Annotated in this window: 109 protein-coding genes, 4 tRNA genes, 3 pseudogenes and 1 riboswitch (1 of these 117 cut by a window edge); of the genes and pseudogenes, 65 read left to right on the top strand and 51 right to left on the bottom strand. The window is 58.6% G+C overall.

All coding sequences use genetic code 11. The annotated features are described in order from the left end of the window. Positions 1–783, top strand: partial view of a carbohydrate porin gene (locus HB680_RS25215; RefSeq protein WP_213941125.1) — the 3' portion only. 564 nt of this gene lie to the left of the window's left edge; only the last 783 of its 1,347 coding nucleotides appear in the window; the start codon falls outside the window, past its left edge; its stop codon occupies positions 781–783. A gap of 115 nt (positions 784–898) precedes the next feature. Beyond that, a complete protein-coding gene (locus tag HB680_RS25210) occupies positions 899–1,753 on the top strand; it encodes a D-hexose-6-phosphate mutarotase (RefSeq protein ID WP_213941124.1) in 855 nt (284 codons plus the stop codon). 107 nt (positions 1,754–1,860) lie between these two features. On the opposite strand, the gene HB680_RS25205 is transcribed toward HB680_RS25210, so the two are convergent. Next, on the bottom strand, positions 1,861–2,721 hold the full coding sequence (locus HB680_RS25205; protein ID WP_178129043.1) for a MurR/RpiR family transcriptional regulator: 861 nt from the start codon (positions 2,719–2,721) through the stop codon (positions 1,861–1,863). A 226-nt stretch (positions 2,722–2,947) separates the two neighbouring features. On the opposite strand from HB680_RS25205, the gene zwf reads away from it, so the two are divergent. From zwf to HB680_RS25185, 4 genes are all read left to right on the top strand, one after another. After that, entirely contained in the window at positions 2,948–4,417 is a 1,470-nt protein-coding gene (zwf, locus tag HB680_RS25200) for a glucose-6-phosphate dehydrogenase (protein WP_213941123.1), read from the top strand. After that, entirely contained in the window at positions 4,404–5,117 is a 714-nt protein-coding gene (pgl, locus tag HB680_RS25195) for a 6-phosphogluconolactonase (protein WP_213941122.1), read from the top strand. Before zwf ends, pgl begins: the two co-directional genes overlap by 14 nt. 17 nt (positions 5,118–5,134) lie before the next feature. Beyond that, a complete protein-coding gene (locus HB680_RS25190) occupies positions 5,135–5,800 on the top strand; it encodes a bifunctional 4-hydroxy-2-oxoglutarate aldolase/2-dehydro-3-deoxy-phosphogluconate aldolase (protein WP_054044913.1) in 666 nt (221 codons plus the stop codon). Between the two features lie 266 nt (positions 5,801–6,066). Further along, complete coding sequence (locus HB680_RS25185; RefSeq protein ID WP_213941121.1) at positions 6,067–6,789, top strand: intradiol ring-cleavage dioxygenase; 723 nt, start codon at positions 6,067–6,069, stop codon at positions 6,787–6,789. A 9-nt stretch (positions 6,790–6,798) separates the two neighbouring features. Here the strand turns inward: HB680_RS25185 and HB680_RS25180 are convergent, their stop codons facing one another. Next, positions 6,799–7,980, bottom strand: a complete 1,182-nt coding sequence (locus HB680_RS25180) for an aminotransferase class V-fold PLP-dependent enzyme (protein WP_213941120.1) — start codon at positions 7,978–7,980, stop codon at positions 6,799–6,801. 16 nt (positions 7,981–7,996) lie between these two features. Continuing rightward, positions 7,997–8,233 carry a DUF3820 family protein gene (locus HB680_RS25175; protein WP_007949456.1) on the bottom strand — a complete coding sequence of 79 codons (237 nt, stop codon included), beginning with the start codon at positions 8,231–8,233 and terminating at the stop codon, positions 7,997–7,999. A gap of 203 nt (positions 8,234–8,436) precedes the next feature. Here HB680_RS25175 and HB680_RS25170 point away from each other — a divergent pair, with 203 nt between their 5' ends. Further along, on the top strand, positions 8,437–8,904 hold the full coding sequence (locus tag HB680_RS25170; RefSeq protein WP_213941119.1) for a PA2169 family four-helix-bundle protein: 468 nt from the start codon (positions 8,437–8,439) through the stop codon (positions 8,902–8,904). 624 nt (positions 8,905–9,528) lie between these two features. On the opposite strand, the gene HB680_RS25165 is transcribed toward HB680_RS25170, so the two are convergent. Together HB680_RS25165 and HB680_RS25160 are read right to left on the bottom strand one after the other, a co-directional pair. Further along, positions 9,529–9,999, bottom strand: a complete 471-nt coding sequence (locus tag HB680_RS25165; RefSeq protein ID WP_054044906.1) for a MaoC family dehydratase — start codon at positions 9,997–9,999, stop codon at positions 9,529–9,531. Positions 10,000–10,053: 54 nt separating this feature from the next. Continuing rightward, complete coding sequence (locus HB680_RS25160) at positions 10,054–10,998, bottom strand: alpha/beta hydrolase (protein WP_213941118.1); 945 nt, start codon at positions 10,996–10,998, stop codon at positions 10,054–10,056. Positions 10,999–11,224: 226 nt separating this feature from the next. Between HB680_RS25160 and fadD2 the strand changes: the two genes are divergently transcribed. Then, entirely contained in the window at positions 11,225–12,913 is a 1,689-nt protein-coding gene (gene fadD2 / locus HB680_RS25155; RefSeq protein ID WP_213941117.1) for a long-chain-fatty-acid--CoA ligase, read from the top strand. A gap of 376 nt (positions 12,914–13,289) precedes the next feature. Continuing rightward, a complete protein-coding gene (fadD1, locus tag HB680_RS25150; protein ID WP_213941116.1) occupies positions 13,290–14,981 on the top strand; it encodes a long-chain fatty acid--CoA ligase in 1,692 nt (563 codons plus the stop codon). Between the two features lie 164 nt (positions 14,982–15,145). Here fadD1 and HB680_RS25145 read toward each other — a convergent pair whose 3' ends face one another. After that, positions 15,146–15,523, bottom strand: a complete 378-nt coding sequence (locus tag HB680_RS25145; protein ID WP_213941115.1) for a hypothetical protein — start codon at positions 15,521–15,523, stop codon at positions 15,146–15,148. A gap of 200 nt (positions 15,524–15,723) precedes the next feature. Between HB680_RS25145 and HB680_RS25140 the strand changes: the two genes are divergently transcribed. The 3 genes from HB680_RS25140 (at position 15,724) to def (ending at position 17,583) form a co-directional block, all read left to right on the top strand. Then, on the top strand, positions 15,724–15,915 hold the full coding sequence (locus tag HB680_RS25140) for a CsbD family protein (protein WP_213941114.1): 192 nt from the start codon (positions 15,724–15,726) through the stop codon (positions 15,913–15,915). Positions 15,916–16,090: 175 nt separating this feature from the next. Next, positions 16,091–17,041, top strand: a complete 951-nt coding sequence (locus tag HB680_RS25135; RefSeq protein ID WP_213941113.1) for a YihY/virulence factor BrkB family protein — start codon at positions 16,091–16,093, stop codon at positions 17,039–17,041. 2 nt (positions 17,042–17,043) lie between these two features. Continuing rightward, the gene (gene def / locus HB680_RS25130; protein ID WP_213941112.1) at positions 17,044–17,583 is read left to right on the top strand and encodes a peptide deformylase; all 540 of its coding nucleotides are present in this window, start codon (positions 17,044–17,046) and stop codon (positions 17,581–17,583) included. A 137-nt stretch (positions 17,584–17,720) separates the two neighbouring features. On the opposite strand, the gene HB680_RS25125 is transcribed toward def, so the two are convergent. Both HB680_RS25125 and HB680_RS25120 read right to left on the bottom strand, forming a co-directional pair. Further along, positions 17,721–18,542 carry a methyltransferase gene (locus tag HB680_RS25125; protein ID WP_213941111.1) on the bottom strand — a complete coding sequence of 274 codons (822 nt, stop codon included), beginning with the start codon at positions 18,540–18,542 and terminating at the stop codon, positions 17,721–17,723. Between the two features lie 61 nt (positions 18,543–18,603). Continuing rightward, positions 18,604–19,041 (bottom strand): GNAT family N-acetyltransferase, encoded by a 438-nt coding sequence (locus tag HB680_RS25120; RefSeq protein WP_213941110.1) that lies wholly within the window; start codon positions 19,039–19,041, stop codon positions 18,604–18,606. A 408-nt stretch (positions 19,042–19,449) separates the two neighbouring features. On the opposite strand from HB680_RS25120, the gene HB680_RS25115 reads away from it, so the two are divergent. The 4 genes from HB680_RS25115 to HB680_RS25100 all read left to right on the top strand — a co-directional run bounded on the left by HB680_RS25115 (position 19,450) and on the right by HB680_RS25100 (position 23,115). After that, positions 19,450–20,391 carry a fatty acid desaturase gene (locus HB680_RS25115; protein ID WP_213941109.1) on the top strand — a complete coding sequence of 314 codons (942 nt, stop codon included), beginning with the start codon at positions 19,450–19,452 and terminating at the stop codon, positions 20,389–20,391. 135 nt (positions 20,392–20,526) lie between these two features. After that, positions 20,527–21,318 (top strand): PhnD/SsuA/transferrin family substrate-binding protein, encoded by a 792-nt coding sequence (locus HB680_RS25110; RefSeq protein ID WP_213941108.1) that lies wholly within the window; start codon positions 20,527–20,529, stop codon positions 21,316–21,318. A 244-nt stretch (positions 21,319–21,562) separates the two neighbouring features. Further along, a complete protein-coding gene (locus HB680_RS25105) occupies positions 21,563–22,105 on the top strand; it encodes a sigma-70 family RNA polymerase sigma factor (RefSeq protein WP_213941107.1) in 543 nt (180 codons plus the stop codon). Continuing rightward, entirely contained in the window at positions 22,102–23,115 is a 1,014-nt protein-coding gene (locus HB680_RS25100) for an ABC transporter substrate-binding protein (protein ID WP_213941106.1), read from the top strand. Before HB680_RS25105 ends, HB680_RS25100 begins: the two co-directional genes overlap by 4 nt. Before the next feature lie 143 nt (positions 23,116–23,258). Here the strand turns inward: HB680_RS25100 and gstA are convergent, their stop codons facing one another. After that, the gene (gene gstA / locus HB680_RS25095) at positions 23,259–23,861 is read right to left on the bottom strand and encodes a glutathione transferase GstA (protein WP_213941105.1); all 603 of its coding nucleotides are present in this window, start codon (positions 23,859–23,861) and stop codon (positions 23,259–23,261) included. 99 nt (positions 23,862–23,960) lie between these two features. Here gstA and HB680_RS25090 point away from each other — a divergent pair, with 99 nt between their 5' ends. Both HB680_RS25090 and HB680_RS25085 read left to right on the top strand, forming a co-directional pair. Continuing rightward, complete coding sequence (locus HB680_RS25090; protein WP_213941104.1) at positions 23,961–24,833, top strand: LysR family transcriptional regulator; 873 nt, start codon at positions 23,961–23,963, stop codon at positions 24,831–24,833. Positions 24,834–25,264: 431 nt separating this feature from the next. Beyond that, entirely contained in the window at positions 25,265–26,584 is a 1,320-nt protein-coding gene (locus HB680_RS25085; RefSeq protein ID WP_213941103.1) for a PAS domain-containing methyl-accepting chemotaxis protein, read from the top strand. 151 nt (positions 26,585–26,735) lie between these two features. Here the strand turns inward: HB680_RS25085 and HB680_RS25080 are convergent, their stop codons facing one another. The 5 genes and pseudogenes from HB680_RS25080 to HB680_RS25060 all read right to left on the bottom strand — a co-directional run. After that, positions 26,736–27,287: a hypothetical protein gene (locus HB680_RS25080; RefSeq protein ID WP_213941102.1), complete on the bottom strand. Its 552-nt coding sequence runs from the start codon at positions 27,285–27,287 to the stop codon at positions 26,736–26,738. 137 nt (positions 27,288–27,424) lie between these two features. Next, positions 27,425–28,849 (bottom strand): MFS transporter, encoded by a 1,425-nt coding sequence (locus HB680_RS25075; RefSeq protein WP_213941101.1) that lies wholly within the window; start codon positions 28,847–28,849, stop codon positions 27,425–27,427. A gap of 125 nt (positions 28,850–28,974) precedes the next feature. Further along, positions 28,975–29,715: an NAD(P)-dependent oxidoreductase gene (locus HB680_RS25070; RefSeq protein WP_213941100.1), complete on the bottom strand. Its 741-nt coding sequence runs from the start codon at positions 29,713–29,715 to the stop codon at positions 28,975–28,977. 217 nt (positions 29,716–29,932) lie between these two features. Then, entirely contained in the window at positions 29,933–30,565 is a 633-nt protein-coding gene (locus HB680_RS25065; protein WP_213941099.1) for a glutathione S-transferase, read from the bottom strand. A gap of 42 nt (positions 30,566–30,607) precedes the next feature. Beyond that, positions 30,608–30,811, bottom strand: a pseudogene (locus HB680_RS25060) (PACE efflux transporter); the annotation flags it as partial. A gap of 1 nt (position 30,812) precedes the next feature. Between HB680_RS25060 and HB680_RS33140 the strand changes: the two are divergent. Beyond that, positions 30,813–30,973 (top strand): annotated as a pseudogene (locus HB680_RS33140) (LysR family transcriptional regulator); the annotation flags it as partial. Positions 30,974–31,423: 450 nt separating this feature from the next. Next, positions 31,424–31,672, top strand: a complete 249-nt coding sequence (locus tag HB680_RS25055; RefSeq protein WP_213941098.1) for a DUF6124 family protein — start codon at positions 31,424–31,426, stop codon at positions 31,670–31,672. 137 nt (positions 31,673–31,809) lie between these two features. On the opposite strand, the gene HB680_RS25050 is transcribed toward HB680_RS25055, so the two are convergent. After that, positions 31,810–32,841 carry a LacI family DNA-binding transcriptional regulator gene (locus HB680_RS25050; RefSeq protein WP_213941097.1) on the bottom strand — a complete coding sequence of 344 codons (1,032 nt, stop codon included), beginning with the start codon at positions 32,839–32,841 and terminating at the stop codon, positions 31,810–31,812. A 216-nt stretch (positions 32,842–33,057) separates the two neighbouring features. Here HB680_RS25050 and HB680_RS25045 point away from each other — a divergent pair, with 216 nt between their 5' ends. Next, a complete protein-coding gene (locus tag HB680_RS25045; RefSeq protein ID WP_213941096.1) occupies positions 33,058–33,591 on the top strand; it encodes a gluconokinase in 534 nt (177 codons plus the stop codon). A gap of 82 nt (positions 33,592–33,673) precedes the next feature. Continuing rightward, positions 33,674–35,026: a GntP family permease gene (locus HB680_RS25040; protein ID WP_163912652.1), complete on the top strand. Its 1,353-nt coding sequence runs from the start codon at positions 33,674–33,676 to the stop codon at positions 35,024–35,026. Positions 35,027–35,282: 256 nt separating this feature from the next. Here the strand turns inward: HB680_RS25040 and alaC are convergent, their stop codons facing one another. After that, on the bottom strand, positions 35,283–36,500 hold the full coding sequence (gene alaC, locus HB680_RS25035) for an alanine transaminase (protein WP_169373478.1): 1,218 nt from the start codon (positions 36,498–36,500) through the stop codon (positions 35,283–35,285). 139 nt (positions 36,501–36,639) lie between these two features. On the opposite strand from alaC, the gene HB680_RS25030 reads away from it, so the two are divergent. From HB680_RS25030 to HB680_RS25020, 3 genes are all read left to right on the top strand, one after another. After that, on the top strand, positions 36,640–37,302 hold the full coding sequence (locus HB680_RS25030; protein WP_213941095.1) for a LysE family transporter: 663 nt from the start codon (positions 36,640–36,642) through the stop codon (positions 37,300–37,302). Positions 37,303–37,370: 68 nt separating this feature from the next. Beyond that, positions 37,371–37,856, top strand: a complete 486-nt coding sequence (locus tag HB680_RS25025; RefSeq protein ID WP_213941094.1) for a GyrI-like domain-containing protein — start codon at positions 37,371–37,373, stop codon at positions 37,854–37,856. A gap of 315 nt (positions 37,857–38,171) precedes the next feature. Beyond that, positions 38,172–38,660, top strand: a complete 489-nt coding sequence (locus HB680_RS25020; protein ID WP_213941093.1) for a GNAT family N-acetyltransferase — start codon at positions 38,172–38,174, stop codon at positions 38,658–38,660. Between the two features lie 147 nt (positions 38,661–38,807). Here HB680_RS25020 and HB680_RS25015 read toward each other — a convergent pair whose 3' ends face one another. Continuing rightward, complete coding sequence (locus HB680_RS25015) at positions 38,808–39,293, bottom strand: GNAT family N-acetyltransferase (protein ID WP_213941092.1); 486 nt, start codon at positions 39,291–39,293, stop codon at positions 38,808–38,810. 152 nt (positions 39,294–39,445) lie between these two features. On the opposite strand from HB680_RS25015, the gene HB680_RS25010 reads away from it, so the two are divergent. The 4 genes from HB680_RS25010 (at position 39,446) to HB680_RS24995 (ending at position 42,036) form a co-directional block, all read left to right on the top strand. Then, on the top strand, positions 39,446–39,871 hold the full coding sequence (locus tag HB680_RS25010) for a nuclear transport factor 2 family protein (RefSeq protein WP_213941091.1): 426 nt from the start codon (positions 39,446–39,448) through the stop codon (positions 39,869–39,871). A 66-nt stretch (positions 39,872–39,937) separates the two neighbouring features. Further along, positions 39,938–40,282, top strand: coding sequence for a YciI family protein (locus HB680_RS25005; RefSeq protein WP_213941090.1), 345 nt, complete (start codon positions 39,938–39,940; stop codon positions 40,280–40,282). Between the two features lie 27 nt (positions 40,283–40,309). Next, complete coding sequence (locus HB680_RS25000; RefSeq protein ID WP_213941089.1) at positions 40,310–40,801, top strand: SRPBCC family protein; 492 nt, start codon at positions 40,310–40,312, stop codon at positions 40,799–40,801. Then, on the top strand, positions 40,801–42,036 hold the full coding sequence (locus HB680_RS24995) for an RNA polymerase sigma factor (RefSeq protein ID WP_213941088.1): 1,236 nt from the start codon (positions 40,801–40,803) through the stop codon (positions 42,034–42,036). The genes HB680_RS25000 and HB680_RS24995 overlap by 1 nt, the downstream gene beginning before the upstream one ends. A 141-nt stretch (positions 42,037–42,177) precedes the next feature. Here the strand turns inward: HB680_RS24995 and HB680_RS24990 are convergent, their stop codons facing one another. Continuing rightward, positions 42,178–42,903 (bottom strand): SDR family oxidoreductase, encoded by a 726-nt coding sequence (locus tag HB680_RS24990; protein ID WP_213941087.1) that lies wholly within the window; start codon positions 42,901–42,903, stop codon positions 42,178–42,180. 111 nt (positions 42,904–43,014) lie between these two features. On the opposite strand from HB680_RS24990, the gene HB680_RS24985 reads away from it, so the two are divergent. Then, the gene (locus HB680_RS24985) at positions 43,015–43,857 is read left to right on the top strand and encodes a LysR family transcriptional regulator (RefSeq protein WP_213941086.1); all 843 of its coding nucleotides are present in this window, start codon (positions 43,015–43,017) and stop codon (positions 43,855–43,857) included. A gap of 164 nt (positions 43,858–44,021) precedes the next feature. Here the strand turns inward: HB680_RS24985 and HB680_RS24980 are convergent, their stop codons facing one another. Further along, a complete protein-coding gene (locus HB680_RS24980) occupies positions 44,022–44,876 on the bottom strand; it encodes a LysR family transcriptional regulator (protein WP_213941085.1) in 855 nt (284 codons plus the stop codon). An 89-nt stretch (positions 44,877–44,965) separates the two neighbouring features. On the opposite strand from HB680_RS24980, the gene HB680_RS24975 reads away from it, so the two are divergent. Continuing rightward, positions 44,966–45,403 (top strand): multidrug/biocide efflux PACE transporter, encoded by a 438-nt coding sequence (locus tag HB680_RS24975; protein ID WP_213941084.1) that lies wholly within the window; start codon positions 44,966–44,968, stop codon positions 45,401–45,403. A 148-nt stretch (positions 45,404–45,551) separates the two neighbouring features. On the opposite strand, the gene HB680_RS24970 is transcribed toward HB680_RS24975, so the two are convergent. After that, positions 45,552–46,484 (bottom strand): LysR family transcriptional regulator, encoded by a 933-nt coding sequence (locus HB680_RS24970; RefSeq protein WP_213941083.1) that lies wholly within the window; start codon positions 46,482–46,484, stop codon positions 45,552–45,554. Positions 46,485–46,597: 113 nt separating this feature from the next. Between HB680_RS24970 and HB680_RS24965 the strand changes: the two genes are divergently transcribed. Beyond that, positions 46,598–47,449, top strand: a complete 852-nt coding sequence (locus HB680_RS24965; protein ID WP_213941082.1) for an NAD(P)H-binding protein — start codon at positions 46,598–46,600, stop codon at positions 47,447–47,449. A 108-nt stretch (positions 47,450–47,557) separates the two neighbouring features. Here HB680_RS24965 and HB680_RS24960 read toward each other — a convergent pair whose 3' ends face one another. Next, complete coding sequence (locus tag HB680_RS24960; RefSeq protein ID WP_213941081.1) at positions 47,558–48,316, bottom strand: SDR family oxidoreductase; 759 nt, start codon at positions 48,314–48,316, stop codon at positions 47,558–47,560. 118 nt (positions 48,317–48,434) lie between these two features. Here HB680_RS24960 and HB680_RS24955 point away from each other — a divergent pair, with 118 nt between their 5' ends. Beyond that, entirely contained in the window at positions 48,435–49,331 is an 897-nt protein-coding gene (locus HB680_RS24955; RefSeq protein WP_213941080.1) for a LysR family transcriptional regulator, read from the top strand. Positions 49,332–49,335: 4 nt separating this feature from the next. Then, positions 49,336–49,425: pseudogene (locus HB680_RS32915) on the top strand (DUF4381 domain-containing protein); the annotation flags it as partial. 555 nt (positions 49,426–49,980) lie between these two features. On the opposite strand, the gene HB680_RS24950 reads toward HB680_RS32915, so the two are convergent. From HB680_RS24950 to HB680_RS24935, 4 genes are all read right to left on the bottom strand, one after another. Then, positions 49,981–50,703 (bottom strand): TylF/MycF/NovP-related O-methyltransferase, encoded by a 723-nt coding sequence (locus HB680_RS24950; protein WP_123514271.1) that lies wholly within the window; start codon positions 50,701–50,703, stop codon positions 49,981–49,983. Beyond that, entirely contained in the window at positions 50,700–51,566 is an 867-nt protein-coding gene (locus HB680_RS24945; protein WP_213941079.1) for a hypothetical protein, read from the bottom strand. The genes HB680_RS24950 and HB680_RS24945 overlap by 4 nt, the downstream gene beginning before the upstream one ends. Positions 51,567–51,837: 271 nt before the next feature. Further along, positions 51,838–53,451 carry an inorganic phosphate transporter gene (locus HB680_RS24940; protein ID WP_213941078.1) on the bottom strand — a complete coding sequence of 538 codons (1,614 nt, stop codon included), beginning with the start codon at positions 53,449–53,451 and terminating at the stop codon, positions 51,838–51,840. Between the two features lie 201 nt (positions 53,452–53,652). Further along, the gene (locus HB680_RS24935; RefSeq protein WP_213941077.1) at positions 53,653–54,675 is read right to left on the bottom strand and encodes a transporter; all 1,023 of its coding nucleotides are present in this window, start codon (positions 54,673–54,675) and stop codon (positions 53,653–53,655) included. A gap of 219 nt (positions 54,676–54,894) precedes the next feature. On the opposite strand from HB680_RS24935, the gene HB680_RS24930 reads away from it, so the two are divergent. Further along, positions 54,895–55,338 (top strand): hypothetical protein, encoded by a 444-nt coding sequence (locus HB680_RS24930; protein WP_213941076.1) that lies wholly within the window; start codon positions 54,895–54,897, stop codon positions 55,336–55,338. Here HB680_RS24930 and HB680_RS24925 read toward each other — a convergent pair. From HB680_RS24925 to HB680_RS24915, 3 genes are all read right to left on the bottom strand, one after another. Next, positions 55,335–56,513 (bottom strand): GAF domain-containing sensor histidine kinase, encoded by a 1,179-nt coding sequence (locus HB680_RS24925; RefSeq protein ID WP_213941075.1) that lies wholly within the window; start codon positions 56,511–56,513, stop codon positions 55,335–55,337. The genes HB680_RS24930 and HB680_RS24925 overlap by 4 nt on opposite strands. 201 nt (positions 56,514–56,714) lie before the next feature. Further along, entirely contained in the window at positions 56,715–57,020 is a 306-nt protein-coding gene (locus tag HB680_RS24920) for a PepSY domain-containing protein (RefSeq protein ID WP_213941074.1), read from the bottom strand. Between the two features lie 217 nt (positions 57,021–57,237). After that, positions 57,238–58,365, bottom strand: a complete 1,128-nt coding sequence (locus tag HB680_RS24915; protein WP_213941073.1) for a glycerophosphodiester phosphodiesterase — start codon at positions 58,363–58,365, stop codon at positions 57,238–57,240. A gap of 235 nt (positions 58,366–58,600) precedes the next feature. On the opposite strand from HB680_RS24915, the gene HB680_RS24910 reads away from it, so the two are divergent. Continuing rightward, positions 58,601–58,927 (top strand): DUF2025 family protein, encoded by a 327-nt coding sequence (locus tag HB680_RS24910; protein WP_213941072.1) that lies wholly within the window; start codon positions 58,601–58,603, stop codon positions 58,925–58,927. A 125-nt stretch (positions 58,928–59,052) separates the two neighbouring features. Here the strand turns inward: HB680_RS24910 and HB680_RS24905 are convergent, their stop codons facing one another. After that, positions 59,053–59,376: an antibiotic biosynthesis monooxygenase gene (locus HB680_RS24905; RefSeq protein WP_213941150.1), complete on the bottom strand. Its 324-nt coding sequence runs from the start codon at positions 59,374–59,376 to the stop codon at positions 59,053–59,055. Beyond that, complete coding sequence (locus HB680_RS24900; protein ID WP_213941071.1) at positions 59,373–60,080, bottom strand: CTP synthase; 708 nt, start codon at positions 60,078–60,080, stop codon at positions 59,373–59,375. Before HB680_RS24900 ends, HB680_RS24905 begins: the two co-directional genes overlap by 4 nt. Before the next feature lie 15 nt (positions 60,081–60,095). Between HB680_RS24900 and HB680_RS24895 the strand changes: the two genes are divergently transcribed. Continuing rightward, complete coding sequence (locus HB680_RS24895) at positions 60,096–61,046, top strand: LysR family transcriptional regulator (protein WP_213941070.1); 951 nt, start codon at positions 60,096–60,098, stop codon at positions 61,044–61,046. A gap of 213 nt (positions 61,047–61,259) precedes the next feature. Here HB680_RS24895 and HB680_RS24890 read toward each other — a convergent pair whose 3' ends face one another. From HB680_RS24890 to HB680_RS24880, 3 genes are all read right to left on the bottom strand, one after another. After that, on the bottom strand, positions 61,260–61,808 hold the full coding sequence (locus HB680_RS24890; RefSeq protein WP_213941069.1) for a DUF1003 domain-containing protein: 549 nt from the start codon (positions 61,806–61,808) through the stop codon (positions 61,260–61,262). Positions 61,809–62,024: 216 nt separating this feature from the next. Beyond that, entirely contained in the window at positions 62,025–63,101 is a 1,077-nt protein-coding gene (locus HB680_RS24885; protein WP_213941149.1) for a diguanylate cyclase, read from the bottom strand. Positions 63,102–63,259: 158 nt separating this feature from the next. After that, positions 63,260–63,868 carry a TetR/AcrR family transcriptional regulator gene (locus HB680_RS24880; protein ID WP_213941068.1) on the bottom strand — a complete coding sequence of 203 codons (609 nt, stop codon included), beginning with the start codon at positions 63,866–63,868 and terminating at the stop codon, positions 63,260–63,262. A gap of 216 nt (positions 63,869–64,084) precedes the next feature. Between HB680_RS24880 and HB680_RS24875 the strand changes: the two genes are divergently transcribed. Continuing rightward, positions 64,085–65,161 (top strand): MBL fold metallo-hydrolase, encoded by a 1,077-nt coding sequence (locus tag HB680_RS24875; protein WP_213941067.1) that lies wholly within the window; start codon positions 64,085–64,087, stop codon positions 65,159–65,161. A 113-nt stretch (positions 65,162–65,274) separates the two neighbouring features. Next, the gene (locus tag HB680_RS24870) at positions 65,275–66,795 is read left to right on the top strand and encodes an amidase family protein (RefSeq protein ID WP_213941066.1); all 1,521 of its coding nucleotides are present in this window, start codon (positions 65,275–65,277) and stop codon (positions 66,793–66,795) included. A 71-nt stretch (positions 66,796–66,866) separates the two neighbouring features. Here HB680_RS24870 and HB680_RS24865 read toward each other — a convergent pair whose 3' ends face one another. Beyond that, positions 66,867–67,184 carry a helix-turn-helix transcriptional regulator gene (locus tag HB680_RS24865; protein ID WP_054613790.1) on the bottom strand — a complete coding sequence of 106 codons (318 nt, stop codon included), beginning with the start codon at positions 67,182–67,184 and terminating at the stop codon, positions 66,867–66,869. Positions 67,185–67,277: 93 nt separating this feature from the next. Then, complete coding sequence (locus tag HB680_RS24860) at positions 67,278–68,045, bottom strand: helix-turn-helix transcriptional regulator (protein WP_213941065.1); 768 nt, start codon at positions 68,043–68,045, stop codon at positions 67,278–67,280. 112 nt (positions 68,046–68,157) lie between these two features. Between HB680_RS24860 and HB680_RS24855 the strand changes: the two genes are divergently transcribed. Together HB680_RS24855 and HB680_RS24850 are read left to right on the top strand one after the other, a co-directional pair. After that, entirely contained in the window at positions 68,158–68,967 is an 810-nt protein-coding gene (locus HB680_RS24855) for a sulfite exporter TauE/SafE family protein (protein ID WP_213941064.1), read from the top strand. Between the two features lie 97 nt (positions 68,968–69,064). Further along, on the top strand, positions 69,065–70,222 hold the full coding sequence (locus HB680_RS24850; protein WP_213941063.1) for a hypothetical protein: 1,158 nt from the start codon (positions 69,065–69,067) through the stop codon (positions 70,220–70,222). Between the two features lie 8 nt (positions 70,223–70,230). Here the strand turns inward: HB680_RS24850 and HB680_RS24845 are convergent, their stop codons facing one another. From HB680_RS24845 to HB680_RS24800, 10 genes are all read right to left on the bottom strand, one after another. Next, on the bottom strand, positions 70,231–71,220 hold the full coding sequence (locus tag HB680_RS24845) for a hypothetical protein (RefSeq protein ID WP_213941062.1): 990 nt from the start codon (positions 71,218–71,220) through the stop codon (positions 70,231–70,233). Positions 71,221–71,525: 305 nt separating this feature from the next. Then, positions 71,526–71,780, bottom strand: a complete 255-nt coding sequence (locus HB680_RS24840; RefSeq protein WP_213941061.1) for a colicin E3-like toxin immunity protein — start codon at positions 71,778–71,780, stop codon at positions 71,526–71,528. A 188-nt stretch (positions 71,781–71,968) separates the two neighbouring features. Continuing rightward, the gene (locus HB680_RS24835; protein ID WP_213941060.1) at positions 71,969–72,220 is read right to left on the bottom strand and encodes a pyocin S6 family toxin immunity protein; all 252 of its coding nucleotides are present in this window, start codon (positions 72,218–72,220) and stop codon (positions 71,969–71,971) included. 17 nt (positions 72,221–72,237) lie between these two features. After that, complete coding sequence (locus HB680_RS24830; RefSeq protein ID WP_213941059.1) at positions 72,238–73,425, bottom strand: colicin E3/pyocin S6 family cytotoxin; 1,188 nt, start codon at positions 73,423–73,425, stop codon at positions 72,238–72,240. Between the two features lie 192 nt (positions 73,426–73,617). After that, positions 73,618–74,331 (bottom strand): HNH endonuclease, encoded by a 714-nt coding sequence (locus tag HB680_RS24825; RefSeq protein ID WP_213941058.1) that lies wholly within the window; start codon positions 74,329–74,331, stop codon positions 73,618–73,620. A 120-nt stretch (positions 74,332–74,451) separates the two neighbouring features. After that, positions 74,452–74,985 (bottom strand): Bro-N domain-containing protein, encoded by a 534-nt coding sequence (locus HB680_RS24820; RefSeq protein ID WP_213941057.1) that lies wholly within the window; start codon positions 74,983–74,985, stop codon positions 74,452–74,454. Between the two features lie 449 nt (positions 74,986–75,434). Continuing rightward, complete coding sequence (locus tag HB680_RS24815; protein WP_213941056.1) at positions 75,435–76,997, bottom strand: AAA family ATPase; 1,563 nt, start codon at positions 76,995–76,997, stop codon at positions 75,435–75,437. 179 nt (positions 76,998–77,176) lie between these two features. Next, positions 77,177–78,427, bottom strand: coding sequence for a ribonucleotide-diphosphate reductase subunit beta (locus HB680_RS24810; RefSeq protein WP_213941055.1), 1,251 nt, complete (start codon positions 78,425–78,427; stop codon positions 77,177–77,179). A gap of 509 nt (positions 78,428–78,936) precedes the next feature. Further along, complete coding sequence (locus HB680_RS24805) at positions 78,937–79,134, bottom strand: hypothetical protein (protein ID WP_213941054.1); 198 nt, start codon at positions 79,132–79,134, stop codon at positions 78,937–78,939. Between the two features lie 25 nt (positions 79,135–79,159). After that, positions 79,160–79,423, bottom strand: a complete 264-nt coding sequence (locus HB680_RS24800) for a DUF2790 domain-containing protein (protein ID WP_213941053.1) — start codon at positions 79,421–79,423, stop codon at positions 79,160–79,162. A 415-nt stretch (positions 79,424–79,838) separates the two neighbouring features. On the opposite strand from HB680_RS24800, the gene acs reads away from it, so the two are divergent. From acs to argR, 7 genes are all read left to right on the top strand, one after another. Next, the gene (acs, locus tag HB680_RS24795; RefSeq protein ID WP_123407307.1) at positions 79,839–81,794 is read left to right on the top strand and encodes an acetate--CoA ligase; all 1,956 of its coding nucleotides are present in this window, start codon (positions 79,839–79,841) and stop codon (positions 81,792–81,794) included. A gap of 641 nt (positions 81,795–82,435) precedes the next feature. Next, positions 82,436–83,209: an ABC transporter substrate-binding protein gene (locus HB680_RS24790; RefSeq protein WP_213941052.1), complete on the top strand. Its 774-nt coding sequence runs from the start codon at positions 82,436–82,438 to the stop codon at positions 83,207–83,209. A 91-nt stretch (positions 83,210–83,300) separates the two neighbouring features. Further along, entirely contained in the window at positions 83,301–83,990 is a 690-nt protein-coding gene (locus HB680_RS24785) for an ABC transporter permease (RefSeq protein WP_123407311.1), read from the top strand. Continuing rightward, on the top strand, positions 83,987–84,685 hold the full coding sequence (locus HB680_RS24780) for an ABC transporter permease (protein ID WP_213941051.1): 699 nt from the start codon (positions 83,987–83,989) through the stop codon (positions 84,683–84,685). Before HB680_RS24785 ends, HB680_RS24780 begins: the two co-directional genes overlap by 4 nt. 1 nt (position 84,686) lies before the next feature. Continuing rightward, the gene (locus tag HB680_RS24775; RefSeq protein ID WP_213941050.1) at positions 84,687–85,799 is read left to right on the top strand and encodes a M14 family metallopeptidase; all 1,113 of its coding nucleotides are present in this window, start codon (positions 84,687–84,689) and stop codon (positions 85,797–85,799) included. Positions 85,800–85,822: 23 nt separating this feature from the next. Then, a complete protein-coding gene (locus HB680_RS24770) occupies positions 85,823–86,587 on the top strand; it encodes an ATP-binding cassette domain-containing protein (RefSeq protein WP_213941049.1) in 765 nt (254 codons plus the stop codon). A 236-nt stretch (positions 86,588–86,823) separates the two neighbouring features. After that, entirely contained in the window at positions 86,824–87,804 is a 981-nt protein-coding gene (gene argR / locus HB680_RS24765) for a transcriptional regulator ArgR (RefSeq protein ID WP_054044763.1), read from the top strand. 7 nt (positions 87,805–87,811) lie between these two features. Here argR and HB680_RS24760 read toward each other — a convergent pair whose 3' ends face one another. Continuing rightward, positions 87,812–92,845 carry a DUF6543 domain-containing protein gene (locus HB680_RS24760; RefSeq protein ID WP_346657416.1) on the bottom strand — a complete coding sequence of 1,678 codons (5,034 nt, stop codon included), beginning with the start codon at positions 92,843–92,845 and terminating at the stop codon, positions 87,812–87,814. 307 nt (positions 92,846–93,152) lie between these two features. Between HB680_RS24760 and HB680_RS24755 the strand changes: the two genes are divergently transcribed. From HB680_RS24755 to astE, 7 genes are all read left to right on the top strand, one after another. After that, on the top strand, positions 93,153–94,373 hold the full coding sequence (locus HB680_RS24755) for an aspartate aminotransferase family protein (protein ID WP_213941047.1): 1,221 nt from the start codon (positions 93,153–93,155) through the stop codon (positions 94,371–94,373). A 222-nt stretch (positions 94,374–94,595) separates the two neighbouring features. Further along, the gene (gene aruF, locus HB680_RS24750; protein ID WP_133837983.1) at positions 94,596–95,615 is read left to right on the top strand and encodes an arginine/ornithine succinyltransferase subunit alpha; all 1,020 of its coding nucleotides are present in this window, start codon (positions 94,596–94,598) and stop codon (positions 95,613–95,615) included. 53 nt (positions 95,616–95,668) lie between these two features. After that, positions 95,669–96,694, top strand: a complete 1,026-nt coding sequence (gene astA, locus HB680_RS24745; RefSeq protein WP_213941046.1) for an arginine N-succinyltransferase — start codon at positions 95,669–95,671, stop codon at positions 96,692–96,694. Continuing rightward, a complete protein-coding gene (gene astD, locus HB680_RS24740; protein WP_213941148.1) occupies positions 96,691–98,160 on the top strand; it encodes a succinylglutamate-semialdehyde dehydrogenase in 1,470 nt (489 codons plus the stop codon). The genes astA and astD overlap by 4 nt, the downstream gene beginning before the upstream one ends. Before the next feature lie 139 nt (positions 98,161–98,299). Then, entirely contained in the window at positions 98,300–99,646 is a 1,347-nt protein-coding gene (astB, locus tag HB680_RS24735; RefSeq protein WP_213941045.1) for an N-succinylarginine dihydrolase, read from the top strand. 61 nt (positions 99,647–99,707) lie between these two features. After that, positions 99,708–99,995, top strand: a complete 288-nt coding sequence (locus HB680_RS24730; protein ID WP_033056735.1) for a hypothetical protein — start codon at positions 99,708–99,710, stop codon at positions 99,993–99,995. Between the two features lie 12 nt (positions 99,996–100,007). Further along, entirely contained in the window at positions 100,008–101,018 is a 1,011-nt protein-coding gene (astE, locus tag HB680_RS24725) for a succinylglutamate desuccinylase (RefSeq protein WP_213941044.1), read from the top strand. A gap of 167 nt (positions 101,019–101,185) precedes the next feature. On the opposite strand, the gene HB680_RS24720 is transcribed toward astE, so the two are convergent. Continuing rightward, positions 101,186–101,695, bottom strand: a complete 510-nt coding sequence (locus HB680_RS24720; protein WP_019582888.1) for a 6,7-dimethyl-8-ribityllumazine synthase — start codon at positions 101,693–101,695, stop codon at positions 101,186–101,188. Between the two features lie 102 nt (positions 101,696–101,797). Next, positions 101,798–101,968: riboswitch (FMN riboswitch) on the bottom strand. Positions 101,969–102,164: 196 nt separating this feature from the next. On the opposite strand from HB680_RS24720, the gene ltaE reads away from it, so the two are divergent. From ltaE to HB680_RS24685, 7 genes are all read left to right on the top strand, one after another. Next, positions 102,165–103,169, top strand: coding sequence for a low-specificity L-threonine aldolase (ltaE, locus tag HB680_RS24715; protein WP_213941043.1), 1,005 nt, complete (start codon positions 102,165–102,167; stop codon positions 103,167–103,169). A gap of 146 nt (positions 103,170–103,315) precedes the next feature. After that, complete coding sequence (gene alaS, locus HB680_RS24710) at positions 103,316–105,934, top strand: alanine--tRNA ligase (protein WP_213941042.1); 2,619 nt, start codon at positions 103,316–103,318, stop codon at positions 105,932–105,934. 90 nt (positions 105,935–106,024) lie between these two features. Further along, complete coding sequence (locus HB680_RS24705) at positions 106,025–107,266, top strand: aspartate kinase (RefSeq protein ID WP_213941041.1); 1,242 nt, start codon at positions 106,025–106,027, stop codon at positions 107,264–107,266. 188 nt (positions 107,267–107,454) lie between these two features. Further along, complete coding sequence (csrA, locus tag HB680_RS24700; protein ID WP_003178872.1) at positions 107,455–107,643, top strand: carbon storage regulator CsrA; 189 nt, start codon at positions 107,455–107,457, stop codon at positions 107,641–107,643. Positions 107,644–107,705: 62 nt separating this feature from the next. Continuing rightward, positions 107,706–107,796 (top strand) — tRNA-Ser (locus tag HB680_RS24695). A 107-nt stretch (positions 107,797–107,903) separates the two neighbouring features. Beyond that, a tRNA-Arg gene (locus tag HB680_RS24690) sits at positions 107,904–107,980 on the top strand. A gap of 72 nt (positions 107,981–108,052) precedes the next feature. Then, positions 108,053–108,129 (top strand) — tRNA-Arg (locus HB680_RS24685). Between the two features lie 19 nt (positions 108,130–108,148). Here the strand turns inward: HB680_RS24685 and HB680_RS24680 are convergent. Continuing rightward, positions 108,149–108,667 (bottom strand): cell envelope protein SmpA, encoded by a 519-nt coding sequence (locus HB680_RS24680; RefSeq protein ID WP_213941040.1) that lies wholly within the window; start codon positions 108,665–108,667, stop codon positions 108,149–108,151. A gap of 320 nt (positions 108,668–108,987) precedes the next feature. Between HB680_RS24680 and mgtE the strand changes: the two genes are divergently transcribed. Beyond that, positions 108,988–110,430, top strand: a complete 1,443-nt coding sequence (mgtE, locus tag HB680_RS24675) for a magnesium transporter (RefSeq protein WP_213941039.1) — start codon at positions 108,988–108,990, stop codon at positions 110,428–110,430. Positions 110,431–110,707: 277 nt separating this feature from the next. Here the strand turns inward: mgtE and HB680_RS24670 are convergent, their stop codons facing one another. After that, a complete protein-coding gene (locus HB680_RS24670; RefSeq protein WP_003178899.1) occupies positions 110,708–111,034 on the bottom strand; it encodes an Arc family DNA-binding protein in 327 nt (108 codons plus the stop codon). A gap of 385 nt (positions 111,035–111,419) precedes the next feature. Here HB680_RS24670 and phnN point away from each other — a divergent pair, with 385 nt between their 5' ends. Next, positions 111,420–111,992, top strand: a complete 573-nt coding sequence (gene phnN, locus HB680_RS24665; protein ID WP_213941038.1) for a phosphonate metabolism protein/1,5-bisphosphokinase (PRPP-forming) PhnN — start codon at positions 111,420–111,422, stop codon at positions 111,990–111,992. On the opposite strand, the gene HB680_RS24660 is transcribed toward phnN, so the two are convergent. Next, a complete protein-coding gene (locus HB680_RS24660; protein ID WP_213941037.1) occupies positions 111,967–112,146 on the bottom strand; it encodes a PA3371 family protein in 180 nt (59 codons plus the stop codon). The two genes, phnN and HB680_RS24660, sit on opposite strands and share 26 nt — an antisense overlap. A gap of 21 nt (positions 112,147–112,167) precedes the next feature. Further along, positions 112,168–112,401, bottom strand: a complete 234-nt coding sequence (locus HB680_RS24655; protein ID WP_213941036.1) for a hypothetical protein — start codon at positions 112,399–112,401, stop codon at positions 112,168–112,170. Between the two features lie 290 nt (positions 112,402–112,691). Here HB680_RS24655 and HB680_RS24650 point away from each other — a divergent pair. Then, positions 112,692–112,768, top strand: a tRNA-Arg gene (locus HB680_RS24650). The last annotated feature ends 315 nt before the right edge of the window (positions 112,769–113,083 follow it).

The raw sequence follows: 113,083 nt of genomic DNA, 5'->3' as shown, positions 1-113,083 counted from the left end.
AACTGGGCTACCGGTATCTGGTACAACTGGCCAGTCAGTCAGGCCGCTGTGCGCGTGAAGTACAACATCTCGCCTGAGTTCTATGCGCAGATCGGCGCGTACAACCAGAACCCGTCGCAACTGGAACACGGTAACGGCTTCAAGCTCAGCGGCAGTGGTACGGCGGGCACCGTCATACCGGTCGAGTTGGTCTGGTTGCCTAACCCTAACAACCTGCCGGGCGAATACCGTGTCGGTTACTACAAGAGCACGGCCAAGGCTGATGACGTTCTTAAAGACGACAACGGCAATGATGCGGCAACCAGCGGCAACGCTTACCGCAGCCATGACAGCAAACACGGCTACTGGTTTGTGGCACAGCAACAACTCACTACCCACAACGGTGACGCGTCCCGCGGTCTGAACGTTGCCGCCAACGCCACGTTCCACGACAAGGACACCAACTTCGTCGACAACTATCAGTCGCTGATGTTTGTCTACAAAGGTCCGTTTGATGCCCGTCCGAAGGATGACATCGGTATCGGCGCCGCCCGTATCCACGTCAACGATGACGTGAAGAAAAACGCCGAGCTGATCAATGCTTCCAATGGTGTCAGCGACTACGAAGATCCACTGTTCGCACCACTGCGTAGCACCGAGTACAACTACGAAATCAACTACGGCTTCCACGTCACCAACTGGCTGACCGTGCGTCCTAACCTGCAATACATCACTCACCCGGGCGGTGTGGATGAAGTCGACAACGCGCTGGTGGCCGGTCTGAAAATTCAGTCGGTGTTCTAACGTTGTTGCGATAAGCTCCTCTCTATGTGCGCATATTTGCGGATGGCCAAGGCTATCCGCTTTTTTTTGGGGGCGGCGCACCCCGGGCAACAGATGATTTTCAGGACCGTGGCACATGCATGAGCATCCGCTACAACGCTTCTTCAAATCCTTGCGCGAACGTCCGGTGTTTGCGTGGGAGCGCTATCAGATGCGCGACGTGCTGGTGATCGATCATCCGCTGTGCCAAGCGGTGTTCAGTCGCCAGGGCGCGCAGTTGTTGCACTTTCAGCCAGCGGGGCAGAAGCCCTGGTTGTGGTGCGCGGCGAAGTGGCCGCACGTGGGGGCCATTCGTGGCGGCGTGCCGGTGTGCTGGCCGTGGTTTGGCCGGCATCCGAGCGAAAACGCCTGGCCGTCCCATGGCTGGGCGCGACTGCTCGACTGGAAGTTGCTCGACAGCAGCACTGACGACGATGGCGTGCGCTTGCACTGGCAATTGCAGCTGTGTGACTGGACCGTTGACCTGCACGCACACTTGGGCGAGCGCATGGATTTGCGCCTGAGCACCGAGCATCAAGACACCTTACCGTGCCAATTGAGCCAGGCGTTGCATGCCTATTGGCGTATTGGTGACGTCAGTGAGATAGCGCTGTCTGGGCTCGACGGTGCGCAAGGTTACGATCAGTTGAGTCGTCAGGTGTGCCAGCAGGAAGGCGAGCTGCGGGTCGATGGCGGCTGTCAGCGGGTGTTCCAGCATGACGGCGAATTGCAGCTCAAGGACCACGCCTGGCAGCGGGAATTGTGCATCGATACCGGCGACGATGCCGACACGGTGGTCTGGCATCCGGGGTCACGGCCGTTGTTGGGGGTGAGCTGGAATGAGGTGTTGGAGTTTGTCTGCGTGGAAGCGGCGAGCGGCGGCACCGACAGTTTGAGTCTGGCGCCGGGGGAGAGGGCGCATTTGAGTTTGCAGGCGCGGGTTGGGGTGTAAGAAAGATCAAAAGATCGCAGCCTTCGGCAGCTCCAACAATGTATCGGCGTACACCTGTAGGAGCTGTCGAGTGAAACGAGGCTGCGATCTTTTCCGGGCGAGGCGCCCTAATTAAACTCGTCACCCACCGGATACCGGCTCGCATTCAAGCTCTCTTTGATCTTGCGCAAATGCGGCTGGAAATCCACCCCGCGACGCAAGGTCATGCCCGTCGCCAATACATCCAGCACCGTCAACTGAATAATCCGCGAAGTCATCGGCATATAGATGTCGGTGTCTTCCGGCAGCGGAATGTTCAGGCTCAACGTACTGGCCTTGGCCAGTGGCGAATTCTCGGCGGTCAAACCCAGCACCGAAGCGCCGTTCTCCCGGGCGATGCGCGCCACTTCCACCAGTTCGCGGGTGCGGCCGGTGTAGGAAATGATCACGAACAACTCACCGGTGTGCGCCACCGAGGCAATCATGCGCTGCATCAGCACGTCGGCGTGGGCGGTGACCGCCAGGTTGAAACGGAAGAACTTGTGCTGCGCATCCAGCGCCACCGGCGCCGAGGCGCCGAGGCCGAAGAAGTGAATCTGCCGGGCCTGGATCAACAGATCGACGGCGCGGCTGATCAAATTCGGGTCCAGTGCCTGGCAAGCGCTGTCCAGGGACGCGATGGCACTGCCGAAGATCTTCTGGGTGTAGGCTTCCGGATTGTCATCGGCCTCCACCGCACGGCTGACATACGCCGCGCCACTGGCCAGACTCTGGGCCAGTTGCAGTTTGAGTTCGGGGTAACCGCTGACACCGAATGAACGGCAGAAACGGTTGACCGTCGGCTCGCTGACCTTGGAGGCCTGGGCGAGGGCGGCGATGCTGAACCGGGTGGCCTGCTGTGGGTTGAGCAGGATCACTTCGGCGACTTTGCGTTCGGCCTTGTTCAGGTCTTCAAGGCGATTCTGGATTTGTTCCAGTAAATTTCGCACGCGGTCCATAGATGTTCCTTGAGTCAGCAGCGCAAAGACGCGCTCTGCTATGCAAAAAGGGCCTTTGATGCGGCCCGTCACGGTGGCCTATCCTACTGATGGCTCCGACCGACCACCACTCGGAATCTGTATTTTGCGAAAATGTTGTGGTTATTACTACATTTTCCCTTGAGTGATGCCTTGAAAAAAGGTATTTGTAGCTTAACTTGATAAAAGAACAAACATCATGCCTTCGATTACGGTTGAACCGTGCACCTTTGCCTTGTTCGGCGCCCTCGGCGACCTGGCCTTGCGCAAACTGTTTCCTGCCCTCTATCAACTGGACGGCGCCGGCCTGTTGCACGAGGACTCGCGCATCATCGCCCTGGCCCGTGAACCCGGCAGCGAGCAACAGCACCTGGCGTTCATCGCCTCGGAATTGCGCCGCTACGTCGATGCCAAAGAGCTGGACGAAGCTGTGGTCGAACGCTTCCTCGCTCGTTTGAGCTACCTGCACGTCGACTTCCTCAAGTCTGAAGACTACGTCGCCCTGGCCGAACAGGCCGGCAGCGTCCAGCGTGTAATTGCCTACTTCGCCACGCCGGCAGCGGTTTACGGCGCGATCTGCGAGAACCTGTCGAAGGTCGGTCTGGCGGAAAACACCCGCGTGGTCCTGGAAAAACCCATCGGTTCGGACCTGGAATCCTCGCGCAAGGTCAACGACGCCGTGGCGCAGTTCTTCCCGGAGAACCGCACCTACCGCATCGACCACTACCTGGGCAAAGAAACCGTCCAGAACCTGATTGCCCTGCGTTTCGCCAACAGCCTGTTCGAAACCCAGTGGAACCAGAATTACATCTCCCACGTCGAAATTACCGTGGCCGAGAAAGTCGGGATCGAAGGCCGCTGGGGTTACTTCGACAAGGCCGGCCAGTTGCGGGACATGATCCAGAATCACCTGCTGCAACTGCTCTGCCTGATCGCCATGGACCCGCCGGCCGACCTGTCCGCCGACAGCATCCGTGACGAGAAAGTCAAAGTGCTCAAGGCCCTCGCGCCGATCAGCCCGGAAGGCCTGACCACTCAGGTTGTACGCGGCCAGTACATCGCCGGTTACAGCGAAGGCAAACCGGTGCCGGGCTACCTGGAAGAGCCGAATTCCAACACCCAGAGCGACACCGAAACCTTCGTCGCCCTGCGTGCCGACATCCGCAACTGGCGCTGGGCCGGTGTGCCGTTTTACCTGCGAACCGGTAAGCGCATGCCGCAGAAGCTGTCGCAGATCGTCATCCACTTCAAGGAGCCGTCGCACTACATTTTCGCGCCGGAGCAGCGCCTGCAAATCAGCAACAAGCTGATTATCCGCCTGCAACCGGACGAAGGCATCTCCCTGCGTGTGATGACCAAAGAACAAGGCCTGGACAAGGGCATGCAGCTGCGCAGCGGTCCGTTGCAGCTGAATTTTTCCGACACCTGGCGTAGCGCGCGGATTCCCGATGCCTACGAGCGGTTGTTGCTGGAAGTGATGCGCGGCAATCAGAACCTGTTTGTCCGTAAAGATGAAATCGAAGCCGCGTGGAAGTGGTGTGACCAGTTGATCGCCGGGTGGAAAAAATCCGGCGATGCGCCCAAGCCGTACGCGGCGGGGTCCTGGGGACCGATGAGCTCCATTGCACTGATCACGCGGGACGGGAGGTCGTGGTATGGCGATATCTGAATTGAAACTGCCTCAGGGCGTCAACGCCCATGAGTTCAAGAGCCCGGTGCTATTGGCTGAAGGCCTGGCGCTGAATGTGGCCAAGCAACTGAGCGAGGCGATCGACGCACGCGGCACCGCGACCCTGGTGGTCTCCGGTGGTCGCAGCCCGGTGGCGTTCTTCCAGCACTTGGCCAAGCAGACGCTGGACTGGTCCAAGGTCGTCGTGACCCTGGCCGACGAGCGCTGGGTGCCGGTGGAACACACCGACAGCAATGCCGGTCTGCTCAAGCGTTATCTGCTGCAAGGTCCGGCGGCCAAGGCTCAGTTCCTGAGTTTGTACAGCGCCACCGCCAACCTTGAGCTGGCAGCGGAGCAAGCCGACCGTTTGCTCGCGGAATTGCCACCGATCGACGTGCTGATCCTGGGCATGGGCGATGACGGTCACACCGCCTCGCTGTTCCCCAACAGCCCGAACCTGGCCGACGCCTTGAAAGCCGACGGCACACGCCGTTGCTACCCGATGCTGGCGCCGACCGTGCCGCATCAGCGCCTGACCATGAGCCGCGCGCTGCTGGCGTCGGCCGCGACCACCGTTCTATCGATTTCCGGTCAGTCCAAGCTGACCACTTTGAGTGCCGCATTGGCCGGTGACGATGTCGCCGCCATGCCGATTCGCGCGTTTCTGCAACCTACGTTAGAGATTTACTGGTGCCCATGAGCCAAGGATCAGCCGCTATGACAAACACATCCCCGACCGTTTCCATGGCGGACAAAGTTGCCCTGATCGACAGCCTCTGCGCCAAGGCGCGGATTTTGCCGGTGATCACCATCGCTCGCGAACAGGACGTGCTGCCACTGGCCGACGCCCTGGCCGCCGGTGGCCTGACCGCCCTGGAAGTGACCCTGCGTTCGCAGTTCGGCCTTAAAGCCATCCAGATCCTGCGCGAGCAGCGTCCGGAACTGGTGACCGGTGCCGGCACTGTGCTCGATCGCAGCATGCTCGCCGCCGCCGAGCGCGCCGGTTCGCAGTTCATCGTCACCCCGGGCATTACCCGTGACCTGCTCGAAGCCAGTGTCGACAGCCCGATCCCGCTGTTGCCCGGCATCAGCAACGCCTCCGGCATCATGGAAGGCTATGGCCTTGGCTATCGCCGCTTCAAGCTGTTCCCGGCGGAAGTCAGCGGCGGCGTTGCGGCGATCAAGGCCCTTGGCGGTCCGTTCGGCGAAGTCAAATTCTGCCCGACTGGCGGCGTGAGCCCGGCCAATATCAAGAGCTACATGGCGTTGAAAAACGTGATGTGCGTGGGCGGTAGCTGGATGCTTGATCCGGAGTGGATCAAGAACGGCGACTGGGCCCGCATTCAGGAATGCACCGCCGAGGCTTTGGCGCTGCTGGACTGATCGACTTTTACCAAACACTTCGTTGTGTGTTCTACGGCTTTACGGTGCGCTTGGTCGGTGCACCGTTTTTTTTTGCCTGCAAAAAATCCCCCTGTAGGGGCAAAGCTTGCTCGCGATGGCAGCATCGCGGTGCAACGATTAACTGCGTTATCGTTCATCGCGAGCAAGCTTCGCTTCTACACAAAAACATTTGCCGATACATAGTTACCGCATCCCGCCCGGCTTCTCTCTCTATCCTTGAAGCATCTTATGGAAGAGAGAACCTCATGGATTACACCTCTGCTACTCCCCCCGAAACGATATGCCTGCTCTCCCCGGAACAAATCGCCGGCCCTTATTTCCGCAACCCGAAACTCATCCGACGCAACATCAGCGAAGGCCAGGACGGCATTCCCCTGGTGCTGCGGCTGACGATTGTCGATGCCATGACCGGCGAACCGGTGAGCGGCGCGCTGGTGGATATCTGGCATTGCAACGCCCGGGGCGCGTATTCGGGCTGGAGCCGGATCAACCCGGATCTTGAAGTCGCTGTCGGTGACATTGGCGCGATTGCGCGCACCGATGACGACACTTATCTGCGCGGCGGGCAATTCAGCGACAACAAGGGTGTGGTGCGGTTTACCACGATCTATCCGGGGTTTTATGCCGGACGTGCGCTGCACGTCCATGTGGCGGTACGCATCACCGGAGGCAACAATTATCTGGAGGAGCGACATGTCGCCTGGGTCGGTCAGCTGTATTTCCCCGAGGTCGCCTCCCGGTCGGTGCTGAGCGCCAGGGAATACCAGGGTCGCGCCGTGTCGCCGCAGAGTAATGATCAAGACCATTACTACACAAACATGGGCGGTGAAGCCTCGACCCTGACGGTTCACCACATCGGTCGCGACACCGCGGATGACGGCTTCTTCGGGCACATGACCATCGGCATCGACACCTTTGCGGTGTCGACCCAGATCAAACCCGAGGACTTCGACAAGTACACGGTGTGAGCGCTGGTTTCAGCGCAGTTCGGTCAGCGCCCGGACCAGCCGGTCCATGTCTGCTGCGGTGGTGGTCAACCCCGGCGTAATGCGGATACATGGCCCGAACGCCGCACCGCTGCGGGCCACGGTGAACAGGTTGTAGTCGTTGAGCAGCCGCTCGACCATCGTTTGTTGATTCGCGTGACGGGTAAAGCGCATCGAGGTGATGCCGCAATACAGACGGGGATCGTCGGGGGTCATGATTTCGATGCCCGGCAGGTCGCGTACGGCGCTGACCCAGCGGTTGCGCAGGTAGTCGAGCCGTGCGCCCTTGGCGGCGGAACCGCCCATGGATTGATGTTCCTCGAACACGAGCGGCAAGGTCATCAACGCCGGAATGTTCGGCGTACTGTAGGGCGTGCGGGAGCGGATATCGTTGATCGGGAAGTGCATCTCGCCCATGTCCGGGTCGATATCGGTCAGACGCTGGGGCGCGATGTAAATGAACCCCAGGGTCAGCGGTGCGCCGATCCATTTGTGCAGGTTGTACCCGGCAAAAGCGATGCCCAATGCCTCCAGATTGAAGTCGATCTGGCCCAGGGCATGGGCGCCGTCGAGGATCACATCGACGCCGTGTTCCTTGGCGAGCGTGGCAATGGCCTGCACCGGCATCACCAGGCCCGAGCGGTGGGTGACATGGGTCAGGGCCATCAGCTTGAGGCGTGGATAACGCACGAAAGCTTCGCGGTAGGTGGCCAGCAAACTGTCATAGGTGGCCGGGTGCTGGTGATCGATCTCGATCACTTCCACGCCGCGATGGCGCGCCAGCCAGCGCATGGCGCCCTTGACCGTGTCGTACTCCAGATCGCACAGCAGCACCTGATCGCCGGGCTGCAAGCGGTTGTAGTTGCGGATCAGCGATTGCAGGCCGTCCGAGGCGTTGCGGGTGAGGGCGACGGAGTGCGCACGCACGCCCATCAGCTCGGCGAGCTGCGCGCGAATATCCAGGCTTTCGACCTGCTCGAAGCGTTGGCGCACATGGACCGAGTTGCTGCGGTTGATCAGCTCGATATTGCGCTGGTATTCCTCGACCACCGTGCGCGACATGCGCCCGAAGTAACCGTTCTCCAGATTGATGGGGCCAGGTTCGACAGCGTAACGGTCGGCAAAGGTTTGCCAGAAGGCTTCATCACGGGCGCGGCGGGTGTTTTCGGGCATGGGCTACTCAGTCAATTCAGTGGCGGGGCGCAGGCTTGCCATGTTTGGCGCGCAGCGGTTCGAGCAGTTCCGATAAACCGTTGTGGTCGATTTCCTGCATCAGCGCGAGCAAACCGCCCAGTTCACCGTGGGGGAAACCTTCCCGGGCGAACCAGTTCAGGTACTGGCCGGGCAGGTCGGCAATGATGCGGCCCTTGTATTTGCCGAAGGGCATTTCGCGGGTAATCAGCAGTTCGAGCTTTTCTGGATTCATCAATCAGTCGTCTTGATTCAAACAGCCTCGAAAATACAGGCATTCTGCATGCAGGCCAAATGACAGATCATGCAAATAAAGCGGATACAGATAGGGGTGTTAAAAATAACTTGTTGAAAAATAAGGAATAAATACTCAATTAAAAGCTGGCATGCAGGCTGCAATAGCTATTGCATCTTTCATCAACCCGCGAGGAATTGAAAATGACCGACGTGAATAAAGAAGCCATCTCTGTACTCAACGACCTGATCGAAACCAGCAAAGACGGTCAGGAAGGGTTCAAGACTTGCGCTGAAGACATCAAGCATCCAGAACTGAAAACCCTGTTTGTCACCCGTTCTGCCGATTGCGCCACCGCCGCTGCTGAACTTCAGTCTGCGGTTCGTTCCCTGGGCGGCGATCCGGAAACCTCCACCAGCGTCAGCGGCGATCTGCATCGTCGTTGGGTTGATGTGAAAGCGATGTTCACCGGCAAGGATGAAGAAGCCGTGCTGAACGAAGCTGAACGCGGTGAAGACCACGCGTTGAAGGCGTACAAGGAAGCGCTGGAAAAAATCAACAAGCACAACCTGGTGGGCATTCGTGACCTGGTTGAACGCCAATACCATGGTGTGCAACGCAACCACGACCAGGTAAAAGCCCTGCGTAACCAGGCGCGTGCTCGTTCTTAAGCGTTTGTCGCTGTCATAAAAAACGCCAGTCAGACTGGCGTTTTTTTGTGCCCGGTGAATGGCGGCACACGGGTGGTCCGGGGATTGGTGTTCGGCTTTGGAGCCACCCCTCACCCTAACCCTCTCCCCAGGGGGGAGAAGGGACTGACCGAGTTGTTTATTCGAATTACATCGACCTGAAAGTCCGAGTCGAACACAAATTTGAAAAGCCCTCGATCGGCTCCCTTTCCCCTCTCCCCGCTGGGGAGAGGGGATTGACCGAGTTGCTTATTCGAATTACATCGACCTGAAAGTCCGAGCCGAACACAAATTTGAAAAGCCCTCGATCGGCTCCCTTTCCCCTCTCCCCGCTGGGGAGAGGGGATTGACCGAGTTGCTTATTCGAATTACATCGACCTGAAAGTCCGAGTCGAACACAAATTTGAAAAGCCCTCGATCGGCTCCCTTTCCTCTCTCCCCGCTGGGGAGAGGGGATTGACCGAGTTGCTTATTCGAATTACATCGACCTGAAAGTCCGAGCCGAACACAAATTTGAAAAGCCCTCGATCGGCTCCCTTTCCCCTCTCCCCGCTGGGGAGAGGGCTGGGGTGAGGGGGTGGTTCTAACTGACACCCCACCTATCAATCAGCCAATACTGATCGCCGGCAACACCGGCAACGTCACGGTCTGTTGCTTACGCGGCGCCAGAATCTCCGCCTCGCCATCCACTACCAACTCATCGCGCTGGTTGAATACGCGAGTGGCAATCCGCACGCGAAACTTCGGCAGCTTTTCGAGAATTTCCAGACGCACGGTCAGGGTGTCGCCGATTTTCACCGGTTTCTGGAAGCTCATCTGCTGACCGATATAGATTGTCCCCGGCCCAGGCAACTCGCACGCCACGGCGGCACTGATCAGCGCGCCGCTGAACATACCGTGGGCAATACGCTCCTTGAACATGGTGCCGGCCGCGAATTCAGCGTCCAGGTGCACCGGGTTGTGGTCGCCGGACATCGCGGCGAACAACTGAATGTCGCGCTCTTCGACGGTCTTGCTGTAACTGGCGGTCTGGCCGACTTCAAGGGCTTCGTAAGGGGTGTTGGTAACCTGGGTCATCTGTCTCAATTCCTGTGACGAATTTAAAAATCCACAAAAAAACTGTTCGAAAAACTATTCGGTTCTGGCCGGGCGGCGGTGGCTGAGCGCCTGAGCGATCCAGTTCAGAACGTCGGCGGTCACTTCATCGCGGTTGCTCTCGTTGAACAGTTCGTGACGAGCCTGCGGGTAAATATTCAATTGCAGGTTCTGGCTGCCGGCGCTTCGTAGCGCATGGGCCAGATCTTTCAGACGCTTGCCTTCACTCACCGGATCACATTCGCCGCCCATTATCAGCAGGGGCAGGCCCGGATCGACCTGGGCGAGATTGGACGCTTTGCTGATTTGCTGCAAGCCGCCGAGCAAGTCGATCCACAGTTGATTGGTGCAGCGAAAGCCACAAAACGGGTCGTTGGCGTACAGATCGACTTCCGCCGGGTCGCGGCTCAGCCAGTCAAATTTGGTGCGCACCGGTTTGAATTTTTTGTTGAACGAGCCGAAGGACAGGAACTCGATCAGCGCGCTGCGCCCCTTCGGTCCCTGGCGCAGTCGTTCGAGCCGGGCAATCTGCCGCGCTGCGCGGTAAAGCGCTACTGGCTGGAAGTTCGAGCCGCTGAGAATCGCCCCGTGCAGGCTGGCGCTGTGGTGCAGCAGGTAGGCCTGGGCGATGTAGCTGCCCATGCTGTGACCAAGCAGCACGATCGGTACGCCGGGGTGTTGCTGGCCGATGTGCTGGTTGAGGCTGGCGAGGTCGCCGACCACCTTGCACCAGCCATCGTCATCGGCGAAATGCCCGAGGGTGCCGTTTTCGGCAGTTTTGCCATGTCCGCGCAGGTCTGGCGCATACACGCCGTAGCCTTGCGCGCAGAGTTTTTCCGCGAGCCGGGCATAGCGACCGCTGTGCTCGGCCATGCCATGGGCCAGCAGAATCACCGCTTTCAACGGCGAGTCGGGCAGCCATTGGTTAACGAAGAGGCGGCTGTGATCACTCGCGGTCAGCCAGAAGGTGTCGTGGATCATGGCGATTCCTTTGCACGATGTGGTTGCATTGTATAGCGCATCCCACGCTTGCCGTCTGATCAGCCCACGCCACCCTAGGAAGATTCACACGATCTATGACGGTGTTGGCTGTATTTGCCTGATTCGCCATAGCTGCTAGTGTCCGTGAAGCTCCGCTTTTTGCTTTTTGTTTCTCCGGAATGACAGAACAGCGGCCAAGGTGATTCAGGTAAAGAGGACAAGAACAATGCAACCTGATTTCTGGAATGACAAACGCCCGGCCGGCGTGCCCCTGGACATTGATCTTGGGGTCTATAAGTCGGTGATCGAGGTGTTCGAGCGTTCCTGCAAGAAATTCGCGGATCGCCCAGCCTTCAGCAACATGGGCGTGACCCTGACCTACGCCGAGCTGGAACGCTACAGCGCCGCGTTCGCCGGTTACCTGCAAGCCCACACCGATCTTGCGCCGGGGGATCGCATCGCGGTGCAGATGCCCAACGTCCTGCATTATCCGATTGCCGTGTTTGGTGCGTTGCGCGCCGGGCTGATCGTGGTCAACACCAACCCGCTGTACACCCCGCGGGAGATGCGTCATCAGTTCAAGGATTCCGGCGCCCGGGCGCTGGTGTACCTGAACATGTTCGGGGCCAAGGTCCAGGAAGTCCTGGCCGACACCGACATCCAGTACCTGATCGAAGCGAAGATGGGCGACCTGATGCCCGCCGCCAAGGGCTGGCTGGTCAACACGATGGTGAGCAAGGTCAAGAAAATGGTCCCGGACTATGCCTTGCCCCAGGCCGTTTCCTTCAAGAGCGCGCTGCGCCTGGGCCGGGGCCTGGGCATCAAGCCGCTGAAGGTCGGCCTCGACGACATCGCGGTGCTGCAATACACCGGCGGCACCACGGGCCTGGCCAAGGGCGCGATGCTGACCCACGGCAACCTGGTGGCGAACATGCAGCAGGCGCGGGCCTGTCTGGGCCAGTTCGGCAGCGACGGCCAGCCGCTGTTGCGCGAGGGCCAGGAAGTGATGGTCGCGCCGCTGCCGCTGTACCATATCTATGCCTTCACGGCGAACTGCATGTGCATGATGGTGACCGGCAACCACAACGTATTGATCACCAATCCACGCGACATCAAGGGCTTTATCAAGGAGCTGAAGAACTGGCGCTTTTCGGCGTTGCTGGGGCTGAACACGCTGTTCGTCGCGCTGATGGATCACCCGGATTTCAAGACCCTGGATTTCTCCAGCCTCAAGCTCACCAACTCCGGCGGCACCGCACTGGTCAAGGCCACCGCCGAACGCTGGGAACAGCTTACCGGTTGCCGCATCACCGAAGGCTACGGACTGACCGAAACCTCGCCGGTGGCCTGCACCAATCCGTATGGCGACAAATCGCGAATCGGCACGGTCGGCCTGCCGGTGCCGGGCACCGCGCTGAAGATCATCAATGACGAAGGCGTCGAGCAGCCGTTGGGCGAGCGCGGCGAGTTGTGCATCAAGGGCCCGCAGATCATGAAGGGCTACTGGAACAAACCCGAGGCCACCGCCGAAGTGCTGGATGCCGAGGGCTGGTTCAAGTCCGGCGATATTGGGGTCATCGATCCGGACGGTTTCGTGCGCATCGTCGATCGCAAGAAAGACATGATCATTGTCTCGGGCTTCAACGTGTACCCGAACGAAATCGAAGACGTGGTGATGGCCCACCCGAAAGTCGCCAATTGCGCGGTGATCGGCGTGCCGGACGAACGTTCGGGGGAGGCGGTGAAGTTGTTTGTCGTTGCCCGGGAATCCGGGGTCAGCCTTGAAGAGTTGAAGGCGTACTGCAAGGAAAACTTCACCGCGTACAAAGTGCCCAAGCACATTGTGTTGCGCGAGTCGTTGCCGATGACGCCGGTGGGCAAGATTCTGCGGCGGGAGTTGCGGGATATCGCTTAACCGGTAATCCATGTGGGAGCGGGCTTGCTCGCGAAGACGTCGTGTCAGTCAACATGCAGGTTGAATGGACTGACCTCTTCGCGAGCAAGCCCGCTCCCACATTGGTATCTGAGGGCTCTGGAACCCCTGTTTTCAGAGGGTTTGTCAAAGCTATAGAATCTTTGCTCTAAAATGACTGCCGGTTATTCTTGAGTCATTTATGTGACTGTAGAGGCTGCTTTTGGCTCTAGTCGGCCCTTGGCAAAGCTGCTACTCTCGGCGCGCTTTTGTGACTTCTCGGCCTATATAAAAGCCAGACTCACCAATAAAAAACACACACCAATAATAATCGCATCAAATGCGGTGATGAATTCGCGTTGCTGAGGAGTGGGCTTCCATGATCGAAGACTTTTGGAAGGATAAGTACCCTGCCGGGATTGCTGCCGACATCAATCCAGACGAGTATCCGAATATTCAGGCAGTGTTGAAGCAGTCCTGCCAACGCTTCGCTAACAAACCGGCATTCAGCAACCTGGGCAAGACAATCACCTACGGTGAACTGTACGAATTGTCCGGTGCCTTTGCCGCTTACCTGCAGCAGCATACCGACTTGCAGCCCGGTGATCGAATCGCCGTGCAGTTGCCTAACGTGTTGCAGTACCCGGTAGCCGTCTTCGGTGCGATCCGCGCCGGGCTGATCGTGGTCAATACCAACCCGCTGTACACCGCGCGGGAGATGGAACACCAATTCAACGACTCCGGTGCCAAAGCCCTGGTCTGCCTGGCCAACATGGCGCACCTGGCCCAGACCGTCGTGCCGAAAACCGGCGTCAAGCACGTCATCGTCACCGAAGTGGCCGACCTGCTGCCGCCGCTCAAGCGCCTGCTGATCAACAGCGTCATCAAGTACGTGAAGAAGATGGTCCCGGCGTATCACTTGCCCAAGGCCATCAAGTTCAACGACGTGCTGAGCAAGGGCCACGGCCAGCCAGTGGCGGAAGCCAACCCGGACAGCGGCGATGTCGCGGTGTTGCAATACACCGGGGGCACCACCGGCGTGGCCAAGGGCGCGATGCTGACTCACCGCAACCTCGTGGCGAACATGCTGCAATGCAAGGCGCTGATGGGCTCCAACCTCAATGAAGGTTGCGAGATCCTGATCACGCCGCTGCCGCTGTACCACATCTATGCCTTCACCTTTCATTGCATGGCGATGATGCTGATCGGCAACCACAACATCCTGATCAGCAACCCGCGGGACTTGACCGCGATGGTCAAGGAACTGTCGAAGTGGAAGTTCAGCGGTTTCGTTGGCCTGAACACTTTGTTCGTGGCGTTGTGCAACAACGAAGCGTTCCGCAAGCTGGATTTCTCGGCGCTGAAAGTCACCCTGTCCGGCGGCATGGCCCTGCAATTGGCCGCGGCCGAGCGCTGGAAAGCGGTCACCGGTTGCGCCATCTGCGAAGGTTACGGCATGACCGAAACCAGCCCGGTGGCCACGGTCAACCCGATCCAGCACATCCAGGTCGGCACCATCGGCATTCCGGTGCCGTCGACCCTGTGTAAAGTCATCGACGATGCCGGTGTCGAGCAGCCGCTGGGCGAAATCGGTGAGCTGTGTGTGAAAGGTCCGCAAGTCATGAAGGGCTACTGGCAGCGCCAGGACGCCACCGATGAAATGCTCGACAGCGAAGGCTGGTTGAAGACCGGTGACATCGCGCTGATCCAGCCGGATGGCTACATGCGTATTGTCGATCGCAAGAAAGACATGATCCTGGTCTCCGGTTTCAACGTGTACCCGAACGAACTGGAAGACGTGCTCGCAACCCTGCCGGGCGTGCTGCAATGCGCGGCCATCGGCGTGCCGGACGAGAAGTCGGGCGAGGCGATCAAGATCTTCATCGTCGCCAAACCGGGCGTGACCCTGACCAAGGAACAGGTGATGGAGCACATGCGCGCCAACGTCACCGGCTACAAGGTCCCGCGCTCCGTGGAGTTTCGCGATGCGCTGCCGACCACCAACGTCGGCAAGATCCTGCGCCGCGAACTGCGCGACGAAGAGCTGAAGAAGCTGGGCGTGAAGAAGTAAGCCCCGCCTGAAACACAAAAGCCCCGCAGACGCGGGGCTTTTTGTTGTGGGCCTGGGGCCTTGCAGCGCCTGTCAGGCCGTCTTCGCGAGCAAGCCCGCTCCCACAATTGGAATGCGTTCCCCTGTGGGAGCGGGCTTGCTCGCGAAGCTTTTAGCTTTTGCTGTTACAGGCGAAACGGCGCGAAATTGACGTTGGTACCCGTCGGGCGCATGTCCTGCAGGTACGAGTCCTTGTCGGCACTCAGTTCCAGGCTCAGGGCCGCTTTGCGTTTGCCTTCGTTGCGCACCACCAGGCCTTCAAGTTTTTCCCGCAGGAACACCGTCGGCACTTTCAGGTGCAGCAGCTCGTCGGTGTCCGGCGTGTGCATCAGCAGGTGAACCCACTCGTACTGACCCACGGCCAGGCGTGCTACCGGGATGTCGAACCACCAGATGTTGCGGTTGCGGTTCAATTCGGTGAAATGGCAGTTGTTGACGCCAAGCACAGCACCGCCGAGTTCCTGGTTTCTGCGGGCAATGGCCTGCTTTTTATCGAGTTTCATAACATTCCTACGGGATTGGATCTTCAGCGCCATGGCCTGAATACGTTGCGCATTCTCGGGGGTTGCACGGCAAACATAAAGCCCAACCTGCGCATGGCGATGAAATGTCGCTGTGAAAATAAATGAAACTCCCCGCAAACGCCGCCGGTCAATCTTTCTGTAACGACTTTCCCCGTTGAATTGTTCACAGGAGAAACACCATGAGCAGCACTGGCGATAAAGTTAAAGGCATGGCAAACGAAGCGGCTGGCAACGTCAAGCAAGGCGTCGGCAAAGCCACTGACAACACCAAACTGCAAACCGAAGGCAAGATTCAGGAAAAGAAAGGCGAAGCCCAGCAAGCGGTGGGTAAAGCCAAGGACGCGGTCAAGAAAGCGGTCGACAAGTCCTGACGTGCCGCCCCTTCAAGGCACATTGAAACGGCCATCCGCGGATGGCCGTTTTTGTGTCAGCCGCCCTGGTTAACGATCGAAATTGTTTCAAAGTCGCCAAGTAGGCTACTTTGATGTAGAAAACGGCCCCTGAGTCGCCACGACTTCAACCCTTTTGCGGCGAAAGGAGACGCTCATGATTTTCCCGGACATGAAAGGCCTGCCCATCCACCACGTAATGGTGCGCACGGTCAAAGAATTCATCGACGATGAAATGTCGACCTACGCCTCGGCGCTGGCCTATCAAATGCTGTTCTCGCTGTTCCCCTTCATTCTGTTCCTGATTGCCCTGATCGGTTTCCTGCACCTGCCGGACTTCTTCTCCTGGCTGCGCCTGCAATCGGAACTGGTGCTGCCGCCCCAGGCCCTGGAACAAGTGAATCCGGTGATTGATCAACTGCAGCAATCCAAGGGGGGCTTGCTCTCGATTGGTATCGTCATCGCCTTGTACACCGCCTCGGCGGGGGTGCGGCTGATGATGAGCGCGATGAACGCCGCTTACGACGTGGTCGAAGGCCGCCCGGTGTGGAAGCGTTTTCCGCTGTCGATTTTCTACACCATCGGCATCGCCGGCATGCTGCTCGCCGCCGCTGCGCTGATGGTGCTCGGGCCACAGGTGATGGGCTGGATTGCCGCGCAGGTTGGTCTCGAAGACTTTATCGTCACGGTCTGGACCATCGCGCGCTGGCCAGTGATCGTGATTCTGATGATGGTGGCAGTGGCATTGATCTATTACGTCATGCCCGACGTGCGCCAAGAGTTTCGCTTTATTACCCCCGGCTCGGTGCTGGCGGTGGTGGTGTGGATCATCGCCTCGTTGGGTTTCGCGTTTTACGTCAAGACCTTCGCCAACTACAACGCCATGTATGGCAGTATCGGCGCGATCATCGTGCTGTTGCTGTACTTCTACATTTCCGCCGCGGTGCTGTTGCTCGGCGCGGAAATGAACGCGGTGATCGAACACATGTCGACCGAAGGCAAAGACCCTGGCGAAAAGGTCCCCGGCGAGCACGACCACGAAACCAAACACCACGTTTCGGGACTGGGACGGGACCACTCGCTCAAACCGAACACTGACGAAGCCTGAACATGATCCGTGAAATCCTGAAAATGGGCGACGAGCGCCTGCTGCGCATCGCGCCACCAGTCCCCGCCGAAATGTTCGACAGCCCCGAGTTGTGGCAATTGATCGACGACATGTTCCAGACCATGGAAAGCGTCGGCGGCGTTGGCCTGGCCGCGCCGCAGATCGGTGTGGACCTGCAACTGGTGATCTTCGGTTTCGAGCACAGCGAACGCTATCCCGACGCCGAAGCCGTGCCGCAGACGATCCTGATCAACCCGCTGATCACGCCATTGAGCCCGACCCTGGAAGAGGGTTTCGAGGGTTGCCTGTCGGTGCCGGGTTTGCGCGGCGCGGTGGATCGTTATCAACACATTCGCTATGAAGGTTTCGATCCCAAGGGCCAGCCGATCGTGCGCATTGCCTCGGGGTTTCATGCGCGGGTGGTGCAGCATGAATGCGATCACCTGATCGGCCGGTTGTACCCGTCGCGGATCACGGACTTCACCAAGTTCGGGTTTACCGAAGTGATGTTTCCAGACATGGATCCTGCGGCAGACGATTAACCCGAACCCACCACAAAACCAATGTGGGAGCGGGCTTGCTCGCGAATGCGGTGTGTCATTCAACAATCATGTCGACTGACACTCCCTCTTCGCGAGCAAGCCCGCTCCCACAGGTGATCTCCACAATTTTCAGATCTTCACTTGGCGGGTTTCACAAACCGCAACGTCATCCGGTCCGACTCACCAATCGCCACATACTTCGCCTTGTCCTTCTCCCCCAACGTCAACGCCGGCGGCAAGGTCCAGACGCCTTCGGGATAATCCTTGGTGTCTTTCGGGTTGGCGTTGATCTCGCTTTTTTCCTCAAGCTTGAACCCCGCATCTGTCGCCAGTTTCACCACATATGCGGTGGTCAGGTAACCGCTGTGCTTGATCTCGTCCAGCGACGCGCCGTCCTTGGCCCGGTGATCCACCACGCCGAGCACGCCGCCGGGCTTCAACACCTTGAAGAACGACTCGAACATCAGTGGCGCCGTGTCGGCCAGCACCCAGTTGTGCACGTTGCGGAAGGTCAGCACCGTGTCGGCGGAACCGGGTTTGCCCAGCACCGGGGCCTTGGGGTCGAACTCGACCACTTGGGCCTTGGCGTATTGCGCCGGGGCGGCGGCGAATTTGGCCTTGAGGGTTTCTTCGTTTTTGCGCGCGTAATCACTGACCGTTGGCGCCTGCACGGCGGCAATGTAGTTGCCGTGATCCTTGAGCAACGGCGCCAGCAATTCACTGTACCAACCGCTGCCGGGCGTGATTTCGATGACAGTCTGATTCGGGCGCAAACCGAAGAATTGCAACGTCGGTTGCGGATGCCGGTAGACGTCGCGCACCACGTTCTGCGGCGCGCGCCAGGTGCCCTTGAGCACCTCGGCGTATTGCGCGGCGGAGACGGGTTGGGTGTCGGCGGCGTGGGCCAGAACCGGGGCGAGCAGGGCGGTGAGGGTCAGGGCAAGTAAGGCAGGTTTCATGGAGCGTCCTTGGCGAAGTCGAAGTCGATCCCGAGGCTAGCACGCAGCCATCGAGGGCCGATCACACATTATTGTCGGTCGACCTCACCAACGGTTCTAAGCCCATGGCGATCATCGGTTTGCTGCGGGCGTAACGGCTCAGGCGTTCGACCATGGCGTAGGGCATCTGCGGGTCGACAGTAAAACCCCGGCGCTCGTAAAACCCGCGCAAGTCCGGATGGCAATACAACCAGACCGGGCTGTCGAGGCCCTTGACCGCTTCAGCGATCAGCGCGGCGGCGATGCCTTGTTCACGGCACGCGGGATCGACGAACAACCCCGTCAACCAATGCCCGCCCGCCACCGGCCGCAGACACAATGCCGCGACAATTTCCCCGCGCCGGGCAACCCACAATTGCGCATCACGCACCGCTTTCATCGGCGATTGGTGGGCGCGGTAAAACTTGTTCATCAACGGCCATAACGGCTCGTCGAGCAAAGCGTACTGAGTGTCTGGCATGGGCTTGAGCTGTCGATTGGCTAGGCCGGCGATTATAAAAGAACGCGGGCGGCGCGATAGGTGTATACCTGACTTCACATCCCGTATGAGTGGAGTACGTATCATGGCCAAAGGCATGGATTCAAAGAAAGCGGCAAAGAAAAAACCGGCAAAAACCGCCGATGAAAAGCGCGCGGACAAGAAGGCCAAGAAGGTGGATGTGTTCGGGCACTAATGGCCAAGTCACCCTGTACTCCCTGTAGGAGCTGCCGAAGGCTGCGATCTTTTGATCTTGATTTAAAAAACCAGAGTCAAAAGATCGCAGCCTTCGGCAGCTCCTACAGGGGCAGTGTTGAATCAAGAAAATAATCTGCAAGATTTCCCCACGTTGTTGCACAGAGAGGGACAAGTCCCGTTCTGAGCAACGCCATGTCCCATTACTTCGACGCCGCCCATCGAGCAGAAATCGACACCCTGCGCCAACGCCTGACCGCTCGCACCGAGTGGCCGACGTGGTTGTTGCTGATCGGTGTGTACGTCGGCTGGTTCAGCATCGTCCTGAACAGTGAACGCTTGGGACTTTGGTGGAGCACGGCGTTGCTGATCCCCTTGGTGGTGCTCTGGTTGTCGGTGCAGCACGAATTGCTCCACGGTCATCCCACCCGCTGGCTGGCGCTGAACAAATTCCTCGGTTATGCACCGTTTGCGGTGTGGTTTCCCTACACCCTCTATCGCAACAGCCATTTGCTGCATCACCACGACGAAGACCTGACCGTCCCCGGTCGCGACCCGGAAAGCCGTTACCTCAGCGCCAGGCACTGGCAGCGCAGTTCCGTGTTCAAACAGGCGCTGCACCGGCTGAACAAGACCGTGTTGGGGCGCGTTACGGTTGGCGCGCCGATGGCGTTGCAAGCCCTGGCGCGCAAGGAACTGCGACGCCTGCGCGCGGGCGAGCGCCAGGCCTGGTTGATGTGGCTGACCCACGGCACGCTCACCGTGTTGATGTTGGCCTTCATCGCCCGCTACAGCGCGTTGCCGGTGTGGCATTACGTGCTGCTGATCAGCGTGCCGGCGCTGTCGATTGCCATGATTCGCTCCTACTATGAACACCGGCCCAGCGCCCAACCCGAGCAACGGACCGTGCTCAATGAAGCGTCGTGGCTGTGGAGCTGGCTGTTCCTGAACAACAACCTGCATCTGGTGCATCACGATTTGCCGAGCCTGCCCTGGTATGACTTGCCCAAGGCTTATCAGGCACGTCGCGAGCAATGGCTGGCGCGCAGTGGCGGGTTTTTGGTGCAGGGTTATGGGCAGTTGTGGCGGTTACATGGAGTCAGGGCGGTTGACAGCCCGCAACATCCATTTCATTGATTAACAGTGATCCCCTGTGGGAGCGGGCTTGCTCGCGAAGGCGGTGTGTCAGTCGACAGAAAGGGTGCCTGACACACCGCTTTCGCGAGCAAGCCCGCTCCCACATGGGGTTCATTGTTGGATGGGAATAATTTGATGACAGCAAAAATCGCCGAGCTACTGATGTACACCGCCCCCGAGCCCATCCGTCAGGCCAACGAACGCTGGCTGACGCGCATCCTTGAGCGGCTCGGCGTCACCCGCCAAAGCGCCGAAGGCCTGTCGCTGCCCGACCTCTGGCGCTCCCCAAACCTGCTGCTGACGCAAACCTGCGGCTACCCGCTGATGACCCTGTTGCGTGGTCAGGTCCGGGTCGTCGGCCGTCCGCGTTACGAATTGCCGGACAGCAATGGCGGCAATCATTGCAGCCTGCTGCTCAGCCGCGCCGACGATCCTCGTCGCACGCTGCCGGCGTTTCACAACAGTCGCGGGGTGATCAATGACGAAGGTTCCAATAGCGGCATGAACTTGCTGCGCCATCGACTGGCGCCGCTGCACCGCGACGGCCAGTTCTTCACCAGCGTCGGCATCAGCGGCGCTCACCGCGAAAGTCTGCGTTGGTTGCGCGAAGACCGGGCCGACCTGGCCGCCATCGACAGCGTGACCTTCGCCTACCTCGCGCGGCACGCCGAAGCGGAAGTGGCCGGCCTGCGCGTCGTTGCCCGAAGCGCGTTCAGCCCGACCTTGCCCTACATCACCGCCGCGAGCGCCAGCGATGAGCAGATCGAGGCGCTTCGACGGGTGATGAACGAGACGTTGCGCGAGTTGCCGGACGTGGCTGAAATCCTCGGTCTGCAAGAAGTCTTGCCCGCGACGCAGAGCGACTATCAGGTGGTGCTCGATTACCAGCAGGAAGCCGAGGCGTTGGGCTACGGGCGGTTGCGTTAGGTGAAAAAAGATCAAAAGATCGCAGCCTTCGGCAGCTCCTACAGGTACTACGCCAATCCCTCGTCGAACACCAATCCCCCCGTAGGAGCTGCCGAAGGCTGCGATCTTTTGATCTTGCACCTATAAATTCCATAATCGAATATAAAAATGCCTTTTAAGTATTATTAAAGAATAAGGATCCCCGGCTAGAATCGCGCCACCGGATCACCGGACATTCAGCGACCCCCTAACCCTTGGAGCCCCTATGTCCGGCGCCGACCTTTCCCATCGCAACCACATGGGCGGATTGTTCCGCGCGCATTACGCCTGGCTGTGCGCTCGGTTGCGTCAGCAGTTGGGCGCCAGTGCCAGCGTCGAAGACATCGCTTCTGAAACCTTCGTGCAATTACTCGAATCCCCGGGGCTGACGCCGATTCGCGAGCCCCGTGCCTTGCTGACCACCATCGCCCAGCGCCTGATCTATCAGCTCTGGCGCCGCCGGGACCTGGAGCGTCGGCACCTCGAACAATGGCAGCCACTTGAGCCCGAACAGGCGCAGTCGCCCGAAACATGGCTGCAACTGACCCAGGTTTTGCACGGTCTCGACCGTACCCTTGAACGTTTGCCAGGCAAGGTCCGGGCGACGTTTCTGTTGTCGCGTATCGACGGTTTGACCTACCCGCAAATCGCCGCCGAGCTGGGCATTTCTCAGCGTTCGGTCAGCGTCTACATGACGCGCTCCCACGCCTTGTGCGCGCAGCACAGCGCCAATGAACCCCTAAATAGAACGACCCAGAGGTCTGCATGAGATCGATCAAAACCCTGCTCGGCAGTTCGCTGCTGGCCCTGAGCCTGATGGCTACCCACGCTTCCGCCACCGAAAAAGCCGCGCCGATTCACTTTGGCGACATCACGTGGGAAAGCGGCAGCTTCATCACCGAAGTCCTGCGCCTGATCGTCGAGAAAGGTTACGGCTACCCGACCGACACCTTGCCGGGCAGCACCGTCAGCCTCGAAGCGGCGCTGGCCAAAAACGATATCCAGGTGATCGGTGAGGAGTGGGCCGGGCGCAGTCCGGCGTGGGTCAAGGCGTCGAACGAGGGCAAAGTGTTCGGCCTCGGCGATACCGTCAAAGGCGCCACCGAAGGCTGGTGGGTGCCGGAATACGTGATCAAGGGTGATCCGGAACGCGGGATCAAACCGTTGGCCCCGGAACTGAAATCCGTCGCCGACCTGCCCCGCTACAAAGACGTGTTCCGCGACCCGGAAGACCCGAGCCGTGGCCGTTTCCTCAACAGCCCTACTGGCTGGACCTCGGAGATCGTCAACAGCCAGAAACTCAAGGCCTATGACCTGACCGCTGACTACGTCAACTTCCGCACCGGTTCGGGCGCGGCATTGGATGCCGAAGTCGCCTCGTCGATCCGCCGTGGCAAACCGGTGCTGTTCTACTACTGGTCGCCGACGCCGTTGTTGGGTCGCTTCAAACTGGTGAAACTCGACGAGCCGGCGTTCGATGCCGAAGCCTGGAAAACCCTGGCTGACGCCAACAACCCGCATCCGAAAGGCACCCGCTCCATGCCGGCGAAATTGGCGATTGGCGTGTCCGCACCGTTCAAGACCCAATACCCGGACCTGGTGGCGTTCTTCGAAAAGGTCGATTTGCCGATTGATCTGCTGAACCAGACCCTGGCGCAGATGAGCGAAAAACGTCAGCAACCGCGCCAGGTCGCCGAAGCGTTTTTGCGTGATCAGCCGCAGGTGTGGAAGGGCTGGGTACCGGGGGATGTGGCGAGCAAGGTGAGTGGGAGTTTGTAGGTTTGCCTGATGCTTCAGCGGTGTTTGTCAGATAGCCTTCGCGAGCAAGCCCGCTCCCACATTGGATTTCTGGTGTTCACAAATGTTGTGTCCGCCGAAGATCCCCCTGTGGGAGCGGGCTTGCTCGCGAATAACCTCCAGCCCTACACCGCTTCTGCCGCCAACGCTGCCTTCACCGCCGGGCGCTGATCAATCCTTGCCTGAAACCGAGCCAACGCCGGCCACTGCTCCAAATCAATCCCGAATACCGACGTCCAGCGCAGCACCGTAAACAAATACGCATCCACCACGCTAAACTCACCTGCCAGCAAATAATCCTGCTGCTCCAGCGTGCGAACCAACACCGCAAAACGCTTGAACAATTTCTCCTTGATCAGCGTCTTCACCTCCTCGGGAACCTGCGCATTGAACAGCCAACCGAGCCCGCCATGAATCTCGGTCGAAACGAAGTTCAGCCATTCCTGCAACCGCACCCGCTCGAACGTGCCGTTGGCCGGTGCCAGATTCGCCTCGGGCCGCAGGTCGGCCAGGTATTGCAGGATCGCCGGGCCTTCGGTCAGCACCTGGCCGTTGTCCAGTTGCAACGTCGCGACATAACCCTTGGGATTGATCGCGAGGAAGTCCTCACCGGCGGCGGTTTGCTTGGTGCTGTTATCGACACGAATCAAGGCGAAGGGCAGACCCAGTTCGCGCAGCACAATGTGCGGCGCCATCGAGCAGGCGTGCGGGGCGTAATACAACTTCATGGGCAGGGCTCTGGTTGGGGATTTGCGCCAGTGTCATAGTGCGCGCCGGGCTTCGTAAAATTAATCTTTCAGAAAAGTGCCATAAGGACAGCTACTGCCATGATGAATCTGATGCATTGGCGAATGGTGGTGGCGGTGGCCGATACCGGCAACATTACCCGGGCGGCCGAGCGGGTCGGCATGACGCAGTCCGGTGCCAGCCAGGCGCTGGCGCTGATTGAAGAAACGTTGGGCGTTCAACTGTTCAGCCGGGAAAACCGCCAGACCCTGCCGACCGCCATCGGCCTGCCGGTGATCGAGCAGGCGCGCACCATGCTCGGCGCCCTGGAAACCATTCGCAGCACCGTCGACGCCGCCAAAGACGTCCAGCGCGGGAGCATTCGCCTGGCCAGTTTTCCGATGGTGCTGGCGACATTCCTGCCGCCGCTGTTGCGCCAGTTCAATCGGCTTTACCCGGGCATTCAAGTGGTGGCCCTGGAGGTCAGCGACGACGAAGTGGAAACGCTGCTCGAAGCCGGGCTGGTGGACGTTGGCGTGGTGTTGAACCCGGCGCCCGAGCGCAATGTCGGGCGCTTGGGGCGCGATGCCTGGGTGGCGGTGCTGCCCGGCGGCCATCCCTTGGCGCGCGGCACGACCGACGACGGCATCAACCTTGCGCAATTGGTGACGCAACCCTTTGTGTTGGCCACTGGCGGTTGTTCGACCAACGCCCGCAGCCTGGCGGCCGACGCCGGATTGCAACTGCTGGACGTGCGGGCCGAGGTCCGTGAGTGGAGCAGCGCGTTCACCCTGGTGCGGGAAAACATCGGCGTGAGCGTGGTGCCCGAAATGACACTGCCGACCAATCGCCAGGGCTTGCGGATCCTTGCGCTGACGCCGCGCATCGAACGCGAATTTGCCTTGGTCGTGCCGGCGCACAAGGCGCCGTCGGCAGCCGTCCAGGCATTGCTGGGCATGCTGGCCGATCAATAATCCGCCTCGGATGCTGAACCGATTTTGTCCTCAATACTGGCCGACTAGTGGCCTTGCGTCCTGCAGGTCGCTGTCTATGCTCACTCGTAACTAGCGATGTCGGTCGCCATATCAAGGATTCGCGACCGCTGCGCAAGCCCGAAAAAAGCCCCAAGAGTGCGCAACCCAAGGCATCGACACTGAACAACAAGGAGCGGTGCGGTAAATGGAGTTACTTGCTAAAAAGTTAGGGTTGGCCCCGCCGGGCTATCAAGAGAAGGATGCCTTGATAAGAGCGTTGCTACATGGACTCTCCGATTGAACATCATTTATCACCTGACCAATCCTTCCTGTGGAGGGATGCGTGTGCCTGTTCCGTGGAACGTAGTGGTGGATCTTGAAAGACCAAGAACTTTCATCAATCAAAAAACCGCGCTAAAGGTGATAGAACCATGTTTAACCTACATCACAAGGCTGACCTGCTGGAGATCGAACGTTTCAACTGTGCGTTGACCGAGGCCAATGCCAAGTTGGCGGCGGTCAGTCGCTCGATGGCGATGATCGAATTCAGCCCCGACGGCATTGTGCTCGATGCCAACGACAACTTTTGCGCGACCATGGGTTACAGCGTCGAAGAAGTGCGCGGTAAACACCATCGGATCTTTTGTGAAGAGGCGTTTTATCGCAGCGAGGAGTACGCCAAGTTGTGGCGTGACCTGGCCCGTGGTGAACCGGTCAGTGGCGCTTTTCTACGGTTGAACAAGGCCGGTCGGGAGATTTGGCTTGAAGCCAGTTACATGCCGGTGTTCGGGCCGGATCGCCAAGTCAGAAGTGTGATGAAAGTGGCCGCTGACATCACTGATCGAATCAATAAAGAACACGAAGAGGAAAGCATGCTCGCGGCCATCGGGCGGTCCATGGCCGTGATCGAATTCACTCCGGACGGGCGCGTGATTACGGCCAACGACAACTTTCTGAAAACCATGCACTACTCGCTTAACGAAGTGGTCGGCCAACATCACAGTCTGTTTTGCCACCGCGCCGAAGCCGAGTCCGCGCAGTACAAGGCGTTCTGGGCATCACTCAATCGCGGCGAATACCACTCGCACCGTTTCGAGCGCAAAGACAAACATGGTCATACGGTTTTTCTGGAGGCGTCCTACAACCCGTTGTTTGACAGCAAGGGTCGGTTGTACAAAGTGGTCAAGTTCGCCAGCGACATCACCCATCAAGTCACGACCCTGCAAACCGCCGCAGAATCGGCCCACAGCACTTCGGTACAAAACGACGCCTGCGCGCAGAAAGGTTCCCAGGTGGTTCAGCAAACGGTGCAGATCATCCAGGACATTTCCCGCGACCTCAACGAAGCGGCGGTGAGCATCGATGCGGTGAGCAAGCAATCCGACATCATCGGCACCATCGTCCAGACCATTCGCGGCATTGCCGACCAGACCAACCTGCTGGCACTCAACGCCGCCATCGAAGCGGCCCGGGCCGGGGAGCATGGGCGCGGGTTTGCGGTGGTCGCCGATGAAGTCCGCAGCCTGGCGGCACGCACCAGTCAGGCGACACTGGAGATCGTCGATGTGGTGCGCAAGAACCACGATTTGTCATTGAGCGCGGTGTCGAGCATGCAATCGAGCTTGAGCCGAACCGGGCTAGGCGTGGAACTGGCGAACGAGGCGGGGGAGGTGATCCTGGAGATTCAACAAGGATCGCGGCACGTGGTGGATGCGATCAGCCAGTTCAACTCAACCCTGCAGTTGAACTGATCCCAGCAACACCACCAATCAAAAATGTGGGAGCGGGCTTGCTCGCGAAAGCGTCGTGTCAGACACCATTGATGTCAACTTACACATCGCCTTCGCGAGCAAGCCCGCTCCCACAGTTGATTTGTGGTGTTTGACAGGTTTTGCTCAGCCGTTAAAGCGAAGCCAGAAACTTATCGACCACCTGAGGCCCATCAGCCTTCTCGGTACTGCCGTTTTCCTTGTCAGCCTGGGCCAGTTTCATCTTGTCCTGAAGGCGTTCGGCGATCTCTTTGCCGACGGCCAGTTGTTGCGCCGGCGGCATGGCTTGCAGCTGATCTTCGGTGATGCCCATTTCTTTCAGGATACTGTCGCGCAGCCGCTGTTCCGGCGTTTTGCTCATGTAGTCCTTGAAGTCGGCCATGGCGGCGCTGTCGGTGGACTTGGCCTTGTCATCGTCCGGGACGGATGCTTGCAGGCCCACGCGGGTTTTCGCGAACGCTTCGTCAACGTTGTCGCTGATGGTGCTTGCCGCGCTGACTTGCTGGGTGGCGGTGTTCAGTCCGGACGACTGCACATTGGTGCTGTCCTGCTTGATTTGCGCCACGGTGTTTTGCGCGTTCTGGATCAAACCACTGTACAGCGCGCTCGCGGCGGCCGTGGTCGGGTCCATGTCGGTGCGCTGGGTCTTTTGAACGATGGAAGCTTGATGGGCACTGACCAACATGATGAATAAACCTGTAGGTAATTGCTGTTGAGTCTGTAAGAGCAATTAGCGTGCCGCCGCTGAAAGCCTCTATTTACGGGGCGATTCAGCAGCGGCGGCGGTCAGAACTTGCCGCCGGGCGGCAGACGGCAACCGCTTTAGCGGTGAGCGATGTTCTCCAGCGCCAGGTTGCGGGTTCTGGGCCCGAAGTAACCGATGGTGATCATCACGATCAACATGCTGCTGACGATGAACGCCAACACTCCCGGCGTGCCGAAGTGTTCGAGAAAAATCCCGATCAGCAAACTGCTGAACACCGTCGACAAGCGACTGAAGGAATAGCAGAAGCCCACGGCCCGGGCGCGGATGTTGGTGGGGAACAGTTCGCTTTGGTAGGAGTGGTAGGCGAAGCTCAGCCAGGCGTTGCAGAACGTGATCATCACCCCGCAGACGATCAACCCGAGCGCGCTGGTCTGTAGCGCGAACAGCGTGCCGAAGGTCATGGCGCCCAGGGCCGAACCGACGATTTGCCACTTGTTCTCGAAACGGTTGGCGAACTTCACAAACAGCAGCGGCCCGAGCGGATAGGCCAACGTGATGATGAAGGCGTACATCAGGCTGTGGGTGACGCTCACGCCTTGGCCGGACAGCAGCGCCGGCAACCAATTGCCGAAACCAAAGAATCCGATGGCCTGGAACACGTGGAACACGATCAGCATCAAGGCGCGACGGCGATAGGGCGGCTGCCAGATATCGGCGAAGCGGCCTGTGCCCTGAACGTCCACTGCCGCCAATTCCGGTTCGTCCAGCGGTTTGCCCTGATCCTTCACGCAACGGGCTTCGATGCTGTCGAGAATGCGGCTGGCCCCATCAAAGCGACCATGCTGCGCCAACCAGCGCGGCGACTCCGGCAGCCGCGAACGCAACCACCAGATAAACAACGCAAACACCGCGCTCGCCAGCACCACCCAACGCCAGCCCGACACCCCGAACGGCGCCTGCGGTACCAGCCACCACGACATCAATGCCACCGCCGGCACCGACAAAAACTGCACGAAAAACGCAAAGGCAAACGCCGAACTGCGCATGCGTTTGGGCACCAGTTCCGAGAGGTAGGCGTCGATGGTCACCAACTCGATGCCGAGGCCGATGCCCACCAGAAAGCGCATGCCGATAATGCCCAGCGCCGAACTCTGCACGCCCATGGCCACGGTCGCGACCGTGTACCAGATCAACGCAAAGGTGAAGATCGCCCGGCGACCGAAGCGGTCCGCCAAAGGACTGAGCAGGCTCGCGCCGAGAAACAAACCAAGAAACGTCGCCGACGCAAAGGCAGCCTGATCGGAGAAACCGAATACGCCCTGACTGCCCGTGGCGAAGATGCCGTCGCGGATCAGGCCGGGGCTGATGTAGGCGGTCTGGAACAAATCATAGAGTTCGAAAAAACCACCAATCGATAGCAATGCCACCAACCGCCAGATAGTGGCGACGGCAGGGAGGCGGTCGATGCGAGCGGAAATCTGTGCGGCACGAACAGGGTCGATACCGTCTGATTGAACAGCGGCGAGGGCGTGAGCAGACATGGGCTGATCCGATTCTTGTTGAACGGGAAGCTTAGCCTGCTATCGGAAATGAATGGTTGCAAATCTTTGCGGATTTGCAGCGGAATTCGCCGGGTTATTCCAATAACGCCTTGGGTTTTAAGGGTTTATGGCGCGATCGGGATATCAAACTCCCGAAACGCGTCATCCACCGGTTCGTAACCCAACACCCGCGTGGTTTCGCTGAGATCGAGGCGCTTGAAGCGATTATTGGAGATGCCGTGGGCGATCAGGTGCTGCACGCCTTCGACTTCCACCGCGCGTTGCAGCAGTTGCACTGCATCCCGAGGGCTGAGCCAGGCGCTCAAGTCCCGGGCATTGGTCAGTTCGTGGCGGTCCGGGAACTCGAAGGCGCCGATGCGGATGGCGATGGTCGAGAGCCCGCGTTTGGCTGCGTAGAACGCGCACAATGCCTCGCCATAACATTTGCTCACGCCATACAGATTGGCCGGCATGACCTGCATGCCCGGGGTGATTTGCCGGTCCACCGGATAGCCCTCGATGGTTTGCGCGCTGCTGGCGAACACCAGCCGTTTGCAACCGGCAGCCACCGCCGCTTCGAACAGGTAAGTGGTGGCCAGAATGTTGTTGGGCAGCAATTCATCGAAGGTCGCCGTGGCGTGGGGAATGCCGGCGAGGTGGACGATGACGTCGATGCCTGTGAGCACTGCTTCTATCGCTTTGGGATCGGCCATGTCCAGGCGTACGAAGTGGTGGGGAGCATCGACGGCGAAGTCGGGTTCGATGCGGTCAGTCAGTACGAAGGTGTAACGCTCCTTCGATGCTTCGAAAAAGGTTTTGCCGATTCTGCCGCAGGCGCCGGTGAGCAGTACGTTGAGTCCGTTCATGCATCTCTCATTCTATGGGGACAGGAGCTAATGCCCGTCCGTTAAGCCGTAAAGCGACCTGTAGCAGCTGGCGAAGCCTGCGTTCGGCTGCGAAGCAGTCGTGAAATCAGCCGACGCGTGTCTTCAGGAAGACCCCGCGCTCAGTTTTTACGACTGCTGCGCAGCCGAACGCAGGCTTCGCCAGCTGCTACAAGGCGTGTGTTTTGCGTGTCAGGGGCTAGGGCAAGCCATTGCAACCATGTTTCAGGAAACCCGAACGCTGTGCCAGCCGTTGGAAATATTCATCGACCGCAGGGTAGTCCGGCCGCTCCATCGGCGTCATCAGCCAGCGATTGACCGACAGGCCGATAACAATGTCAGCCAGGGTAAACCGTGGCCCGGCGACATAGGCTTTCGTGGCCGCGAGCTGGTGCTCAAGAATGCCCATCTTGTGGTTCCAGTCGTTGATACCGACGCCAATCTGATGCGGGTCCTGGAACTCCGGATCTTTGCGCACCAACGCAGTGAACGCGTAGCCCCACGACCGATTAAGTTCGGTGGCCTGCCAATCCATCCACTGTTCCACCCGAGCACGGGCCGCTGGTTCAGTGGGCAGCAATTCGTGGTTGTGATGCTTGCCGGCCAGGTAACGGCAAATGGTGTTGGACTCCCACAACACCCCGGCGTCATCAATGATCACCGGCACCTGAGCGTTGGGGTTGAGCCGGGTGAACTCGGGGCTGTGGGTCGAGGCAAAACCGCTGCCCCAATCCTCACGTTCGTAGGAAACGCCCAGTTCTTCACAGGTCCACAGGACTTTTCTGACGTTGATGGACGATGCTTTACCGAGAATCTTCAGTGCATGTTCCATGGAGCTACTCCTTTAGCGAATCGACGCCTCGGGAATCTAACATTAAGTCGGATCTGGGAGTGCCGACGCCGGCAAACCAAACGTGCGATCAAACAACCAGTTGAACGCGAAGGTGTAGCACGGGATGAACAGAATCAGCGCCAAGTCGAGCAAAAACGCCTGCACCAGGTTGATGTTCATCCACCAGGCAATCAACGGGATGAGAAACACTATCAAGGTTAGTTGAAAACCCACGGCATGGGCGATGCTGTTGGTGGTGCAGCCGTACTCGACGCGGGACGGCTCAAGTGCTTGAGCTTCAGGAATATTGAGAACAGCTTGGTGCTGCCAGTGCACGCGGTGTGGCTCAAGCGCCAGCCGTTGCAGAAGGGCGCGTTGGCCTTCGTAGGGCTAATGTCCGGCGCATAACCCCTGTAGGAGCTGCCGAAGGCTGCGATCTTTTGACTTTGATTTTTTTAACAACCAGATCAAAAGATCGCAGCCTTCGGCAGCTCCTGCGGGGGTTTGAGCGCTACGTAGGAAATCGCTGTAGGAAAGCCGTTTCAGCAGGTTTCCAAAGGCTACAGCTTCTTGCTCCATTGCCTACAACTACGCCAGAATCCGCCGGCTTGTGCGTCTGGTTCCGGGATTTTATTGTTGCCGGGTCGCTGCCAATTCAGCGATCGGGTCTAGCAGCCCGGGTACTTTAGACGCACGCGTTCACCGTTCGTGGTCCGTTCACGTTATGGCGGCTGTGCGTGGGAAGATCTTCGGATCTACCGGGTTCTAGAGTCCTGGTCTGCTAGCCCGCGCACGGCTGTCACCTTATTTTCGCCTAGCAGCGAATCGTGGCAGCTCCATCACTCTAGGAGCGTAATCATGTTCAAACCTACTCCCAACCCGCCGCGCAAAATCAGTCCCATGTTCAGCGTCTCGACGGACCTCAACAACGAAACCCTATTGGCGCACGCCTGCGAATCACTGGCTTCGGCCAATGTCATGATCAATGACTTCGCGACCTTTCTGGACAACCCGCATCGCAACACCGCGCTAGGTATTGCTCAGATCATTCTGTCGGCGCAACTGGCGGTGAATCGAGCGCTGGATAACCTCGATCCCCAAGACTGACCGCTGACCCATGGCGAGGCGCGCCCCTGTAGGAGCCGCCGAAGGCTGCGATCTTTTGATCTTGCTTTTGAAGGTCAAAGTCAAAAGATCGCAGCCTTCGGCAGCTCCTACAGGGCACGCGTACAGATTTGAGAGTGTCAGGTGCTTTCCCGCACCTTCAACTCAAACCCCATGTCCTGCACCGGTTTGGCCACGGAGTTACCGGCCATCAACGTCAGCATCTGCTCCGCCGCTCGCCGGCCGATCGCCTCGCGCGGGGTGTTGATGCTGCTCAGGCGCGGCACCATGTGGGCCGAGGCGGGCAGGTCGTTGAAGCCGAGGACCGCAATTTGCTCGGGGATCTTGATCCCGCAACGCATGGCCTCAAGCAACGCGCCTTGGGCCAAATCGTCGTTGCCGAAGAAGATCGCATCCACATCCGGATGGCTGGCCAGCAGTTGCAGGAACAGTTCGCCACCCAACCCGACAGAAGACGCACGCGGCGTCAGCACTTCGAGGTCCGGATCGTACAAACCGGCCTTTTGCAGGGCCTTGCGAAAGCCTTCGCCGCGCAACAATGTGCGTTGATCCAGTTGCGCGCCGATATAGGCCAGCCGCTTGCGACCACGAGACAGCAAATGCTCGGCCGCTGTTTCGCCCGCAGCAAGTTGCGAGAAGCCGACGCAGTTCACCCCGGCGGCGCTGTCCAGTTCCATCATGTACACGCAGGGAATGTTGCTCGCCTCGATCATCCGCCGCGAACTTTCGGTGCGGTCGAAACCGGTCAGCAGCAAGCCGCGTGGCTGATAAGCCATGTAGTTGCGCAGCAGGTTTTCTTCTTCATCGCGGGAGTAGTGGAAGTTGCCGATCAGCACTTCAAAGCCCTTGGGCCGCAAAACCTGATGAATGGCTTCCAGGGTGTCGATGAACAGCAGATTGGACAGCGACGGCACCAACACCACCACCGAATGGCTCTGGGCCGAGGCCAGGGCGCGCGCGGCGGGGTTGACCACGTAGTTCAGCTCAAGCGCGGCTTTCTGCACTTTTTCCACCAGTTCGGTGGCCACGGTGCTGACCCCGCGCAAGGCCCGGGAAGCGGTGATCGGACTGACGCCGGCCAGGCGTGCGACTTCGTTGAGGGTAGGGCGGCCAGTGGTGCGTGTATTTTTGTCGTTTTTAGGGGTGGTCATCGGGGCGGCTTGCCAAACAAAATTCAAGGCACTAAGGTAGCGCTGTCTCGATGCAGCTGCAAATGTGTGAGCGGGGTTTGCCTGATCCTCGTTCTTTGGCGTCGCGAACGAACATGCTGCAACCCACAAAAATGACAAAAAGGCGTCGGCAACTTCTGCTTTTGCACTAGAGTTTTACCTGGCAAAGGTAGCGCTGTCTGCGCGCTGAGGTGTTTCATGAATCATCCCATCACCGCCCTGGTCATCATGGGCGTTGCCGGTTGTGGCAAGACTTGCGTCAGCGAAGCCTTGTGCCAGCTCAGCGGCGCGACTGCCATTGAAGGCGACACTTTCCACCCTGCCGCCAATATCGAAAAGATGAGCGCGGGTATTCCCCTGAACGATGAAGACCGTGCCGGCTGGCTCGACAGCCTGTGCGACGAACTGCGCCGTGTTGACGCCCAGGGCCAACGCCCGGTGTTGACCTGCTCGGCCCTCAAACACAGTTATCGCGAAGTACTGCGCAGCGCCTTGCCGGGCCTGGGCTTCGTGTTCCTTGAGCTGACCCCTGAAGTCGCCGCCGAGCGTGTATCGCACCGCCCGGGCCACTTCATGCCATCGACCTTGATCGACAGTCAGTTCGCCACCCTTGAATCCCCCGTGGGCGAGCCCCTGACCCTGGCTCTCGACGCGTCGAACCACAGCGTCGAACAACTGGCCAAGCAGGCGCATGCCTGGTGGCTGGAACACGGTTTGAAACTCGCGGTATGAGTTTTCCTCGAAGAGATAGCGCTGTCCTTATGGCTTGCGAATTACCCGCTTTAATAACAACAACAATCAGGAGACACCCCTAATGTTTGGCATGTCCCACGAGTCGTTCCTGCTGCTAGATGCAGTGGTTACCGTGATCGGGCTTATCGTCTTGATCACCAAGTTCAAATTCCACCCGTTCATTGCCCTGATCATCGCCGCCGGTTTCCTCGGGCTGACCTCCGGCATGCCGGTGGGCACCATTCTGAAAGCGTTCCAGGACGGCTTCGGTGGGGTGCTCGGTTTTGTCGGGATCATCCTCGCGCTGGGCACCATGCTCGGCAAAATGATGGCCGAGTCGGGCGGGGCGGATCAGATTGCCCAGACCCTGATTCGCGCGTTCGGTAAAGAACGCGTGCAGTGGGCGATGATGTTCGCGGCCTTCCTGGTCGGCATTCCGCTGTTCTTCGAAATCGGCTTCGTGCTGTTGATTCCGCTGGTGTTCATCGTGGCCCGGCGCACCGGCGTGTCGATCATCAAGATCGGCATCCCGCTGCTGGCCGGTCTGTCGGCGGTGCACGGTCTGGTTCCGCCGCACCCGGGGCCGCTGCTGGCGATTGGCGTGTTCGGTGCCGACATCGGTAAAACCATTCTGTACGGCCTGATCGTAGCGCTGCCGACCGCCATCATTGCCGGTCCGATTTTCGGTACGTTCATTGCCAAGTACATCCCGGGCCATGCCAACCAGGAACTGGTGGATCAACTGGCGCGCGAGCCGCAGGCCACCACGTTGCCGAGCTTCAGCATCACCCTGATCACCGTGCTGCTGCCGGTGTTCCTGATGTTGCTCAAGACTTTTGCCGACGTGGCGCTGCCGGACGGGCACTTCTTCCGCAGTTGGATGGACCTGATCGGTCACCCGATCTCGGCGCTGCTGCTGGCGTTGCTGCTGTCGCTGTACACCTTTGGCCATCGTCAGGGCATCGGTTCGAAACAAATCCTGAAACTGCTGGACGCGAGCCTTGCGCCGACCGCCGCGATCATTCTGATCATCGGTGCCGGTGGTGGCTTCAAGCAGATGCTGGTGACCAGCGGCGTGGGTGACGTGATCGGCCACATGGCGGTGAATGCGCAGATCTCGCCGATTCTGTTGGCCTGGCTGGTGGCAGCGGTGATTCGTGTCGCGACCGGTTCTGCGACCGTGGCGACCATTACGGGCGCGGGCATTGTGGTGCCGGTGGTGGGGATGATTCCGGGTGTGAACCGTGAGCTGCTGGTGCTGGCCACCGGTGCCGGTTCGTTGGTGCTGTCCCACGTCAACGACGCAGGTTTCTGGCTGGTGAAGCAGTACTTCAACATGACCGTGGCCGAGACGTTCAAAACCTGGACCGCGATGGAAACCATCCTGTCCGTGGTGGCGCTGGGCTTTATCTTGCTGTTGTCGTTGTTCGTCTGACACGATCGCCGAACACAAAAAAACCGCAGCGATGCGGTTTTTTTGTGGGTGAATAAAAAACCCTGCCCCCGTTTCCCCCCGTTTCCCCCGTTTCCCCTGTAATCCCTGTAGGAGCTGTCGAGTGAAACGAGGCTGCGATCTTTTGATCTTGTTTTTTTAGATCAAGGTCAAAAGATCGCAGCCTCGTTTCACTCGACAGCTCCTACAGCTCCTACAGTTCCTACGGTGTCAGGTGTCAGGTGTCAGTTAGAACGTATCAGGCGTTGGTTTTGGCGACCAACCCGTCCGCCCTGAACATCCCGCGAATCCCGCGCACAGCCTGACGAATCCGGTCCTGGTTTTCGATCAGCGCAAAGCGCACATGGTCATCCCCGTACTCCCCGAATCCTACGCCCGGCGAGACGCAGACCTTCGCTTCGGCGAGCATTTTCTTGGCGAATTCCAGCGAACCCAGATGCGCATACGCCTCGGGAATCTTGGCCCAGACGTACATCGACGCTTTCGGGTTTTCGACCATCCAGCCCAATTCATGCAGGCCTTTGACCAGCACGTTGCGCCGCTGCCGATATTGTTCGGCGATGTCTTTGACGCATTGCTGATCGCCTTCCAGCGCTGCAATGGCCGCAACCTGCAACGGCGTGAATGTGCCGTAGTCGTGGTAACTCTTGATCCGCGCCAAGGCGTTGACCAGTTCGGCGTTGCCGACCATGAAACCAATGCGCCAGCCGGCCATGTTGTAGCTCTTGGACAGGGTGAAAAACTCCACCGCGATGTCCTTGGCGCCGGGCACTTGCATGATCGACGGGGCTTTCCAGCCGTCGTAGACGATGTCGGCGTACGCCAGATCGTGCACCACCAAAACGTCGTACTGTTTGGCGAGGGCGATCACGCGTTCGAAGAAATCCAGCTCCACGCACTGCGCGGTCGGGTTCGACGGGAAGCCGAGGATCATCATCTTCGGTTTCGGGATCGAGCCGCGAATGGCGCTTTCCAGTTCGGCGAAGAAATCCACCCCCGGAATCAGCGGCACCGAGCGCACCTGGGCGCCGGCAATCACGGCACCGTAGATGTGAATCGGGTAGCTCGGGTTCGGCACCAGCACGGTGTCGCCCTGATCAAGGGTGGCCAGCATCAAGTGCGCCAGGCCTTCCTTGGAGCCGATGGTCACAATGGCTTCGGTTTCCGGGTCGATATCGACCGCGTAGCGATCCTTGTACCAGTTGGAAATCGCCCGGCGCAGACGCGGAATGCCCTTGGACGTGGAATAACCATGGGTGTCTTCGCGCTGGGCGACGGTCACCAGTTTTTCGACGATGTGCGGCGGGGTCGGGCCATCGGGGTTGCCCATGCTGAAGTCGATGATGTCTTCGCCACGACGACGGGCGGCCATCTTCAGCTCGGCAGTGATGTTGAATACATAAGGGGGGAGTCGATCTATGCGCGCAAAGCGGCGCGGCGAACCTGGGTTAGCCATTGTTGCCTCGGATAACGTGAGCGCCCGGAACCGTCCGAGCGACGCTGGCCACTGCGGTGGCCTGTGGCGGAATGTAAGGGCTGTTGTGGCAAACTGTCCAGCGTCTGTGTAAACAAAAATTTCCGAAGGAAACGGGTTGATGGAATTTAGCAGTGGCTTCTTGCTGAGCCTTTCGCTGTGCCTGGATATCGGCGTGGCCAACATCGCGATGATCACCCTGGCCATGCAACGCGGCTATTTTCAAGGTTTTGCGCTGGGGTTGGGGACCTGCGTCGGCGACCTGATCTACGCCGTGCTGGCGCTGGCCGGGATGACCGTTTTGCTGCAATACGAAACCGTGCGCTGGGTGCTGTGGATCGGTGGTTCGGCGCTGTTGCTGTACTTCGCAGCGAAGATGATCTACTCGGCGATCCACCACGAAGCGGTGCTGGCCCAGGCCGAGGAGGTGGGAAACAACTCCCATCGACGTGAGTTTTTTCGCGGCATCTTCCTCGCCATGTCCTCGCCCAGCGCCATTCTCTGGTTCGCCGCCGTGGGCGGCACGCTGATTGCCCGTTCCGGTGGCAGTGGCGCCCTCAGCTCGGCTTTGTTTCTCGGCGGTTTCCTGTGTGCCGGGGTGCTCTGGTGCGTGGCTTTATGCTTCGCCGCGAGTCACGGCGGCAAGTTGCTGGGGGACAAGCTGCTGCGCTACTCCTACATGGCATCGGCGGCGATCTTCTGTTATTTCGCGGTCTACGTGATCCTATCGGGTTACAACGAGTTCATCGGCAAGGCTGCCGTCGGGCAGGTTCCCGGGCTCTGACTGGGAGAATCGGGCAAGGCTTCTATACTCCCAGCCGAACCCACCCTTTTTGCACCAGGAGTTGAGTCATGGATGAGCAAACACGCGTCAAACCGGCCGAGCCACGCTTCGAGAGCGGGCATTTCCTGCTCATTGCCGGGCTTGGCGGGCGATTTACCCAGGAAACCTCCAAGAAAATCCCCGATCTATGGGAAAAGTTCATCCCCGAGATCGGCAAGATTCCCGGTCAAAAAAGCGAAGTGACCTACGGCATCTGCTGCAATCCCGACGGCATGGGCGGGTTCGAATACATCGCCGGTGTTGAAATCAGCAAACTCGACGACCTGCCGGACAAGTACCGCTGGGTCGAAGTCCAGCCGCAGCATTACGCGGTGTTTGAGCACAAAGGCTCGCTGGATACCTTGCCCGAGACCTTTCAGTACATCTGGAAAACCTGGTTGCCGCAGTCCGGTCGTCAGGCAGCGGATGCCCCGGAGTTCGAACGCTACAGCGAGGACTTCAACCCGAAGCTCAATACCGGCGTGCTGGAAATCTGGTTGCCGCTCAAGGATTGAAAACCGCGAGAGGCGGACTGCGCGTCCGCCTCTCGATGGGTTATTTGCCCTGCTTCAACCGTCGTGCCCGCAACAGGTCGATGGACAAGGTGATAAAGCCAAACGCGCTGATGCCCAACAGCATAAGAAGGCCGATCTGAACGCTGCTCATGGTGTGTTCCCCCTATGGATGATCAGAGACAGGGACCACCAATAATCCGATTCACCGAGCAATGACAGCGCCTATACACAGGCTTTACGGCGCCGGCGGTGATCGATATGCACACCTTATTCCTCTATGATCGGCCACCTCTCCAACGCTGAAACCGAGCTGCCATGAACACCGTCATCCGTCACGTCACCCCCGCCGACCTGGACCGCTGCTTCGCCATCGAAACCGTGGCCTACGAAGGCGACGAAGCCGCCACCCGGGAAAAAATCGCCACCCGCATCGCCACCTGGCCCGACGGTTTTATCGTGGCCGAAGTCGATGGCGTTGTAGCCGGTTTCGTCAATTCCGGTGCGGCGTTTGAAGTGGAAATGTCGGACGAAGCGTTCAAGGAACTGGTCGGCCACGACCCAAAAGGCCCGCATGTGGTGATCATGTCAGTGGTGGTGCACCCGGATTATCAGGGGCAGGGCTTGGCAAAACGCTTGATGGGCGAGTTCATCGAGCGGATGCGCGGCTTGGGCAAGGCCAGCATTCATTTGATGTGCAAGGAACGGCATATCCCGCTGTACGCCGGGTTCGGATTTGCCTACATCAAACCGTCGGCCTCGGACCATGGCGGCATGGCTTGGCATGAGATGGTGCTTGAATTGTAAATCTCCAAAACACCGCACAACCCCTGTGGGAGCGGGCTTGCTCGCGAAAGCTGTGTGTCAGTCAATTCAATGCCAACTGATACGCCGCCTTCGCGAGCAAGCCCGCTCCCACATTGGCATGTGTGGATTTCGAATAAACTCAACGATTCAAAAAACCAACCCCATCCGCCGCTCATACCCGATCCGCCCCTTGTACGCCTCGCCGCTATCAACAAACCCATACCGGGCATACAGCGCAATAGCCGCGTCATTGTCAGCATCGACCGACAGTTCCAAGCCCTTTATTTCCGGAAACGCCAGTCGTGCCGCCTCGGGCAACGCTTGCAGGCAAGCCTTGCCATAGCCTTTGCCCTGTGAACGTTGATCGACTTGCAAGGCGTGCAATGTGGCGCTGTGTTCATTCGCCCAGGCCGGCAATACGGGCGGGCGTTTGAGCAGCAGGAACGCGACGGGAATCTCGTCCACCAGCAGGGCAAAGCCTTTAACGCCGGGGCCGGGTTTGGACAGCAAGGTGTGCAACGCACCGTGGATGTCGCCGGAGAATTTGATTTGTTCCTGGTGAACTTCGATGGCCTCGACCTGCTGGCGCTGGAGCGCGTTCAGGCTTTCGTAAGGCACGAGTCGAGCGGTCATGGGTGGTGTCCTTTTCCGAAATTTCCCACATGAAAGTGCGACGCGGATTCTAGACAATTTGTTTCGGTGGTAATTTTTTATTTCTGTTGTCGATTCAACGTTACGCCGAACGACTAGAGGTGTCTTCACCACAAAAACCATGGAGAACCACCATGAACTCGCAAACCCAAATCCATAACCTGATCGAAAACTACCGCCAGGCCGTCATGGCTAAGGACGTGGAAAAAGTCATGGCGCTGTACGCCGATGACATCGTCTCCTTCGACGCGGTCAAGGCCCTGCAATTCAAGGGCAAGCCTGCCTACCGTGCCCATTGGCAGGCCTGCATGGAGATGTGCCCGGGCCCGCATATTTTCGAGTTCCACGAGATCGATATCGCGCCGTCGCAAGAGATCGCCTTCGCCCACTGGCTGGCGCAATGTGGCGGCACCAACGAAAAGGGTGAAACCCAGTCGTGCTGGATGCGCGTCACGCAGTGCTACCGGCAAGAAGCGGGGCTCTGGCAGATTGTCCATGAGCACTGGTCGGCACCGTTCGACATGACCAGCGGCGCGGCGCTGTTCGACCTGAAACCCTGATCGTCGGAAAAGCCGCCAGAGCACCAAACAGCAGCCATAGTTGATCAGCCGATCACGGAGAGCCCCATGAAATACCTATGCCTGGTTTACAGCAACGAGCAGGCGCTGCACTCACTGCCCGACAGCCCCGAGGACGCCGAGTGCATGGCCTACGCCGAGTCGATCCAGGGCAGCGGCCGCATGATTGCCGCCGAAGCGCTGGAGTCGGTGCAGACCGCCACCACCGTGCGGATGCGCAACGGCAAGGTGTCGATCACCGACGGCCCGTTCGCCGAAACCAAGGAGCAGTTGGCCGGCTTCTACCTGATCGATGCCAAGGACCTCAACGAAGCCATCCAGGTCGCCGGCAACATTCCGGCGGCCCGGGTCGGCTGCGTCGAGGTGCGTCCCGTCCGCCAGTTGAATCCCTGAACAATCAACAATAAACAGGAGATCTGCATGAGCCCACAACTTGCCAAACGACAACCTGCCCCCTTCGAGTTGTCGATCAGTCGCCTGATCGACGCGCCTCGGCGCAAAATCTTCCGCGCCTGGACCGAGCCGGCCTTGCTCGCCCAGTGGTGGGGCCCCCACGGCATGACCACGCCGGAGTGCGAAATGGACCTGTGGGTTGGCGGCCAGTTTCGCACCCTGATGCGCGCGCCCGATGGCAGTGAATACCCGACCATGGGCGTGTTTCTGGAGATCGTCGCGCCGGAGCGGCTGGTGTTCACTGACGCGTTTATCCCCGGCTGGATTCCGTCGGGCAAACCGTTCATGAGCGCCGAAGTGACCCTCGAAGATCAGGGCGGCAAAACCCTCTACACGGCCCGCGCCATGCACTGGAGCGAAGAGGATCGCCAGGCCCACGAAGCCATGGGTTTCCACGACGGTTGGGGCCAGAGCCTGGATCGGTTGGTAACGCTGGTGACCGAAGGCATGCCGGACTGATGTCGGCCGAGTCGGTCAAGGCGCGGGTCGAGCAGGTCTACCGCGAAGACTCGCGGCGAATCCTCGCGACCCTGATCCGTTTGCTCGGCGATTTCGACCTCGCCGAAGAGGCCTTGCACGAGGCGTTCTTCGTCGCGGTCGAGCGCTGGCAGCGTGACGGTGTGCCGGACAACCCGCGCACCTGGCTGGTCTCCACCGGGCGCTTCAAGGCGATCGATGTGTTGCGCCGGCGTGCGCGATTCAAGGCGTCGCGGCCGTTGTTGATCGCGCAACTTGAAGAGCTGGAGCAGGCCGACTGGAGTGACGAAGACGTGGAAGACGATCGCCTGCGGCTGATCTTCACCTGTTGTCACCCGGCCCTCGCGGCGGACGCGCAAGTGCCGCTGACCCTGCGGGAAGTCTGCGACCTGACCACGGAGGAAATCGCCCGGGCCTTTCTCTCTGCTCCGGCCGCCATCGCCCAGCGCATCGTGCGGGCCAAAGCGAAAATCCGTGACGCGAAAATCCCTTACCAAGTGCCGTCGCTGGCGGAATTGCCCGAGCGCCTCGACAGCGTGTTGCGGGTGATTTACCTGGTGTTCAACGAAGGTTACTCGGCCTCTGTCGGCGCGGAACTGACCCGGGAAGACCTGACCCGCGAAGCGATTCGCCTCGGGCGGTTGTTGATGGAGTTGTTGCCCGAGCCGGAGGTGATGGGGCTGTTGGCGTTGATGCTGTTGCATGAGTCCCGACGCCCGGCGCGGACCTCGGACACCGGCGAGTTGATCCTGCTGAATGAACAGAACCGTTCGCTGTGGGATGCCGGGATGATTGCCGAAGGTTGTGCGCTGGTGGAGCGCGCGCTGACCCTGCGGCGCTTTGGGCCTTACTGCCTGCAAGCGGCGATTGCGGCAGTGCACGCCGAAGCGCCGACGGCGGGTGAGACGGACTGGCCGCAGATTGTCGGGCTGTATGACTTGCTGCTGCGGGCGGTGCCGTCGCCGGTGATCGAACTGAACCGCGCCGTGGCGCTGGCCATGCGCGATGGGCCGTTGGCGGGGTTGACGGTGGTGGAAGATATTCTGGCGCGTGGGGAATTGCTGGATTACCACTTGGCGCATTCGGCGCGGGGGCAGTTTTGTCGGCAGTTGGGGCGGGTGGAAGAGGCGCGCTCGGCGTATCGGCGAGCGCTGGATTTGACGCAGCAAGCGCCGGAGCGGCGGTTTATCGAGGGGCGGCTCAGGGCGCTGGAATGATGTGGTGGGGCTGCCGGCCTCTTCGCGAGCAAGCCCGCTCCCACAGTGGATCTCTGTTGTGCATAAATCTGTGGCACACAGCAGATTACCTGTGGGAGCGGGCTTGCTCGCGAAGGCGCCAGCAGCATCAACAAAGAATAATCAGGCCTGCTGCCGAGTCGCGGTCAGCACAATCTCGCGAACACACACGTTCTGCGGCTGCTGATACGCATAGGCAATCGCCGACGCCACGTCCTCAGCGCTCAACACTGTGCCGCCCATGTCCTGTTTCCAGGCCTGGTAACCGGTCTTGATCGCTTCATCGGTGGTGTGGCTCAACAACTCGGTTTCCACTGCGCCCGGGGCAATGGTGATCACTCGCACATTGTGTGGCGACAGCTCTTCGCGCAGGTTTTCCGACAAACCATGCACCGCGAATTTGGTGCCGACGTAAGCCACATGATTCGGGAAGGTCTTGCGCCCGGCCACCGAGCTGATGTTGATGATCGTGCCGTGTTTGCGCTCGACCATCCCCGCGACCACCGCGTGCACGCCGTTGAGCAACCCTTTCACGTTGACGTCGAGCATCTGGTCCCACTGGGCCGGGTCCTGTTTGCTCATCTCGCCGAGCAGCATCACTCCGGCGTTGTTGATCAAGGCGTCCGCCGGGCCGAATTGCGCTTCGGCTTCGGCGACCGCAGCGAGCAGGGCGGCGCGGTCGGTGATGTCGACCTGGCGGCTCAGGCTGTTCGGCAACTCCAGGGCTTCCAGGCGTTCAACCCGGCGCGCCAGCAGCAACAGTGGATGGCCGGCAGCGCTCAACAGGCGTGCGGCGGCTTCGCCAATGCCCGAACTGGCCCCGGTGATGATGATCAATGGCTTGCTCATGGCTAGACTCCTGAAATAAGAAAAACAAATCACTCAAGCTGCGGCGCAGTATATTTACCGCTGTTCGGGCTGAAAAATGCCTTATTCCTCTGTCTGCTATCGGAATCTCCTATGGATATCCGTCATCTCAAAGCCTTTCTCGCCGTCTTCGAGGAGCGCAATATCACCGCGGCGGCGCAGCGGCTGTTTATCAGCCAGCCGACCTTGTCCGTGACCATCAAGCAACTCGAAGACGAAATGGGCGCCGCGCTGTTTGTGCGTCAGCCCCGGGGCGTGGAGGTCAGTGACGAGGCGCGGGTGTTGTATCCGCAAGCGCGGCGGATGGTGGCGGAAGCCGAGGCCTTGAGCCGTTTGTTCCGTGGCCGGGAAAACCGTGTGCCGCTGACCCTGGGCATCGAAGGCGATATCGCTGACCGCCACATCGAAGCCTTCGTGCACATGGCCCATCAGGCGTTGCCCAACTTGTTGCTGACGTTGGAGGAGGGCTGCCACGGCGATGCTCGGCTGGCGGTGGAAGAGATGTGCTGCGAGGACGAATTGTTCCTGCCGTTGTGGGAAGAGTCTTACGTGATGACGTTGCCGGTGGGGCATCCGATGGCGTCGGCGGAATCGGGGCAATCCTGGACGCCGATCGATGACTGGATTACCTGCCCGCAGCATCCGTCCCATCAGCGCTTGATGGCGTTGTACGGACGCTCGCCCGAGGCGGTGGCCGGGCATGCGGGCTCATTGAAACAGGCGTTGCATATGGTGGCGGCTGGCGTGGGTGTGGCGATGTTGCCGCAGTCGTTGGTCAGTGGGCACGACAGGGTGGTGACCCGTGCCTTGCACCTGCCGGCACCGACGCGCCGGGTGGGGCTGTGCTATGCGGCGCAGGCGCTGGAATTGCCGGCGTTGCGCGGGTTGCATGAGTATTTTCAGGTGAATCGGCCGGTAGATATGGAGGCTGCGTAGCGATCCGTAGCAGCTGTCGAGCACCGCGAGGCAGCGTTCGGCGGCGAAGCCGTCGTGAAATCAGGCGACGCGGTGTGTCAGGCAGGCCGCGTGTGCAGGGTTTACGACGGCTTCGCCGCCGAACGCTGCCTCGCGGTGCTCGACAGCTGCTACGGGTGTGCGTTCTATTCCAGCATCTTGCCCAACAACCAACTCCCCGCCGGCCCCGGCGGATGCAGCCTTGACCACAGCGCATCCACATACACCGGTTTCGGCCAGCCGCGCACTTCCAGTTCCACCAGCACCCCCGCGCCAAACCGTCCCACCAGCCAGCGCGGCAGCGGCGCCCAGCCGAATCCGCCCTGGGCCATTTCCAGCAGCATCAGGTAACTCGGCGCCGACCAGACCCGGCCCTTCGCTCGACTTTCATACGGGTTGACGATGGTCGCCAAACGCAGCTCCCGATGCTGTTGCAACATGTCCTGATCGATCCCGCTCAGCGTCGCCAACGGGTGCGTTTGCGAGACGAACAGGGCGATTTCCGTGCGCTCGTCGACGGTCGAGCTGACCAGGTCCGGCGGGTAGCTGTCCTGCATTTCGGCGAAGGCGACATTCGCTCGACCCCGTTGCACCAGCGCCACCAGGTCATCGCATTCGGCGATCAGACATTCGAGCTCCAGGTCCGGGTAGCGCTGTTCAAAGGCACTCAGGGCCGCTTCGAAACGGTCGGACTGATAAGTGTCGGAAATCGCCACCGTCAGCTTCGCCTCGACCCCTTGGGACAATTGGCTGGCGGTCATTTCCAGGCGACTGGTGGCGGCCAGGATGTCCTCGGCCCGTTGCAGCATCACGTGCCCGGCCGGGGTCAGGGTGGGCTTGCGGCTGCTGCGGTCGAACAGGCTCAGGTTCAGATCGATTTCCAGGCTGGCCACCGCCGCACTGATGGTCGACTGACTGCGCCCGAGTTTGCGCGCCGCCGCAGAAAACGAGCCTTGGGTCGCGGCCTGGACAAACGCCAGCAACACTTCGTGAGAGGCCATGAGCTATCGCCTTGATCGATGGTTATTGATTATGAAGTATCGGTGCGCTGACAGATCATGGCAACCACACTCACTCAGGGAGTCTGGCCATGAACGCCAACAAATCCATCACTGAACGTATTTTCCAGGCCATCGGTTTCGAACTGCTGGCCGTATTGATCTGCACCCCGCTGCTGGCCTGGGTCATGGACAAGCCGATGCTGGAAATGGGCGTCGCCACCATTGCCATCGCCGCCCTGGCGTTGGCTTGGAACGTGGTGTTCAACGGGTTTTTCGACCGCTTGCTCAAGCGTTTCGAGATCGTGCGCAACGCCTGGGTGCGGGTGGTGCATGCGCTGTTGTTCGAAGGCGGTTTGATCGTGATGGGCGTGCCATTGATCGCGTGGTGGCTGAGCATCAGCCTGTGGCAGGCGTTCCTGCTGGACATCGGTGTGCTGCTGTTTTTCCTGCCGTATACCTACGTTTACCACTGGGGGTATGACGTGGTGCGGGAGCGGTTGGTTTTGCGCAGCTCTTGCGAAGGGTAAAATCGCAGCCTTGTAGCAGCTGACGAGCACCGCGAGGCAGCGTTCGGCGGCGAAGCCGTCGTAAACCCTGCGCACGCGGTCTACCTGAAACACCGCGTCGCCTGATTTCACGACGGCTTCGCCGCCGAACGCTGCCTCGCGGTGCTCGTCAGCTGCTACGGGCTGCCGTCGCTTCGGCGCACAACTCACTGACAAACTCTAAAAACGCCCGCACCTTCGCCGCCGGCAAATGCCGCGACGGGTACAGCGCATACAACGGAAAGCGCTCATCCGGCCAGTCGGGAAACAACTCCACCAGCCGTCCTTGCGCCAACGCCGGGGCGATCCCCAAATCCAGCACTTGAGCGATGGCCTGGCCGCTTTCGCAGACGCTGTGCAAGGTGCCGACATCATTGACCAGCAAGCGGCAGTTAGGCTGCACATGCAACACCGCGCGCCCCGGACGATGAAACTCCCAACCAAACGGCCGCGCCGTCTGCGGGTCGCGGAACTGCACGCAGGTGTGGCGCTCGTCTTCCATGTCCAGTGGCGTCAGCGGTCGGCCATGACGTTTCAGATACGCCGGCGAGGCGAGGGTCAACACCCGCACGTCCAACAACTGGCGCGCCACCAGCGACGAAGACGCCGGATGGCCAAAGCGCACCGCGAGGTCGAAGCCGTCCGCCACCATGTCGCCGAGTTGATCGCGGGTTTGCAGTTCCAAGTACAACTCGGGATAACGCGCCATGAACTGCCCGAGCTTCGGTCCCAGAATCAGCCGTGAAAAATACGGGTCCATGTTGACCCGCAACCGTCCCCGCACCTGGGTGGCGCTGGTCGAGGCCGAGTTGGCGGCTTCTTCCAGGTTGACCAGCAGCGGCGCGATTTCAGCATGGAAGCGCCGACCTTCATCGGTCAGGGTGACCGTGCGGGTGGTGCGGTCGAACAAGCGGATACCCAGGCGTTTTTCCAGGCGGGCGATGGCGCGGCTGACCCCGGACGGCGTCAGTTCCAGCACCTCGGCGGCCCGGACAAAACTGCCGCCATCGACCACCGCGCTGAACACGCCCATGCCACTGGCGAGGCTGGCATCAAAGCTCATTGGTGACTCCCGATCATTTACGCAATGACATTCATGCTATCGGAGAATGTCTGCCCGCGGCTCAATATTCTGCCCATCGCGACAACCGTCGCCATCCAGCAGGAGAACAGCTGATGTACGCAGTCATGGGCATTACCGGGAAAGTGGGCGGCGCGGTCGCCCGGACGTTGCTGGCCGCCGGGCACCGAGTCCGCGCGGTGGTGCGCAGTGCCGATAAAGGTGCGGTGTGGGCCCGGCAGGGGTGTGAATTGGCGGTGGCGGATGTCGACGATCGCGACGCCATGGTGAACGCGTTCACCGGCGTGGCCGGGGTGTTCGTGATGATGCCGTCGAATTTCGACCCGTCGCCCGGCTTCCCGGAAACCCGCGAAGTGGTGGAGAACATTCGCTCGGCGCTGGAAACCGCTCAGCCAGGCAAAGTGGTGGGGCTTTCGACCATTGGCGCCCAGGCTTCTCAGCCTAATCTGCTCAATCAATTGCGTCTGTTGGAGTTGGCATTGAGCGAACTGGCGCTGCCGGTCACCTTGCTGCGGCCGGCCTGGTTCATGGAAAACGCCTTGTGGGATGTCGAATACGCGGTCGGTTCGGGCGGGATTCCGAGCTTTCTGCAACCCTTGGATAAACCGGTGCCGATGATCGCCACGGCGGATGTCGGTCGTGTCGCCGCCGAGCTTTTACGGGAGGAGTGGAGCGGTCAGCGCATTGTCGAACTGGAAGGCCCGCAACGGGTTACGCCATTGCAACTGGGCGCCGGGTTCAGCGAGTTGCTGGGTAAACCGGTGCGCATGCATGTCGTGCCTCGCGAGACGTGGCAGGGGTTGTTTGAAAGCCAGGGGATGCGCCATCCGTTGCCACGGATGCAGATGATCGATGGCTTCAATGAAGGCTGGATCGAGTTTGAGGGTGAGCCGCGCAAGGGCCGGGTCGAGTTGTTGACCGTGCTTAAGCAGCTTTTGACGAAGTAGACCCGTAGGAGCGAGGCTTGCCCGCGAAGGCGATGTGTCGGTCAACCATTGCGTTGAATGTTAAACCGCCTTCGCGGGCAAGCCTCGCTCCTACAAGAGCGTGCAGGCTTACAAAAACATCCCGCCCGACGCTTCAATGCGTTGGCCGTTGATCCACTGGCCGCCCGGCGACAGCAACAGCGCAATGGCGGCGCCAATGTCATCCGGCTGCCCGGCGCGACCCAGCGCCGTGCTGCTCGCCACCATCTGATTCACCGCCGCGTTATCGCGCACCGTTCCGCCGCCGAAATCGGTCTCGATGGCACCCGGCGCGAGGGTATTCACCGCGATCCCGCGCTCACCAAGCTCTCTGGCCTGATAGCGCGTCAACACCTCCATCGCGCCTTTCATCGCCGCATAAGCGCCGTAACCCGGCAGGCTGAAGCGGGCCAGACCGCTGGAGATATTGACGATGCGCCCGCCGTCATTCATCAGCGGCAACAGGGTTTGGGTCAGGAAAAACGGTCCCTTCAGATGGATATTCATCAGCAAGTCAAACTGCGCCACGGTGGTGTCGACGAAGTTCGCATGCACGCCCACCCCGGCGTTGTTGATCAGGAAGTCGAAGTGCTGTTGATCAAAGTGCGTCTTCAACACGTCCGCGACTGCGCTGCTGAACGCCGCAAAACGTTCACTCTGGCCGACATCGAGTTGCAGCATGGCGGCGCGGCCACCCAGGCTTTCAATTTCGGCGACCAGTGCCTGTGCTTCATCGGCGCGGCTGTTGTAGGTGCCGATGATGTCGATGCCTTGAGCGACCAAATGCAGTGCGGTGCTTTTACCCAGCCCGCGGCTGGCGCCAGTGATCAATGCGATTTTACGGTTCATGGGATTTCCTCAAGCAGTGGATGAGTGATGCGAGGCAGTTTATTTATCCGGCTCTTGGTGATAAACAGAGGTAAATCGGAATCACTGGTCGGTTGAGTCGAACAATAGAAGGTCGCCCATGAACAAACTGGAACTGCTGCGCACCTTTGTCCGTGTCAGCGAAATGTCGAGTTTTACCCTGGCGGGTGAAAGCCTGGGCTTGCCTCGGTCCACGGTGTCCGAGCATGTCCAGGCCCTGGAAACGTTGCTCGGCACGCGCCTGCTGCAACGCACCACGCGCAAGGTTCAGGCGACTCAGGATGGCCTGGTGTTATACGAGCGCAGCAAGGATTTGCTGTCGCACATGGATGAAATCGAAGGGCTGTTCAAACAGGACGAAGCGTTGCTGGCCGGGCGGATTCGTATCGACATGCCGAGCATCATGGCCCGGCGTTTCGTCATGCCGCGCCTGCCGGAGTTCATGGCCAGACACCCGAATCTGGAACTGGAGATCAGCAGCACCGATCGCCGGGTCGATTTGCTCGGTGAGGGATTTGATTGCGTGGTGCGGGTCGGGGCGCAACCGGATCAATCGGTGGTCGCGCGCCGCGTGTGCGACTTTGCCATGGCCAACTGCGCCAGCCCGGCGTATCTGCAACTTTATGGCGTGCCGCAGAGTCTCGAAGATTTGGCTCATCACCGATTGGTGCACTACGTCAGCGTGTTGGGGTCGCGTTCGGAAGGGTTTGAGTACGAGGAAGAGGGCAAGCTGCATCGCGTGGCGATGGCCGGCAGCATCACGGTCAACAACTCCGATGGCTACGAATCGGCATGCCTTGGCGGTTTCGGCCTGATCCAGGCGCCTCTGCATGGCATGCGGCCATACTTGCTCAGCGGCGAATTGGTCGAAGTGCTGCCGCAACTGCGCGCGCCGTCGATGGAAGTCTCCATGTTGTATGCACGTCAACGACAACTGCCCTTGCGGGTGCGGGTATTCATGGACTGGCTGGAACACATCATCCGCAGCACCCACTGACCCTGTGGGAGCGGGCTTGCTCGCGAAGGCAATCCGTCATTCGACATCTGCGTTGACTGACACGCCGCTATCGCGAGCAAGCTCGCTCCCACAGAGAATCGGAGTTGGATGCAAATATTGAGTTCACCCAGGACCCAATGTGGGAGCGAGCCTGCTCGCGAATGCAATCCGTCATTCAACATCTGCGTTGACTGACACACCGCTTTCGCGAGCAAGCCCGCTCCCACAAGGAATCGGAGTTGGATGCAAATATTGAGTTCACCCAGAACCCAATGTGGGAGCGGGCTTGCTCGCGAATGCAATCCGTCATTCAACATCTACGTTGACTGACACGTCGCTTTCGCGAGCAAGCCCGCACCCACAGGGGAGCGGAGTTGGATGCAAAAATTGAGTTCACCCAGAACCCAATGTGGGAGCGGGCTTGCTCGCGAATGCAATCCGTCATTCAACATCTACGTTGACTGACACGCCGCTTTCGCGAGCAAGCCCGCTCCCACAGAGAATCGGAGTTGGATGCAAATATTGAGTTCACCCAGGACCCAATGTGGGAGCGAGCCTGCTCGCGAAGGCGATGTGTCAGTCAACACTGATGTTGAATGATAGACCGCCATCGCGAGCAAGCCTCGCTCCTACAGATCCGGGGTAGGCATCAGACGTGGAAGTAGCCCACGCAGGAGTCGAACGGCAGGCGCTTGAGTTCGATTTTGTTCAGGTCCAGCACTTCGCGCAGGGCTTTGGTTTCGCCCGGGAAGTTGCGGTAGGCGACTTCGTCCAGGACCACGACCGCGCCTTTTGGCATGTACGGCAGGAAGGTTTCCAGGGCGACTTTGGTCGATTCGTACAGGTCGGTGTCGAGGATCAGCATCGCCACCACCAGGTCTGGACGGGTCTTGACCCACTCGGGCACGGTCTTGACGATGTCGCCCTTGACCAGTTCGCAACGCGGGATGCGGTTGACCGGGCGCAGCAGGTCGTTGGCGTCGATCATGTCCTGGATCAGCGACTGGTCGGTGTCGGAGAACATGGTCTCGTTGACGTCCGCCGGGTCTTCTTTCTTGTCGATGCTCTGGAAGCCTTCGAAGGTGTCGAAGCCGATGATCGAGCGGTTGATCGCGTACGGTTCCAGGATCATCGACAAGTGCATGTACAGCATCAGCGAGTTGCCCTTGTACACGCCGCACTCGATGATCGCGCCCGGTACTTCAGCGACTTTCTTGAACAGCTCCATGCGCGACAGCGCAGCGGTCACGCCAATGCGGTTGGCAAAGACGAACGGCGCGTCGGCTACATACTCGGCGTCGACCCGTTTCAGGACGTTGGCACGGGTTTCGTTGTACTGGGCCTCGGCGGGCGTGATGCGACGCTTGGTCATTGCTGGATTCCTTGGAAATTCGAAAAGTCGTGGGCGTGGAAATAGTCTTTGAAACCGGCGCCGACGTCAGGGCAGGCGCTGTCGACGTTGATGGCGCCGCGCTGGTGCTTGAGGTCGTCGAGGTGCATCAGGCGGAAGTCCACGCTGAAGCGGGTCTGTTGCGTGTGGTTCGGCACAGTACCGTGCAAATGCGAACCGGAGAAGATCAACATGTCACCGGTGTTGCCGGCCACGCGTACTTCCGAGGCGGTGTTGATCGCTTCCAGCGGCACCGGGTGCACCCGGGCTTCCTCTTTGAGGTTTTCCTTGGCCTTGTGCCGCTGGTTACTGATCCAGTCGTTGAGGCTCCATTCGCTGGAGGTGTTCTTCACCGGCACGTCGAAGTAGCCGCCGTTGATCATCATGGTCTGGTCGGGGCTGATGGTGTGCACCGGCATCCAGGTGTTGATCTGGCAATCGACGCTGCCGTACCAGGTATCGCGATGGGGTTTGTAGGCGTAGCTGACGCCCGCGTGCAGGTACTCGTAGTTCGGGACTACGCGAATCCGCGGCACGTCGAAAATGTATTCGCGCGGGTCGACACCGATTTCATCGATGAACGCCAGGATCAATTCCTTGGCGCGCAGGCTGTTGGTGAACTGGCCCTTGAGGCGCGTCACCAGTACCACGAATTCTTCCACCGGCATCAACGTATGCAGGGCCTGGTGGTGGGTCTCGCCGTTGAAGGCGGCGGTGATGCTTTCCTGGGCAAACGCGCACAGCTCTTTGGCGGCACGCAGCTCAGTGTTCAAGAAGATGTCACCGGCGTAGATGGCTTCTTTGAAGTCAGCTTTTTTCTGAAGCTGATTGATGTACAGATTCACGGTTCGCACTCCTGAATGCATCGAGTCTCTTTAGAATCGGCACCACGTTAGCAAACTGAAGTGCGATCCATCGCCTCGCAGATCAATAAAGGCATAAATGGGGAAATTTGCGACGAAATGGGGCGGGCCAGGCAAAAAAATCCCGGCTCGGGAAGGCCGGGACATGATCGACCCCTGTAGGAGCTGCCGAAGGCTGCGATCTTTTGACGTTGCTCTAAAAGATCAAAAGATCGCAGCCTTCGGCAGCTCCTACGGGAGAGTGCGCGTAAGGTCAGAACAGTTTGGTGAACAACCAGTACAAACTGCCCGACAGCAGGATCGCCGCCGGCAAGGTCAGCACCCAGGCCATCAGCAGGTTGCGGATGGTCTTCATCTGCAAGCCGCCGCCATTGGCCACCATGGACCCGGCCACGCCCGAGGACAACACGTGGGTGGTGGACACCGGCAAGCCAAACATGTCGGCAGCGCCGATGGTCAGCATGGCCACGGTTTCCGCCGACGCGCCTTGGGCATACGTCAGGTGGGTCTTGCCGATTTTTTCACCGACCGTCACCACGATCCGCTTCCAGCCGACCATGGTGCCCAGCCCCAGCGCGATGGCCACGGCGATCTTCACCCACAGCGGAATGAAGCGTGTGGAGTTGTCGATCTGCTGCTTGAACAATTGCAGCTTGCCGCTAGTGTCGGCGTCGAAGTTACCGACCTTGTTCTTGTCCATCAGGCGAATGGTTTCGCTGGTCAGGTACATGTCGTTACGCACGTTGCCCACGGCTTCGGCCGGGACTTTCGACAGTGAACCGTAACCCTTGACCTCCGCGCCAATGTTGCCGGTCAGGGCGGCGAGGGCCGGCACCAATTGTGGCGTGGCTTCCTTGCTGCGCACGTAGTCGGACAGCACGGAGCGCGGATCGGCCGGAGAGGGCAGCGGCGACGCTTTCACCAGCGCTTGCTGGGTGACTTCGGCCACGGCGGCGAACTGCAACGCCTGATCGGCCGGCATGGTGCGGTTCAGCGCATACGCCATCGGCAAGGTGCCGACCAGAATCAACATGATCAGGCCCATGCCTTTCTGGCCGTCGTTGGAACCGTGGGCGAAGGACACGCCGGTGCAGGTCAGGATCAACAGACCGCGAATCCACCACGGTGGCGGGGCGTCGCCTTCCGGCGCCTTGTACAACGCGCGATTCTTCACGAAGGCGCGCAAGGCCAGCAGCAACAACGCGGCGCAGCCGAAGCCCACCAGCGGCGAGAGCAGCAACGCGTAACCGATCTTGGTCGCCTGGGCCCAATCCACGCCACTGGTGCCATCGCGGCCGTGCATCAAGGCATTGGCCACGCCGACGCCGATGATCGAACCGATCAAGGTGTGCGACGACGAGGCCGGCAAGCCCAGCCACCAGGTGCCGAGGTTCCACAGGATCGCGGCGATCAACAGGGCGAAGATCATGGCGAAACCGGCGGAGGAGCCGACTTGCAGGATCAGCTCAACCGGCAGCAACGCGATGATGCCGAACGCTACCGCACCGCTCGACAGCAACACGCCGAGAAAATTGAAGAAGCCGGACCAGGCCACCGCAAAGTTCGGCGGCAGCGAGTTGGTGTAAATCACCGTGGCCACGGCGTTGGCGGTGTCGTGGAAGCCGTTGACGAATTCAAAACCGAGGGCGATCAGCAACGCCACGCCGAGCAGCAGAAACGGCGTCCAGGTGGTCACCACCGTGCCGAGTTCGTGCATGTCGTGCATCAGGCTGTAAGCGGTGAACAACAGGCCACTGGCCAGCACGCCAAAGAAAATCACCAGAGTGAACAGGCCGGGTTTTTTATTAAGTTGCGGTCTGGCGCTGCTGGCGGATGCCTGACCAGCGGTATAGGAAGGAGTAGCCATCACGGACAATCCTGAGGAGGGAGGAGTATCGCCAATGATCGTTTCAAAATGTGACAGAGAGACTGCGGTGGGTCAGTGTTTGCGGTTTTTTGCTTTTCCATTGACCCGAAAGAGCAAGATCAAAAGATCGCAGCCTTCGGCAGCTCCTACAGGGGAATGGGTACACCTGTAGGAGCTGCCGAAGGCTGCGATCTTTTGCTCTTAATAATCCTGGCGCTTACGGAACGCCCAACGCCCCGCCAGCACCGTAAACGTCGCCACCAACGCCACTAGAATCCAGAACCCTTCCGGATCACCCGCCAGCGGTATCCCGCCGACGTTCATCCCGAAAAAACCGGCAATGATGTTGATCGGCAACGCCAGCACCGTGACCACCGTCAACGTAAACAGCGTGCGGTTGCTCTGCTCGTTGAGGTTGGCGGCGATTTCTTCCTGCAACAGCTTGATCCGTTCACCGAGGGCAGTGAGGTCGTTGATGATCAACGCAAACTCCTCGGTGGATTTGCGCAGTTCCTTGACGTCTTCCTTCTGCAGCCATTGCGGCGGCCGGTTGAGCAGGCGCAGCAACGACCCCGGCTCCAGCGCCAGCAAGCGTTGCAGGCGCACCAGCACCCGGCGATTGGCGCCCAGTTCGGCACGGTTGGTCGACAGCCGCGACGACAGCAACTCATCTTCGATCTGATCGACACTCTGGCTGGTCTTGCGCACGATCTGCGTCAGCACTTCGCCCTGATCGCGCAGCAGGTGCACCAGCAACTCCAGCGGCGAACGAAAGCATTCGCCGGCCTTCACCGACGAACGCAACTTGTCCACCGAGTGCAGCGGTTGCAGACGTGCGCTGATGATCAGCTTGCTGCGCGCACAGACCCACAGCGTCGACACATCCGACGAGACCATGCTGCTGAGGTTGAACACCACATCGTTGACCACCGCCAGCAGCGCCGAATCGACGTGCTCGATACGCGTCGAACGCGAACCTTCGTGCAGCGCCTCGAAAAACTCCTCGGGCAATTCCAGATGACTTTTCATCCAGCGCTCGCACGCGGCGTGGGCCAGGTTCAAGTGCAGCCAGAGGAATTCATCGCTGTCTTCGGATTGCTGCAAACAGCGCAGCGCCTCGGCGGAATCGATCTCCCGACCGCGCTCACCCGGACGAAAACGGAAGCCGTAAAGCAGGCCGAACAAGTCAGTGTCGCGATGGCTGTGATCGATGCTGTGGTTCATGAGGTCTCGCTGGGAGGAAGTGCCTGTCGCGGGTTTCACAGGTTCACTTGAGCCACATCATTGCAAGGAACCTTGACGGTTTTGTGACGGTTTGAAGTGGTGGCCCGATCAAACCGGGTTTGTACCGGCTCGCTTACCGAGCCGTTACACAGTCGATCTCAAGTCCGGCTGACCGATGTCGATGATGGACTAAACCTGAACCCACATAGGACAAGTCCCATGGTCAGCATCACCTCCGTTTCGATCAATCAGACCCTCTCGACGCCGACGAGCAAAACCTCGATCAGCGGCAGCGCCGAAGACACCACGTCTGCGACCGCCACAGCGTCTGCTTCTGCGTCGGGTGATACCACCAAGGCGAGCGGCGGAGCCCCGGCTGGCGGTGGTAGCAGTTCGAGCAGCAGCAGTGAATCCGATACGGTGACAGAACTGCGCAAGCAGATCGCCGAGTTGCAAAAGCAATTGCAGGAACAACAGCAGCAACTGCAAGCAGCCCAGGCCAAGCAGGAAAGCGCGGATGCCAAAGCCGCTGACGTTGCGGCGGCTCAGTCGCAGATCTCGGCGACGTCGGGTTCGTTGCAGACCGCCACGGCGGCGTTGTTGCAGGCGTTGCAGGATGAAGGCGGCAGCACGGCTGGCTCGGTGGTCAGTACGACGGCTTAAATCACCGACGGTAGCCTAAAGGTAAATTGCGTGCCGTTCTGAGCCGTGGACTCGACCTGCAATTGACCGCCATGGGACTGGGCAATCTGGCTGGCAATGTAGAGGCCCAATCCCAGGCCGGCCTGGGGGGTATCGCCGGCGGGGCGCGAGTAGGGCTGGAACAGGTGGGGCAGCACTTCTTCGGGGATCTGCCCCTGGTTTTTCACTGCCAGCAGCAGGTTGCCTTGCTCGACCCGCGCGGTGACTTCCACCTCACACCGGGCTTCGCCGTGGGCAATGGCATTCGCTAGCAGGTTGGACAGTAATTGCGCGACACGCTCGCGGTCGCATGGGATGCCTTTCAAGTCGCCAATCGAAGCGTGAATGCGCCGCTGCGGGTGCACGCTCTGGATTTCCGACACCACATGCTGCAACGCATCGGCCAGGTCCGGGCAGGCCACGATGTTGAGCGGAATGCCGTTGCCCAAACGCCCACGGGCGAAGTCCAGCACGTCGTCCACCAATTGCGCAGCGCGGCGGGTGCTGGTGAGGATGTGCTGCACCAGTTTGTCGCTGCCGGGGTTGGGGAATTTGCGCTGGAGCATTTCACCGGCGGCGCTGATGGCGAACAACGGGTTGCGCAGGTCATGGCCGAGCACGGCTATAAACTGTTCACGCAGTTCGGCGGTTTTCTGTTCCTGCTGCAAAGCCGCTTCGGTTTGTTGCAGGTTCTCTTCGGCTTCGATCTGTAGCGATAACAGGCGTGCGAAGGATTCCAGAGTGGTCTGGATCGCGCTGGTCTTGAGTTCGGCAGGGTTCGGGTCGAGGGCGCAGATGGTGCCGAAGAAACGCCCGTCAGTGCGAAACACCGGGACCGAGATATAGCTTTCGAATTTGTACAGGCGAGGGGTGTGGTGGTCGCGGTACAACGGGTCTTCACTGGCCTTGTCGATCACCACCGAGACATGGGCGGTGCGAATTTCGTGGCACAGGGTCGTGACCACATCCAGTTCACCGCCGACCTTGAGGCCGAAGTCCAGTTGATCGAGCACGGCGCAGGCGGTCCATGAATCTTTGGTGACTCGGGCGACGGCGGCAAAGCGCAGGCCGGTCATTTCACGGATCACCTGAAGAATCGCCGGCACGGCGCTGATCCGGCCGATCGTGGCGATATCTGCTGCCGCTGTTTGCTCCATGTTTCTTTTCTCTGCCTGAACACCGTGAACGGATTCTAGCGACCCTGGTGCGTGCAGGCACAAAAAAACGCACGATCCGAAAATCGTGCGTTCTTGAATGTAGGAGCGAAGCTTGCTCGCGAAAGCGGTGTGTCAGTCACATCAATGTTGGATGTGCTGCCGTCTTCGCGAGCAAGCCCGCTCCCACAGGGATTGCGGTGTTTATGTGTCTTGCTTGTTGCTCAGGACTTTGCCAGTGGCGGCATCGAAATCCACGTCCCATTCAACGCCTGCAGCGGTGCGCAGTTCGACTTCGTATTCGTAGCCGTTGAAGTGGTTGTCCAGATCGGTGTCGGTGATGGTCGCACCCGGATGCAGTTTCAGGGCCGCCTGGTTCAATTCTTCCAAAGGCTTGATCTTGCCGCTTTTGACCAGCTCAGGGATCTGGTCGACGCGAACATCAGCCTGGGCCAGGCCAGCAGTGAGGGTCAGGGCAGCGGCGGTGAACAGGGCAGTCAGGGTTTTCATAAGCATCTTTCCTTGGGGTGATCTGTTTAAGTGGGCTCAGGTTAACCAGCGCAACTTAATTCACCCTTAAATTCTGAGATGACCTTAAAAGCATTCGCGAGCAAGCCCGCTCCCACATTGGATCGTCTGCGAACACAGATTTTGTGAACGACTGCGATCCAGTGTGGGAGCGGGCTTGCTCGCGAAGAGGTCGACGCGGTGTTGCGTCAGACGCCGATCAGTAACCGTTGTTCTGCAGCAATTGCGCTACGGTACCCGCCGCCGGGCGCTTGTAGAACTTCAGCAGTTCACTGGCGCGGTTGGTGAAGATGCCGTCGACGCCGGCGTCCATCACCTTCTGGTAATCAACCGCATCGTCGATGGTGTAGACGTGCACCAGCATGCCCTGATCGTGGGTGAACTGGTTCATCCATGGCTTGACCAGGTCCGAGTAGCTTTGATCGCCGCCCTTGGTCAGCGCCGCCGAAGGACCGGTGCCGATCGCGCCCTGGGACTTGGCGTACTCGACCCATTGCTGGAATTCGGCTTTGTCTTTCGGCTCTTGCTTGGCGTAGTAAGTGGCTTTGTCCTTGTCGCCGGATTCCGCGAAGGTCACTTTGGATTTCGGCTCGATACTGCCTTCACCGACCCACAGCAACAGGATCTTCGGCACCTTCGGCATTTCTTTTTGCAGCAGTTCAAGGCTGCTCTTCTCAAAGGTTTGCAGCACGACTTTGCCTTTGCCCTGGCCAACGGCCAGATTGCTCTTCGCCAGTTTCGAACCGGCCGGGCTCAGCCAGCCGCGATCCTGGAGTTTCTCCTTGAGGTCGTGTTCGATGCCGGGGAATTGCTTCGGCTCCTTGGTTTCGATGTACAAGCCAGGCTTGTGCAGCGGATTGCTCTCGGCGATGTCGATTATTTCGTCGAGGGTCAGGATTTTCAGGCCAACGTAGGAAGGGCGCGCGCGATCCGGGTAAGCGGCGTTAAACCAACTGCCGGCGTCGAGGGTTTTCAGTTCACCAATCGTGAACTGGTTGGCCGGGGCGTCTTTACGATCCGGGAACTTGGTGGCGACGTCGGTGGTGCGTTGCAGGTTGTTGTCGTGCAGGGCGAACAGCACGCCGTCCTTGCTGCGCTGCAGGTCCATTTCCAGGTAATCGGCACCCAGGTCGCGGGCCAGTTTGTAGGACGCGGCGGTGGATTCCGGGGCATCGAACGACGCGCCGCGGTGGGCAATCACCGCCGGATGCGGGATGCCTAAAGTGGTCGCCAGTGCGGTGGGGCTGGGCTGGCTGGCGGCCTGTGCCTGGCCGAGGCCGAGCAGAAGACTCAGCAGCAGGGCGCTCTTGGTGAAGGTTGCAGGCATGGTCGAGGTCCTTTCGCAGAGGTTTTCAAAGACGTACCTTTTAACAACTGAGCGCCGCGAGCGCTATCGCAAGACCGACATAAACGTGTTTAAAGCCATTTTTTTCAGCGCTTTTGTGCGGTTCTTTGCAGTACTCTTGATCCCGGTAGTTTCCCCGGCAGAGGGAAAACCGTTCGCCAGCCCTGCGTGTAAACCATCGATCACCGGTCCCTTTGCGACCTTTTGTGAGGTTTATATGCGCATCACTTCCCAGCTCATCTGCCAGGCCGCCGACCAACTCAAGGGCTTCGTCGGCCTCAATCGCAAGACCGGCCACTACATCGTGCGTTTCAGCGAAGACTCGTTCGGCATGGACGTGGCCGATGACGGCATCATTCCCACCAGCGAATTCGTCTGGGCACCGGGGCCTGAGCAGGCGATGACGCTCAAGCGTGAGTTGATCCAGTTGTTGCGGGATCAGAATATTGATGACCGGATCAACATTACCGAACCGTTGCGGGTGTACATGGAGCGGAGAGAAGTGCCGGAGATTTCGGCGGTGCGGAGTTTGGTTCAGGGCTGAGATTTGCGGTGACTTTGCTGGCCTCTTCGCGAGCAAGCCCGCTCCCACACTGGATCTGTGTACGACACAAATCCCCTGTGGGAGCGGGCTTGCTCGCGAAGGCGGCCTCAAAAACACCGCATCATTTACCGTTTGAACTCATAAGCCCGGTCAACCCTGCACACCCGCGTATGACACTGCGCATACCACATCGCCCGCCCACGCTCACGAATCGCACTGTGCTCAGGATGATGCTTCCACGCCAGAATCGCCGCCTCACTCTCCCAATACGACACGGTAATCCCCAAGCCATCCTCACCTCGGGCCGATTCCACACCGAGGAAACCCGGTTGCTCCCGCGCCAGTTCCAGCATGCGCCCGGCCGCCTCGGCGTAACCCTGATCCCCGTCGGTGCGCAGGGAAGTAAAGATCACCGCGAAATAGTGCGGCGGCGGAGTGCTGGCGATCATCGCTTCTGATTCGCGCAAGCGTCGATCAACGCACGAACCAGCGGCGGCAATCTGTCCTTGAGCGCGGCGCGTTCCGGTTGGAACAGGGTGGCGACGAAGAACGGATGACCCTTGAGTTCCACTGCGCGCAAATCGCCATTCGAATCGTGACCGACGGCGGTGAGTCGCTGGTTCAACAATTCCTGTTCGAACTGCGGATTCACACCGTAGCGGCAGTGATAGCCTTCGTGAATCTCGGACTTTTCATACGCCTTGGCGAGCAACGAACCTTCAACCAGATGAATGCTGTCGACGGCTTCCACCAGCGAGCACGTCAGTGACGTGAGTACTGCCCTTTTGGCATCGGGCGAGGTTTCGCCATGCTCGGCATCGGCCCAGCCGAGAACGTTGCGCGCATATTCCAGCACCGCGTGTTGAAAACCGCCGCAGGTGCCGAGGAAAGGTCGCTGTTGCTCGCGGGCAAAGCGGATCGCCCGTAATGCGCCGTCGGTGTTGCGGTAAGGGCTGCCGGGCACGCACCAGAAACCGTCAAACCCATTGAGCGGGCTGTCAGCGTTGATCTGATCAGTGGCCAGCCATTGGAATTGCACATCCAGGCCTGAGTGTTCGGATGCCATGCCGAGGGCGATGGGGATGGCTTGATGGGCGGTGACCTGTGGGTCGTAATCACCGATCAGGGCGATGCGGAGGGTGCTGGTTTCCATGAGTGTTCCCTGTGCTTGTTGATTCCTGGTGCTCACTATAGATTGGCGTTCACGCACTCAATATTGGCGTTTACCCAATTGATCAATGCACCGACGCACTATCGACTGGACTACCCGGACCTCGCACTGATCCTGGCGTTGGTCCGCGGTGGCTCTCTGGCCCGGGCTTCTCAGCTGTTGAAAGTTGATGTGTCGACGGTGTTTCGGGCCGTGCGCCGACTGGAGGCCGCGCTCGGTCAGCAATTGTTCGAAAAGAGCCGCGCCGGTTACCTGTCGACGACCTTGGCACAGTCCCTGGCCGAACAGGCGGAGCGCGCCGAGCAAGCGCTGGACGCGGCGCGCATCGGCGTGGAGCAGGGCGGTCAAGTCATCAGCGGCACTGTGCGCCTGACCTGCACCGATTCGGTCCTGCAAGGGTTGTTGCTGCCGGCACTGGCGCAATTCATGCCGTCCTACCCGGCGCTGACCATCGAACTCAGCACCTCCAACGACTTCGCCAACCTCAGCCGCCGGGATGCCGACATTGCCTTGCGCCTGACCCGCTCACCGCCCGAGCATTTGGTCGGGCGTTGCCTGGCGCAGGTTTCGTATCGCGTCTGTGGCAGTACGGCCTATCTGAGAACCGTTGATGCCGAAGATCTGGCCGCGCTGACCTGGATCGCCCCGGACGACTTCCTGCCCGATCACCCGACGATTGCCTGGCGTCGTCAACAATGGCCCGGCGTGGTACCGGGTTATCGCTGCAACAGCATGTTGTCGGTGACGGAGTTGGTGCGGGCGGGGCTCGGTGTCGCGGCGTTGCCGGACTTTCTGATCAGCGACGGTTTGCAGTCGTTGACCGGGCCGTTGCAGGGGTGCGACACGGCCCTTTGGTTACTCACGCGCCCGGACTGCCGCGCCTTGCGCTCGGTGGTGACGTTGTTCGATGAGCTGGGCCAGGCGCTGCGGCTAATACCTGCCAGTTAAGAGAATTTCAGACGAAACACGCACTGCGTAGCAGCTGACGAGCAACGCGAGGCAGCGTTCGGCTGCGAAGCAGTCGTGAACCCTGAGTACACGTACTCTCTGAACCACCGCGCCGCCCGATTTCACGACTGCTGCGCAGCCGAACGCAGGCTTCGCCAGCTGCTACAGATTGAGTGACGGCTTAACTGATCGGCATTAGGCGCTGCGGCTGCCTTAATTCGGCGCCTTGGGTTCATCCTTGCGCACGAACTGCTGATGCATTTCCGAGGTCAGGTTTTCAATGCGTTCGGTCAGGGCCTTGGTCATTTCCGTGAGGCGGGTGTTCTGTTCCAGCAGCTCCAGCAATTGCGCGGTGTTCTGCGCGGCCTGGGCCTGACGCTCACTGTTGGCCACGGCCAAGGCTTCGCGGTGTTGCGCGTCGGCGTCGGACTGGGCTTTGTCCCGCGCGGCCTGGCGGGTCTGGGCCAGCAGGATCAGCGGTGCGGCGTAGGCCGATTGCAGGCTGAACGCCAGGTTGAGCAGGATGAACGGGTACAGGTCAAAGTGCGCTACGCCGAACAGGTTAAGGCACACCCACAGCACCACGATCAGGGTTTGCGCGCCGAGAAACGTTGGCGTGCCGAAGAACCGCGCAAACGCCTCGGCGCGCAGGGCGAATTTGTCATTGCCGAAGGTCGGCGCGAGGTGAGCGTGCGGGCGGTGGAAGCGCAGGTGATCGACTGGGGCGGTGGTGGGTTGGGTGTCGGACTTGGGTGAATTCATGGTGCGCTCGGCGAGGATTCGGGGCTTGGCGTCACTATAGTCCTGTGCCGGTGCTTGGTAGCTGAATCGATGTTGAATGGGCGTCCGTCTTCGCGAGCAAGCTTTGCTCCTACAGAGGATCAAATCCCCTGTAGGAGCAAAGCTTGCTCGCGATGGCGGCGACACGGTCCCTGATCAAGCACATACCCTTGATCGCTCGCACGGCCGCACACGTTATCAGGCTGAGATGCGTGAGGCTGAGCCGCCGCTTGAAGGGCTCGATGACGCACTGATTTTGTTACGACCGGTGTTTTTCGCGGTATAGAGCGCTTTGTCTGCATCGTTGAGCCAGGCAATCGCGTCGGTGAACGTCGTTTGGTAGGCGGCCAGGCCAATGCTCAACTTGATGCGTAGCGCGGGCACCTGCGGATGACGATAGTCATTGAGCACTTCGCGCAAGCGTTCCATGACTTCCCAGGCTTGATGCAACGGCATCTCAGGCAGGATCACGCAGAACTCGTCGCCGCCATAACGTCCGGCCAGATCGCTTTCACGCAGATTGCGCCTGAGCTCAAAGCTCAATTGGCGCAGCACCGAGTCGCCGATGATATGCCCGTAGGTGTCGTTGATTGCCTTGAAGTGGTCAATGTCGATCAGTGCAATCACCGACGTTACCTGGTTCTGCCGGCATTGCTGGAATTTGACGTGCAGCAGGTCCTTCCAGGCGCCGTGGTTGAGCAGACCGGTCAAACTGTCGATGCGGCTCAGGGCGCTCAGGGCACGTTTGTGTTCAGCGAGTTTGAATGCCAGTCGATAGCAAACCATTCCTACCGCCAACGGGTAGATGGTCAGCGACGGTATGCAGGCCCACACCTGAATCGGCGTGGCCGTCGGGGTAAACGCTGCGCCGAACAGCCACCAGGCAATCAGCACACCGAGCATTTGCGCGAGGGCGCCTTGCAGAAATAACCTCGGGCCACCCGCCGCGACGTTGTTCATCGTCATCATGGAAAGAATGGTCACGGTCACGATCGGGTTGAACTGAACGGTGGCGGCCCAGAAACCACCGAACAGCGAGTCACAAATAATGTTGCGACGTTCGGCCTGATAGGGAAAGGGTGAGCGGGAGGCGATCAGGTAGGCGATATGCGGCCAGACGAAGCCGTTCAACAGCATCAGCACCCAGATCCAGCCTGGCCTGTTCAACGGAAACAGCGCGGCGGTCACACAGATGCAGCCAATGCCCAGGCCGACAGCTCTGGGCATGTAGATGCGTCGGGCAAATGACAGGCCCTTGCCGCGTTTGTTTTCCATAATTCCCTGCGCCAGATTCATTCTGAAACACTTTGCGGTGTTTTATTCAGAGCTACCGTTCATCGGTAAAGTGGCAGACATTGTCATTTATTCCAACGGGAATAATCAGTGTCCTTCGGAGCCATTTAACGAGGGCGCAGGCGCGGCAGAGACTTGATCTAGAGCTGATAGCAGGCCAGGAACATGTCCATCGCCGACTCGACGACAGTGCTTTGTACGTCGGGGGAAAGACCGGTCTGGCCCATGGAAACCTGCGGCCAGAAGGCGAAGGATTTGAGCAGCCCCTGGATTTGCTGTGCGGCAAACTCCGCAGCGACCGGTTTCAGCCGACCATCGACCTGGGCGGCGCGAATCCACACGGTCAGGCCCTCTTCGCGTTCACCCATGCGGGTGATCATGTTTTGCGCGCGTTCGGGGGAATGGATGGTGGCGGCAATGGCCACCCGCGCCAGGTCTAGAAAGTTGTTGTCACCCATCATCTGCACTTTTGCCGACAGGATCTGGCGCAACTGATCGCGCAGGGGCAGGTCAGGGCGATAGGAAAAGTCCTGTTCGGCTGTCACCCGCGCCCATAATTGATTGAGGATTTCGGCAAACAACTCTTCCTTGCTCGGGAAGTGGTTGTACACCGTGCGCTTCGACACGTCCGCGGTGGCGGCAATCCTGTCCATGCTGGTGACTTCAAAACCGTGGGCACGGAATTCGGCAATCGCCGCCTGGATGATGGCTTCGCGTTTTCGGTCGGTCAGGCGCTGTGGAGCTGTCATAAGTACGCTTCGGCAGGAAAAAGTGGAGAGTTACACTTGGCAGTTTACTTGTGATCGCGTTTGATGCAACCTAGAAACTACACTGTGCAGTGTAATGTTTGGTTAATCCTGCCCAGTGAACAATAGAATCTCCGGCTGATGCGTGCGTGCCTTGGCCATTTATCGTCCCACCGCGGAAAACTGCGAATTGCGCGGTTTTTCTGGAGTCATTCCTTCATGGCCAATTCAAACTCCTCTGTGGAAATCGCCATCCGACCTGAAGCCTCCCGTCAGGTAGAAGGGCATTTCCGAAACCATCAACCGGTCCAGCGCGAAGGCTTTCGCAAAATGCTGCGCATCATGTGGAACATGATTTTTCACAAGCCGAGCAGCACTCGCCCGAACGCAGCCATCCCGGTACAAACCCTGACACAGGCCGCGTTGATCGCTGCACCCAACCACAGCGTCTACCGCCTCGGTCACTCCACGGTACTGCTCAAACTGCGGGACAAGTTCTGGATCACCGACCCGGTTTTCGCCGAACGCGCTTCACCGGTGCAATGGGCCGGCCCCAAGCGTTTCCACCAGCCGCCGATCAGCCTGGAAGAATTGCCGCCGATTGAAGCGGTGATCCTGTCCCACGATCACTACGACCACCTCGACTACAGCGCGGTGCTCAAACTGGCGGACAAGACCAAATACTTCCTTACGCCGCTGGGCGTGGGCGACACTCTGATCAAATGGGGCATCGATGCCAGCAAAGTCCGTCAAATGGACTGGTGGCAGGGCACTGAAGTCGATGGCATTCAATTCATCGCCACACCGTCGCAACACTTTTCCGGTCGCGGCCTGTTCGACGGTAACAGCACGCTGTGGGCCTCGTGGGTCATGATCGAAGGCAACACTCGCATCTTCTTCAGCGGCGATACCGGCTACTTCGACGGCTTCAAGCGCATCGGCGAACAGTACGGCCCGTTCGACCTGACCTTGATGGAAACCGGCGCCTACAACGTCGAATGGCCACATGTGCACATGCAACCCGAACAAACCCTGCAAGCCCACATCGACCTCAAAGGACGCTGGCTGCTGCCGATCCACAACGGCACCTTCGACCTGTCCATGCACGCCTGGTACGAACCCTTTGACCGCATTCTGGCCTTGGCCTGGGAGCGGAATGTGTCGATCAGCACGCCGCAGATGGGTGAGGCGTTTAATGTGATGTATCCACAGCGCGGCCGCACCTGGTGGTTGGAAATGGAAAGTACGACGAAGGAAAAAGGACGTTTTGCTTGTAGCGGCTACAAGCCCGGATGAAGTTTCTTACGTTCTTGGGGCGTTGTTGCTGACAGCCAATTCCTACAGTGCCCCAGTAGGCTAGTGACGAGCGAAATGATTCGCTCGTGATTAGTCATACAAGGACGTTTTAGATGAACAGTATTTACAAGGGCCGCCTGACCGCCCTTGCGCAGATTTTCTTGCTTTCGGTTGCGGGTTCCGCCTATGGGAATAACACCACGAGCCATGCGCTCGAGTACGCAAGTGTCGGCGAACTCTCGGCACAGATGGAACGCAATGAACTGACCTCCGTTGCGCTGGTGAAGCACTTGAAAGCGCGCATCGAGGCACTGGACAAGCAAGGGCCAGCGATTAACGCGATCATGGAGCTCAATCCTCAGGCTATCGAGATTGCAGCGGCGCTGGACAAGGAGCGTGAAGAAGGCAGCGTTCGCGGTCCGCTACACGGAATTCCCGTCCTGCTTAAAGACAACGTCGATACCGCAGACAACATGCAAACGAGCGCCGGTTCACTCGCCATGATCGGCCAGCCGGCAGCCAATGACGCCTTTGTCGTCAAGCAGCTTCGTGACGCAGGCGCAGTGATTCTTGGCAAAACCAACATGAGTGAATGGGCCTACGTTCGGGAAATGGGTTTGCCCCATGGCTGGAGCGGTCGAGGCGGCCAAGGTAAAAATCCTCACGTACTGGGCGCCGAAATGTGTGGCTCCAGTTCCGGCTCGGCCGCAGGCGTAGCCGCCGGATTCGCTCCACTGGCCATTGCCACGGAAACCAATGGCTCGATCACTTGCCCTGCTTCGGCCAATGGCGTGGTCGGAGTGAAACCGACGCTCGGGTTGTTCAGCCGCTCCGGGATCATTCCCATTACACGCCTGCAAGACACCGCTGGCACCATGACGCGCACCGTTCGTGACGCTGCGCTGATGTTCAACGCCCTACAGGGTGTCGATGCCTCGGATGCCATAACCAGTGATGCTCCGGTGGGGGTCGATTACACGGCAATGCTCTCTACGGACGCCTTACAGGGTAAGCGGATTGGATATGCCACCGAGTACGTCGGCCCGGGTGGTCCAGAGCTTCGTCCCGGCATCGAGTTCCTGATGGCACTGGCGACACTGGAAGAGCAGGGCGCCACCTTGATACCGCTTACCGTCGAACTGCCGGATATCGATGATTACGTCAGTGTGCTCATGGCGGGCGTTAAGCATGAGTTGCCTGAGTACCTGGCCAGTCGCAGTGGATTGTCCATTCAAACGCTTCAACAACTGATTGATTTCAATGAACTCAATCCCGGTTCCGAAGGTTATGGCCAGCAATTGCTCAAGGACATCAACGAACTGGACATGAGCCAGGAACGGGCAGCCGAACTGTTCGCGGCACTCAATGCAGGCTTCCAGCAGGCCATCGATGAGCAACTCACCGCGCACAATCTGGACGCCATGGTTGCCGAAGCCGACGGGTATGCACAATTCAGTGCGGCGGTGGCAGGCTACCCGGCTATCACCCTTCCTTCGGGCATCAATGGCGACGACCTGCCAACGTCGGTGTTCTTTTATGGCCCGCGCTGGAGTGAACCAAAACTGCTGGCCATGGCTTACAGCTATGAGCAAGCATCGTTAGAGCTGCAGCACCCGACGTTTAAACAGCAGTAAGTTTTTGTATCCGGACCCGTGAATGGGCGGTGTCACGGGTCCGGTACCAGCTCACCCGTTAACGCTCAGAGTTACTCAACCATCGCATAATCCGCCCGGGCCACCGGGTTCGGTGTTGAACCTTTCACATTCATCCCTCTACCCGGCGCAAACCCGGGGAAGAACACCAACCCCTCCGATTCAAACCGATACGCCAGCGCCAGTCGCGTAACATCCAGCACATCACGCTCGGCCTCGAAACGCTCGATGGCGTCCACAGAAACCCCGGATTCACGAGACAACTCTTCCACGCTCCACCCCAGCATCGCTCGGGCCTGGGCGCTGTGGGCCGGGGTGAATTGGAAGAGGGCGATACGTTCCAGGGTGATTTTCATCGCAAGAGAGGCCATGGTGTTCTCCGGGCTCGAGAGTGCTGATTCAAAATGTACTGTGTTTTTGTACAGTTGTTTTGGTCCCGGATCAAATGCAATTTTTGATTTTTGCTATTTCGCCGCGTCCATCCAGACGGACGGTGCCTGCCCCAGCACCCGGCGAAACATCGTCGAGAATGCCGCCGGGCTGTCATAACCGAAATCCAGGGCAATCCGCGTCACCGGCGTACCTACCGCCAATCGTGCCAGGGCCAGCACCACGCAGGCTTGCTGCCGCCATTGACTGAAACTCAGGCCGGTCTGCTGGCGGAACAGACGATTAAAGGTGCGCAGGCTGATGTGCAACTGATCGGCCCATTGCTGCGGCGCTTGATGGATGTTCGGCTGCTGGAGAAACGTCTGACACAACCCGAGCAATCGTCCTTCGGCCGGCAGTGGAATGTGCAACGGCAGATGAGCGCTACGGGCCAGTTCGTGCAGCAACAATTTGATCAGTGCACCATCGCGCCCTTCCTCGTCGTACGCCAACGGTGCCTCCACCGCCTCCATCAACAAGTGCCGCATCAGCGGCGACACGCTGATCACCTGGCAGCGGCTCCCCAGATCCATCGCCGTCGGCTCGATGTACAAACTCCGCGTACTCACCCCGAGCATTAGCACCTCGTGGGCCACCCCCGCCGGAATCCACACCGCCCGCTGCGGTGGCACCACCCAATTGCCGTCGTGGGTGCTGACCTGCATCACCCCCGTGGCGCCGTACAGGAGTTGTGCCCGCCGATGTGTATGACGGGGCAACAAGTGGCCGTGGGAATAATCCGTACCGATTGCGACTACCGAGCGTGGCGTGTCGTCCAGCAAATTGATCGAAACATTGCGCATCGCGAGGTATCCAGCTGTTGGCGTAAATACGAACATTATTGGCTGACTTGCTGGTGCAGGCCAAGCCGCATCGCCCTATCGTCGACTGCTCCAAACCAACGGACGATGCACGATGTTCTATCTCTTACTGACACTCTTCGGCTGCATGACCGGCGTCACCGCCGTGCTGTTCGGCTTCGGCGGCGGCTTCGTCGTGGTGCCGTTGCTTTATTGGATGCTCACGACCAGCCATGGCGCTGACGACCCTACTGCGCAATCGGCGATGCACATTGCCGTGGCGACTTCGACTTGCGTGATGATCGTCAATGCCGTGATTGCTACCCGAAAACACCATCGCGCGGGTAATCTCATTCGCCATTACCTGTGGCCATTGGGTGGGTTCATCGGCGTGGGCGCGATCATTGGCGCTGTCGCCGCGACGTGGGCCAATGGTGAGGTGATTCGGTATGCCTTCATCGCCTACCTGGGCTTCACGATTCTGGACTGCCTGTTCAGACGCGGTTTTCTCACGCAGTCCGACAACCAAATCCCACGGCGGTTGGGGAGGGCGGACGTTTTTGGTGTAGGAATCGGCGCTATCGCAACGTTTCTGGGCGTGGGCGGCAGTGTCATGACCGTGCCGTTATTGCGACGGTGTGGCTTGAGCATGTCGCAAGCCACGTCCATGGCCAATCCATTGAGCTTGCCCGTGGCCCTGGCCGGGACGCTGACTTACATGGCGATGGCCGGGTTCACTGAGTTTGATCTGGGGCCGTGGTTTGTCGGGTATGTGGATGTGTTGGCGTTTGCGATATTGACGGTTGGGTCACTGCTGGGAATTCGGTTGGCGACGCCGTGGATCGGGCGGATACCGGATCGTATGCATGCGCGGGTTTATATCGGTTTGCTGGTGATGGTGATGCTGGGTATGTGGGTCAAGTAAGGTCGGAGAGTGATCTGACATTGCGGCATCGATTGTTCGACAGCGATTCGCCATAATCCGCACCCATTTCAAGCTCGCTTGGTTCAAGGATGATTTGATGTTCAAAGGATTGTGTCGTCTGACCGGCGTTGTCGTACTCCTGTGTTCAACGTTTTCGTCTTCACTGTGGGCTCAGAACAGCGCTCAGGTGTTCACCGGGACCTTGGGCAAAACGCCGATTGTGCTGGAGATGTACCCCGACACCGGGACCGGCCGCTACTTCTACCAGAAGTACCGTAAGGATCTGGTGCTTAACGGCAAAAAGGAAGGCGCAGCCCTTGTTCTCAAGGAGGGTGAAGAGCCTTACGGTGAGGACCAGCCGCGCCCGACAATTCGCTTGCAGCCCACGCCCGACGGCTGGGCCGGTGAATGGATCAGCCCTGAAGGTAAAGTGCTGAAGATCGAGTTGCAGCCAGCCAAACGCCCAACGCTACCCGCCAATACTTTGCCCTATCTAGCGAGGCTCCATGATCAGGAACCTTATGAATATCTGCGCCTTCAAGGTCTGAAGCTCAAACAAGGCAGGACAGAGACGTTCAATGGCTACTCGTTGCAATGGTGGAGTGAGCCGCAAACTAAGTTGGCCATATTTGAAGTCGTTTCCGGCTACACCCCTGAGGCGCGTGATCGCATTAATCAACGGTTGATGGAAAGTTTGTGGCGGGAAGTGGTGGGGTACTACGGGTGTCTCGCTGGCGGTAGCGATACGTCCCTTATCCAAACCATCAAACCGCTGCGGATCACCCCATCGGTAATCAGCGTGAATGTCGAAACCGAGGGTCGCTGTGGCGGTCAGCACCCGGATTACAGCGAGTCTCCCATCAACCTGGATGCCAAAACCGGTAAGCCACTGACACTGGAGGACGTACTCTGGGTCGGGCAGGGCAAACCACTGCATTACGAAGAGCTGAATGACGACCAGTCCCAGGACGCACTCGTAGCCTATTCCGAGTACCGCACCAAAGAACTTGCACCTTGGCTAGTTGAGCAGTTGCGTAAGCTTCATCCCGATCAGATACCTGGCAGCGATGAGAACTGTGCTTACGGCGAAGTCATCCGGTGGCAGCGTCCTACTTGGTATTTCACGGAAAAGGGAATCAGGTTAGAGCCTTACTTCTCTCATGCGGAAGCGCCGTGTGGGCATGTGGAATGGAGTGTTTTGCCTTATAGCCTCGTGAAACAACACCCTGGTGGTGTGGCGCTGCAATTGCCCTGAAACCGGGATTACTTCTCCACCAACCCCGGCGCTTCCCGAACAATAAAGTGATCCAGGTTCTCAATATTCGCACTGAACACCCCGAACGTTTGTTCGGGGTTTTTCTTGCTTGGCACCTGCTTCAACTCCGGCGTTACGCCATAGAAGAAACAGAACAACTCCTTCCCGCTTTCGATGGCGTGCTTGATCTCTTCCAGAAACGCTTTGCGCTTGCGGTAGTTGTCGATCAACTTCTTGCTCAAATAAACATTCACCGAATAAGGCTTCTTCTTCGCCTCGTCTGCTTGTTTGAACCAGACCTTTTGTTCGAAATCGATGCGGAAGCTCTGGGTGTAATCCTTGATCTCCTTGATCTTGCCCCAGTAAATCAGCCCCTTGTTGTCCGTCAGGTATTCGATCTTCTTGAAGAACGATCCATAAGGCGCGGTGTGCTCGCCAATCTTCAGCGGCATGCGCTTGAGCAACTCCTTGTCTTCGAAGTTTGAGACAAAACACTCTACCGGATGGGCAAAGACACTGGTCTTGTCTGGCGCCGTGTCGCGGGTTGGGTGTTCGGTGTGGTTATCCGCTGACGCGGGTTTCGGATCGTCCCGCACCACATCCGCCGCCACCGCCGGGCTCGACGGCTTGCGCACATACTCACGCCGAGTCAGCAACAATTCCGACGGAAAATGCTCCTCGCGACTGTCATCCGTTTCCGCGCCATCCGCCTCAAGCCCCGACGCCGGCGTCTTCAGACTGACATAAGGACAATTCGCCACATGCCGCGTGCTCGGCGTGTTCTTGAAGTGCGGGGTGCGAACGTAATTCACATTCTTGGCGTTGAACGTCGTCAACACATTGGCCGCATCGAAGGCCGCCCGGCAGGCGTCATTGGGACATTGGAAGTGTTCCTTGGTGGAATCGAAGGCCATCGTCTCGTCGAAATTCAAATCCCGCACGTCATAGATCGACAGCTTGTCGTCGAGGCAGAGGCAGTAGGCGAGGTCGAATTTCATGGTGGGCTCGGGTCCTTGAGTGGGGGAGGGTATTAATAGCGGGAGGCGGGGCGGGTTGCACTGATTGTTTTCAACACACAGCAAAGCCCCTCAGCAATCCACCGGACCTGTAGGAGCGAAGCTTGCTCGCGAAAAACCCAAGAACGTCACGGGGCATCTGGATTAACGCATTATCGTTCCCAGCCTTTAACTGCACACCGCCAAGAGCAGCCGTGTCACGTCTAACGAAAATCTCAGCCTTTAGCTAGCGTGGTGAACTCTATGGACGCTGCCCTTGTGTGGGAGCCTGTTCGCGATTCGTAAAATCACCACTTATCTCGATAGACGAACGCTACTTGGTAGTCATAGGAGAGCAGCTGAATGGCATGGTGGAAATGGGGCTGAAGAGTGCTGACCCAGTCGGAAGATACGTTGAAGCCGCCATTGTTCACATTGTTTTCAACGGGTATGCCCAGCGCTTCGATAATAGAGCCATCATCGCCAAAGTCTTTCGACGATTCTTCCCCTTCGCCCATCTCGGTTCGTTGGTCATACCATTCCAGCCTTATCTTAAGTCCCATAACGTCCTCATAAATATTTTTTGATGCTTCGATTTTTCATCGGTGGGTCCAGTTGTTTGCCAGTCTCATAGTCGAGGCAGCCGTCAGTCTGTTTCTCGACCCGCAGGCGAGCCCGGGTACGGGCCTGTTTGAGCGCACGGAGCTGGTCGTCGCTGTAAAGCGAGCTGCGAATGCCGAGCCGGATTTGTCTAGGTGCCTGCGCGTGTTCCGATGAAGTATTCCAGACCCTCAGGGAAATCAATTTTGACTAAATCTGCAATCTGCCTGACCTGATGTTCGGTAAGTTGCAGTTCACCGGGTTCTAATTCTTCGAGGGTTTTTGACTCGGTCAGTTGAGCCAGAATCTGGTTGAGCTCGTAATCTTTAAGAGCCAGTTCGAACTGCAATGTATCGTCCTGCTTCTCATCGGGGTAAAAGCCGGTGATGGAAAGATAGCGCATGTTTTTTCTCTCTAGGGTCACTTTGGGGTCTTCCTTCCTGGCTTAGCGTCCTTCGTTCGTTCTCCCGTTAAATGATTGAACTCGCCCAGATGGTTTCCTAATTTATCGTACATCTCAACTGCACCGCTTTTGGAGTCCCACTCATATATCCGCCCTTTACGGTCTAACCAACGAGCTCGTTTTTTACCTCCGCCTTGAACTGAAGCTTTCGATTTCACGCGGGTCGTGTCGGGGAAGGCAGGAAGGGTTTCCGGGTCATCGTAGTACTTATGATCCCCCGGCATACTCATGACGATGTACACCGGCTTCACGAGTGAACCCACCGGAAACACAAGGATGAAATCCCTGTATTCCGGCGGATACACCGGGTTCACGAGGATGCTGTCAGCCGCTTTCGTCGGCGGGTAAACCCAGATATGCGGTGCTTGCGGGGCAGCCTCCAGCGCCGGAATGCCCAGTATGTCGGAACCGTCCACGGCCGGCGTCCAGATCAGTTCAATGCCGTCACCCAGGTCAGCCACCTGCTGGCTGCCACGCAACGTGAACTGCACGACATCGACCATTTCCCAATCGCGATTTTTGCCGGTGTAGAAAGCGTATCCCTTGAGGCTGCCGTCAGTCTGTTGCTCGACCCGCAGGCGAACGCGGGTGCGGGCCTGTTTGAGTGCACGGAGTTGGTCTTCGCTGTAAAGCGAGCTGTCGCCCAGACTCGATGGTGTGACCAGCGCAACAAGGCCGACCAGCGTGGCTGCTACAGCACTCACGGCGGCCACGGGAGCAGCGGCGAATGCCGAGCCGGCCAAGGCGAGGGAGCCCAGACCGACGGGAATCGCTGTGCCACTGATCTTCTTCAGCGGCACAGCGCCTGATTCATCCGCTTCGCGAGCACCCAGCAGAATCAGGTCACCGTAGTCTTTCAGGCTATCGGTCGGCACCATCCCTGATGGATTCGAGTAATCGATGATCGCGTCCGGCAGCTTGCAGGACTTGGCGAAGACACATCCGGCTTGAGTGGGGCTCTGCTTCTGCGTTGTGACCTGACGGCTGCGTTCGAAGGCGTCTTGCCTGGCCAACATGGCCTCGTAGGCGTTTTGTCTGGCGTCCCGCTCGGCCAATTCGGTGGCGGTCATGTAGCGGTAGGTGACGTGATGCCCATCACCGGAGGGTGGATTCTTAATCCGCGGAATATCCTCATTGCCAGCCACAGTTCATCCTTTCGTTCAGCGATCGACAGCCCCGGATAGAGGGACTGCGCGACGTTAACGAACCTGGTTAGCCGTGGCTGTAGGACGATTCCTGGATGACTCTAAGCGTTTTCTCTTTTTTGCAGGATGGCAGCGCAATACTTACGACCTGCTGTTTTATGCGCATATGCCAACGAAGATCTCCAGGCGCACTCACTCAAACTTTAGTCGATTCACCTTCTGAAACAGTGAAGCAGTGAACTCATCCCGGTCGCTTGAGTGGTGACAACGTCGATGGCAGTTCGGACACAGCGCTACAGCATTGCTAGGACGATCCGATCCAAGTTGCGCCAAATGCTTAACGTGATGAACCTCAAGAAACGGCCGACCATCCCTTTCAAACGGTGCCGGCTCGCCACAGCCCTCGCATTTACCTTCAGCCTGCTGACGAACCCACGCTCTCACTTCAGGATCGCGAACATAAGACTTTCCGTTGGATTGAGTTTGCTCGGGGCGCTCAATTCCTTTCGGTTCAGCTTTAAGCGGTTGCCGTTCAAGTTTGGCAGCCCGTTGCTCCAGCGTTGCATCATCCGCCGTCGGGGCAAAATCCTCGGGCGTCAAAGTGGTCGGAGCGTTGAGCGCTTCGCGAATACTGCGCGCAACATTCGCGCCGACATTCTTGGCGGGTTTGTATCCCGCAATGCGATCTCGGCCCAGCTCAACCAACACGGTAGAAATGTTCTGCATCCGAAACTCAACCGACCCTTTAGTCCGACCGGCTAAGGCACCCTCGCGCAAGATACGATTTTCCTCAGTCTTAACGACTTTCTGACCGCTCTGCTCACGGGACAACATGCTGAGATAGGCATCAACCGCTGCCTGAATCTCCACGTCACTCCAATCGCTTTTGCTCTTTTCCGTATCCATACAATCGCCGAGGGTTGAAAACCCTCGGACGATACTGAGTGGCCATTACGGCTGTCTACGAAAATTCCTACAGAAAAGACCGATGCATCGTTCAAGCGATCCTACAAAGACACCGTCGTGCTAACCCGCCGAGTGCTTCGAAGACTGAAACGCCTCCCAAAACTTTCTCCACCAAGGCTTAACCACAGGCACCCGCCGCCGCGTCCGATTGAGCAACAGATAAGGCATGTCCCGCAGCCGAATCCAACCTTCATCCTGCCAATGCAACAGACTCAACGACATCTCCGGCCAGTCCAACAAACTCAACATCGGTCGATCAGAATTCTTCGATGGCACGGCATCACGCAAGGCCGGCACCACTTGATGAGTCAACCATTCACGCAACAACCGATTCCCAGGCGCGTAGTGATAGACCAGCAACGCATATACGCCTGACTCGCTGAGCATCAGCCGCTTCTCTGGTTGGCCGTGGTAGTCGATCAGCAATGTGTGCCGCTGATCTTCATCCAACTTGCTGACCACGCGATCATTCAGGTGAAAGCCCATTAAACGACCGAGATCGCGGGCGCATAACCATGGCTGGTTTTCCAGGAGGAGGGCATGAAGTTCGAGGTTTTGGCGGATGAAGACTGTGGGGATGAATGGATCAGACATCGCAAGCCTCCAGGGATGGAAGCGCATAGAAAATGAAGCAGCTAACGTGGATTTCCTTCGGAGAGAAGGAGAGATTTTTAGGCATATCCTTTACCTCTGTGTGATGTCAGCTTTCTTAGGGCTGGGTGCCGGGAGTTAAGAAACCCCACACAGAGGGCCGGACATATTCCCCTTTCGGGTCTTGTATTCGCCCACTCCCGGCATAACAGAGATTTTTTGATGCGCACGGAGAAACCGTAGGCACAAAAAAGCCGCTACTGTCGGGTGCGGTCAGTCCGCTGTGTGAGGTGTTTCTTAGGCACCAGTAAAAAAGGGTATTGCGTGAGCGATCAATGGTCAAGGCGTATGTTTCGCCAAAGAAAATTCTTTCGAGGAAAAAGAATCTTCGTACGAGAAAATTGATAAGCCCCCGATGATGTATTCTGTTTTTGGCTTCCGTAAGCTATTGATCAAACGTCATTTAATTGCGAAGTTATTTTTTCTATGATGTCTGAAAACATGTTCTTGTGCGTAATTGATATGCTGCTACAAAACATAAATAGAGCATGCTCTATACTGACGCCAAGCAATTTTGCTACTTCATGGAACTCATTGTGTTTTCCAGCACGTATTCCTGAGTCGATGATTTGAAGTAAATCGTTCTTTTCAGTGCTTGAGATTATCGAGAGTGTGTCGGGCGTTTCTCGGCATTTTTGCATTATCCAGAGTTCTGGCCAAAAATCTCCCGGCAAATATTCTGTTCTGGAGTTAAACCAGTTCTCAAAGTCTTTGTCCGATTTTTCAGAAGTTCTTAATGTCAGGTTTCTGTTGTTAGAAACTTTTGCCCGTTGGTCGCCATCAAACACGATTAGAGTTTTGTCGTTATTGGTTCGGCGATGTAGTGCGGCCAACTGAATGCAAAGAGCTGAAGCTGAGCCTATGAATTCTATATTTATTCTTGCACGGATGTTGCTGGGGATTACAGCGGAAAGCAACGCCTGAGCAATATTGTCTTCAACAAATACGTCGATTTCGCTAGTTTTTTCAGCGCTTAGTTTTGAAAAAGCATATTCCGCAGAGACACCCATTTTTGCGATGGTTTGATTTCCTGTTTTTTCAATAAAATATCTTGCGTCGTGAGGAAGGCACTCAAATATTTCTTTTGAGTGTGTGGTGCAGATTATTTGAATTTTTCTTTCCAAACATACATTTTTTAATTCTTCAATGAATCGCTTTTGAGCCTCAATGTGAAGTCCTAATTCGACTTCATCAATTACAAATAAAGCGCCTTCGGGGCAGCTAAATATGGTTGAAAAAATTTCGAATAGCGCATTTTCTCCTGCTCCCATGTTGAAGCCGGAAAATGAAATTCCGGAGGATTTTGCGAGGGGAAGCTTGTATTTTGAGTGGGATGTGAGGCTGAATTCTTCATAGTCCTTATTCAGTATCCGTCCTACTATGTCTTTGACTGAATTTTCCCATCCTTTCGGTCCGGTGCTAAGAAAACGTCTTTTATAACTTTTAGACTGGCTTTTCTCACTGTGCGGTACTATTCGCTCTATGCCAATGAAAATACAGTTTCGATCAACGCGAGATGCATAGTCGCTCCATTTTCCGCCTTTGTTTTTTCTTCTGAATTGCGTGCCGATTTGCTTCGACTCTTTGTTCGTACTAGTTATTCTCCAGTTGTCGTGTGCAAACTCATAAATAATAGTGATGCCTTCTGGTGAGATTTCTTCACTATGCTGTATGAAAAAGTCCGCGAAAGTGTAATAGGGGCGACTGCGATTGGACGCCTTAAATCCATCTTTTGTATTGTGATAAGCGCAGCATGCAATTGCGAGTATGGTTGATTTTCCACAGCCATTTTTGCCCGCAATACCAATTAACGGGAAATCAATCGGCAGGTCAAGTTTGGATACGCCTCTAAGGTTGCCTTGGTAGACTTTTATTCGTCTAAGGTGCGTATGTGCAAAGTCGTTGATAAACCACTTTCGAAGTTTTCTATCTTTTTCGCTTTCGCTGTACTTCACTTATCCAAATTCCCAGTGGTTACAGTTCGACAAATTGTTAAGTCATAAACGCGTAATTTTGGAAGGCTGTGAGCTTTAGAAGATACTGGTGCATTGATTTTATGTCTAGACTGAAGCTTTTTTAAATACAAAAAAAAGGTGCTACCTGAGGTAGCACCTTTTTTAAAATAGTTGAGAAATCAATCCCAGCTAAGCGCCCCACCAGTCTGATACTCAATAACCCGCGTCTCAAAGAAATTCTTCTCTTTCTTCAAGTCCATAATCTCGCTCATCCAAGGGAACGGGTTAGTCGTCCCTGGATACTCTTCTTTAAGACCAATCTGCGACAAACGACGGTTAGCAATAAACTTGAGGTAGTCCTCCATCATCGCCGCATTCATCCCCAACACCCCACGAGGCATGGTATCCCGTGCGTATTCAATCTCAAGCTGAGTCCCCTGCAGAATCATCTGCGAGGCTTCTTCCTTCATCTCAGCATCCCACAAGTGCGGGTTTTCGATTTTGATCTGGTTGATCACGTCGATGCCGAAGTTCAGGTGCATGGATTCGTCGCGCAGGATGTATTGGAACTGCTCGGCGACGCCGGTCATTTTGTTGCGGCGGCCCATGGAGAGGATTTGGGTGAAGCCGCAGTAGAAGAAGATGCCTTCCAGGACGCAGTAGTAGGCGATCAGGTTGCGCAGCAGTTCTTTGTCGGTTTCGACGGTGCCGGTTTCGAACTTCGGATCGGAGATCGAACGGGTGTATTTCAGGCCCCAGGTGGCTTTTTTCGCGACCGATGGGATCTCGTGGTACATGTTGAAGATTTCGCCTTCATCCATGGCCAGGGATTCGATGCAGTACTGGTAGGCGTGGGTGTGGATCGCTTCTTCGAAAGCCTGGCGCAGGATGTACTGGCGGCATTCCGGGTTGGTGATCAGGCGGTACACGGCCAGGACGAGGTTGTTGGCAACCAGGGAGTCGGCGGTGGAGAAGAAGCCGAGGTTGCGCATGACGATGCGGCGTTCGTCGTCGGTCAGGCCTTCCGGGTCTTTCCAGAGGGCGATGTCGGCGGTCATGTTGACTTCTTGCGGCATCCAGTGGTTTGCGCAACCGTCCAGGTATTTCTGCCAGGCCCAGTCGTACTTGAACGGTACGAGTTGGTTGAGGTCGGCGCGGCAGTTGATCATGCGCTTTTCGTCGACAGCGACACGGGCGGAGGCGCCTTCGAGTTCAGCCAGGCCTTCGGCGATGTCGAGGTTGTCCAAGGCAGCCTTGGCACGAGCGATCGCGGCGGAGTCGGTGGCGGTCACGGCACGTGCTTCTTGGGCGGCAACACCGCCGGCGGTGTCGAGGCGGTCCATGTTGGCTTCAGTCGCGTGGCCGGCGTTTGCGCCTTTTACTGCCACTTCGCCCGTGTCTTCTTTGTCGAATTCGTCCCAGCTCAGCATGACGTGTCGTCTCCTGCGTGAGGGCCAGATTGCCCATGTGATGGTTTGTCACACGGTCGTACTGGCCGCGTTGGATCTAAGGAAAATGTAATTGCAGCTACCGCAGGCAAAAACAGAAATTTTTTACGGCGCCGAGCCGCCGATGGGCGCAGAGAAAGTGAATCGCTTCTGCGTGGGGCGTCGGACTGGCTGCTTTTCCCTGTAAGGGAATATTGCAGGCCCGTTTAAGGCCGCATTATAGGGAAAAAAACAGGGCTGTGGTGCGACGAAATGGCACTGAGAACGGTTGGCGAGGGGAGGTCTTTGGGTCGGAACGAGGGTTTACAGGGCTTTGGAAGGAAATCGGGGGTGAAGATTTTTTTTCATAATTTTTTGTGGGCAATATTTTTGTTCAAAAAATAGCCAAAAAACCACGTTTTTCACTACATGTTGTGTTTCAAGGTGCTTTTCGGTGGCCTGAGACACAACTAGGCCCGACCGAAGCCGGGCCTTAATGTCACGCTCAGCCATCAGCTGAAACGGGCGGCACCTACGTGATCGGCACCGTCGGCGGCGACTTTGGCAGCGCCGACGTGATCAGCACCGTCAGCCGCGACCGGCGCGTCGTTGGTAAAAGTGGCCGAGCCGGTGTGATCGTAGCCATCCGCGGCGAAAGCGCTGGCGGCGAGTACGGAAAGGGTCATGGCGAGGATCAGCCTGGTTTTCATCTTATTACTCCAAGTGTGTGGCGGATTAACCGTTAGAGCAGCCATTGCCCATGACGCTATAACGCAGGATGTGACGTTGACCTTTGGAGTCGTCGTATTCCATTTTCATCGGAACCACTTCGCACACATTCGGAACTTCGCTCATGGACACAATGTTGGCGATGTCCAGGTGGGTGGAGTAAGTGTATTCCTCTACCGCGGGTTGCTGCTGCGCGACATCAGTCGGAACCTCGTCTGCCATGGCGTTTAAGCACAGGCTGCTGAGGGCCAGAACTAATAAAGCTTTCATTTAAAATTTACCTTTCTAAAGTCGTGAGGGATCACGCAATCTTTTTGGGATTGCGTGTGGAACTTCAGTACTGGGTTGTTTGATTAACTGCCTTCGTGGGGGCTGCAACTTGGTTAATCAGGTTTGCCTTGTTGGCGAGGCTGATTTTAGGCGTGGGGGTTACATTCATATACCCATGGTTTTGATAAACACCTTTCGCCATTTGCGTAACAATCGCGTTGAAGATCAAAAGATCGCAGGCTTCGCCAGCTCCTACGGGGGTGGGGAGGCCCGGATTGCGTGGGGTTGAGCGGTCAGCGGGGGTAACCAGGGCTATTTGTAGGGGCTTGTTACTACCATCGTCGAATGGTTCTATAGGCCCGGCCCGGCTACAACAGGGCCATACAAAAACAACTATTCCACCGAGGTAAGAAAGATGAGTGCGGCTTCTCTGTATCCCGTTCGTCCCGAGGTAGCAGCCAATACGCTGACTGACGAGGCCACCTATAAGGCCATGTACCAGCAGTCGGTCGTCAACCCGGATGGCTTCTGGCGCGAACAAGCCAAGCGCCTCGACTGGATCAAGCCTTTCACCACGGTGAAGCAGACGTCCTTCGACGATCACCATGTCGATATCAAGTGGTTCGCCGACGGCACGCTGAACGTTTCCTACAACTGCCTCGACCGTCATCTGGCCGAGCGCGGCGATCAAATCGCGATTATCTGGGAAGGGGATGACCCGGCCGAGAGTCGCAACATCACCTACCGCGAGCTGCACGAACAAGTCTGCAAGTTCGCCAACGCCTTGCGCGGCCAGGATGTGCATCGCGGCGACGTGGTGACTATCTATATGCCGATGATCCCCGAAGCCGTGGTCGCCATGCTGGCCTGCACCCGGATCGGCGCGATTCACTCGGTGGTGTTTGGCGGTTTCTCGCCGGAAGCCCTGGCGGGTCGCATCATCGACTGCAAATCCAAAGTGGTGATCACGGCCGACGAAGGCATTCGTGCCGGCAAGAAGATCCCGCTCAAGACCAACGTCGACGACGCGCTGACCAACCCGGAAACCAGCAGCATTCAGAAAGTCATCGTGTGCAAGCGCACCGGCGGCAACATCAAGTGGAACCAGCATCGCGACATCTGGTACGAAGACCTGATGAAAGTGGCGGGCAGCGTGTGCGCGCCGAAAGAGATGGGCGCCGAAGAAGCACTGTTCATCCTTTATACCTCTGGCTCGACGGGCAAGCCGAAGGGTGTTCAGCACACCACCGCCGGTTATCTGTTGTACGCGGCGATGACCCACGAGCGTGTATTCGACTATCGTCCGGGCGAAATCTACTGGTGCACCGCCGACGTCGGCTGGGTCACGGGCCACAGCTATATCGTCTACGGCCCATTGGCCAACGGCGCGACCACGTTGCTTTTCGAAGGTGTGCCGAACTATCCGGATATCACTCGGGTGGCGAAGATCATCGACAAGCACAAGGTCAACATCCTCTACACCGCGCCAACCGCTATCCGCGCGATGATGGCGTCGGGTCAAGCCGCCGTTGAAGGTGCTGATGGCAGCAGTCTGCGCCTGCTCGGTTCGGTCGGCGAGCCGATCAACCCGGAAGCGTGGGACTGGTACTACAAGAATGTCGGCAAGTCCCGTTGCCCGATCGTCGATACCTGGTGGCAGACCGAAACCGGCGGCAACATGATGAGCCCGCTGCCGGGCGCTCACGCCCTCAAGCCAGGTTCTGCTGCGCGTCCGTTCTTCGGTGTGGTGCCGGCGTTGGTGGACAATCTGGGTAACATCATCGAAGGCGTTGCCGAGGGCAACCTGGTGATTCTCGATTCGTGGCCGGGTCAGGCGCGCACGCTGTACGGCGATCACGATCGTTTCGTCGACACCTACTTCAAGACGTTCCGTGGCATGTACTTCACCGGCGACGGCGCTCGTCGTGACGAGGACGGTTACTACTGGATCACCGGGCGTGTGGATGACGTGCTCAACGTGTCCGGCCACCGCATGGGTACGGCCGAGATCGAGAGCGCGATGGTCGCGCACCCGAAAGTCGCCGAGGCTGCCGTGGTTGGCGTGCCGCACGACATCAAGGGGCAGGGCATCTATGTCTACGTCACGCTTAAAAATGGCGAAGAACCGAGCGAGCAATTGCGCCTGGAGCTGAAGAACTGGGTGCGCAAAGAGATCGGCCCGATTGCTTCGCCGGATGTGATCCAGTGGGCGCCGGGGCTGCCGAAAACCCGTTCGGGCAAGATCATGCGCCGGATTCTGCGCAAGATCGCTACCGCGGAATACGACGGGTTGGGGGATATCTCCACCCTGGCGGACCCGGGTGTGGTGCAGCATTTGATTGATACGCATAAGACGATGAACGTCGCGTAAGCGTCGGCCTGAGTCATGGAAGCCCTGCCAGGTGTTGAGCCTGGTGGGGCTTTTTGTTGTTGAAGATCAAAAGATCGCAGCCTTCGGCAGCTCCTACACGGAATGTGCTTGGCGTAGGAGCTGCCGAAGGCTGCGATCTTTTGATGTTGATCTTCAACCAATAATTATCGGTATCACCTGTAGGTCATTTCCCACTGTTACCCGTCGTCATGAAAGTAACTGAATGTGTAACCCTACGCCCGGCGACGGGGCATTGAGAAACGCCAAGCCCCGTTTCAGAGCCTCTCCAGCGCCCATGAAAAATAAGACACCACGCTACGCTTGCCGGATTAGAAGGCTTTGCCAATAATAGGCCCGCAATTTGCAGTATAGATCGGTTCACAATCTTTTGCTCTTGCATGAAATTGCAAGGCTGTCAACGTGCCCAAGTGCCTTTCTCAGTGCATCTGTAATTTGTTGTCGCATTGAAGAAATATCGGCTTCGGGCCTGTCGTTAGAATGCCGATCACTCGCTCGTCGTCGCTCGCGTTGAAATCAGCGCGGGTTTCTTAGGACGCAGCACCGCTTTCCCGTTTAACCCATTCGCATATTGGGCTTGTGCTCACTCTGCCGTTTTTGCCCTTTACCGATGGAGTCCCAAGATGAAGAAACTTGTGCTGCTTGGCGCCCTGGCACTGTCCGTGCTGTCCCTGCCGACCTTCGCCGATGAAAAACCCCTGAAGATCGGTATCGAAGCGGCTTACCCTCCGTTCGCCTCCAAGGCACCGGACGGCAGCATCGTTGGTTTCGACTACGATATCGGCAACGCCCTGTGCGAGCAGATGCAGGTCAAGTGCGTCTGGGTCGAGCAAGAGTTCGACGGTCTGATCCCGGCGCTCAAAGTGCGCAAGATCGACGCGATCCTGTCGTCCATGTCGATCACTGAAGATCGCAAGAAGTCCGTGGACTTCACCAACAAGTACTACAACACCCCGGCGCGCCTGGTCATGAAGGCCGGCACCCAGGTCAGCGAAGGTCTGGCCGAGCTCAAGGGCAAGAACATCGGCGTACAACGTGGTTCGATCCACGAGCGTTTCGCCCGCGAAGTCCTGGCCCCGCTGGGTGCCGAGATCAAGCCTTACGGTTCGCAGAACGAAATCTACCTCGACGTGGCCGCCGGCCGCCTCGACGGCACCGTGGCAGACGCTACGCTGCTGGATGACGGTTTCCTGAAAACCGACGCTGGCAAAGGTTTCGCCTTCGTTGGCCCGGCCTTCACCGACGTCAAATACTTCGGCGACGGCGTAGGCATCGCCGTTCGCAAGGGTGACGCGCTGAAAGACAAGATCAACGGTGCGATCGCTGCCATTCGCGAGAACGGCAAGTACAAGCAAATCCAGGACAAGTACTTCGCCTTCGATATCTACGGCAAGTAACACGTCCCAGCGACAAGTCCGAAATGGCGCAAGCAACAGGATCTCTGAGGTTTGCGCCATTTTTTCATCCCAACTTTCGAGGACCTGAATCATGTTGAAAGGCTACGGGGCTGTCATCCTCGATGGCGCATGGTTGACGCTTCAGCTCGCCTTGTCGTCCATGGTCTTGGCCATCGTTCTGGGGCTGATCGGCGTTTCGCTGCGTCTGTCCCCGATTCGCTGGCTGGCCTGGCTGGGCGATCTGTATTCCACGGTGATTCGCGGCATTCCCGACCTGGTACTGATCCTGCTGATTTTCTACGGTGGTCAGGACCTGCTCAACCGCGTCGCACCGATGCTCGGCTTTGACGACTACATCGACCTGAACCCATTGGCCGCCGGTATCGGCACCCTGGGCTTCATCTTCGGTGCGTACCTGTCGGAAACCTTCCGTGGCGCCTTCATGGCGATCCCCAAAGGTCAGGCAGAAGCCGGCATGGCCTACGGCATGAGCAGTTTTCAGGTGTTCTTCCGGGTGTTGGTCCCGCAGATGATTCGTCTGGCGATTCCGGGTTTCACCAACAACTGGCTGGTGTTGACCAAGGCCACCGCGCTGATTTCAGTGGTCGGTCTGCAAGACATGATGTTCAAGGCCAAGCAGGCGGCAGACGCCACTCGCGAGCCTTTCACCTTCTTCCTCGCAGTGGCGGCGATGTACCTGGTGATCACCAGTGTGTCGTTGCTGGCATTGCGTCACCTTGAGAAGCGCTACTCGGTAGGCGTAAGGGCGGCTGATCTATGATCTTCGACTACAACGTCATTTGGGAGTCCCTGCCGCTGTACTTCGGCGGCCTGGTGACCACCCTCAAATTGCTCGCGCTGTCGCTGTTTTTCGGTCTGCTGGCGGCCCTGCCGTTGGGGCTGATGCGCGTCTCCAAGAACGCCGTCGTCAACATGTCGGCCTGGCTGTTCACCTACGTGATTCGCGGCACGCCGATGCTGGTGCAGCTGTTTTTGATCTACTACGGTTTGGCGCAATTCGAAGCGGTGCGTGAAAGCTTCCTGTGGCCGTGGCTGTCCAGCGCAACGTTCTGTGCGTGCCTGGCCTTCGCGATCAACACCAGCGCCTACACCGCCGAAATCATCGCCGGCAGCCTGCGCGCTACGCCGAATGGCGAGATCGAAGCGGCCAAGGCCATGGGCATGTCGCGCTACAAAATGTACAAACGCATTCTGTTGCCGTCGGCCCTGCGCCGGGCGCTGCCGCAGTACAGCAACGAAGTGATCATGATGCTGCAGACCACCAGTCTGGCGTCCATCGTGACCCTGATCGACATCACCGGCGCCGCACGCACGGTCAACGCCCAGTTCTACTTGCCGTTCGAGGCGTACATCACCGCCGGCGTGTTCTACCTGTGCCTGACCTTCATTCTGGTGAAGCTGTTCAAACTGGCCGAGCGCCGCTGGCTGGGCTACATGGCCCCGCGGAAGCACTGATATGGAACGCATCGATCACTCATTGCCGTGGAGCCACCTGGGCAGCGAACGCCAGATTTCGGTGTTCCGCTTTGGTTCTGGCGAGCGCAAGGCCTACATCCAGGCCAGCCTGCACGCCGATGAATTGCCGGGTATGCGCACCGCCTGGGAGCTGAAAAAGCGCCTGACTGAACTCGAAGCCCAAGGCTTGCTCAACGGCGTGATCGAGCTGGTGCCGGTGGCCAATCCGCTGGGCCTCGGTCAATTGCTGCAAGGCAACCACCAAGGTCGTTTCGAGGCGGGCAGCGGCAAGAACTTCAACCGGGATTTCGTCGAGCTCAGCGCGCCAGTGACCGCTCAGCTCGATGGGCACTTGGGCGATGATCCGCATGCCAACATCCGCCTTATCCGTCAGGCCATGAGCGATCATCTGGCGGCATTGCCAGAGGCGAGCAGTCAGTTGCAAGGCATGCAGCGCGTCTTGCTCAGCCATGCGTGCACCGCTGATGTGGTGCTGGATTTGCATTGCGACGCCGAAGCCGCGTTGCACATGTACGCCTTGCCGCAACACTGGCCGCAATGGCGTTCGCTGGCCGCGCACCTGGATGTGAAGGTGGGTTTGCTGGCGGAAGATTCCGGCGGCAGCTCCTTTGACGAAGCCTGTTCGCTGCCGTGGTTGCGTTTGTCGCGCCACTTCCCGGACGCGCAGATTCCACTGGCGTGTCTGGCGACCACCATTGAATTGGGTGGTCAGGCTGACACCGGTCGCCCGCAAGCTGAATTCCAGGCCGAAGGCATTCTGGCGTTCCTCGCCGAACAAGGCCTGATCAGCGGCGAATGGCCGAAAGCGGCACACGAAGCCTGTGAAGGCATGCCGTTCGAAGGCACCGAATTGTTGTTCGCGCCGCACCCCGGTGTGGTGAGTTTCCTGCGTAAACCCGGTGAATGGATTGAAGCCGGCGATGAGATTTTCGAAGTGATCGATCCGTTGGCGGATCGGGTCAGCACGGTGTGTGCTGGTACGTCCGGGGTGCTGTTTGCCATTGAACGGCTGCGTTATGCCCAACCCGGTTTCTGGCTGGCCAAGGTGGCGGGGCGCGAAGCGCTGCGTCACGGGCGCTTGCTCAACGACTGACTGTTTTTGTGAGAACCGACCGCATGTACAAACTTGAAGTCCAAGACCTGCATAAACGCTATGGCAGTCACGAAGTGCTCAAGGGCGTGTCCCTGAAAGCGGCGGCTGGCGATGTGATCAGCATCATCGGCTCCAGTGGCTCCGGCAAAAGTACTTTCCTGCGCTGCATCAACCTGCTCGAGCAGCCGCACGCGGGCAAGATCCTGCTCAACAACGAAGAGCTGAAACTGGTTTCGAACAAGGACGGCGCCCTGAAGGCGGCTGACCCGAAACAGTTGCAGCGCATGCGTTCGCGCCTGTCGATGGTGTTCCAGCATTTCAACCTGTGGTCGCACATGACCGCGCTGGAAAACATCATGGAAGCGCCGGTGCATGTGCTCGGCATGAGCAAGGTCGAAGCTCGCGAGAAGGCTGAGCACTACCTGAACAAGGTCGGCGTGGCCCATCGTAAAGATGCTTACCCGGGCCACATGTCCGGCGGCGAACAACAGCGTGTGGCGATTGCCCGTGCGCTGGCGATGGAACCTGAGGTGATGCTGTTCGACGAACCAACCTCGGCCCTCGACCCGGAGCTGGTGGGCGATGTACTGAAAGTCATGCAGGCCCTGGCGCTGGAAGGCCGGACCATGGTGGTGGTGACCCACGAAATGGGCTTCGCCCGTGAAGTGTCGAACCAACTGGTGTTCCTGCACAAAGGCATCGTCGAAGAGAGCGGCAATCCGCGTGAGGTGCTGGTTAATCCACAGTCTGAACGCTTGCAGCAATTCCTCTCGGGCAGCCTGAAGTAAACCGAACTCCCGTTACGCACCCTGTAGGAGCTGACGAGTGAAACGAGGCTGCGATCTTTTGATCTTGATTTTTACAATTAAAAGATCGCAGCCTCGTTTCACTCGTCAGCGCCTACAGTGGGGGGCGGTAAGCCAGTTCCCACAGTTTGATCTTCATCGGTTTTGAGATATGCGTTCATTTACGGGCTAGCATTGGCCCATGCCTTTAACACTGTTTGAGTTTCGGATTGCCCACCATGACTGCCCATCGAATTGGTTTCCTGATTTGGCCCAGCACTAAAGCTCTGACGCTTGCGCTGGCTGAGGAGGCCTTGCGTGTTGCCCAGCGTGTGCATCCGGACGTTGTCTACGAACTGTCGTTCTTGCAGGCCGAACCGCCGACCGAAGGCGCTTGGCAATTGCCCGGTGAACCCTGGGCCGGCAAGCTCGAAAACTTCCAGAAGCTGTTTCTGCTCGCCGATGAGCCACCGACCGCACTCGCGCCGGCGCTCAGCAGTTCGCTGAAACAACTGGTGCGTGCCGGTTGTGTGATCGGTGGCTTGTCCGCCGGGGTTTATCCGTTGGCCCAGCTCGGTTTGCTCGACGGTTATCGCGCCGCTGTGCATTGGCGCTGGCAGGACGATTTCGCCGAACGTTTCCCGAAAGTCATCGCCACCAGTCACTTGTTCGACTGGGACCGTGATCGTTTGACCGCGTGCGGTGGCCTCTCGGTGCTCGACTTGCTGCTGGCGGTACTGGCTCGCGATCACGGCGCCGAACTGGCCGGCGCCGTGTCGGAAGAACTGGTGGTCGAGCGCATCCGCGAGGGTGGCGAGCGCCAACGCATTCCGCTGCAAAACCGCCTCGGTTCCAGTCATCCGAAGCTCACCCAAGCGGTGTTGCTGATGGAAGCCAACATCGAAGAACCCCTGACCACCGACGAAATCGCCCAGCATGTGTGCGTGTCCCGTCGGCAACTGGAGCGGATCTTCAAGCAATACCTCAACCGCGTGCCGAGCCAGTACTATCTGGAATTGCGCCTGAACAAGGCCCGGCAGATGTTGATGCAAACCAGCAAGTCGATCATCCAGATCGGCCTGTCCTGTGGCTTCTCTTCGGGGCCGCACTTCTCCAGCGCATACCGCAACTTCTTCGGCGCCACGCCGCGGGAAGATCGCAACCAGCGGCGCAGCAGCAGCCCGTTCGAATTGTCGTCGGTGCCTTCGGAGCGCGGCTGATTACGCTTTAGTGCTCCGTCTCTGAATCGTCTGAGTTGGACGCCTCCATTTCCGCGGTGTTGATAATCTCCTCAACGCCGAAATCGTGGCCAGACAATCTGAAGTAATCAATGAGCAGCGTCAGGCTTCGTTCGGAAAGCGGATTGTCACTCAGGTCGATATTCACACCTATTTCCGTGGGTAATTCGAGGATATCGCTGGGCAGCTCTCGAATGGCGTTATTGCTCAGGTTGGCAATATCCAGCGTTTGCAACTGCAATAGCCCCGGCGGCAGCTCGGTGATGTGCGTGTTGTTGAGGATGAGGGTGGACAGCTCGGGCATCTGGCTGACATCGGGTGTGCGCAGCAGTGGGTTATCGCTCAGGTCCAGGTAGTCCAGGTGTTCCATGCCGGCCAGTGCGGCCACCGTTTCGGGCGTCAGACTGATGCGGCATTCGGGCAACACCAGCGCCACCAGCTCCCCCATGTTGAAGATGGAAGGCGGGATATTACCCAGTCGATAATCTCGAATGGTCAGCCCTTTAAGTCTGGGGAAGCACCTGAGGAAGCCATCGCTGACCGACGTCAGCCCGGCATAACTGTGCAGGTACAGGTGCGACACGTGGCTGAAATCAGCGCTCAGCGTGGGCAACTCTCCCGTGACGACGAGCGCCAGGCTGAGTTCATGGGAAGGCTCGGCGGCGTCGTTGAAATCATCCAGCTCCGTCTCCCGGCGCCAGCCTTGCTGGACCGTGCGCCTGAATTCATCCCGCGTGTTGTGTTCGATCTGCAATTGCGCCGGGCTGAAGGCTTCACCGCTGACCGGATGTAACGGGGGAACGTTGCCGGTCCATGCCGTGAGGGTATTGCTCAGCGTGGTGTACTCGGTTTCCAGGCGCGTGAGTTCGGCTCGCCCGGCCTCCAGCGTGCCGGGCAGGCCGAACACAAACTCGTTGGCCTCTGCATGATTCAGGGTCGGGTAAAGGGCGATTGCCCGCTCGATATCGTCCTGTGGAGCAAAGACTCCCAAATGTTCACGTGTCTGTTGAAAGTAGGTCTTCACCCGGTTGAGTGTGTCGATGGACAGTGGGTTGCTCCCAAAGTCGAAACCGTTGGCCCTGTTCACCGGCAATTGGAACAGGGGCGCGGGTAACTCAGTGAGCTGGTTGTGGGAAAAGATTGCCGTATCCAGAGTTGGCAGGTTCAGCAGGCCGGGTGGAAGGCTCGAGATGCCGGTTTCCCCCAGGTCGATGTAGTCCAGTTGTGTCATGGCTTCGACACTGAACACTCGCCCCAACGGGTTTTTATACAGTTCCAGCGTGCGCATCCGGCTCAAGGACGCCAGCGCGGCCTCGGTTTCGACACTCAACGTGATCCCGCAATTGCTGATAATCAGTTGGTCCAGATTCGGCAATGACGTGACGTCCGGCAGCGCGGTCAATGGAATATTGCGTACTTCCATTCGGCGCAGGCCGGTGAAAAGGCGCAGGAACGCGTTGGCGCCACGGGTCGTTTCGCTGCCTTCAAGGGTCAGGTAGGCGACGTGACTGAAGTCCGCCCCAATGATCGGTAGTTCTCCAAAAATGGGGCGCGTGAACCTGAACATATAGCCGCGATCACCGGCATCCATATCACCGTCATTGAGTGCGGTCTGGCGGCGCCAGCAGCGTTGCAACTGATCCACGAGCAGTTCGCGGTTGCGTCGGGCAGCGATCAGTTGGCGGGACCTGGGGCGGGCGCCGGTTTGGGGATCAACCAGGGGCGTTAATTCGAGCCAGAGGCGCAGATCAAGGTTCATCTGCCTGTATTCGTCGTGCAGGCGCGTGAGTTCGGCTCGCGCGCCCGAGGGATGCTGGTGTAATTGGTGAACAAAATCTGCGGCTTCGGTGGCGTTGAAGGAGGGATAGAGCGCGTGAACATACTCGTGCAGTGCCGGTGCGCCGGGATGGCGGTTTGGATAGCCGTCGGCGCCGCCGGGCAAGCGCATGACGCTGGGGTCGTAGTGGGGTTTGCGCAGGGGGTGCCGGGACAGGATTGCTTGCAGTTCATCGTGGCCCAAGGCGTGTTCCATGATGATGTGTCGCAGTTGTACGCCTTGGCCTGTTTGCAGGTTCAACGCCTTGCGTTCGCTATCGGGGAGTGCCCGGAGCACGCTGTTATAGAAGTCTTCAGCGCCGGACAGTGACTGGCCCCACTCATCAAACGCTTGGTAGTCACCATCTTCGAGTTGTACCAGCACTTTGTGCAGGGTTGCATCCGGCCGGCCAATGCGGTCGATGTTTTCGCCGTCGAAGGAATAGCGGTTGAGCTCAATCCGCACGTCCCCGGACCAGCCGGGCAGGCGTGACACGGAATGCAGGGCCAGTCGAGCGGCATCCGGGTTGTCCTGTGTGCCGAGTTCCAGGCTTTCGCGGGCACGCACGGCGCGTACCTGTTGTTGCGCCCATTGGGCCAGTTCCTTCAGCCGAGGGGGGACGGTGCCCTGTTCCAGTTGTTGCCATTCAGTGCCGCTCGCCGAGTCCAGCAGTGCTTCGGCGACCGGGCCGGGCAGACCGGGGACGGTGTCCATCAGGTGCTGGGCCAGCGGGTCCGCGATGGGTTGCAGCGTTCGGTATCGGGCATCGAACAGCGCGCTGCGTTGAGCTTTCGCGACATCGGCCAGCCTGGATCGCAGTTGCCTGGCTCGCGCTTCAAGCGCCAGCGCCGGTGCGCCAAATGGCTCATCGAACAACGCCTTGATTTCATCTTCCGTGAGGTGGTTTAACGCGGCCCTCAGGACGTCGCCGCTGTCCGTTCGCAGATCATGAATGCGTGAGCCGTGCTGAGGAGTCTGTTGCCACAGCACCTCAGCGTTGTCGCCGAGCAGTCGAAGCGCTTTGTTTTCGGGCCAGGGGAAATGTTCTGTCAGCAGTTGCAACTGGGTTGCCGGATCGGCCGTGGTGTAAGCCTCGATGTGGTCGCTGGCGATTCGATCGATGAAGGTCTGGATGTCCTTATCGATTTTGAAACGCTGAAGGGTATCGGCCAGCAGGGGCGGCAAGGTCTCATGGTCGACATGCATCCGGCGCAAGGTGTTTTCGTGGTAGCCGCTGATCCTGAGTACCTGCTCGCGCTCAGGTCCGGACAGTGACTCTGCAACATGACCCAGGCGCTGAAGGAGCTGACGGCGGTCCCATTGCAGCGGCTGTTCGAGTTCGGTGTGCCAGGTGCCCTGGTTGTTGTGTTCCAGCAATGGCTTGTAGGCGTCGCTCCGGGTCGGGTGCTCTATCTGAAACTGTTGGCGCGTTGCATCGCGTGTGACTTCGTAGTGTCTGTTTTCCAGTGGCAGAATTCTTTTCCCCGCGTGCGTGTGCAACCCCGATGCATCGGGTTTGCTGTGAGTGGGCAACAGGATGTTTTGCTCGTAGGGCCTGAGGTCGCCGTTCCAGTAGCGGATTCGGCCATTGGCGGATTTCACCGCCATGAAGCGGTCGATGAACGCCACGCATTCCTTGGGCATGACGTTGCGAAACTCCTTGGCCGCAATGCTGCCGCCCACGGCAAATGCCCCCAGTTGAACGATCGATTCGACAAGGGCCAACGTATGTTCCAGAGCTTGCCGGGTCAGGCCTTGTGACCAGTCGATGATCGACTCGAAGGCTTCGTCCAGCAGTTGATAAACCATGTACGCCATCATCATTTCGCCGAGCACGGGCACGAATGGCAGAACCACGAACGCGGCAATCTCCAGCAGTGTCGAGGCGATGCGGGTGAAGGAATCCCACAGTTCCCATCGCGCCTTGCGGTCGGCGCTGGCGGTGGACACGGCCAGGATGCGCGCATCGTTGAGGATCTTGTCGAGCTTGCGCTGATACAGGTGTTCCCACAGTTCATCCCGGATCGGCGTGGCGGAAAATTGCAGGTTTGTGCGTTTGGCTGGCGACTCACGCCAGGAGGGCAGCGGATCGCCGGACGCGCGGGGATGCCAAGTGATTTGCGTCAGGCGGTTGTTCAGGTTGGCGAAGAAATAGCCGCGATCAGCGTGGTCGACGAAGCGACTGAAAAACTGTTGATAGTCGCTGGAGCGCAGTCTTGCGCTGAGGTCAGCCATGAAATGGCCGCTGGACGGGTATTCCTTGATCGGGTGCTGCGGATCGTCGGGGATATAGGCGATGACCCTGACCGTCCCTCGGTGCTGTTCCAGGTCCGGGGCGAACAGGATGATCCCGGTCAGGCGCGCTGCCATCATCGTCAGGTCGTGACAGAGCAAGGTCTTGCCGTCGAGCAGTCGTCCTGGCGCGCCCGTCGCCAGCGCAAGAATGGCTCGGTACGCGTCGTCCTTGAGCCTGTCCTTTGGCAGACGCGCCAGTTCCAGGGCCATGAGCAGCGCGGCTTTTTGGCTGTCCATGATCGACGGTCGCAAAACGGCGGCGGCCACCGGGTTGCTGACGCCGAGATTGTCTTCAAGCCAGGTCTGGTATTGCCCGCCGATATCCAGTTCGCGGCATAACGTCGTGAAAGCGGGAATCGTCAGCGCGTTCTTGATGTGATTCAAGGTTTCGAACTGGCCGGACGATGACGGTTGGGTAATGAAGGTTGAGTCTGGCTCGTGGGCGCTTTCGCTGGTTTCCGACGGTTCGAAGTTATGCAGGGCGGCATCAAGCAGCGACACGGTCCAGATCCGCGCGGCGCCGGACTTGATCGGGAACCAGGGGATTGACGCCGGAATGTAGAGCCGCAAAAACGTGGCCTTCACGTCCAGGTCCAGGCCGCAGCGTTGTTTGATGGCGTTGCGCAGCAAGGGCTCGCCGAAGGATCGGGCGTCTTCGAGGTGTTCCAGGCGCTCGTCCACGCCGTTCTGGGCCGTCCAGAAGGCGGCGTTGAGCCGTTTCAGCGCGGTATGTTGGCCGGGCGTGGCGTTGCGAAACGCCTCCCGCAGGTGCGGCGGCGTTTTTCCCAATGCGGCCCGTCGGGTGGTCGAGGCCTTGAGCAGCCACTGAGGCAGATGATTGGCCAGGTGTTCGTAGTGACTGTTCGGGTGCTTTTGCCATGCCGGAGTCGGCGATGGGTTGGAAATATTCACGGGTTTCATCCTTGAAGGGGTCGGCCCCCAAGAAAACCCGTTTTGCCTAAGGCATGTGCGGTACATAGTTACCGCACCTTCGCCAACGACTTGAAATCTAATGTCGCCCGCGCTGCCGCTAATCCCGTGCATCGGTTTAAACTGCGCCTTTGCGACGGTATATGTCGCATTGCCGTAAACCCGGCTGAAACCGGGGTTTGCGCTATAAGAAGTTGTCGCTTGGCGGCAAGGCCGGGCTGAAAACTGTCCTTACAATCCCCTCATCGCTCGCCAGTTTCAGGCGAGTGTTCCTCTTCAGGAGACTCCGATGTCCGTTGAGCACGATGCGGTACAACGCGCCGATTTCGACCAGGTAATGGTTCCCAACTACGCGCCTGCCGCTTTCATCCCTGTGCGTGGTGCCGGTTCCCGCGTTTGGGACCAGTCTGGCCGCGAGCTGATCGACTTCGCCGGCGGGATTGCCGTTAACGTATTGGGCCATGCGCACCCGGCGCTGGTCGGTGCCTTGACCGAGCAGGCGAACAAGCTGTGGCACGTGTCCAACGTGTTCACCAATGAGCCGGCCTTGCGCCTGGCCCATAAGCTGATCGACGCCACGTTTGCCGAGCGCGTGTTCTTCTGCAACTCCGGCGCCGAAGCCAACGAGGCCGCTTTCAAGCTGGCCCGTCGCGTTGCCTTCGATCGTTTCGGTACTGAAAAATACGAAATCATCGCCGCGCTGAACAGCTTCCACGGTCGCACCCTGTTCACCGTAAACGTCGGTGGTCAGTCGAAGTACTCCGACGGTTTCGGTCCTAAAATCACCGGCATCACCCACGTGCCTTACAACGATCTGGCCGCCCTGAAAGCCGCCATTTCCGACAAGACCTGCGCCGTGGTGCTGGAACCAATCCAGGGCGAGGGCGGCGTAATGCCGGCCGAACTGGCTTATCTGCAAGGCGCTCGCGAACTGTGCACCGAGCACAACGCGCTGCTGGTGTTCGATGAAGTGCAAACCGGCATGGGCCGCAGCGGCAAGCTGTTCGCCTACCAGCATTACGGCGTGACCCCGGACATCCTGACCAGCGCCAAGAGCCTGGGCGGCGGTTTCCCGATCGCGGCGATGCTGACCACCGAAGACCTGGCCAAACACCTGGTCGTCGGCACCCACGGCACCACGTATGGCGGTAACCCACTGGCGTGCGCTGTTGCGGAAGCCGTGATCGACGTGATCAACACTCCGCAAGTGCTGGCCGGTGTCAACGCCAAGCACGACAAGTTCAAGGCGCGCCTGGAACAGATCGGCGAGAAATACGGCTTGTTCACTCAGGTCCGTGGCCTGGGCCTGTTGATCGGCTGCGTGCTGAGCGACGCCTGGAAAGGCAAGGCGAAGGACATTTTCAACGCCGCTGAGCGTGAAGGCTTGATGATCCTGCAAGCCGGCCCGGACGTGATTCGCTTCGCGCCGAGCCTGGTGGTGGAAGATGCTGATATCGATGCCGGCCTGGACCGTTTCGAACGCGCTGCTGCGAAGTTGACGCAAGCCTGATAGACCCTTCGACGCCTGAGTTTCAGGCGTCGATCCAAATTTTTATGCCGGACCAGATTCAATGTGGGAGCGGGCTTGCTCGCGAATGCGGTGGGTCAGACAGCGATGATGTCGACTGATACACCGCTTTCGCGAGCAAGCCCGCTCCCACATTAGTCCGAGTGTCTTCAATGACTGCCCGGTTATTTTTCCTGAAGTGTTAGATGAGAAAGGAGTGACACCATGCTGGTGATGCGCCCCGCGCAAATGGCTGATCTGGGCGAGGTACAGCGTCTGGCTGCGGACAGCCCGATTGGTGTCACTTCCTTGCCGGATGACGTTGAACGCCTGAGCGACAAGATCGCCGCGAGCGAAGCCTCGTTTTCCGCCGAAGTCAGCTTCAACGGTGAAGAGAGCTATTTCTTCGTCCTCGAAGACAGCGCCACTGGCCAACTGGTGGGTTGCTCGGCGATCGTCGCGTCGGCCGGTTACTCCGAGCCGTTCTACAGTTTCCGTAATGAAACCTTCGTGCACGCCTCCCGCGAGCTGAAGATTCATAACAAGATCCACGTGCTCTCCCAGTGCCACGACCTGACCGGCAACAGCTTGCTGACCAGTTTCTACGTGAAGCCGGAGTTGGTCGGTTCACCGTGGGCGGAACTCAATTCCCGTGGTCGCCTGTTGTTCGTGGCCAGCCATCCGGAACGCTTTGCCGATTCCGTGGTGACCGAGATCGTCGGTTACAGCGATGAAAATGGCGACTCGCCGTTCTGGGACGCGATCGGTCGCAACTTCTTCGACCTCAACTACGCCGCTGCGGAGCGTCTGTGCGGCTTGAAGAGCCGGACCTTCCTCGCCGAGCTGATGCCGCATTACCCGATCTACGTGCCGTTGCTGCCGGACTCCGCGCAAGAAGCGATGGGCCAGGTGCACCCGCGGGCGCAGATCACCTTCGATATCCTGATGCGCGAAGGCTTCGAGACCGATCATTACATCGACATTTTCGACGGCGGCCCGACCTTGCACGCCCGCGTCTCGGGGATCCGTTCGATCGCCCAGAGCCGCGTGGTCCCGGTGAAAATCGGTGAGCCGGTCAAAGGCGCCGGCCGTCAGTACCTGGTGGCCAACGCCCAGTTGCAGGATTACCGCGCGGTATTGCTCGAGCTCGATTACGCGCCGGGCAAACCCGTGACCCTGGACCTGGAAGCGGCCGAAGCCCTGGGCGTCGGTGAAGGTGCCAGCGTGCGCCTGGTCGCGGTTTAAAGCCTTTCGAGTTTTTTAGCGGGTGGCGCAAGCGGCCCGTTTGAGGAGATAGCATGATCGTTCGTCCCGTACGCAGCAGCGATTTACCCGCTCTGATCGACCTGGCCCGCAGCACCGGCACCGGCCTGACTACTTTGCCGGCCAACGAAGAGCGCCTGGCCCACCGGGTGGGCTGGGCCGAGAAAACCTTTCGCGGCGAAGCCGGGCGGGGCGATGCGGACTACCTGTTCGTGCTCGAAGACGATAACGGCCGCGTGGTGGGGATTTCCGCCATTGCCGGCGCGGTCGGCTTGCGCGAGCCCTGGTACAACTTCCGGGTCGGCCTGACGGTCAGCGCTTCGCAAGAACTGAACATCTACCGCGAAATTCCGACGCTGTTCCTGGCCAACGACCTGACCGGTAACTCCGAGTTGTGCTCGCTGTTCCTGCACGCCGATTACCGCAGTGGCCTCAATGGCCGCCTGTTGGCCAAGGCGCGGATGTTGTTCATCGCCGAATTCCCGCAGCTGTTTGGCAACAAGATCATTGCCGAAATGCGCGGTGTGTCCGACGACGCCGGGCGTTCGCCGTTCTGGGAAAGCCTGGGTCGGCACTTCTTCAAAATGGAATTCAGCCAGGCGGATTACCTGACGGGCGTAGGCAACAAGGCGTTTATCGCCGAACTGATGCCGAAGTTTCCGCTGTACACCTGCTTCCTGTCGCCAGACGCGCGCAACGTGATCGGTAAGGTTCACCCGGACACCGAGCCGGCCCTGTCCATGCTCAAAAGCGAAGGTTTCAGCTACCAGGGTTACGTCGACATCTTCGACGCAGGCCCGTCGGTGGAGTGTGAAACCGGCAAGATCCGCGCGGTACGCGACAGCCAGGCGCTGGTGCTGGCCATTGGCACGCCGGGCGACGACGCCACGCCATTCCTGATTCACAACCGCAAGCGCGAAGACTGCCGGGTCACTGCCGCACCTGCACGCTTCGCTGCCGGGACGTTGGTGGTCGATCAGTTGACCGCCAAACGCCTTCAACTCAACGCCGGCGACCAAGTGCGCGCGGTTCCGTTGTCCGCTGCTCGGGAGTCGAAATAATGAATTCGCTATACATCGCCGGTGAATGGCTGGCCGGCCAGGGTGACGCTTTCCAATCGCTGAACCCGGTCACCCAACAAGTGCTGTGGACCGGCGAAGGCGCCACCACCGCTCAGGTTGAATCCGCCGTGCAAGCTGCGCGTCAGGCGTTTCCGGGCTGGGCCCGTCGCACCCTGGACGAGCGCATCACCGTGCTCGAAGCCTTTGCCGCTGCCCTGAAAAACCACGCTGACGAACTGGCCCGCTGCATCGGTGAAGAAACCGGTAAACCGCTGTGGGAATCGGCGACCGAAGTCACCAGCATGGTCAACAAGATTGCGATCTCGGTGCAGAGCTACCGTGAGCGTACCGGCGAGAAGAGCGGCCCGTTGGGCGACGCCACCGCCGTGCTACGTCACAAGCCACACGGTGTGGTCGCGGTGTTTGGCCCTTACAACTTCCCGGGCCATTTGCCGAACGGTCACATCGTGCCGGCGTTGCTGGCGGGTAACAGCGTGCTGTTCAAGCCAAGCGAATTGACGCCGAAAGTCGCCGAGCTGACGGTCAAGTGCTGGATCGAAGCCGGCCTGCCGGCGGGCGTGCTGAACTTGCTGCAAGGCGCGCGCGAAACCGGTATTGCCCTGGCGGCGAATCCGGGGATCGACGGTCTGTTCTTCACCGGTTCAAGTCGCACCGGTAATCACCTGCATCAACAATTTGCCGGGCGTCCGGACAAGATTCTTGCGCTGGAAATGGGCGGCAACAATCCATTGGTCGTCGATGAAGTGGCTGATCTCGATGCCGCCGTTTACACGATTATTCAGTCGGCGTTCATCTCTGCCGGTCAGCGTTGCACTTGCGCCCGCCGCCTGCTGGTGCCGCAAGGCGCCTGGGGCGACACGTTGCTGGCGCGCCTGGTGGCGGTCAGCGCGACAATTGACGTCGGTGCGTTCGATCAGACGCCCGCGCCGTTCATGGGCTCGGTGATTTCCCTTGGCGCGGCGAAAGCGCTGATGGATGCCCAGGAACATTTGTTGGCCAACGGCGCCGTCGCGCTGCTGGAAATGACTCAGCCCCAGGCTCAGGCCGCATTGCTGACCCCGGGTATTCTGGACGTGACGGCGGTGGCTGACCGTCCTGACGAAGAGCTGTTCGGCCCCTTGTTGCAAGTGATCCGCTACGCTGATTTTGAAGCGGCGATCGCTGAAGCCAACGACACCGACTATGGCCTGGCGGCCGGTTTGCTCTCGGATTCCGAAGCGCGTTATCAGCAGTTCTGGCTGGAAAGCCGCGCCGGTATCGTCAACTGGAACAAACAGCTGACCGGCGCCGCGAGCAGCGCGCCATTCGGCGGCGTCGGCGCCTCGGGCAACCACCGCGCCAGCGCCTACTACGCGGCAGATTACTGCGCGTACCCGGTGGCTTCGCTGGAAACCCCGAGCCTGGTGATGCCTGCGACGCTTACGCCTGGCGTGAAAATGGCGTAACGGCCATTCGCGAGCAAGCCCGCTCCCACATTGGAATGCATTTCCCTGTGGGAGCGGGCTTGCTCGCGAAGGCCGCGCCTCGGTCTTACTGAATTGTTACCCGATGCCTATAAAAACAGATTCTCGTGGAGCCTCGCTGATGAAATCCTATGAAGTCAATTTTGACGGTCTAGTGGGGCCGACCCATAACTACGGCGGCCTGTCCTACGGCAACGTCGCGTCCCAGAGCAACAGCCAGCAGTCTTCGAACCCGAAGGAAGCCGCGCTGCAAGGCCTGGCGAAAATGAAAGCGCTGATGGAAATGGGCTTTCAACAAGGTGTACTGGCGCCGCAAGAACGCCCGGATGTCGCCGCTTTGCGCCGTTTGGGTTTCAGCGGCACCGATGCCCAGGTGATCGAGGAGGCCGCTAAAGAGGCGATGCCGCTGCTGGTCGCCAGTTGCTCGGCGTCGAGCATGTGGGTGGCCAACGCCGCCACGGTCAGCCCGAGCGCCGACACTGCGGACGGTCGTGTGCATTTCACTGCGGCCAACCTGAACTGCAAATACCACCGCAGCATCGAGCACCCGACCACCAGCCGCGTGCTGGGCGCGATGTTCGCTGATCAGAAGCACTTCGCTCACCACGCCGCCTTGCCGGCCGTGGCACAGTTTGGCGACGAAGGCGCGGCCAACCACACCCGTTTTTGCCGCGAATATGGTGAAGCCGGGGTCGAGTTCTTCGTGTTCGGTCGCAGCGCTTTCGATAACCGCTACCCGGCACCGCAGAAATACCCGGCGCGCCAGACCCTCGAAGCCTCCCAGGCCGTTGCTCGATTGCACGGCTTGAGCGATGACGGCGTGGTGTATGCCCAGCAGAACCCGTCGGTGATCGATCAAGGCGTGTTCCACAACGACGTGATCGCTGTGGGTAATGGCGAAGTCTTGTTCTATCACGAGGACGCGTTCCTCGACACCGAACAGATGCTGGCCGAACTTTCCGGAAAACTCGCCAAAGTCGGTGGGAAATTTCAGTCTGTCTGCGTACCGCGTTCGGCGGTCAGCGTAGAAGACGCGGTTCGGTCCTACCTGTTCAATAGCCAACTGCTGTCGCGTCCTGACGGCTCCATGCTCTTGATCGTGCCGGAAGAATGTCGTGGCAACGAGCGCGTCTGGCAGTACCTGCAAGGTTTGACCAGCTCTGGCGGGCTGATTCGCGAAGTGAAAGTCTTTGATCTGAAACAGAGCATGCAGAACGGCGGTGGCCCGGCTTGCCTGAGACTTCGCGTGGCCCTCAACGAAACCGAACTGGCGGCGGTCAATCCAGGGGTTATCATGACAGCACCGTTGTACGGCACGCTGACCGAATGGGTCGACAAGCATTACCGCGACCGCATGACCGAAAACGATCTGGCGGACCCGCAATTGCTGCTTGAATGCCGGACGGCACTGGATGAATTGACGCAAATCCTTAAACTGGGCGCGGTTTATCCATTCCAGATCAATTAAGGGCTGGCGGGCTCTTGTAAGGGGCACGCCGCTTTTATCTCCAAACGAGAGCGTAATAGACATGAGCGATACCCTGCAGCTGATCCTTGAAGACACCGACGGCACGCAATTGGAAACCTCCTGCACCCGCGTTGCGGTTATGTGGCAAGGCAAAGAGCTGTGGATCCAGCAAGACGGCCGCGGCCAATTGCTGATCGGCGTGGACGTCGAAGAAGGCGATGCCGAATACGCAAACCTGCTGCTGCGCCCATTGGCGACTAATCTGGTAAGTCTGCAACTGGAAATGGAACCGGCCGAAGTCGGTGACGAAGACCACGTGCACGGCCCGGATTGCGCACACGACCACTAAGGAAACCGCTCTATGCTCGCCCTCGGCAAACTGCTTGAACTGACCCTCGCCGGCCGCGAACCGGCGGAGAAGACTCAACTGACTGTCGAAGGCGTGCGGATGCGCTGGTTGAGCGAAGGTGCGCTGGAAGTCCGGCCACCTGAAGCTCGCGACAATGGCCTGGACCTGCTGCTCTCGGCTGGCATCCATGGCAACGAAACAGCGCCGATCGAGTTGCTTGATCGCCTGTTGCATGACATCGCCCGCGGCGATCTCAAACCGCGCGCACGCATTCTGTTTCTGTTCGGCAACCCCGAGGCCATCCGCCGCGGCGAGCGTTTTATCGAGCAGGACGTCAATCGGCTGTTCAACGGCCGTCACGAACAAAGCAGTGGTTCCGAAGCCCTGCGCGCCTGTGAATTGGAGCGACTGGCGGCGAGTTTCTTCAGCCTGCCGGACCGCAAGCGGTTGCACTACGACCTGCACACCGCGATTCGTGGCTCGAAAATCGAGCAGTTCGCGCTGTATCCGTGGAAAGAAGACCGCCAGCATTCACGCCTGGAACTGGCTCGCCTGCGTGCCGCCGGCATGGAAGCGGTGCTGCTGCAGAACAAGCCGTCCATCGTGTTCAGCTCCTATACCTACGACAAGCTCGGCGCCGAGTCCTTTACCCTCGAGTTGGGCAAGGCCCGGCCCTTCGGGCAGAACGCCGGGGTCAATGTCGATCTGCTGGAAACCCGCCTCAAACAGATCATCGAAGGCAACGAACCAGAACCGGCCGAAGCGTCTCTGGACGGTTTGCAGTTGTTCAGTGTGGCGCGGGAGATCATCAAGCACAGCGACAGCTTCCGCTTGAACCTGCCAGCGGACATCGAGAACTTTTCGGAACTGGAAGTGGGTTACGTGCTGGCCGAAGACATCGCCCAGACTCGCTGGATCATCGAAGAGAAGGGCGCCCGGATCATCTTCCCGAACCCCAAGGTGAAAAACGGCCTGCGTGCCGGCATCCTGATTGTGCCGACGACCGACGAAAACCTGGCTTGACAGCAATCTCAAACCCAACACAAAAAAAGTGGGAGCGGACTTGCTCGCGAAGGCGGCTCTACATTCAACGCACATGTTGACTGTCAGTCCATTTTCGCGAGCAAGCCCGCTCCCACATTTTGATTTGGGTGAAGCCAAAAGCCGCACCCACATCAGAGGTTTCGTGTTTAGACCGCTACTGCGCGTGGCTCACTACGACGCAGCGCACGCGTCTTGTGCAACGTATCCGCACACGTCTTCGCTGCTTCCTGACCTTTATGCACGAAATGCTCGAAGAAAAACTTCTGATGTTCTTCGCCGGCATGGAAGTGGTGCGGGGTCAGGACTACCGAGAATACCGGTACTTCAGTTTCCAGCTGAACCTGCATCAGGCCGCTGATCACTGATTGGGCGACGAATTCGTGACGGTAGATCCCGCCGTCTACCACCAGGCCTGCGGCAACGATGCCGGCATAACGCCCGGATTTGGCCAGCAGTTTGGCGTGCAGCGGGATTTCAAAGGCGCCGCCGACTTCGAAGAAATCGATATCCGATTCCTGATAACCCTGAGCGATCATTTCGGCGACGAAGCCTTTACGGCTCTGGTCGACGATTTCCTTGTGCCAGCAGGCCTGGATGAACGCGACGCGCTCGCCCTGATGGTTTTTGCTTTTGCTATCGATTGCGGTGGGTTGCATGTTCTGGTTCCTGTTTGTGTGAAAAACAGGGCTTATGAATCGAATGGGATTTAAGGGTACGCACGCTCGCAAAAATGCGTGCAAACGGCCCTTTGGCGCCAATCCCGTTCTCTCTTCATCCGGACTATGACCGTCGGCCCCGGGATCACACCGGGTCTGCTGACCTTGCCGCCAGTCACTGCCGAAGCCGTGCTGTCACCAAGCGCTCGCGGGCTATGCGCATTGCGCGCAATTACCGCCGGTGGGGAGTTGCACCCCGCCCTGAGAACGTTTTGCCGCCAGATTGTTTGGCGGCGAAGCGTTTTTACCACATATTTCTCGGCTGCGCATTGCTGCTTTCTGATGATTGATATCGAGTTTTTCGAAGGTGCAATGAGCCTTTTCCTCGCCCAAGGGTTGATTATTCGTCGGCATGACCGCAGTAATTCCCCTTGGAAAGCGACTTCCCCTGATTACCGAGGCCAGATTTATGAGCGTTATCGATCTTCGCAGCGACACCGTTACCCAACCGACCGCCGGAATGCTCGACGCGATGGCCAAGGCGGCCACGGGGGATGACGTTTACGGTGAAGATCCGACGGTCAATCGTCTGGAAGCGGAACTGGCAAAACGGCTGGGTTTTGACGCCGCGCTGTTCGTTCCGACGGGCACCATGAGTAACTTGCTGGGCTTGATGGCCCATTGCGAGCGTGGTGAGGAATACATCGTCGGCCAACAAGCCCACACCTATAAGTACGAAGGTGGCGGTGCAGCGGTACTCGGCTCGATCCAGCCGCAGCCGCTGGAAGTGCAGGCCGATGGCTCGCTGGACCTGGCTCACGTGGCCGCCGCGATCAAACCCGACGACTTCCATTTCGCCCGCACCCGTTTACTCGCCCTGGAAAACACCATGCAGGGCAAGGTCCTGCCGCTGGAATATCTGGCTCGGGCGCGTAGCTTCACCCACGAACATGGCCTGGCTCTGCACCTGGACGGCGCGCGTCTCTACAACGCCGCTGTCAAACTGGGTGTCGATGCCCGTGAGATTGCCCAGTACTTCGATTCCGTATCGGTCTGCCTGTCCAAAGGCTTGGGTGCACCTGTTGGTTCGGTGCTTTGCGGTACGACCGAGCTGATCGCCAAGGCACGCCGTCTGCGCAAAATGGTCGGCGGTGGCATGCGTCAGGCCGGGATTCTGGCGGCGGCAGGGTTGTATGCTCTGGACAACAACGTTCAGCGCCTGGCCGAGGACCACGCCAATGCACAATTTCTGGCAGAAGGCCTGCGGAGCGCCGGTTACGACGTCGAGCCGGTGCAGACCAACATGGTTTACGTCGCAATGGGCGACAAAGCCGAGGCCATCAAGGCATTCGCGGGCGAGCGCGGCATCAAGCTGAGCGCCGCCGGCCGTCTGCGAATGGTCACGCACATGGACGTCAGTCGTGCACAAATCGAGCAAGTCGTCGCTACATTCGTCGAGTTTTCGCGCAACTGACAGCGTTAGCCGTCCAATTGACCGTTTCTATCGTATAAACACGCTGTACCCCGCGCGCAGGGCCGATATAATGCGGCCCTTTGCCGTCGCTTCGTCTGTTGACGTTTTGCACAGGCCTTTGGCCGCAGCCTCCGTGGAAGAACCTAATGAAAAGCGCAGAAATCCGTGAAGCCTTCCTTCGCTTCTTCGAAGAGCAAGGCCACACCCGTGTAGCCTCCAGCTCTTTGATTCCGGGCAACGACCCAACCCTGCTGTTCACTAACGCGGGGATGAACCAGTTCAAGGACTGCTTCCTGGGCCAGGAAAAACGTGCGTACACCCGCGCGACCAGCAGCCAGAAATGCGTGCGCGCCGGTGGCAAGAACAGTGACCTGGAAAACGTCGGTTATACCGCTCGTCACCACACGTTTTTTGAAATGCTGGGTAACTTCAGCTTCGGTGACTATTTCAAGCACGACGCGATCACCTACGCCTGGACCTTCCTGACCGGTGTCCTGAAACTGCCCAAAGAAAAACTCTGGGTAACCGTCTATGCCTCGGATGACGAGGCCTATGACATCTGGACCCGGCAGATCGGTGTGCCAGTCGAGCGCATGATTCGCATCGGCGACAACAAGGGCGCGCCGTACGCGTCCGACAACTTCTGGACTATGGGCGATACCGGCCCGTGCGGTCCTTGCACCGAGATTTTCTACGATCACGGCGACCACATCTGGGGCGGCCCGCCGGGTTCGCCGGAAGAAGACGGCGACCGTTACATCGAGATCTGGAACAACGTGTTCATGCAGTTCAACCGCACCGCCGACGGCGTGTTGCATCCGCTGCCAGCGCCATCGGTAGACACCGGCATGGGCCTGGAGCGGATCAGTGCGGTGATGCAGCACGTTCATTCCAACTATGAAATCGACCTGTTCAAGAACCTGCTGAGCGCATCGGCCCAGGCCATTGGTTGCAGCAATGACGACCAGTCTTCGCTCAAGGTGGTTTCCGACCACATCCGTTCCTGCGGTTTTCTGATCGCTGACGGCGTGCTGCCGTCCAACGAAGGTCGCGGCTACGTGCTGCGCCGGATCATTCGTCGCGCGTGCCGTCACGGTAACAAGCTGGGCGCGACCGGCAGCTTTTTCTACAAGATCGTTGCGGCGCTGGTTGCCGAGATGGGCGAAGCCTTCCCGGAACTCAAGCAGCAACAATCCAACATCGAGCGCGTACTCAAGGCCGAAGAAGAGCAGTTCTCCAAGACCCTGGAGCACGGCCTGAAGATTCTCGAGCAGGATCTGCTGGAACTCAAAGGCACCGTGGTGCCGGGCGACGTGGTGTTCAAGCTGTATGACACCTACGGTTTCCCGATGGACCTGACCGCCGACATCGCCCGCGAACGCAACCTGACCGTCGACGAAGTTGGCTTCGAACGCGAAATGGAAGCCCAGCGCGTGCGTGCCCGTTCGGCCAGTTCGTTCGGTCTGGACTACAACACGCTGGTCAAGGTTGACGTGGCGACCGAATTCACCGGCTACAAAGCCACCAGTGGTTCGGCGAAAATTGTCGCTATCTATAAAGATGGGCAGTCGGTCGACGTACTCAGTGAAGGCGAAGAGGGCGTGATCGTTCTCAATCAGACGCCTTTCTACGCCGAGTCCGGTGGCCAGATTGGCGATTGCGGTTATCTGCAAGTCGGTAGCAGCCGTTTCGACGTGCGCGACACCACCAAGACCGGCGGTGCCTTCCTGCACCACGGTGTGGCTGTGTTGGGCAGCCTGACCATCGGTGCGCCGGTTGAGACGCACGTCGATGCCGAAGTCCGTCACGCCACATCGCTGAACCACTCGGCGACGCACTTGCTACACGCTGCATTGCGTCAGGTGCTGGGCGAACACGTTCAGCAGAAAGGTTCGCTGGTCGACAGTCAGCGCCTGCGCTTCGACTTCAGCCACTTCGAAGCCATCAAGCCTGAGCAGTTGAAGGCGCTGGAAGATATCGTCAACGCCGAGATTCGCAAGAACTCCGCGGTTGAAACCGAAGAAACCGACATTGAAACCGCCAAGCAAAAAGGCGCCATGGCGCTGTTTGGCGAGAAGTACGGCGACAACGTGCGCGTACTGAGCATGGGCGGTGATTTCTCCGTCGAGCTGTGCGGTGGCATCCACGCCAACCGTACCGGCGACATCGGCCTGTTGAAAATCATCAGCGAAGGCGGTGTGGCCTCCGGCGTGCGTCGTATCGAAGCGGTCACCGGCGCCGCGGCGCTGGCATACTTGAACGCTGCGGAAGAACAACTCAAGGAAGCGGCTAACCTGGTCAAGGGCAGTCGCGACAACCTGATCGACAAGCTGTCGGCTGTGCTGGAGCGCAACCGTCTGCTGGAGAAGCAACTCGAGCAGTTGCAGGCCAAGGCTGCCAGCGCGGCGGGCGACGATCTGTCGGCTTCCGCCCTGGATGTCAAAGGCGTGAAAGTGCTGGCCGTGCGTCTGGACGGTCAGGACGGCAAGGCGCTGCTGGCGCTGGTCGATCAATTGAAGAACAAACTCGGCCGCGCAGTGATCCTGCTCGGCAGTGTCCATGAGGAAAAGGTCGTTCTGGTTGCAGGCGTAACCAAAGACCTGACTGGCCAACTCAAAGCCGGTGATTTGATGAAGCAAGCCGCTGCGGCAGTGGGCGGGAAGGGCGGTGGTCGTCCGGACATGGCGCAGGGCGGTGGTGTAGACGCCGGCGCGCTGGACGCGGCATTGGCCCTGACCGTTCCATTTGTAGAGCAGGGTTTATAAGGCGGTTTGCCGAACCCGTGGTCTAGTGACGGGTTCGGCAACTGTTTGAGTGATTATTGGGCGCCCTTCATGGGCAGAGGCGGCTTTGAAATGGCTTTGATCGTACAGAAATTTGGAGGCACCTCGGTCGGCACTGTCGAGAGAATCGAGCAGGTCGCCGACAAGGTTAAGAAATTCCGCGAAGCCGGCGATGACCTGGTGGTTGTGCTGTCTGCAATGAGCGGTGAGACCAACCGTCTGATCGAACTGGCCAAGCAAATCAGTGGCGACGGTCAGCCGGTTCCTCGTGAGCTGGACGTGATTGTCTCCACCGGCGAGCAGGTGACGATTGCCCTGCTGGCCATGGCGCTGATCAAGCGCGGCGTGCCTGCGGTGTCCTACACCGGTAACCAGGTTCGGATTCTGACGGACAGCGCGCACAATAAAGCGCGTATCTTGCAGATTGACGATCAGAAGATTCGTGGTGACCTGAAGGCCGGTCGTGTGGTGGTTGTCGCCGGTTTCCAGGGCGTCGACGAGCACGGCAACATCACCACCCTCGGTCGTGGCGGTTCCGACACCACCGGCGTGGCGCTGGCAGCGGCCTTGAAGGCTGACGAATGCCAGATCTACACCGATGTGGACGGCGTCTACACCACCGACCCACGCGTGGTGTCCGTGGCCCAGCGCCTGGACAAGATTACCTTTGAAGAGATGCTGGAAATGGCCAGCCTCGGTTCCAAGGTGTTGCAGATCCGTGCGGTGGAATTCGCCGGCAAGTACAACGTTCCGCTGCGCGTACTGCACAGCTTCAAGGAGGGTCCGGGCACCCTCATTACTATTGATGAAGAGGAAACCATGGAACAGCCGATCATTTCCGGCATCGCTTTCAACCGCGATGAAGCCAAGCTGACCATCCGTGGCGTGCCAGACACCCCGGGTGTTGCGTTCAAGATCCTTGGGCCAATCAGTGGCGCGAACATTGAAGTCGACATGATCGTGCAGAACGTTGCGCACGATAACACCACCGACTTCACCTTCACCGTGCACCGCAATGACTTCCAGGCCGCACAAACCGTGCTGGAAAACACCGCTCGCGAGATCGGTGCCCGTGAGGTCGTTGGTGACATCAAGATCGCCAAGGTCTCGATCGTCGGCGTCGGCATGCGTTCACACGCCGGTGTGGCCAGCCGTATGTTTGAATCCCTGGCCAAGGAAAGCATTAACATCCAGATGATCTCCACCTCGGAAATCAAAGTCTCTGTCGTGATCGAAGAGAAGTACCTGGAACTGGCTGTGCGCGCTCTGCACACGGCTTTCGAACTGGACGCGCCAGCCCGTCAGGGCGAGTGATGCGTTTGCCGAAGGGCGCGGTCTGACCGCGCCCTTCGTCTTTTTTGAATGGCGCGACCCAGGAACTGTTCTTTTGCTCGCGCTGGTCAATACTCAGGCATGTAGGGCTGCGATCGTAACGGTTGTAGGTCGAGTGCCTTTTTTTTGCAGACTGTTGTCCCTGAACTGTAATGCGTGAGGAGAAAGGTATGCTGATTCTGACTCGTCGGTGCGCAGAAAGCCTGATTATTGGTGATGGCGAAATCACTGTGACCGTGCTCGGCGTTAAAGGAAATCAAGTGCGTATTGGCGTTAACGCGCCGAAAGAGGTTGCTGTTCACCGCGAGGAAATCTACCTGCGGATCAAGAAAGAGAAGGACGACGAACCAAGCCATTAATTTTTATCGTTTTTTATGTTTGCAAACGGGGAAAAGGTTGGTTAAGATACGCCCCGTGTTGCGGAGAGCTGGCCGAGTGGCCGAAGGCGCTCCCCTGCTAAGGGAGTACACCTCAAAAGGGTGTCGGGGGTTCGAATCCCCCGTTCTCCGCCATTATTTGCGTAGTACGTTGTAATCTGGCTTCTTCGGTAAGTTGTTGAAATTACTAGAAAAAGTGTTTGACATAGAGATTAGACGGCCTATAATGCGCGGCAACAAATGCACTCGTAGCTCAGCTGGATAGAGTACTCGGCTACGAACCGAGCGGTCACAGGTTCGAATCCTGTCGAGTGCACCATTTAAGAGTTGTTTGCAGTAATGCAAGCGACTTTGCTTCAGCCAGTTGTGGTCTGGTTTAAAAACACAAAATGCACTCGTAGCTCAGCTGGATAGAGTACTCGGCTACGAACCGAGCGGTCACAGGTTCGAATCCTGTCGAGTGCACCAAACACCAAAAAGCCCGCGTTTAACGCGGGCTTTTTGCCGTCTGGGATTTGGCTTTTCCTTTGACGCATCCCTTCTCATCGAAATCGACGTGAGCACTTCGGCCTCGCTTGAGGTCATAGCGATAGCTCGTGGCTGAATTGCGAATACTGATCTTGTCCGGTTTGCCGAGCGCGCTTTCGACGTCCTGCTGGGTCATACCGGCAATGACGCGCTGATTGATGATTGCTGCGCGCCGTTGTTTGGCGTCGATCAGGTTTCCACATTTGTCTTCAAATTGGCCGACAACAGTCGGCGCTCTCCTTTGTTCATGTGTGCCTGAGGTGTCTCGGGTGTTGGCTTCAGGCATTACTGCGACGATGGTGCCTGGCGTGAATGGGCGCACATCCTGAAGTGAAAGGTTCTCTCCAGTCCTGCAGCTCATCGTCGTGAAGGTGATGCGCCCGTCAGGTGCTTCGCACCGGTGAATGGTTGTGGCCAGCGACTCGGGCGACAGGCAGAGCAGGGCGATCAGTAAAAGAAGGTATGTGTTCGATGGCATTCGGCGTCCTCCATGACGTTTCGCATAAAGGGTAGCCGCTACATTTTCAGGTGGCGGTGTGTTTTCTTTTCAGGATGAGTCGTCGCAGATTGATGGATAAGGGCAGCGCTCAGGTTTGTCTTGCAAGCGCTTGTTTCAACCACGATTTTTTAACGTTTTAAACCGTCAGGCGGTGTATCATTGCGCCCGTCAGCCCCGCCGGGGCTTGTGGAAAACCTCCATGGACTTACCCAGTAGTTACTCAGTACCCCGTTTTTCCAATCATGAATTGACTGATTGATCCTTCCGGCGTGCCCCGCTGCTGGGAGTGGAGTTCGCCTATGTCTGAAGTTGAAGTAAAGAAAACGCAAGAAAGCCTGCAAGACCGCCTCGCTCAAGTCGTTGAGCTGCTGCAGCGTCAGCGGGTGGTCGAAGACCTGACTCATCGCCAGGAAGGTCCGCATCACGACCGGGTCGAGAACCTGGTACACCGGCAAAACCTCGTCGAGCTGCAACGCAAGCTCGATGATCTGCACTCCGCTGACGTTGCCTACATCCTTGAAGCCTTGCCGCTGGACGATCGTCTGACGCTCTGGCAATTGGTCAAGGCTGACCGTGACGGCGACATCCTTCTCGAAGTATCCGATTCGGTGCGTGAAACGCTGATCGCCGACATGGACGATCACGAGCTCCTGGCTGCGGCCAAGGACATGGATGCTGACGAACTTGCTGACCTGGCCTCCGAGCTGCCGCGAGACGTCGTCCATGAGCTGATGGAAACCCTTGATGGCCAACAGCGTGAGCGCGTTCGCTCCGCGTTGTCTTACGACGAGGAGCAGGTCGGTGCGCTGATGGACTTCGAAATGGTGACGATCCGTGAGGATGTCAGTCTCGAAGTGGTTCTGCGCTATCTGCGTCGCCTTAAAGAGTTGCCGGGTCATACCGACAAATTGTTCGTGGTTGACTACGACGGCGTGCTCAAGGGCGTGTTGCCGATCAAGCGTTTACTGGTCAACGATCCGGATAAACAGGTGGCTGAAGTCATGGCCAGCGATCCGGTGAGTTTTCACCCGGACGAGGATGCCTACGACGCTGCCCAGGCGTTCGAGCGTTACGACTTGATTTCCGCGCCTGTGGTCGACAAAAACGGCAAGTTGATCGGTCGTCTGACCATCGATGAAATGGTTGACCTGATTCGTGAAGAGAGCGAAAACGAAGTTCTCAACATGGCGGGTCTGCGCGAAGAAGAAGATATTTTCGCGTCAGTCTGGAAATCCCTGCGTAACCGCTGGTCCTGGCTGGCGGTGAACCTGGTGACAGCGTTTGTGGCATCCCGGGTCATCGGCCTGTTTGAAGGCTCTATCGAGAAGTTGGTGGCGCTCGCGGCATTGATGCCGATCGTGGCGGGTATTGGCGGCAATTCGGGCAACCAGACGATCACCATGATCGTCCGGGCCATGGCGCTGGATCAGGTCAGTACCGGTAATACCTCGCGCCTGATGCGCAAGGAGCTTGCGGTGGGTTTGATCAATGGCTTGGTCTGGGGTGGGGTGATTGGTGTCGTCGCTTATCTGCTCTATGGCAGCTGGTCCCTTGGGGTGGTAATGACGGCGGCGATGACGCTCAACCTGTTGCTGGCGGCGTTGATGGGGGTCTTGATCCCCATGACCCTGGCGCGCATGGGGCGCGACCCGGCAATGGGCGCCAGTGTGATGATCACGGCCATGACGGACAGTGGCGGGTTCTTCATCTTCCTGGGGTTGGCGACAATCTTCCTGCTCTGACTCGCAATTTGAAACCCGCCAGATTGGCGGGTTTTTTTATGGTGCGCCAGGCATGGCACGTTGCGCGCAAGCGCAACCAGCTTGTGGGATCGACTGGGACTGGTCTCGATACTGGATACGATCAACCGGCTTAGCCGTGTAACCTGAACCGCCGTATACGGAACCGTATGTACGGTGGTGTGAGAGGACGGCGGATGTAAATCCGCCTCCTACTCGATCCCCGAATTCGAGGCAAAAAAAAGCCAGCGATTATGCTGGCTTGAATTTTTTGGGTGGATCAGGACGCGTCTGCGGCCATTTCAGCGTCATGGGCAATCAGCGAAACAAGCGCGTTCTGCTGACGGTGGGAGAGTTGGCGGAAACGTTGCAGCAGTTCGCGTTCGTGCAACGACAGCTCTGGGCTGTCCAGGCGCATGCTCAGCTCTTCGCCCAGTGCGCCTTCCTGAATAAGACTCTGCTCAAGGCGCGCAATGATTTCGGAGTTCATGCTGCGATGATGATTGCGAGCCACCTCGGCAATGCGTTCACGCATTCCGTCTGGCAGACGTACGACAAACTTGTCAGCCGTACGGCTGGAATAAATTGCCTGTTTCAATGGGCGCATATATTTAACCGGTTAGTTCAGGGGAGCGGTTCTCGGGATTGGCCGCAGGATGTCTGATAGGACAAGCACTCTGGCCAAATGTTCAACCTGAATTGATAGAGGCTCGCATCATGCCTCAAAGTAGCCAGATCATTGGCGTCAATTCTGTGACAAATATTGAACTGGATAAAGGCGTTATGCCAGCACCAATTATCAGAAATGCGGACTGGTTTGAAAAGTTTGCCTGGTCCGTATCCCTGACCGCGTCCTCTTGCCCAGCAGGTGATGTCCAAGGACGCCTGAAGGCGCATGCTATGCGGGTTCGATCATCGTTCCTTACCTTGTATAGGATAGTGGCAAATGGCCGATTTACTAGAGGCGAACCGTAGTGCGGGGTGATTTCGGGATGGATGGCAGATTAATTTATCTGATGGGGCCTTCCGGATCTGGCAAAGACAGCCTCATTGACGCGGCGCGCGAGCCTTTGCTGGCTCTAGGTTGTGAAGTGGCGCGGCGGGTCATCACGCGTTCGGCCGAGTCCGTGGGCGAGGATGCCGTAGGTGTTTCGTCGGCAGAATTCAAACGGCTCAGAGAGGAGGGTGGCTTTTCGCTTTTCTGGCGAGCCAATGGCCTGGAGTACGGTATTTCCATCGAAATCGATCAGTGGCTCCGAAGCGGACGCCATGTATTGGTTAATGGTTCTCGCGGGCATTTGCCCGTTGCGCTGCAACGTTATCCCGAACTGGTTCCGGTGTTGCTGACGGTTAAGGATGACGTATTACGCGAGAGGTTGTTGCGAAGGGCGCGCGAGGGGCTGGAAGAAATTGAAGCCAGGCTTCAGCGTAATAGACTGTTCTGCGCTGATGATTTGATCGGCGGTGACCACATCTTTCGACTCGATAATTCCGGCGACTTGGCGGCCACGGTTCTCAATCTTCTGAGCTTGGTGAGAATCAGCGTAAAACCGGGTCAAATTTGATTCTGCGGCCAGCGATCAACGCTAGCAAGAACAGCGCACCAAATACACCGCAAGCGATTAAGGGCAGGGTAAGCGTTACTTCCTGGGTTAAGCAGAGGTGAAGAATGCCGCTCAGTATGGCCAGGATAAAAAATCCAGCGGCTGATTTGGACATGCGATGCTCCTGATGGGAAATTCAAAATACCAATCGTTCGGAAGAGTTAGGGGTCGGCAGAGGGCTCTCTTGACTCAATTCCTGATTTACAAAAACGTGCTGATCACTCATTACCGCTAATTGAGGCGCTTTCTGCAGCTGGAGGTAGTGGGGCATTCGCTGGGCAACCACCTTAGAGTCGCCCTCTGGGATGAATTGAAAGCCGAGTAGTGCAGTCAGGGCGATCGCATTCGAGAGTAAAAGGGCGCCGTTCATGGGATTGTCCTCAGTTGTTCTTGGAGAACAGCTGAAGCAGTCCGCATGCCAAGAGTCTAACGACTATTAAGTCCTTTAAAAACAATGGACTAAGACTTCGGCAAAGAAAGGCATCAGTGCAATTTGCAATGATGGCGTTTTGAGGTGATGCAATTTGCACGGTGATCGGTGCCGTGGGGCGTGAGGCGTTTGCCTACACTTAAAAAGCCTAAGGACGACATGACAAAAGCAGGCCTGCCCGTTAACATGCTCGCCGTCCATCGTGCCGCGGTCCTCGCGGGCGACTTCGTGTCTCAGTAGCTCAATTGGATAGAGCATCCCCCTCCTAAGGGGAAGGTTGGCAGTTCGAACCTGCCCTGGGACACCACTTCACTTTAAATCCAGTTCTTTCGACCCTGAATTGTCTTTCCAGACTCCAGTCGCTTCGTGTCCGCGAGTGTTGGGTCTGGCTACGTTTTGGCGGCCGCCTTCTGAGAGGTGGGGGCAGTGGGGATTGCTTCTATATAGAGGCAGTGTTTTTGCGCTCCTTTATAGAAGGGGTCGGGGCTGTTTTCCGGCTTTCTGCAAGCGATTGATAGAAAAGCCGAAATCAGTGCTTGACGGCAGATTCTGGAAGTCTATAATTCGCCCCACTTCCGGCGCAGTCGAAACGGGAAACTCCTTGGTAAACAAAGAGTTACGC

This window comes from Pseudomonas sp. dw_612, assembly GCF_018449725.1.
Taxonomy (GTDB): Bacteria; Pseudomonadota; Gammaproteobacteria; order Pseudomonadales; family Pseudomonadaceae; genus Aquipseudomonas.
Note: the sequence above shows the minus strand (reverse complement) of the source record. Positions and strands in the feature narration are given on the sequence as shown.

Coding starts and splice junctions, on each gene's coding strand:
- HB680_RS25210 (WP_213941124.1), top strand. CDS start 899: ATGCATGAGCATCCGCTACAACGCTTCTTCAAATCCTTGCGCGAACGT.
- zwf (WP_213941123.1), top strand. CDS start 2,948: ATGCCTTCGATTACGGTTGAACCGTGCACCTTTGCCTTGTTCGGCGCC.
- pgl (WP_213941122.1), top strand. CDS start 4,404: ATGGCGATATCTGAATTGAAACTGCCTCAGGGCGTCAACGCCCATGAG.
- HB680_RS25190 (WP_054044913.1), top strand. CDS start 5,135: ATGACAAACACATCCCCGACCGTTTCCATGGCGGACAAAGTTGCCCTG.
- HB680_RS25185 (WP_213941121.1), top strand. CDS start 6,067: ATGGATTACACCTCTGCTACTCCCCCCGAAACGATATGCCTGCTCTCC.
- HB680_RS25180 (WP_213941120.1), bottom strand. CDS start 7,980: ATGCCCGAAAACACCCGCCGCGCCCGTGATGAAGCCTTCTGGCAAACC.
- HB680_RS25175 (WP_007949456.1), bottom strand. CDS start 8,233: ATGAATCCAGAAAAGCTCGAACTGCTGATTACCCGCGAAATGCCCTTC.
- HB680_RS25170 (WP_213941119.1), top strand. CDS start 8,437: ATGACCGACGTGAATAAAGAAGCCATCTCTGTACTCAACGACCTGATC.
- HB680_RS25165 (WP_054044906.1), bottom strand. CDS start 9,999: ATGACCCAGGTTACCAACACCCCTTACGAAGCCCTTGAAGTCGGCCAG.
- HB680_RS25160 (WP_213941118.1), bottom strand. CDS start 10,998: ATGATCCACGACACCTTCTGGCTGACCGCGAGTGATCACAGCCGCCTC.
- fadD2 (WP_213941117.1), top strand. CDS start 11,225: ATGCAACCTGATTTCTGGAATGACAAACGCCCGGCCGGCGTGCCCCTG.
- fadD1 (WP_213941116.1), top strand. CDS start 13,290: ATGATCGAAGACTTTTGGAAGGATAAGTACCCTGCCGGGATTGCTGCC.
- HB680_RS25145 (WP_213941115.1), bottom strand. CDS start 15,523: ATGAAACTCGATAAAAAGCAGGCCATTGCCCGCAGAAACCAGGAACTC.
- HB680_RS25140 (WP_213941114.1), top strand. CDS start 15,724: ATGAGCAGCACTGGCGATAAAGTTAAAGGCATGGCAAACGAAGCGGCT.
- HB680_RS25135 (WP_213941113.1), top strand. CDS start 16,091: ATGATTTTCCCGGACATGAAAGGCCTGCCCATCCACCACGTAATGGTG.
- def (WP_213941112.1), top strand. CDS start 17,044: ATGATCCGTGAAATCCTGAAAATGGGCGACGAGCGCCTGCTGCGCATC.
- HB680_RS25125 (WP_213941111.1), bottom strand. CDS start 18,542: ATGAAACCTGCCTTACTTGCCCTGACCCTCACCGCCCTGCTCGCCCCG.
- HB680_RS25120 (WP_213941110.1), bottom strand. CDS start 19,041: ATGCCAGACACTCAGTACGCTTTGCTCGACGAGCCGTTATGGCCGTTG.
- HB680_RS25115 (WP_213941109.1), top strand. CDS start 19,450: ATGTCCCATTACTTCGACGCCGCCCATCGAGCAGAAATCGACACCCTG.
- HB680_RS25110 (WP_213941108.1), top strand. CDS start 20,527: ATGACAGCAAAAATCGCCGAGCTACTGATGTACACCGCCCCCGAGCCC.
- HB680_RS25105 (WP_213941107.1), top strand. CDS start 21,563: ATGTCCGGCGCCGACCTTTCCCATCGCAACCACATGGGCGGATTGTTC.
- HB680_RS25100 (WP_213941106.1), top strand. CDS start 22,102: ATGAGATCGATCAAAACCCTGCTCGGCAGTTCGCTGCTGGCCCTGAGC.
- gstA (WP_213941105.1), bottom strand. CDS start 23,861: ATGAAGTTGTATTACGCCCCGCACGCCTGCTCGATGGCGCCGCACATT.
- HB680_RS25090 (WP_213941104.1), top strand. CDS start 23,961: ATGATGAATCTGATGCATTGGCGAATGGTGGTGGCGGTGGCCGATACC.
- HB680_RS25085 (WP_213941103.1), top strand. CDS start 25,265: ATGTTTAACCTACATCACAAGGCTGACCTGCTGGAGATCGAACGTTTC.
- HB680_RS25080 (WP_213941102.1), bottom strand. CDS start 27,287: ATGTTGGTCAGTGCCCATCAAGCTTCCATCGTTCAAAAGACCCAGCGC.
- HB680_RS25075 (WP_213941101.1), bottom strand. CDS start 28,849: ATGTCTGCTCACGCCCTCGCCGCTGTTCAATCAGACGGTATCGACCCT.
- HB680_RS25070 (WP_213941100.1), bottom strand. CDS start 29,715: ATGAACGGACTCAACGTACTGCTCACCGGCGCCTGCGGCAGAATCGGC.
- HB680_RS25065 (WP_213941099.1), bottom strand. CDS start 30,565: ATGGAACATGCACTGAAGATTCTCGGTAAAGCATCGTCCATCAACGTC.
- HB680_RS25055 (WP_213941098.1), top strand. CDS start 31,424: ATGTTCAAACCTACTCCCAACCCGCCGCGCAAAATCAGTCCCATGTTC.
- HB680_RS25050 (WP_213941097.1), bottom strand. CDS start 32,841: ATGACCACCCCTAAAAACGACAAAAATACACGCACCACTGGCCGCCCT.
- HB680_RS25045 (WP_213941096.1), top strand. CDS start 33,058: ATGAATCATCCCATCACCGCCCTGGTCATCATGGGCGTTGCCGGTTGT.
- HB680_RS25040 (WP_163912652.1), top strand. CDS start 33,674: ATGTTTGGCATGTCCCACGAGTCGTTCCTGCTGCTAGATGCAGTGGTT.
- alaC (WP_169373478.1), bottom strand. CDS start 36,500: ATGGCTAACCCAGGTTCGCCGCGCCGCTTTGCGCGCATAGATCGACTC.
- HB680_RS25030 (WP_213941095.1), top strand. CDS start 36,640: ATGGAATTTAGCAGTGGCTTCTTGCTGAGCCTTTCGCTGTGCCTGGAT.
- HB680_RS25025 (WP_213941094.1), top strand. CDS start 37,371: ATGGATGAGCAAACACGCGTCAAACCGGCCGAGCCACGCTTCGAGAGC.
- HB680_RS25020 (WP_213941093.1), top strand. CDS start 38,172: ATGAACACCGTCATCCGTCACGTCACCCCCGCCGACCTGGACCGCTGC.
- HB680_RS25015 (WP_213941092.1), bottom strand. CDS start 39,293: ATGACCGCTCGACTCGTGCCTTACGAAAGCCTGAACGCGCTCCAGCGC.
- HB680_RS25010 (WP_213941091.1), top strand. CDS start 39,446: ATGAACTCGCAAACCCAAATCCATAACCTGATCGAAAACTACCGCCAG.
- HB680_RS25005 (WP_213941090.1), top strand. CDS start 39,938: ATGAAATACCTATGCCTGGTTTACAGCAACGAGCAGGCGCTGCACTCA.
- HB680_RS25000 (WP_213941089.1), top strand. CDS start 40,310: ATGAGCCCACAACTTGCCAAACGACAACCTGCCCCCTTCGAGTTGTCG.
- HB680_RS24995 (WP_213941088.1), top strand. CDS start 40,801: ATGTCGGCCGAGTCGGTCAAGGCGCGGGTCGAGCAGGTCTACCGCGAA.
- HB680_RS24990 (WP_213941087.1), bottom strand. CDS start 42,903: ATGAGCAAGCCATTGATCATCATCACCGGGGCCAGTTCGGGCATTGGC.
- HB680_RS24985 (WP_213941086.1), top strand. CDS start 43,015: ATGGATATCCGTCATCTCAAAGCCTTTCTCGCCGTCTTCGAGGAGCGC.
- HB680_RS24980 (WP_213941085.1), bottom strand. CDS start 44,876: ATGGCCTCTCACGAAGTGTTGCTGGCGTTTGTCCAGGCCGCGACCCAA.
- HB680_RS24975 (WP_213941084.1), top strand. CDS start 44,966: ATGAACGCCAACAAATCCATCACTGAACGTATTTTCCAGGCCATCGGT.
- HB680_RS24970 (WP_213941083.1), bottom strand. CDS start 46,484: ATGAGCTTTGATGCCAGCCTCGCCAGTGGCATGGGCGTGTTCAGCGCG.
- HB680_RS24965 (WP_213941082.1), top strand. CDS start 46,598: ATGTACGCAGTCATGGGCATTACCGGGAAAGTGGGCGGCGCGGTCGCC.
- HB680_RS24960 (WP_213941081.1), bottom strand. CDS start 48,316: ATGAACCGTAAAATCGCATTGATCACTGGCGCCAGCCGCGGGCTGGGT.
- HB680_RS24955 (WP_213941080.1), top strand. CDS start 48,435: ATGAACAAACTGGAACTGCTGCGCACCTTTGTCCGTGTCAGCGAAATG.
- HB680_RS24950 (WP_123514271.1), bottom strand. CDS start 50,703: ATGACCAAGCGTCGCATCACGCCCGCCGAGGCCCAGTACAACGAAACC.
- HB680_RS24940 (WP_213941078.1), bottom strand. CDS start 53,451: ATGGCTACTCCTTCCTATACCGCTGGTCAGGCATCCGCCAGCAGCGCC.
- HB680_RS24935 (WP_213941077.1), bottom strand. CDS start 54,675: ATGAACCACAGCATCGATCACAGCCATCGCGACACTGACTTGTTCGGC.
- HB680_RS24930 (WP_213941076.1), top strand. CDS start 54,895: ATGGTCAGCATCACCTCCGTTTCGATCAATCAGACCCTCTCGACGCCG.
- HB680_RS24925 (WP_213941075.1), bottom strand. CDS start 56,513: ATGGAGCAAACAGCGGCAGCAGATATCGCCACGATCGGCCGGATCAGC.
- HB680_RS24920 (WP_213941074.1), bottom strand. CDS start 57,020: ATGAAAACCCTGACTGCCCTGTTCACCGCCGCTGCCCTGACCCTCACT.
- HB680_RS24915 (WP_213941073.1), bottom strand. CDS start 58,365: ATGCCTGCAACCTTCACCAAGAGCGCCCTGCTGCTGAGTCTTCTGCTC.
- HB680_RS24910 (WP_213941072.1), top strand. CDS start 58,601: ATGCGCATCACTTCCCAGCTCATCTGCCAGGCCGCCGACCAACTCAAG.
- HB680_RS24905 (WP_213941150.1), bottom strand. CDS start 59,376: ATGATCGCCAGCACTCCGCCGCCGCACTATTTCGCGGTGATCTTTACT.
- HB680_RS24900 (WP_213941071.1), bottom strand. CDS start 60,080: ATGGAAACCAGCACCCTCCGCATCGCCCTGATCGGTGATTACGACCCA.
- HB680_RS24890 (WP_213941069.1), bottom strand. CDS start 61,808: ATGAATTCACCCAAGTCCGACACCCAACCCACCACCGCCCCAGTCGAT.
- HB680_RS24885 (WP_213941149.1), bottom strand. CDS start 63,101: ATGGAAAACAAACGCGGCAAGGGCCTGTCATTTGCCCGACGCATCTAC.
- HB680_RS24880 (WP_213941068.1), bottom strand. CDS start 63,868: ATGACAGCTCCACAGCGCCTGACCGACCGAAAACGCGAAGCCATCATC.
- HB680_RS24875 (WP_213941067.1), top strand. CDS start 64,085: ATGGCCAATTCAAACTCCTCTGTGGAAATCGCCATCCGACCTGAAGCC.
- HB680_RS24870 (WP_213941066.1), top strand. CDS start 65,275: ATGAACAGTATTTACAAGGGCCGCCTGACCGCCCTTGCGCAGATTTTC.
- HB680_RS24865 (WP_054613790.1), bottom strand. CDS start 67,184: ATGGCCTCTCTTGCGATGAAAATCACCCTGGAACGTATCGCCCTCTTC.
- HB680_RS24860 (WP_213941065.1), bottom strand. CDS start 68,045: ATGCGCAATGTTTCGATCAATTTGCTGGACGACACGCCACGCTCGGTA.
- HB680_RS24855 (WP_213941064.1), top strand. CDS start 68,158: ATGTTCTATCTCTTACTGACACTCTTCGGCTGCATGACCGGCGTCACC.
- HB680_RS24850 (WP_213941063.1), top strand. CDS start 69,065: ATGTTCAAAGGATTGTGTCGTCTGACCGGCGTTGTCGTACTCCTGTGT.
- HB680_RS24845 (WP_213941062.1), bottom strand. CDS start 71,220: ATGAAATTCGACCTCGCCTACTGCCTCTGCCTCGACGACAAGCTGTCG.
- HB680_RS24840 (WP_213941061.1), bottom strand. CDS start 71,780: ATGGGACTTAAGATAAGGCTGGAATGGTATGACCAACGAACCGAGATG.
- HB680_RS24835 (WP_213941060.1), bottom strand. CDS start 72,220: ATGCGCTATCTTTCCATCACCGGCTTTTACCCCGATGAGAAGCAGGAC.
- HB680_RS24825 (WP_213941058.1), bottom strand. CDS start 74,331: ATGGATACGGAAAAGAGCAAAAGCGATTGGAGTGACGTGGAGATTCAG.
- HB680_RS24820 (WP_213941057.1), bottom strand. CDS start 74,985: ATGTCTGATCCATTCATCCCCACAGTCTTCATCCGCCAAAACCTCGAA.
- HB680_RS24810 (WP_213941055.1), bottom strand. CDS start 78,427: ATGCTGAGCTGGGACGAATTCGACAAAGAAGACACGGGCGAAGTGGCA.
- HB680_RS24805 (WP_213941054.1), bottom strand. CDS start 79,134: ATGAAAACCAGGCTGATCCTCGCCATGACCCTTTCCGTACTCGCCGCC.
- HB680_RS24800 (WP_213941053.1), bottom strand. CDS start 79,423: ATGAAAGCTTTATTAGTTCTGGCCCTCAGCAGCCTGTGCTTAAACGCC.
- acs (WP_123407307.1), top strand. CDS start 79,839: ATGAGTGCGGCTTCTCTGTATCCCGTTCGTCCCGAGGTAGCAGCCAAT.
- HB680_RS24790 (WP_213941052.1), top strand. CDS start 82,436: ATGAAGAAACTTGTGCTGCTTGGCGCCCTGGCACTGTCCGTGCTGTCC.
- HB680_RS24785 (WP_123407311.1), top strand. CDS start 83,301: ATGTTGAAAGGCTACGGGGCTGTCATCCTCGATGGCGCATGGTTGACG.
- HB680_RS24780 (WP_213941051.1), top strand. CDS start 83,987: ATGATCTTCGACTACAACGTCATTTGGGAGTCCCTGCCGCTGTACTTC.
- HB680_RS24775 (WP_213941050.1), top strand. CDS start 84,687: ATGGAACGCATCGATCACTCATTGCCGTGGAGCCACCTGGGCAGCGAA.
- HB680_RS24770 (WP_213941049.1), top strand. CDS start 85,823: ATGTACAAACTTGAAGTCCAAGACCTGCATAAACGCTATGGCAGTCAC.
- argR (WP_054044763.1), top strand. CDS start 86,824: ATGACTGCCCATCGAATTGGTTTCCTGATTTGGCCCAGCACTAAAGCT.
- HB680_RS24755 (WP_213941047.1), top strand. CDS start 93,153: ATGTCCGTTGAGCACGATGCGGTACAACGCGCCGATTTCGACCAGGTA.
- aruF (WP_133837983.1), top strand. CDS start 94,596: ATGCTGGTGATGCGCCCCGCGCAAATGGCTGATCTGGGCGAGGTACAG.
- astA (WP_213941046.1), top strand. CDS start 95,669: ATGATCGTTCGTCCCGTACGCAGCAGCGATTTACCCGCTCTGATCGAC.
- astB (WP_213941045.1), top strand. CDS start 98,300: ATGAAATCCTATGAAGTCAATTTTGACGGTCTAGTGGGGCCGACCCAT.
- HB680_RS24730 (WP_033056735.1), top strand. CDS start 99,708: ATGAGCGATACCCTGCAGCTGATCCTTGAAGACACCGACGGCACGCAA.
- astE (WP_213941044.1), top strand. CDS start 100,008: ATGCTCGCCCTCGGCAAACTGCTTGAACTGACCCTCGCCGGCCGCGAA.
- HB680_RS24720 (WP_019582888.1), bottom strand. CDS start 101,695: ATGCAACCCACCGCAATCGATAGCAAAAGCAAAAACCATCAGGGCGAG.
- ltaE (WP_213941043.1), top strand. CDS start 102,165: ATGAGCGTTATCGATCTTCGCAGCGACACCGTTACCCAACCGACCGCC.
- alaS (WP_213941042.1), top strand. CDS start 103,316: ATGAAAAGCGCAGAAATCCGTGAAGCCTTCCTTCGCTTCTTCGAAGAG.
- HB680_RS24705 (WP_213941041.1), top strand. CDS start 106,025: ATGGCTTTGATCGTACAGAAATTTGGAGGCACCTCGGTCGGCACTGTC.
- csrA (WP_003178872.1), top strand. CDS start 107,455: ATGCTGATTCTGACTCGTCGGTGCGCAGAAAGCCTGATTATTGGTGAT.
- HB680_RS24680 (WP_213941040.1), bottom strand. CDS start 108,667: ATGCCATCGAACACATACCTTCTTTTACTGATCGCCCTGCTCTGCCTG.
- mgtE (WP_213941039.1), top strand. CDS start 108,988: ATGTCTGAAGTTGAAGTAAAGAAAACGCAAGAAAGCCTGCAAGACCGC.
- HB680_RS24670 (WP_003178899.1), bottom strand. CDS start 111,034: ATGCGCCCATTGAAACAGGCAATTTATTCCAGCCGTACGGCTGACAAG.
- phnN (WP_213941038.1), top strand. CDS start 111,420: ATGGATGGCAGATTAATTTATCTGATGGGGCCTTCCGGATCTGGCAAA.
- HB680_RS24660 (WP_213941037.1), bottom strand. CDS start 112,146: ATGTCCAAATCAGCCGCTGGATTTTTTATCCTGGCCATACTGAGCGGC.
- HB680_RS24655 (WP_213941036.1), bottom strand. CDS start 112,401: ATGAACGGCGCCCTTTTACTCTCGAATGCGATCGCCCTGACTGCACTA.